General features: G+C 66.4%; 96 protein-coding genes and 1 tRNA gene (2 of these 97 cut by a window edge). 47 read left to right on the forward strand and 50 right to left on the reverse strand.

Annotation, left to right across the window (positions count from 1 at the left end; all coding sequences use genetic code 11):
* Positions 1–554, forward strand: the final stretch of a protein-coding gene (locus tag DELCS14_RS17025) for an MFS transporter (protein WP_267232435.1). It extends 916 nt beyond the left edge of the window; the window shows 554 of its 1,470 coding nt (coding positions 917–1,470); the start codon falls outside the window, past its left edge; the stop codon is at positions 552–554.
* 24 nt (positions 555–578) lie between these two features.
* On the opposite strand, the gene DELCS14_RS17030 is transcribed toward DELCS14_RS17025, so the two are convergent.
* Both DELCS14_RS17030 and DELCS14_RS17035 read right to left on the reverse strand, forming a co-directional pair.
* Entirely contained in the window at positions 579–2,912 is a 2,334-nt protein-coding gene (locus DELCS14_RS17030) for a TonB-dependent receptor (protein ID WP_228676777.1), read from the reverse strand.
* Between the two features lie 186 nt (positions 2,913–3,098).
* The gene (locus DELCS14_RS17035) at positions 3,099–4,433 is read right to left on the reverse strand and encodes a sigma-70 family RNA polymerase sigma factor (RefSeq protein WP_013802757.1); all 1,335 of its coding nucleotides are present in this window, start codon (positions 4,431–4,433) and stop codon (positions 3,099–3,101) included.
* A gap of 32 nt (positions 4,434–4,465) precedes the next feature.
* Between DELCS14_RS17035 and DELCS14_RS17040 the strand changes: the two genes are divergently transcribed.
* Entirely contained in the window at positions 4,466–4,807 is a 342-nt protein-coding gene (locus tag DELCS14_RS17040) for a hypothetical protein (RefSeq protein ID WP_228676778.1), read from the forward strand.
* Between the two features lie 16 nt (positions 4,808–4,823).
* On the opposite strand, the gene DELCS14_RS17045 is transcribed toward DELCS14_RS17040, so the two are convergent.
* Entirely contained in the window at positions 4,824–5,723 is a 900-nt protein-coding gene (locus DELCS14_RS17045; protein ID WP_013802759.1) for a LysR family transcriptional regulator, read from the reverse strand.
* A 201-nt stretch (positions 5,724–5,924) separates the two neighbouring features.
* On the opposite strand from DELCS14_RS17045, the gene DELCS14_RS17050 reads away from it, so the two are divergent.
* The 7 genes from DELCS14_RS17050 to DELCS14_RS30700 all read left to right on the forward strand — a co-directional run bounded on the left by DELCS14_RS17050 (position 5,925) and on the right by DELCS14_RS30700 (position 12,298).
* Entirely contained in the window at positions 5,925–6,536 is a 612-nt protein-coding gene (locus tag DELCS14_RS17050) for a glutathione S-transferase (protein WP_013802760.1), read from the forward strand.
* A gap of 46 nt (positions 6,537–6,582) precedes the next feature.
* A complete protein-coding gene (locus tag DELCS14_RS17055; RefSeq protein ID WP_013802761.1) occupies positions 6,583–8,658 on the forward strand; it encodes a pyridoxamine 5'-phosphate oxidase family protein in 2,076 nt (691 codons plus the stop codon).
* Positions 8,659–8,715: 57 nt separating this feature from the next.
* On the forward strand, positions 8,716–9,414 hold the full coding sequence (locus tag DELCS14_RS17060) for a hypothetical protein (protein ID WP_013802762.1): 699 nt from the start codon (positions 8,716–8,718) through the stop codon (positions 9,412–9,414).
* Between the two features lie 15 nt (positions 9,415–9,429).
* Complete coding sequence (locus tag DELCS14_RS17065) at positions 9,430–9,663, forward strand: hypothetical protein (protein WP_013802763.1); 234 nt, start codon at positions 9,430–9,432, stop codon at positions 9,661–9,663.
* Between the two features lie 167 nt (positions 9,664–9,830).
* Positions 9,831–10,295: a GNAT family N-acetyltransferase gene (locus tag DELCS14_RS17070; protein ID WP_013802764.1), complete on the forward strand. Its 465-nt coding sequence runs from the start codon at positions 9,831–9,833 to the stop codon at positions 10,293–10,295.
* 556 nt (positions 10,296–10,851) lie between these two features.
* On the forward strand, positions 10,852–11,679 hold the full coding sequence (locus DELCS14_RS17075) for a hypothetical protein (RefSeq protein WP_013802765.1): 828 nt from the start codon (positions 10,852–10,854) through the stop codon (positions 11,677–11,679).
* Between the two features lie 223 nt (positions 11,680–11,902).
* Positions 11,903–12,298, forward strand: a complete 396-nt coding sequence (locus DELCS14_RS30700; RefSeq protein WP_157158293.1) for a hypothetical protein — start codon at positions 11,903–11,905, stop codon at positions 12,296–12,298.
* 68 nt (positions 12,299–12,366) lie between these two features.
* Here DELCS14_RS30700 and DELCS14_RS17080 read toward each other — a convergent pair whose 3' ends face one another.
* From DELCS14_RS17080 to DELCS14_RS17135, 12 genes are all read right to left on the reverse strand, one after another.
* Complete coding sequence (locus tag DELCS14_RS17080; protein WP_013802767.1) at positions 12,367–14,211, reverse strand: acyl-CoA dehydrogenase; 1,845 nt, start codon at positions 14,209–14,211, stop codon at positions 12,367–12,369.
* A gap of 108 nt (positions 14,212–14,319) precedes the next feature.
* Positions 14,320–15,495, reverse strand: coding sequence for an acetyl-CoA C-acyltransferase (locus DELCS14_RS17085; protein ID WP_013802768.1), 1,176 nt, complete (start codon positions 15,493–15,495; stop codon positions 14,320–14,322).
* 59 nt (positions 15,496–15,554) lie between these two features.
* Positions 15,555–17,654, reverse strand: coding sequence for a 3-hydroxyacyl-CoA dehydrogenase NAD-binding domain-containing protein (locus DELCS14_RS17090; protein ID WP_013802769.1), 2,100 nt, complete (start codon positions 17,652–17,654; stop codon positions 15,555–15,557).
* A gap of 150 nt (positions 17,655–17,804) precedes the next feature.
* Positions 17,805–18,500 carry an ABC transporter ATP-binding protein gene (locus DELCS14_RS17095; RefSeq protein ID WP_012205150.1) on the reverse strand — a complete coding sequence of 232 codons (696 nt, stop codon included), beginning with the start codon at positions 18,498–18,500 and terminating at the stop codon, positions 17,805–17,807.
* A gap of 10 nt (positions 18,501–18,510) precedes the next feature.
* Complete coding sequence (locus tag DELCS14_RS17100) at positions 18,511–19,338, reverse strand: ABC transporter ATP-binding protein (protein WP_013802770.1); 828 nt, start codon at positions 19,336–19,338, stop codon at positions 18,511–18,513.
* A gap of 3 nt (positions 19,339–19,341) precedes the next feature.
* A complete protein-coding gene (locus DELCS14_RS17105) occupies positions 19,342–20,706 on the reverse strand; it encodes a branched-chain amino acid ABC transporter permease (protein ID WP_013802771.1) in 1,365 nt (454 codons plus the stop codon).
* A gap of 4 nt (positions 20,707–20,710) precedes the next feature.
* Positions 20,711–21,664 (reverse strand): branched-chain amino acid ABC transporter permease, encoded by a 954-nt coding sequence (locus tag DELCS14_RS17110; RefSeq protein ID WP_013802772.1) that lies wholly within the window; start codon positions 21,662–21,664, stop codon positions 20,711–20,713.
* Between the two features lie 52 nt (positions 21,665–21,716).
* The gene (locus DELCS14_RS17115; RefSeq protein ID WP_013802773.1) at positions 21,717–22,952 is read right to left on the reverse strand and encodes a branched-chain amino acid ABC transporter substrate-binding protein; all 1,236 of its coding nucleotides are present in this window, start codon (positions 22,950–22,952) and stop codon (positions 21,717–21,719) included.
* Positions 22,953–23,340: 388 nt separating this feature from the next.
* On the reverse strand, positions 23,341–24,576 hold the full coding sequence (locus DELCS14_RS17120) for a branched-chain amino acid ABC transporter substrate-binding protein (RefSeq protein WP_013802774.1): 1,236 nt from the start codon (positions 24,574–24,576) through the stop codon (positions 23,341–23,343).
* Between the two features lie 169 nt (positions 24,577–24,745).
* A complete protein-coding gene (locus tag DELCS14_RS17125; protein WP_013802775.1) occupies positions 24,746–26,383 on the reverse strand; it encodes a 3-(methylthio)propionyl-CoA ligase in 1,638 nt (545 codons plus the stop codon).
* A 112-nt stretch (positions 26,384–26,495) separates the two neighbouring features.
* Positions 26,496–28,331, reverse strand: coding sequence for a CocE/NonD family hydrolase (locus DELCS14_RS17130; protein ID WP_013802776.1), 1,836 nt, complete (start codon positions 28,329–28,331; stop codon positions 26,496–26,498).
* 102 nt (positions 28,332–28,433) lie between these two features.
* Positions 28,434–30,146, reverse strand: coding sequence for a carboxylesterase family protein (locus DELCS14_RS17135; protein ID WP_013802777.1), 1,713 nt, complete (start codon positions 30,144–30,146; stop codon positions 28,434–28,436).
* A gap of 190 nt (positions 30,147–30,336) precedes the next feature.
* Here DELCS14_RS17135 and DELCS14_RS17140 point away from each other — a divergent pair, with 190 nt between their 5' ends.
* The 6 genes from DELCS14_RS17140 to DELCS14_RS17165 all read left to right on the forward strand — a co-directional run bounded on the left by DELCS14_RS17140 (position 30,337) and on the right by DELCS14_RS17165 (position 35,236).
* Positions 30,337–31,353, forward strand: a complete 1,017-nt coding sequence (locus tag DELCS14_RS17140; RefSeq protein ID WP_012205141.1) for an AraC family transcriptional regulator — start codon at positions 30,337–30,339, stop codon at positions 31,351–31,353.
* A 69-nt stretch (positions 31,354–31,422) separates the two neighbouring features.
* Positions 31,423–32,955 (forward strand): YdiU family protein, encoded by a 1,533-nt coding sequence (locus DELCS14_RS17145; protein ID WP_013802778.1) that lies wholly within the window; start codon positions 31,423–31,425, stop codon positions 32,953–32,955.
* Positions 32,952–33,365: a peptide-methionine (R)-S-oxide reductase MsrB gene (gene msrB, locus DELCS14_RS17150; protein ID WP_012205139.1), complete on the forward strand. Its 414-nt coding sequence runs from the start codon at positions 32,952–32,954 to the stop codon at positions 33,363–33,365. Before DELCS14_RS17145 ends, msrB begins: the two co-directional genes overlap by 4 nt.
* Positions 33,366–33,491: 126 nt before the next feature.
* On the forward strand, positions 33,492–34,091 hold the full coding sequence (locus tag DELCS14_RS17155) for a septation protein A (protein ID WP_013802779.1): 600 nt from the start codon (positions 33,492–33,494) through the stop codon (positions 34,089–34,091).
* Positions 34,088–34,369 (forward strand): BolA family protein, encoded by a 282-nt coding sequence (locus DELCS14_RS17160; RefSeq protein ID WP_013802780.1) that lies wholly within the window; start codon positions 34,088–34,090, stop codon positions 34,367–34,369. The genes DELCS14_RS17155 and DELCS14_RS17160 overlap by 4 nt, the downstream gene beginning before the upstream one ends.
* Before the next feature lie 81 nt (positions 34,370–34,450).
* Positions 34,451–35,236, forward strand: coding sequence for a peptidylprolyl isomerase (locus DELCS14_RS17165; RefSeq protein ID WP_012205136.1), 786 nt, complete (start codon positions 34,451–34,453; stop codon positions 35,234–35,236).
* Between the two features lie 178 nt (positions 35,237–35,414).
* Here the strand turns inward: DELCS14_RS17165 and DELCS14_RS17170 are convergent, their stop codons facing one another.
* The gene (locus tag DELCS14_RS17170) at positions 35,415–37,616 is read right to left on the reverse strand and encodes a TonB-dependent siderophore receptor (RefSeq protein ID WP_013802781.1); all 2,202 of its coding nucleotides are present in this window, start codon (positions 37,614–37,616) and stop codon (positions 35,415–35,417) included.
* A 115-nt stretch (positions 37,617–37,731) separates the two neighbouring features.
* Positions 37,732–38,496 carry an ankyrin repeat domain-containing protein gene (locus tag DELCS14_RS17175; RefSeq protein ID WP_012205134.1) on the reverse strand — a complete coding sequence of 255 codons (765 nt, stop codon included), beginning with the start codon at positions 38,494–38,496 and terminating at the stop codon, positions 37,732–37,734.
* 201 nt (positions 38,497–38,697) lie between these two features.
* On the opposite strand from DELCS14_RS17175, the gene DELCS14_RS17180 reads away from it, so the two are divergent.
* Positions 38,698–39,174, forward strand: coding sequence for an SH3 domain-containing protein (locus DELCS14_RS17180; RefSeq protein ID WP_013802782.1), 477 nt, complete (start codon positions 38,698–38,700; stop codon positions 39,172–39,174).
* A 34-nt stretch (positions 39,175–39,208) separates the two neighbouring features.
* Here the strand turns inward: DELCS14_RS17180 and thiD are convergent, their stop codons facing one another.
* The gene (thiD, locus tag DELCS14_RS17185) at positions 39,209–40,090 is read right to left on the reverse strand and encodes a bifunctional hydroxymethylpyrimidine kinase/phosphomethylpyrimidine kinase (RefSeq protein ID WP_013802783.1); all 882 of its coding nucleotides are present in this window, start codon (positions 40,088–40,090) and stop codon (positions 39,209–39,211) included.
* A 354-nt stretch (positions 40,091–40,444) separates the two neighbouring features.
* Between thiD and DELCS14_RS17190 the strand changes: the two genes are divergently transcribed.
* From DELCS14_RS17190 to thiE, 4 genes are all read left to right on the forward strand, one after another.
* Positions 40,445–41,563 carry an FAD-dependent oxidoreductase gene (locus DELCS14_RS17190; RefSeq protein ID WP_083829125.1) on the forward strand — a complete coding sequence of 373 codons (1,119 nt, stop codon included), beginning with the start codon at positions 40,445–40,447 and terminating at the stop codon, positions 41,561–41,563.
* A gap of 119 nt (positions 41,564–41,682) precedes the next feature.
* On the forward strand, positions 41,683–41,880 hold the full coding sequence (gene thiS / locus DELCS14_RS17195) for a sulfur carrier protein ThiS (RefSeq protein WP_012205130.1): 198 nt from the start codon (positions 41,683–41,685) through the stop codon (positions 41,878–41,880).
* A 32-nt stretch (positions 41,881–41,912) separates the two neighbouring features.
* Positions 41,913–42,722, forward strand: coding sequence for a thiazole synthase (locus DELCS14_RS17200; RefSeq protein ID WP_013802786.1), 810 nt, complete (start codon positions 41,913–41,915; stop codon positions 42,720–42,722).
* Positions 42,723–42,733: 11 nt separating this feature from the next.
* Positions 42,734–43,657 (forward strand): thiamine phosphate synthase, encoded by a 924-nt coding sequence (gene thiE / locus DELCS14_RS17205; RefSeq protein WP_013802787.1) that lies wholly within the window; start codon positions 42,734–42,736, stop codon positions 43,655–43,657.
* A gap of 58 nt (positions 43,658–43,715) precedes the next feature.
* Here thiE and DELCS14_RS17210 read toward each other — a convergent pair whose 3' ends face one another.
* The gene (locus DELCS14_RS17210; RefSeq protein WP_228676780.1) at positions 43,716–46,415 is read right to left on the reverse strand and encodes a hypothetical protein; all 2,700 of its coding nucleotides are present in this window, start codon (positions 46,413–46,415) and stop codon (positions 43,716–43,718) included.
* Positions 46,416–46,473: 58 nt separating this feature from the next.
* Here DELCS14_RS17210 and DELCS14_RS17215 point away from each other — a divergent pair, with 58 nt between their 5' ends.
* The 4 genes from DELCS14_RS17215 (at position 46,474) to DELCS14_RS17230 (ending at position 51,493) form a co-directional block, all read left to right on the forward strand.
* Positions 46,474–48,012, forward strand: a complete 1,539-nt coding sequence (locus tag DELCS14_RS17215; protein WP_013802789.1) for a 3-hydroxyacyl-CoA dehydrogenase — start codon at positions 46,474–46,476, stop codon at positions 48,010–48,012.
* A gap of 170 nt (positions 48,013–48,182) precedes the next feature.
* The gene (locus tag DELCS14_RS17220; protein WP_012205125.1) at positions 48,183–48,902 is read left to right on the forward strand and encodes a Crp/Fnr family transcriptional regulator; all 720 of its coding nucleotides are present in this window, start codon (positions 48,183–48,185) and stop codon (positions 48,900–48,902) included.
* Positions 48,903–49,053: 151 nt separating this feature from the next.
* The gene (locus tag DELCS14_RS17225) at positions 49,054–50,139 is read left to right on the forward strand and encodes a phosphotransferase (RefSeq protein ID WP_013802790.1); all 1,086 of its coding nucleotides are present in this window, start codon (positions 49,054–49,056) and stop codon (positions 50,137–50,139) included.
* A gap of 79 nt (positions 50,140–50,218) precedes the next feature.
* Positions 50,219–51,493: an acyl-CoA dehydrogenase family protein gene (locus tag DELCS14_RS17230; RefSeq protein WP_013802791.1), complete on the forward strand. Its 1,275-nt coding sequence runs from the start codon at positions 50,219–50,221 to the stop codon at positions 51,491–51,493.
* Positions 51,494–51,562: 69 nt separating this feature from the next.
* Here the strand turns inward: DELCS14_RS17230 and DELCS14_RS17235 are convergent, their stop codons facing one another.
* The 8 genes from DELCS14_RS17235 to DELCS14_RS17270 all read right to left on the reverse strand — a co-directional run bounded on the left by DELCS14_RS17235 (position 51,563) and on the right by DELCS14_RS17270 (position 62,928).
* Entirely contained in the window at positions 51,563–53,020 is a 1,458-nt protein-coding gene (locus tag DELCS14_RS17235) for an efflux transporter outer membrane subunit (RefSeq protein WP_013802792.1), read from the reverse strand.
* A 1-nt stretch (position 53,021) separates the two neighbouring features.
* Positions 53,022–55,016, reverse strand: a complete 1,995-nt coding sequence (locus DELCS14_RS17240; protein WP_013802793.1) for an ABC transporter permease — start codon at positions 55,014–55,016, stop codon at positions 53,022–53,024.
* Entirely contained in the window at positions 55,016–56,257 is a 1,242-nt protein-coding gene (locus tag DELCS14_RS17245) for an efflux RND transporter periplasmic adaptor subunit (protein WP_013802794.1), read from the reverse strand. Before DELCS14_RS17245 ends, DELCS14_RS17240 begins: the two co-directional genes overlap by 1 nt.
* Positions 56,258–56,306: 49 nt before the next feature.
* The gene (locus tag DELCS14_RS17250; RefSeq protein WP_013802795.1) at positions 56,307–56,684 is read right to left on the reverse strand and encodes a DUF3325 domain-containing protein; all 378 of its coding nucleotides are present in this window, start codon (positions 56,682–56,684) and stop codon (positions 56,307–56,309) included.
* Positions 56,681–58,402, reverse strand: a complete 1,722-nt coding sequence (locus DELCS14_RS17255) for a PepSY-associated TM helix domain-containing protein (protein WP_013802796.1) — start codon at positions 58,400–58,402, stop codon at positions 56,681–56,683. The genes DELCS14_RS17250 and DELCS14_RS17255 overlap by 4 nt, the downstream gene beginning before the upstream one ends.
* A gap of 1 nt (position 58,403) precedes the next feature.
* A complete protein-coding gene (locus DELCS14_RS17260) occupies positions 58,404–58,739 on the reverse strand; it encodes a DUF3649 domain-containing protein (protein ID WP_049801421.1) in 336 nt (111 codons plus the stop codon).
* 205 nt (positions 58,740–58,944) lie between these two features.
* Positions 58,945–61,440 carry a TonB-dependent receptor gene (locus DELCS14_RS17265; protein WP_013802798.1) on the reverse strand — a complete coding sequence of 832 codons (2,496 nt, stop codon included), beginning with the start codon at positions 61,438–61,440 and terminating at the stop codon, positions 58,945–58,947.
* A gap of 132 nt (positions 61,441–61,572) precedes the next feature.
* The gene (locus tag DELCS14_RS17270) at positions 61,573–62,928 is read right to left on the reverse strand and encodes a sigma-70 family RNA polymerase sigma factor (protein ID WP_013802799.1); all 1,356 of its coding nucleotides are present in this window, start codon (positions 62,926–62,928) and stop codon (positions 61,573–61,575) included.
* A 489-nt stretch (positions 62,929–63,417) separates the two neighbouring features.
* On the opposite strand from DELCS14_RS17270, the gene DELCS14_RS17275 reads away from it, so the two are divergent.
* Together DELCS14_RS17275 and DELCS14_RS17280 are read left to right on the forward strand one after the other, a co-directional pair.
* Complete coding sequence (locus DELCS14_RS17275; protein ID WP_013802800.1) at positions 63,418–63,789, forward strand: hypothetical protein; 372 nt, start codon at positions 63,418–63,420, stop codon at positions 63,787–63,789.
* Positions 63,790–63,792: 3 nt separating this feature from the next.
* Positions 63,793–64,062, forward strand: coding sequence for a hypothetical protein (locus DELCS14_RS17280; RefSeq protein WP_013802801.1), 270 nt, complete (start codon positions 63,793–63,795; stop codon positions 64,060–64,062).
* 56 nt (positions 64,063–64,118) lie between these two features.
* On the opposite strand, the gene DELCS14_RS17285 is transcribed toward DELCS14_RS17280, so the two are convergent.
* From DELCS14_RS17285 to DELCS14_RS17340, 12 genes are all read right to left on the reverse strand, one after another.
* Positions 64,119–66,665, reverse strand: coding sequence for a TonB-dependent receptor (locus DELCS14_RS17285; RefSeq protein ID WP_013802802.1), 2,547 nt, complete (start codon positions 66,663–66,665; stop codon positions 64,119–64,121).
* Positions 66,666–66,828: 163 nt separating this feature from the next.
* Positions 66,829–67,830 (reverse strand): FecR family protein, encoded by a 1,002-nt coding sequence (locus DELCS14_RS17290; RefSeq protein WP_013802803.1) that lies wholly within the window; start codon positions 67,828–67,830, stop codon positions 66,829–66,831.
* Positions 67,827–68,336, reverse strand: a complete 510-nt coding sequence (locus DELCS14_RS17295) for a sigma-70 family RNA polymerase sigma factor (protein WP_013802804.1) — start codon at positions 68,334–68,336, stop codon at positions 67,827–67,829. The genes DELCS14_RS17290 and DELCS14_RS17295 overlap by 4 nt, the downstream gene beginning before the upstream one ends.
* 105 nt (positions 68,337–68,441) lie before the next feature.
* Entirely contained in the window at positions 68,442–70,967 is a 2,526-nt protein-coding gene (gene fhuE / locus DELCS14_RS17300; protein WP_013802805.1) for a ferric-rhodotorulic acid/ferric-coprogen receptor FhuE, read from the reverse strand.
* Positions 70,968–71,108: 141 nt separating this feature from the next.
* Positions 71,109–72,092, reverse strand: a complete 984-nt coding sequence (locus DELCS14_RS17305; RefSeq protein WP_013802806.1) for a FecR domain-containing protein — start codon at positions 72,090–72,092, stop codon at positions 71,109–71,111.
* Between the two features lie 5 nt (positions 72,093–72,097).
* Positions 72,098–72,601 (reverse strand): sigma-70 family RNA polymerase sigma factor, encoded by a 504-nt coding sequence (locus DELCS14_RS17310; RefSeq protein ID WP_013802807.1) that lies wholly within the window; start codon positions 72,599–72,601, stop codon positions 72,098–72,100.
* 88 nt (positions 72,602–72,689) lie between these two features.
* The gene (locus tag DELCS14_RS17315; RefSeq protein ID WP_013802808.1) at positions 72,690–75,134 is read right to left on the reverse strand and encodes a TonB-dependent receptor; all 2,445 of its coding nucleotides are present in this window, start codon (positions 75,132–75,134) and stop codon (positions 72,690–72,692) included.
* Between the two features lie 89 nt (positions 75,135–75,223).
* Positions 75,224–76,237, reverse strand: a complete 1,014-nt coding sequence (locus DELCS14_RS17320) for a FecR domain-containing protein (protein ID WP_013802809.1) — start codon at positions 76,235–76,237, stop codon at positions 75,224–75,226.
* Positions 76,216–76,722, reverse strand: coding sequence for a sigma-70 family RNA polymerase sigma factor (locus tag DELCS14_RS17325; protein WP_013802810.1), 507 nt, complete (start codon positions 76,720–76,722; stop codon positions 76,216–76,218). The genes DELCS14_RS17320 and DELCS14_RS17325 overlap by 22 nt, the downstream gene beginning before the upstream one ends.
* A gap of 119 nt (positions 76,723–76,841) precedes the next feature.
* On the reverse strand, positions 76,842–79,337 hold the full coding sequence (locus DELCS14_RS17330; RefSeq protein WP_013802811.1) for a TonB-dependent siderophore receptor: 2,496 nt from the start codon (positions 79,335–79,337) through the stop codon (positions 76,842–76,844).
* Positions 79,338–79,432: 95 nt separating this feature from the next.
* On the reverse strand, positions 79,433–80,443 hold the full coding sequence (locus tag DELCS14_RS17335; RefSeq protein ID WP_013802812.1) for a FecR domain-containing protein: 1,011 nt from the start codon (positions 80,441–80,443) through the stop codon (positions 79,433–79,435).
* Positions 80,440–80,970: a sigma-70 family RNA polymerase sigma factor gene (locus tag DELCS14_RS17340; protein ID WP_013802813.1), complete on the reverse strand. Its 531-nt coding sequence runs from the start codon at positions 80,968–80,970 to the stop codon at positions 80,440–80,442. The genes DELCS14_RS17335 and DELCS14_RS17340 overlap by 4 nt, the downstream gene beginning before the upstream one ends.
* A 228-nt stretch (positions 80,971–81,198) precedes the next feature.
* Between DELCS14_RS17340 and DELCS14_RS17345 the strand changes: the two genes are divergently transcribed.
* The 6 genes from DELCS14_RS17345 (at position 81,199) to DELCS14_RS17370 (ending at position 91,438) form a co-directional block, all read left to right on the forward strand.
* Positions 81,199–83,787: an EAL domain-containing protein gene (locus DELCS14_RS17345; protein WP_013802814.1), complete on the forward strand. Its 2,589-nt coding sequence runs from the start codon at positions 81,199–81,201 to the stop codon at positions 83,785–83,787.
* 268 nt (positions 83,788–84,055) lie between these two features.
* Positions 84,056–85,906, forward strand: a complete 1,851-nt coding sequence (locus DELCS14_RS17350) for a methyl-accepting chemotaxis protein (RefSeq protein WP_013802815.1) — start codon at positions 84,056–84,058, stop codon at positions 85,904–85,906.
* A 315-nt stretch (positions 85,907–86,221) separates the two neighbouring features.
* Positions 86,222–87,326, forward strand: a protein-coding gene (gene prfB / locus DELCS14_RS17355) for a peptide chain release factor 2 (RefSeq protein WP_013802816.1) whose coding sequence is annotated in 2 segments (ribosomal slippage) — positions 86,222–86,302 and positions 86,304–87,326 — 1,104 coding nt in all. Because the reading frame shifts where the segments join, the coding sequence is not laid out codon by codon here.
* Between the two features lie 77 nt (positions 87,327–87,403).
* The gene (gene pepN, locus DELCS14_RS17360; RefSeq protein WP_013802817.1) at positions 87,404–90,130 is read left to right on the forward strand and encodes an aminopeptidase N; all 2,727 of its coding nucleotides are present in this window, start codon (positions 87,404–87,406) and stop codon (positions 90,128–90,130) included.
* Positions 90,131–90,328: 198 nt separating this feature from the next.
* Positions 90,329–91,336 (forward strand): class 1 fructose-bisphosphatase, encoded by a 1,008-nt coding sequence (locus DELCS14_RS17365; RefSeq protein ID WP_013802818.1) that lies wholly within the window; start codon positions 90,329–90,331, stop codon positions 91,334–91,336.
* 26 nt (positions 91,337–91,362) lie between these two features.
* Positions 91,363–91,438 (forward strand) — tRNA-Thr (locus tag DELCS14_RS17370).
* A gap of 263 nt (positions 91,439–91,701) precedes the next feature.
* Here DELCS14_RS17370 and DELCS14_RS17375 read toward each other — a convergent pair.
* The 3 genes from DELCS14_RS17375 to DELCS14_RS30070 all read right to left on the reverse strand — a co-directional run bounded on the left by DELCS14_RS17375 (position 91,702) and on the right by DELCS14_RS30070 (position 94,533).
* Entirely contained in the window at positions 91,702–91,974 is a 273-nt protein-coding gene (locus DELCS14_RS17375) for a hypothetical protein (RefSeq protein ID WP_013802819.1), read from the reverse strand.
* Between the two features lie 322 nt (positions 91,975–92,296).
* Complete coding sequence (locus tag DELCS14_RS17380) at positions 92,297–93,568, reverse strand: IS256 family transposase (protein ID WP_013801385.1); 1,272 nt, start codon at positions 93,566–93,568, stop codon at positions 92,297–92,299.
* A gap of 266 nt (positions 93,569–93,834) precedes the next feature.
* Entirely contained in the window at positions 93,835–94,533 is a 699-nt protein-coding gene (locus DELCS14_RS30070; RefSeq protein WP_013802820.1) for an SOS response-associated peptidase family protein, read from the reverse strand.
* A gap of 550 nt (positions 94,534–95,083) precedes the next feature.
* On the opposite strand from DELCS14_RS30070, the gene DELCS14_RS30705 reads away from it, so the two are divergent.
* Both DELCS14_RS30705 and DELCS14_RS17385 read left to right on the forward strand, forming a co-directional pair.
* Positions 95,084–96,193 (forward strand): Ig-like domain-containing protein, encoded by a 1,110-nt coding sequence (locus tag DELCS14_RS30705; RefSeq protein WP_013802821.1) that lies wholly within the window; start codon positions 95,084–95,086, stop codon positions 96,191–96,193.
* Between the two features lie 241 nt (positions 96,194–96,434).
* Positions 96,435–96,944: a hypothetical protein gene (locus DELCS14_RS17385; RefSeq protein WP_157158294.1), complete on the forward strand. Its 510-nt coding sequence runs from the start codon at positions 96,435–96,437 to the stop codon at positions 96,942–96,944.
* On the opposite strand, the gene DELCS14_RS17390 is transcribed toward DELCS14_RS17385, so the two are convergent.
* Both DELCS14_RS17390 and DELCS14_RS17395 read right to left on the reverse strand, forming a co-directional pair.
* Positions 96,941–97,888, reverse strand: coding sequence for an IS481 family transposase (locus DELCS14_RS17390; RefSeq protein WP_013802823.1), 948 nt, complete (start codon positions 97,886–97,888; stop codon positions 96,941–96,943). The two genes, DELCS14_RS17385 and DELCS14_RS17390, sit on opposite strands and share 4 nt — an antisense overlap.
* Before the next feature lie 165 nt (positions 97,889–98,053).
* Positions 98,054–98,332, reverse strand: coding sequence for a hypothetical protein (locus DELCS14_RS17395; RefSeq protein ID WP_013802824.1), 279 nt, complete (start codon positions 98,330–98,332; stop codon positions 98,054–98,056).
* 63 nt (positions 98,333–98,395) lie between these two features.
* Between DELCS14_RS17395 and DELCS14_RS17400 the strand changes: the two genes are divergently transcribed.
* Both DELCS14_RS17400 and DELCS14_RS17405 read left to right on the forward strand, forming a co-directional pair.
* The gene (locus DELCS14_RS17400; RefSeq protein ID WP_141441621.1) at positions 98,396–98,635 is read left to right on the forward strand and encodes a hypothetical protein; all 240 of its coding nucleotides are present in this window, start codon (positions 98,396–98,398) and stop codon (positions 98,633–98,635) included.
* Between the two features lie 189 nt (positions 98,636–98,824).
* Positions 98,825–99,193 (forward strand): hypothetical protein, encoded by a 369-nt coding sequence (locus DELCS14_RS17405; RefSeq protein WP_043796268.1) that lies wholly within the window; start codon positions 98,825–98,827, stop codon positions 99,191–99,193.
* Between the two features lie 131 nt (positions 99,194–99,324).
* Here the strand turns inward: DELCS14_RS17405 and DELCS14_RS30710 are convergent, their stop codons facing one another.
* From DELCS14_RS30710 to DELCS14_RS17415, 4 genes are all read right to left on the reverse strand, one after another.
* Positions 99,325–99,648, reverse strand: coding sequence for a hypothetical protein (locus tag DELCS14_RS30710; protein WP_071957117.1), 324 nt, complete (start codon positions 99,646–99,648; stop codon positions 99,325–99,327).
* Between the two features lie 225 nt (positions 99,649–99,873).
* Positions 99,874–100,236: a hypothetical protein gene (locus DELCS14_RS17410; protein WP_013802826.1), complete on the reverse strand. Its 363-nt coding sequence runs from the start codon at positions 100,234–100,236 to the stop codon at positions 99,874–99,876.
* 15 nt (positions 100,237–100,251) lie between these two features.
* Entirely contained in the window at positions 100,252–100,410 is a 159-nt protein-coding gene (locus tag DELCS14_RS31320; RefSeq protein ID WP_013802827.1) for a hypothetical protein, read from the reverse strand.
* Positions 100,411–100,614: 204 nt separating this feature from the next.
* A complete protein-coding gene (locus tag DELCS14_RS17415; protein WP_013802828.1) occupies positions 100,615–101,856 on the reverse strand; it encodes an MFS transporter in 1,242 nt (413 codons plus the stop codon).
* 721 nt (positions 101,857–102,577) lie between these two features.
* Here DELCS14_RS17415 and cysC point away from each other — a divergent pair.
* Genes cysC through DELCS14_RS17430 form a run of 3 tightly spaced genes read left to right on the forward strand, consistent with a single transcriptional unit; the run spans position 102,578 to position 105,049 of the window.
* Positions 102,578–103,264 (forward strand): adenylyl-sulfate kinase, encoded by a 687-nt coding sequence (gene cysC / locus DELCS14_RS17420; protein ID WP_013802829.1) that lies wholly within the window; start codon positions 102,578–102,580, stop codon positions 103,262–103,264.
* A complete protein-coding gene (locus DELCS14_RS17425; protein WP_013802830.1) occupies positions 103,261–103,896 on the forward strand; it encodes an aspartyl/asparaginyl beta-hydroxylase domain-containing protein in 636 nt (211 codons plus the stop codon). Before cysC ends, DELCS14_RS17425 begins: the two co-directional genes overlap by 4 nt.
* Entirely contained in the window at positions 103,889–105,049 is a 1,161-nt protein-coding gene (locus DELCS14_RS17430; RefSeq protein WP_013802831.1) for a hypothetical protein, read from the forward strand. Before DELCS14_RS17425 ends, DELCS14_RS17430 begins: the two co-directional genes overlap by 8 nt.
* Positions 105,050–105,285: 236 nt before the next feature.
* Here DELCS14_RS17430 and DELCS14_RS17440 read toward each other — a convergent pair whose 3' ends face one another.
* Positions 105,286–105,855, reverse strand: coding sequence for an XRE family transcriptional regulator (locus DELCS14_RS17440; protein ID WP_013802832.1), 570 nt, complete (start codon positions 105,853–105,855; stop codon positions 105,286–105,288).
* 14 nt (positions 105,856–105,869) lie between these two features.
* Here DELCS14_RS17440 and DELCS14_RS17445 point away from each other — a divergent pair, with 14 nt between their 5' ends.
* On the forward strand, positions 105,870–106,772 hold the full coding sequence (locus tag DELCS14_RS17445; protein ID WP_013802833.1) for a DMT family transporter: 903 nt from the start codon (positions 105,870–105,872) through the stop codon (positions 106,770–106,772).
* A 654-nt stretch (positions 106,773–107,426) separates the two neighbouring features.
* Here the strand turns inward: DELCS14_RS17445 and DELCS14_RS31325 are convergent.
* Positions 107,427–107,819 carry a hypothetical protein gene (locus DELCS14_RS31325; protein ID WP_228676782.1) on the reverse strand — a complete coding sequence of 131 codons (393 nt, stop codon included), beginning with the start codon at positions 107,817–107,819 and terminating at the stop codon, positions 107,427–107,429.
* Between DELCS14_RS31325 and DELCS14_RS17450 the strand changes: the two genes are divergently transcribed.
* From DELCS14_RS17450 to DELCS14_RS17480, 7 genes are all read left to right on the forward strand, one after another.
* Positions 107,811–109,205, forward strand: coding sequence for a hypothetical protein (locus DELCS14_RS17450; protein WP_228676783.1), 1,395 nt, complete (start codon positions 107,811–107,813; stop codon positions 109,203–109,205). The genes DELCS14_RS31325 and DELCS14_RS17450 overlap by 9 nt on opposite strands.
* A 183-nt stretch (positions 109,206–109,388) precedes the next feature.
* Positions 109,389–110,120, forward strand: coding sequence for a type 1 glutamine amidotransferase (locus DELCS14_RS17455; protein WP_013802835.1), 732 nt, complete (start codon positions 109,389–109,391; stop codon positions 110,118–110,120).
* Positions 110,121–110,230: 110 nt separating this feature from the next.
* Positions 110,231–111,040, forward strand: coding sequence for a DeoR family transcriptional regulator (locus DELCS14_RS17460; RefSeq protein WP_013802836.1), 810 nt, complete (start codon positions 110,231–110,233; stop codon positions 111,038–111,040).
* A gap of 33 nt (positions 111,041–111,073) precedes the next feature.
* A complete protein-coding gene (locus tag DELCS14_RS17465) occupies positions 111,074–112,000 on the forward strand; it encodes a substrate-binding domain-containing protein (RefSeq protein WP_013802837.1) in 927 nt (308 codons plus the stop codon).
* Positions 112,001–112,020: 20 nt separating this feature from the next.
* Positions 112,021–113,577, forward strand: a complete 1,557-nt coding sequence (locus DELCS14_RS17470) for a sugar ABC transporter ATP-binding protein (protein ID WP_013802838.1) — start codon at positions 112,021–112,023, stop codon at positions 113,575–113,577.
* Entirely contained in the window at positions 113,574–114,620 is a 1,047-nt protein-coding gene (locus DELCS14_RS17475) for an ABC transporter permease (protein WP_013802839.1), read from the forward strand. The genes DELCS14_RS17470 and DELCS14_RS17475 overlap by 4 nt, the downstream gene beginning before the upstream one ends.
* A gap of 60 nt (positions 114,621–114,680) precedes the next feature.
* Positions 114,681–115,343 carry the 5' portion of a sugar kinase gene (locus tag DELCS14_RS17480; protein WP_013802840.1) on the forward strand. The gene runs 306 nt beyond the window's last position, so the window shows 663 of its 969 coding nt (coding positions 1–663); its start codon is at positions 114,681–114,683; the stop codon falls past the right edge of the window.

The raw sequence follows: 115,343 nt of genomic DNA on the forward strand, positions 1-115,343 counted from the left end.
CCGCAGGGGCCATTGGCAGCGGCCGGCGCCTGCGCGCCCAGACGCCAGCCGCGTCGCTCGCCCGGGTGGCCTGCGTGCTGATGCTGCTGTCGTTCGGGCTGATCACCGCGGCCTTGCACTGGCTGCCGCAGGCGCCGCTGGCCCTGTCCGCAGGACTGCTGCCGTTGGGCCTGGGACTGGGGCTGATGTTTCCCATCATCACCGTGGTGGCGCAGCGTGTGTCGCCGGCCCGGCACCTGGGCATTGCCACGGCGGCACCCGTCATGCTGCGCAGCCTGGGCGGCGCCGCCGGCGTGGCCTTGCTGGCAGCCCTGCTCACCCATTTGATGAAACAGGAGCTGGCTGCGGCCAGCCCCCTGGCAGCACACGCCGATGCCGTCACCGCCGCGCTGGGCCACGGGCTGCAGGCCATCTTCGGCTGCGCGGCGCTGGCGGTTCTGGCGGCGTTGGCTGCCTGCCGATGGCTGCCGGCACGCAAAGCCGCAGCGCGTGACGGCCAGGGAGCCCCTGCGGCGCAGAGCGCCGCCATTCGCCGGGGTGCGGAAGGCGCCTAGGCCGCCAGGTGCCTCAGAAATGCCTCAGAAATCCACCGAAGCCGATACCACGAAGGTGCGCGGAATCATCGGCGAGACGGCGCCCCAGGACGTGACGCCGGCCCAGGCCTTGCGGTCGGCCACGTTCTGCACCGTGGCGCGCAGCGTGGTCTTGCGGCCTGCGATGCGGGTGGCGTAGCGCAGGCCCAGGTCGGTGCGTGTCCAGCCCGGGATGCGCAGGCGGTTGGCCTGGTCCACGAACTGGGCGCCGGTGTAGGCCAGGTCGCCGACCAGGGTCAGGCCTTCAAGAGCGGGCACATCCCATTCCACGCCCAGGTTGGCCAGCAGCCGCGAGGTGCCGATGGGCCGGTTGCCCACCAGCGCAGGCGTGGCCGAGCGCGTGATCTCGGGCTTGAGCCAGGTCACGCCACCGAGCAGGCGCAGGCCGCGCGCGGCCTCGCCGTAGGCATACAGCTCCATGCCCAGGTTGCGCTGCTCGCCGTTGGTCTTGTAGACGCCCTGGTCCAGGCCGCCGCTGGGTTTTTCAATGCTGAACAGGGCGGCGGTGGCCATGAAGCTGCCGAAGTCGTACTTGCTGCCCACTTCGTACTGGCGGCTCTTGTAGGGGCGAAGCACCTCGCCGTAGTTGCTGGCCGCGGGCGGCGCGATGTCGCCCTTGCTCAGGCCTTCGATGTAGTTGGCATAGAGGCTCCAGTTCGGCGCCTGGCGCCAGACCACGCCCACGGCGGGCGTGGTCACGCTCTCGTCGTAGACATTGGCGGCGCCGCCCGTGAGCACGTTGTAGTTGGTGGACTTGATGGCCTGGTGGCGCAGGCCCAGCGACAGTTGCAGCCTGTCCTGCAGCAGCGAGAGCGTGTCCACCAGGGCCAGGCTGGTGTTGCGGTTGTCATGGATGCGCGGAATGGCCGAAGGCCGCGCAATGCTCTGCGGCGCGTGGGCAATGGGCGCATAGATGTTGGACGCCACGGTGGAGCCCGCCTGCAGCGCGCGGTGAAAATCCTCGCGGTAGCTGGCCAGCTGCAGCGTGACCGAATGCTTGACACCGGCCAGCGCAAAGCGCGAGCGCAGGCCCGCGTCGATGGTGCTGCGGTCCACGTCGAACACCGCGTAGGTGGGCGTGATGCTGGTGGCGCCCGCCGCACTGGTCAGGCGCGGGGCCGAGTCGTAGATGCGGTCCACATCGGCGCGCGACTGGCCGATGTTGGCGAACAGCGTGAGCTGCTGCGTGAGGTCCAGTTCGGTGCGCAGCAGCACGGCGCGCTCGCGGTTCTTGGACCATTCCCAGGGCTGGGTCACGTTGCGCCGGCCATCCGGCGCAGCAGGCATGGAGGTGAGCCCCGTGGGCATGATGGGCCGGCCCACGCCGTCGATGCGCTCGTCCTGCGAGAGCAGGTCCAGCGTGGCACGGAAGCGCTCCACCTCGTAGTCCAGCGCCACGGCCAGCACATGGCCGTCGGTGCTTTGATGGTCCATGGACGTATCGCCGCCGTACTTGCTGGCGTTGACGCGGATGCCGTACTGGGCCTCGTCGCCAAAGCGCCGGCCCACGTCGGCGTGGGCACGCCAGAGGCTGTCCGAAGTCCAGCCCGTGGTCAGCCGCGCCACATCTTCATTGGCGCGCTTGGGAGCGATGTTGATCACGCCGCCCACCGAGCCGTTGGGCGACATGCCGAACAGCAGCGCGCCCGGCCCCTTGACCACCTCGATGCGGTCCACGTACTCGGTGCGCACGCGGTAGTTGGGGGCAATGCCGTAGATGCCGTCAAAGGCGATCTCGCCCGAGTTGCCCTCCCAGATCGGAAAGCCCCGGATATAGAGGTTGTCCACGTTGCCGCCCGGCAGCACGGTGTAGCGCACGGAAGGGTCGCGGTTCACCGCCTCGGCAATGGTGCCGGCCTGCTGGTTGCGCACGGCCTCGGACGTGTAGCTGGTGGTGCTGAACGGCGCCTGCATGTTGCCGGTATTGCCCAGCACGCCCAGGCGCACGCCCTTGGCCACCTGCCCGCCGGCGTAGGGCGCGGGCAGCAGGCTCACATACTGGTCGCCGGCCGTGACGGTGATCTCGGACAGGCGGTGCGCGTTCTCCGGCGCGTTGGCGGCAGTGGGAAGCAGGGTCAGCGTACCGCCCTCGATGCGCCCCTGCAGGCCGCTGCCCTGCAGCAATGCCGCCAGGCCCTGGCGCACATCGTGGCTGCCGTTGAGCGCCGGGGCCTGCCGGCCCTGCACCAGTTCGGAGGAGTAGGTGAGCTGCAGCCCCGCCTGGCGCGCAAACTGGCTCAGCGCCTGGGCCAGCGGCTGGGCCGGCACGTCGAAGGACACCGATTGCGCGGCGGCCAACTGCAGCTGCAGGCCCAGCACCAAGCCTGCACATGCATGAAAAACCGCTGTGCGGCGGAGGCGGAGGCGGAGGCGGAATCGGGAGGACTTGGGAGCGGACATAAGGACTTTCTGGAAGACAGGCTCATTGCGAATCGCCGGCACAGGCAGGGCGCCCGGCCTTTCATATGCAAATACGAGTCACTCCCAAAAACCCTGAAAAAAACTTCACGGCTCCGCGCGCCCGCCGCGCCGCGCAATCCGCAGGCCGCCGTCGTCCAGCACGCTGACCTGCACCGGAGCGAACTGCGGCAGCCCGCGCAGCCAGCGCTCGGTCTGGGCAATGCGCACATGGCCGCTGATGGCCAGTTGCGCCGCGCCCTCCTCCACCACCAGGCGGCGCCGCGTGTAGCGGCCCAGACGGTGGACGACGCGGCCCAGCGGTTCCTGCTCGAAGACCAGCTCGCCCTCGCGCCAGGCCGCGGGCCGTTGCTGGAGCTGCGGCTGCCAGGCAGCGCCGTCGGCATCTCCTGCCCCGCCGTCCAGGGGAATGCGCAGCGACTGGCTGTCCTGCAGCAACTGGCTGCGTCCGGTGGCCGCATGCTCCACCCGCACCTGGCCCGACTCCACCTGCACGCGCACCGCATCGGGCTCCAGTTCCACGCCAAAGCGCGTGCCCAGCACGGTCACGCGCAAGGGGCCGGCCTCCACCACAAAGGGCCGTGCCGCATCGCGCGCCACGGCAAAGAAGGCGGCGCCTTCCAGCAGCCGTGCCTGTCGCAGGTCGGCACGGTAGGTCAGCGCCACGCGGCTGGCGGCGTCCACGCGCAGCACGCTGCCATCGGGCAGTTCCAGGCTGCGCTGCACGCCCGTGGCGCTGGCCAGTTCACCTTGCCACAGCACGCGGCGGCTCCACATCTGCCAGGCGGGCCAGGCCGCGCAGGCCATGCCGGCCACGCCCAGCAGTGCGCCCAGGGCACGCCGCCGCCGCTTTCTGGAAGAGGCCTGCAAGCCCGCCTCCACCCCGCCGCGCCAGCGCAGCAAGGCGGCTTCCAGGCAGGCATCGGCCTGCATCAGGTCACGCTCCACGGTGTTCAGGGAGACCTGCAGGCGCTGGGCGATGTCGGCCTGCCGCTCGCCATGCAGGCGGTGGGCCAGCAAGGCGGCCTGCATGCGCTCGGGCAGGTCTGCAATCGTGCGCTCCACCACGGCCAGTGCCTGCCGGTACATGGCGCGGTCGGCCACATCGCCTTCGGCCTCGGGCTGCAATTGCGCCCAGTCGTCCATGCAGCGCTGCTGCGCACCGCGCTGGCGCAGCCTGTCTATCGCCAGATGCTTGGCCGTGGCAAACAGGTAGGCCCGCGCGGCTTCGAGCGTGGGCGAGCTGCCATCGGGCAGTTGCGGCGGCGCATCGGCCAGGCGCAGCCAGGTTTCCTGGGCCAGTTCCTGCGCCTCGTCACGGCTGCCGGTCTTGCCCACCAGATAGGACACCAGCTGCTGCTGGCAGGCACAGAAAAGCTGGTGCCAGCGCGCAGCGGTCCAGGAAGCGGAAGGGGTGGGCATGGCCGGGGGGAGGTGAGAAGTCGACAACGAGAATGACTATCATTCTAGTTTTGTTTGATCCAGGCAGGCTCGGCGGACTGGCCATCGAAGGCAAACTGTCCACCCATCAACATCCGGACCACATGCCCATGATCTTCCTGGCGATCACATCTACCGGCTTGGCACAGGCACTTCGCGCCGCCACCGAAAATGACTCCGTCTGGTGCGGCAGCGACGCGATTTCCGAAGCCGACTACGCCGCCCGACAATGGTCCAACCTCAGCCGCTTTGCCTACTCGCTGGAGGACCGCGTTTTGATCGACGATGCCGTGTCCACCATTGAGGAGCACCATCCGGGGCAGACGATCTGGGTCGAGGCCACGGCCGTGCGGTAGCGAAGTCTCGGGCCCGCTACCACCTCAACGCCGCCACACGCAGCGCATCCACCGCCATATCGATGAACGCCCGCACGCGATGCGCAGCATGGCGCCCTTCCCTGTGCACCACATGAATCGGCAGCGGCGGCCGCTCGAAGGGCTCCAGCACCAGGCGCAGTGCGCCGTCCTGCACGGGCTTGGCGATCTGGTAGAGCGGCAGGCGCGTGATGCCTTGCCCGGCCAGGGCGCAGTCCGCCGCAGCCTCGTTGGTCATGGACATGAGGCGCGGCTGCAGGCGCACGGCCAGGGCCTTGTCGCCTTCGAGAAACCGCCATTCGGGTGTGGAGGTGAGGCCGGATGCGGTGATGGTGGTGTGCTGCGCTAGCTCCTCGGGCCGCTGGGGCACGCCGTGGCTGGCCAGGTATGCGGGCGAGGCGCATAGCACCTGCCGCACGCTGCCCACGCGGATCGCCTGCAGCGAGGAGTCGGGCAGATCGCCGATGCGCACGGCCACGTCCACGCCCTCGTCCACCAGGCTGACCACGCGGTCCACAAACCAGCAGTTGACGTCCACCTCGGGAAACCGGCCCAGATAGTCGTGCACCACGGGCAGCACGTGCATGCGCCCGAAGTTGACCGGCGCCGTGAGCGTGAGCCGGCCGCGCGGTGCGGCGTGGGCGCTGGCGGCATGCTCGTCGGCCTCTTCCAGCTCGGCCAGGATGCGGCGGCAGCTGTCCGCATAGGCGATGCCGGCTTCGGTCACGCGCACGAAGCGCGTGGTGCGCGTGAGCAGGCGCACGCCCAGGCGCTCTTCCAGGTCGGAAACCGCGCGCGTCACCACCGAGGGCGAGACCTTGAGCCGGCGTGCGGCCGAGGCGAAGCCGCCCGTGTCCACCACCGCGAGAAATGCCGTCATGGACTGGAAGCGATCCATCTGTGCCTGCCTTGTCTGTGTCGTGTATCTGCCCGGCTGCGAGCGGCCCGCGCAGGCCTGCCCAGGTTTGCGCCGGCGCTTTGTTCGCGTTCCGGCAAGAGTGACTTGCCGCCGCCAGGGATTCTAAAGATGCGGGCGGGGAAGGAGGATACGTCCCGTGGCGCCGGCAACCGGCGCCTTCACCAACCCCAAGGAACCGCAATGAAGCTCTACCACTTTCCCCTGTCCGGCCACGCCCACCGCGCCCGCCTCTTCCTCGGCCTGCTGGGCGTGGAGCATGAGCTGGTCCACGTGGACCTGGCCAACGGCGCGCAGAAGAAGCCCGAATTCCTGGCGCTGAACCCGCTGGGCCAGGTGCCGGTGCTGGACGACAACGGCACGGTGATTGCCGACTCCAACGCCATCCTGGTCTACCTGGCGCGCAAGCTGGACCGCCAGGACTGGATGCCCCTGGGCGCACAGGCCGAGGCCGAGATCCAGAAATGGCTGAGCATCGCCGCCGGCCCCATTGCCTTCGGCCCGGCGGCGGCCCGGCTGATCACGGTGTTCAAGGCCCCCTTCCAGGCCGAGGAAGTGATAGCCCGCGCCCACGCCATCCTCGGCAAGATCGAGGCGCAATTGACCACCCGCCCCTTCCTCACCGGCGCCACGCCCACGATTGCCGACGTGGCCCTGTACAGCTACATCGCCAGCGCGCCCGAGGGCAATGTGGACCTGCAACCCTACCGCGAAGTGCGCGCCTGGCTGGGCCGCATCGAGGCGCTGCCGGGCTTCGTGGCATTCGCCCAGACACCGGCCGGCCTGCGGGCCTGAGTGCCTGAGCCACACCTCCCCTGAAACCCCGGCAAAGGAGCGCACCATGCACCCGCAACCCCTGCAAAACCCCGCCTCGCCCTGGCATGCGGGCGAACTGGCGATCCAGCAAAGCGTTGGCGTCGTGGGCCGCATGGACATGCCGGGACGCAAGTTCCTGCGGCCCTTCCTGCTGGACCAGCACCGCGAGTTCTATCCTCTGCTGCATTTCGTGGTGCTGGGCAGCGTGGATGCGCAAGGCGACGCCTGGGCCACGGTACGGGCCGGCGAGCCGGGCTTCCTGCGCTCTCCCGACCCGCTGACCTTGCATGTCGGGGCGGGCCGCGATGCGGCCGACCCGGCCGAGCCGGGCCTGGCCGATGGCGATGCCGTGGGCCTGCTGGGCATGGACCCCATGACGCGCCGGCGCAACCGGCTCAACGGCACCGTGCGGCGCAAGACAGGCGTTGATGGGGCGGGCGCCTTCGACATCGGCGTGGTCCAGAGCTTCGGCAACTGCCCGCGCTATATCCAGAACCGCAGCGTCCGGTTCGTCCGGCCTGCGGACGAGCCCACGCAGGTGCCGGCGGTCGAACTGGCATCGCTGGACCCGCGCGCGCGGGAGCTGATTGCGCAGGCGGATACGTTCTACGTGGCGTCCTACGTTGATGGGGAGGATGGCCTGCGCCAGGTCGATGTCTCCCACCGTGGCGGCAAGCCGGGCTTTGTGCGGATCGACGCCGATGGAACGCTGACCATTCCAGACTTCTCAGGCAACCTGTTCTTCATGACGTTGGGCAACTTCCTGGTCAATCCCAAGGCGGGCCTGCTGTTCATCGACTCCGAAACCGGGGAAATGCTGCAGATGACGGGCGAGGCCAGCGTCATCCTCGACTCCCCGGAAATCGCGGCCTTCGAGGGCGCCGAGCGCCTGTGGACCTTCAAGCCCCGCCGCATCGTGCGCCGGCCCGACGCCCTGCCGCTGCGCTGGAGCATGGCGGCCGACGGCTGGTCGCCCCACCTGCAGATGACCGGAAGCTGGGCCGATGCCAGCCAGCGCCTGGCCGCCGCCCGGCTGGGGCGGCAGTGGCGACGGTTCCGGGTGGCGCAGGCCGTGGATGAGAGTTCCACCATCCGCTCGCTCTACCTGGAGCCGGCCGATGGCATGGCCGCTGTGGCTCCCCTGGCCGGCCAGCACCTGCCGCTGCGCCTCACGCTGGCGGACGGCAGCCATCTGCAGCGCACCTATACGCTGTCGCTGGCACCTTCGGACGGGCGCTTGCGCATCAGCGTCAAGAGGCAAGGCCGCGCATCCAGCCATCTGCATGGCCTGAAGCCCGGCGATCTGGTCGAGGCCCGCCCGCCCGCTGGCAGCTTCACCGCCGATGCGGCCCTGCGCCGCCCCGCCGTGCTGCTGGCCGCGGGCATAGGCATCACGCCCTTGCTGGCCATGCTGCGCCACATCGTCCACGAAGGCCGGCGCACCCGCAGCCTGCGGCCCACCTGGCTGTTCCAGGCGGCTCGCACGCGCAGCGAACGGGCCTTTGACACGGAGATTGCCGAACTGGTGAAGGCCGGCAATGCCGAGGTGCACTGGGTGCGCACGCTCAGCCAGCCCGGCACGGCAAAGGCCGGCCGCGACTACGACCATGAGGGCCACATCGACATGGCCCTGTTGAAAGCCACCCTGCCCTGGGACGACTACGACTTCTACCTCTGCGGCCCGGACGCCTTCATGCAGGCCACCTATGACGGCCTGCGCGAACGCAACGTGCCCGACGAGCGCATCCACGCAGAAGCCTTCGGTCCCTCGGCCCTGAAGCGCTCCATGGCCGGTGCAGCCCCCACCGCCGAACTGCCTGCACCCGCCACACAGCCTGTCCGCATCATCTTTGCCGACTCGGCCAAGGAAGCGCGCTGGAAGCCTGGCGACGGCAGCCTGCTCGAAGTGGCCGAGGCCCGGGGGCTGGAGCCCGCCTTCGGTTGCCGAGGGGGCAGCTGCGGCGACTGCCGCGCGCGCGTGCTGCAGGGCGGGGTGACCTATGCCTCGCCACCCTCCTTCGCCGTGCCAGCGGGCGAGGCCCTGATCTGCTGCGCTGTGCCTGCGCAGGGGACGGGGGAGGCTTTGCATCTGTCGTTGTGAGGGACGGCCGCCTGGCGTAGATACACTCGACGCCATCGTCGCTCTCACCCTCGCCCCATGAAGCCTGCCACTCACCTGCCGGCCCTGCTTGCCGCAATCCTCGCCTGTCAAATAGGCTTGGCCAGCGCACAGATCACCACACCATCACCGGGCACCTATGTGCGCAAAGGCGGGGGCGGCGATCTGGTGGTGCAGGCTGGCGGCAAGTTCCACATCCAGACCGTGGGCGCCAATGGTCATACCTGCGAATTGGAAGGCACCATCACCAACGGCCGGGCCAGGATGGCGAACTCGGCCTGCGCCGTGGACTTCACGCCTGCAGGCCAGCGCGTCGGCGTCGACACGGCCACCGCCGAGGCATGCCGGGACTTCTGCGGCATGCGGGCCTGGTTCGGTGGCGATTACCTTCGGCCCACACCCGGCTGCACGGACAAGGCCATTGCCGCATCGCGCAGAAACTTCAAGCGCGCGTACGACGCCAAGGACTACCGCCTGGCGCTGACCACGCTGGCGCCGGTGCTGCAGGACTGCGATGAGGTGCTGACCGGCGTCGCCAAAGGCTGGATACGCAACGACCTGGCGCTGGCGCAGCTTCGCTCGGGCGATGCAGCCGCCTGCCGCCAGACCCTGGCCCCGCTGGCCGAGGAAGCCGGCAAGACGGATCAGGAACTGCGCGAGGCCTATCCACCCACCGATGCCGATGTGGTGCTGCCCATGCTCAAGGCCGCGCGCACCAATCTGCGCTTGTGCAGTTGAGGCGGTGCCATCGCCATGAAAGATCCCGCATCGCCCAACGCAGGAGTCTCCGGGCATTTCCGGCGTGAGGCGAAGTGGATGCTGTGGGTGCTTGGCGTGCTGCCCTTGGCGCTTGCCTTGCTGGCAGCGTGGCTGGCGCCACTGATCCTGAACCATGTGGAGAAAGACAAATGCCTGAAAGCTGGAGCACAGATCTCCAGGCAAGCCGGCAGGTGCGAACGCCCTGAACAGGCGCCCCTGAAGGAGTGACTTGCGGGCTCTCCCGTTGCCAGCCTGGCGCACGACGATGCCCTGTGCTTGGGCGTGGTGCCCATGCTGTAGCGGATCGGCGGCGGCCCGGGCGTCTTGCCCTATCCTTGTGCGCTTTCATTCCAACTGAGCAGCGCCCTTGAACAGGGCTTGACCCCTTGCCACCCATGACCGATATCCGTCCCGCCCACTTTCCCGAAGACCTCGACGCCGTGGTCCGCATCTTCCGGGAATACGTGGCCAGCCCCACCGTGAGCCTGGACTTCCAGGACTTCGAGACCGAGTTCGCCGCCCTGCCCGGCAAGTACGCCGCACCCGAGGGCTGCGTGCTGCTGGCCTGGAAAGACGGCCAGCCCGTGGGCTGCGCCGCCCTGCGCCAGGTGGATGCGCAGACAGGCGAAATGAAGCGCGTCTACGTGCGCCCCACGGTACGCGGCGAGAACCTGGGGCGCCGCCTGGTGGAAGGCATCCTGGACGCTGCGCGCCACGCAGGCTACAGCCGCATCTGCCTGGACGTGTTGCCCGAGTTCCAGGCTGCGCAGCGGCTGTATGAAAACCTGGGTTTTGTGGATGCAGAGCCGGTGAGCTTCAATCCCGTGCCGGGCACGCGTTATCTCGGACTGGATCTTTGAGGCATGCACCCTCCGGCAGGCGGCCTTCAGCGCCTGCACGGCTTCCGATGCGCTGACACCCGGTCCCCGAGTCCTCGTCTGCCAGCATTCGGCACGGTGAGACCGTAGCCCATACCCCGGTCCAACAGCCTGCCCGCAAGCGCAGCGGCGGTACGGACCACCCTCTCCCCGCATCCTTCATCCGCAAATGCCCGTGACCGAGCCGGGCAGCCTGTGCTTGTGCCCCGTGAATACCGCCCATGGCGGATGGCGCTGCCTGGGACGGAACGCTCATTGGCAGCATCTCTATTCACCTGGCATTTCAAACCTGATTTTAGGAATTGTCCTAAGGATAATTCTGAAAATGATCTGTGGGCGACTTCTTTGATTGACCTCGTGCAGGCCATGAAATCAAATGAGGACTCTTCGCACAGCAAACATCAGAAACCCGCTTGGACACTGCCAGCGGATTATTTGCCTGCTTGCAACCACTCATTTCCGTCAAATTGCCTTTATTGATCAAGGCGCATTGGCTGGAAACCTCGATTCCGCTTCTGATCCAGCGTCTCCATACACCATGCCAGCCTCCATTGCCGCCACCTTCTATCAGATCAGCTATGCCGACATGCTTGCTCGCCAAATGGAGCAAAAACAGATCGATGCCATTGTGCTCACGCCACAGGAATACGCAGACATACTGAGCGACAAGGCGCATAACAATCCTCGCCTGGCGGCTACGCTGCATGCCATGCTGACCCACAGTGCGCTTGGGCGATACTGGACACACACCGCCAGCCCGAATGCAGGCAAACCCTGGGTCGCTCCCGCCTCCCTGATGGTCAGCGACGCGTACCTCATCACCAAAACGCTGATTGCATTGGGCTTGGCCGGTGCCCGCTCCTATATCAAGACAACCGCCACAGGCACCTATATCATCATCACGGGCTACGCGGGACTTCGCCGCCAGTTGCTGCAAGGCACGCGATTCCTTGCCGCCAATCCACGCATGGTCCAGATGGGCCTGGGTATTCGCGGTCTGCAGAATGTGGCCAAGGGCGGGTTTCTTCTGAGCCTAGTGGTGGGCATCGGGATAGAGACACTGGACTTCATCTTCAATGACGAGAAGACCATGCATGATCTTGTGGGAGGGATTGGAGTGGAGGCGGTCAAGGCGGGATTGGCGACGATGATTGCAATAAGCGCGGGAGCCTTAACTGCAAGCGTTACTACTTTGGTCATTTTTCCGCTAGGAGCGATGGCGTTAGCCATATTTGCCACTGGAGCACTTCTCAACTACACAGATCAGCGATGGAAAATAAAACAAAACGTTATTACAGCCCTAAAGTCTGCAAACAATGAAAAAGCACCAGGCATATATAAACTAGATCAAAACCCCCTTCAATAAAGGCAGCTACCATCTCTCAGCACGCAAGCATCACCCAAGGATCAAGATCCAACCAAAGAATCAACTTCACAAGATACTTCGCGTCAAATCAAAAGAAAATCAATTCATTAAAATAAATATGAGAGACATAAAAAATATTCGGAAATCTGCAATATTTGGAATACCTATCAGCATTCTACTATCCGTCGGATGTTTCTGGTTTTTCTTTGCGGAAACAATCCCGATGCTGAAAGACATAAATGCTCTCGCGCCAACCATAAGAATCATGCCGGGCGCACCAACAATCTTCATGACTCCTTTCGTTTTTATTACGTTAGCACTGGTATCGGTGCTGAATTCCATCCCCTGCAACGACAGTATTCTACGAAAATCCGATAAAGCACTATCAATAATTTTCGCCCTTGGAATTTCTTCAGCACTGGTTTCTTTGATATTTATTACTCCGCTGCAGTACTATGCGATGCCTAAGCTGGGCTATACACGTTGCAATATTCTGGAAGGGCATCCCACCATATATTTCACAGACTGGGTCAAAAAGCCCGAATGGTGCGTTCGCGGAAAATCCAGGGAGTGGGTCTTGGAGCAGGCCAGGCTCTCCAGCAACCTTGAAAATCCCTGAAATAAAAAAGCGCAGACCACATGGTCCGCGCTTTTTTGCATCCTCCGGCAGCCGTGCTGCCAACTCCCTCAGAACGCCTCTTCACTCATCTGCGCGCAAGTCATGTCGCGCTCACGCACGACCTTGAGCCATGCGCCTATCCGGGGCAGTTCGTAACGGAAGAAGTAGCGCATGGCGGCCATGCGGCCAGCGTTGGCAGGTTCGGCCAGGGCGGCGTCCTTGGCGAGTACGGCCAGGGACACGTCCAGCCAGGTCCAGGCCAGTACCGTGTGGCCAAAGGCCTGCATGTAGGGCACGGCATTGGCCAGGGCCTGCTGCGGGTCGTCGGTGGCCCATGCGGCCTTGGTGGTGGCGCCGACTTCCTGCAGCGCCTTGGCCAGTTCATTGGCATGGCCGGCAAGCTCGGGCCGGGCCATGGCGCGCTGGATGGTGTCGTTGATGCGCGTGGCCAGCAGTTGCAGGCCCTTGCCGCCCTCCATGAGCACCTTGCGGCCCAGCAGGTCCATGGCCTGTATGCCGTGCGTGCCTTCATGGATCATGTTCAGGCGGTTGTCGCGCCAGTATTGCTCCACGGGGAAGTCGCGCGTGTAGCCGTAGCCGCCGTGGATCTGGATGGCCAGGGAGTTGGCCTCCAGGCAGAACTCGCTGGGCCAGCTCTTGGAGATGGGGGTCAGCACTTCCAGCAGCAGCCGGGCCTCGGCCACGGATTCGGGCGTGCCGGTGTGCTGCTCATCGACCAGGCGCGCGCAGAACAGGTTCAGCGCCAGCGCGCCTTCGCAATAGGACTTCTGCGCCAGCAACATGCGCTTGACGTCGGCGTGCTCGATGATGCGCGACTGGGGGCGCGTGGCATCCTTGCCGGCTGCACCCGGCGCCCCCTTGATCGGCCGGCCCTGCGGGCGGCTCTGCGCATAGTCCAGGCTGGCATGGTAGCCGGCCAGGCCCAGCATGGTGGCGGCCATGCCGATGGAAATGCGGGCCTCGTTCATCATGTGGAACATGCATTTGAGGCCCTCGCCGGGCTTGCCGACCAGGTAGCCCACGGCCCCGGCACCGCCGCGCACGGGAAAGCGCCCTTCCCCGAAGTTCAGCAGCGTATTGGTGGTGCCGCGCCAGCCCAGCTTGTGGTTGAGGCCGGCCAGGGCCACGTCGTTGCGCTCGCCGGTGAGCTGGCCTTCGGTGTCCACGAGCTTCTTGGGCACGATGAACAGCGAGATGCCCCGCACGCCGGGCACGGGCTTGCCATCGGGGCCGGGGATCTTGGCCAGCACGAGGTGGACGATGTTCTCGGTCAGCTCATGGTCGCCCGCGCTGATCCACATCTTGTTGCCCTTGAGGCGGTAGCGCGGACCCAGCGCATCGCTCTCGAAATCGGCGCCATCGGGCTCGGCACGGGTGGCAATGTCGCTCAGCGAGGAGCCGGCCTGAGGTTCGGACAGGCACATGGTGCCGGCCCAGCGGCCGTTGAATTCATTGATGGCAAAGACCTGTTTTTGCATGTCCGTGCCGTGGGCCATGATGGCATTGGCATTGCCCGAGGTCAGCATATTGGAGCCGATGCTGATGGAGGCCGCCGCGAAGAAGCTGTTGGCTGCCGCCTCCACCGTATAGGGCAGTTGCATGCCACCGATGTCGTAGTCCTGGGCGGCGCTGAGCATGCCCGAGTCGGCATAGGCCTGGCGCGCATCGTGGGTGCATTGGGGCAGGATGACTTTCTCGCCGTCGAACTGCGGCTCCTGCGTGTCCACGGTGCGGTTGAAGGGGGCGTATTTCTCGCGGGCGATGCGCTCGCAGGTGTCGAGCACGGCATCGAAGGTGTCGCGCGAATGGTCGGCAAAGCGCTCACGCTCGCCCAGCGCATCGGCGCGCAGCCATTCATAGAGCAGGAAATCGATGGTGGAACGCAGGCGCATGGTGATGTCCGGAATCAAAAAAGAAGCCGCAGGCGCCGCCAGAGGGAGCGCGTGCGGCCAACAGGAGTAACGGGAACAGGCGGTGGCGGCCGCAGCCGCCACCTGCACTTACAGCACTTCGAACACGCCGGCGGCACCCATGCCGCCGCCGATGCACATGGTCACGCAGACACGCTTGGCACCGCGGCGCTTGCCTTCAATCAGGGCGTGGCCCGTCAGGCGCTGGCCCGACACGCCATAGGGATGGCCCAGGGCGATGGCGCCGCCGTTGACATTCAGGCGATCGTTGGGGATGCCCAGCTTGTCGCGGCAGTACAGCACCTGCACGGCAAAGGCTTCATTGAGCTCCCACAGGTCGATGTCCTGCACCGTCAGGCCCAGCTTCTTGAGCACCTTGGGCACGGCGAAGACGGGGCCGATGCCCATTTCGTCAGGCTCGCAGCCGGCCACGGCAAAGCCCAGGAAGCGGCCAAGAGGCTTGAGGTTGTTGCGCGAGGCATAGTCCTCGCTCACCACCACGCAGGCGCCTGCGCCGTCGGAGAACTGGCTGGCATTGCCGGCCGAGATCACGCCGCCGGGCAGCGCGGGGCGGATGCCCGAGATGCCTTCCTTGGTCGTGCCTTCGCGCACGCCCTCGTCCTTGCTGCAGGTCACTTCCTTGGTGATCAGGCCGCGCACCTTGTCGGCCACGCCCATGGTCACGGTGATGGGCGCGATCTCGGCGTCCAGCAGGCCGGCGGCCTGGGCCGCGCAGGCCTTTTGCTGGCTGGCGGCGCCGTACTCGTCCATGGCGTCACGGCCGATGCCGTAGCGCTTGGCGACCTGTTCGGCGGTCTGCAGCATGCTCCAGTAGATCTCGGGCTTTTGCTTGGCCAGGGCCAGGTCCTGGATCATGTGCAGGTTCATTTCCTGCTGCACGCAGGAGATGGATTCCACGCCGCCGGCCACATAGACATCGCCCTCGCCCGCGATGATGCGCTGCGATGCGGTGGCAATGGTCTGCAGGCCCGAGGAGCAGAAGCGGTTGATGGTCATGCCCGATGCGGTGATGGGCAGGCCGGCCTTGAGCGCGATCTGGCGCGCAATGTTCATGCCGGTGGCGCCTTCGGGGTTGGCGCAGCCCATGATCACGTCATCGACGGCGGCAGGGTCGACGCCTGCGCGCTGCACGGCGTGCTGCACGGCATGGCCGCCCAGCGTGGCGCCATGGGTCATGTTGAAGGAGCCCTTCCAGCTTTTGGCCAGGGGCGTGCGGGCGGTGGAAACGATCACGGCGGATGTCATGGATATTCCTTGTATGGCGGGTTTGCGGTGGTTCGCAAAAAGTTCGTGCGCCGCACGTCTCAGCTGAATTGCTTGCCTTCGGCCGCCAGCTTCGCCAGCAGCGGGGCCGGCTGCCAGAAATCGGCGTCGTCGTTGGGGTTCTTGGCGAAGCGGTTCATGGCCTGGACCACGTTGAACAGCCCCACCTCACCCGCGTAGTGCATGGGGCCGCCGCGCCAGATGGGGAAGCCATAGCCGGTCAGGTAGACCATGTCGATATCGCCCGACTTGCCGGCGATGCCGTCTTCCAGGATGTGGGCGCCTTCGTTGACCAGGGCGAAGACCAGGCGCTGGACGATTTCCTCATCGGAGATCTTGCGCGGGGTGATGCCCAGCTCCTTGCGGTGGGACTCGATCATCTGGTTGACCAGCTCGGACGGGATGGCGTCGCGCTTGCCCGCCTGGTAGTCGTACCAGCCCGCGCCGGTCTTCTGGCCGAAGCGACCCAGCTCGCACAGCTTGTCGGCCGTGCGGCTGTACTTCATGTCGGCGCGCTCGACGGCGCGGCGCTTGCGGATGGCCCAGCCGATGTCGTTGCCGGCCAGGTCGCCCATGCGGAACGGTCCCATGGCGAAGCCGAACTTCTCGATGGCCTTGTCCACCTGGGCGGGCGTGGCGCCTTCGTCCAGCAGGAAGCCGGCCTGGCGCGAGTACTGCTCGATCATGCGGTTGCCGATGAAGCCATCGCACACGCCCGAGACCACGGCGGTCTTCTTGATCTTCTTGGCCAGCTTCATCACGGTGGCCAGCACGTCCTTGGCGGTGTGCTTGCCGCGCACCACTTCCAGCAGCTTCATCACGTTGGCGGGGCTGAAGAAGTGCATGCCCACCACGTCCTGCGGGCGCTTGGTGAAGGCGGCGATCTTGTCCACGTCCAGCGTGGAGGTGTTGGAGGCCAGGATGGCGCCGGGCTTGGCCACCTCGTCCAGCTGCTTGAACACGGTTTCCTTGACGCCGAGTTCCTCGAACACCGCCTCGATGATGAGGTCGGCATTCTTGAGCGCGTCATACGACAGCGTGGTGCTCAGCAGCGCCATGCGCTGGTCGTACTTTTCCTGGGTGAGCTTGCCCTTCTTGACCTGGGCTTCGTAGTTCTTGCGGATGGTGGCCACGCCACGGTCCAGCGCTTCCTGCTTGGTCTCCAGAATGGTCACGGGAATGCCCGCGTTCAGGAAGTTCATGGAGATGCCGCCGCCCATGGTGCCGGCACCGATGACGCCCACGGTCTTGATGTCGCGCACAGCCGTGTCAGAGGGCACGTCGGCGATCTTGGAGGCCGCGCGCTCGGCCATGAACAGGTGGCGCAGCGCGCGCGACTCGGGCGACCACATCAGTTGCATGAAGGCATCGCGCTCCAGGGCCATGCCCTCGTCGAACTTCTTGCGCGCGGCGTTCTCCACCGTGTCCACGCAGCGGGCCGGGGCCGGGTAGTTCTTGGCCATGCCCTTGACCATGTTGCGCGCGAACTGGAAGTAGGCGTCGCCCTGGGGGTGCTTGCAAGGCAGGTCGCGCACGCGCGGCAGCGGACGCTTGTCGGCCACTTCCAGCGCAAAGGCCTTGGCCTCGTCCAGCAGGGACTCGGGCGAAGCGGCCATCTTGTCGAACAGCTTCTGGCCGGGGATGGAGGCCAGCAGCTCGCTCTTGACGGGTTCGCCGCTGACGATCATGTTCAGCGCGGTCTCCACGCCCAGCACGCGCGGCAGGCGCTGCGTGCCGCCTGCGCCGGGCAGCAGGCCTAGCTTGACTTCCGGCAGGGCCACCAGGGTGCCGGGAGCGGCCACGCGATAGTTGCAGCCCAGCGCCAGCTCCAGCCCGCCGCCCATGCAGACGGTATGGATGGCGGCCACCACGGGCTTGCTGCCCTGGTCCAGCGAGTTGATCAGCGAGACCAGGTGCGGCTCGCGATACGCCTCTTCCTTGCCGAACTCGTTGATGTCAGCGCCGCCCGAAAAAGCCTTGCCGGCACCCGTGATGACGATGGCCTTGACGGCCGGGTCGGAATAGGCCTTGTCCAGCCCCTCGACGATGCCCCGCCGCGTGGATAGTCCCAGGCCGTTGACCGGCGGATTGTTCAAGGTGATGACGGCGATGGCACCGTCCACTTTGTATTCAGCAGTCATGCTGTTGTCCCCTATGCGATAGAAAAAGAACGATCGTGCGATTTTGATTGTAAAAAAAATGCGGGCCGGCGCCACTGCGGTTTGTCCCAAGCGGGACAAGCGCCGCGGCCCGGGCCGCCTGCCTGGCAGCATGCCCAGCCTTGTGCGGCATCAGACCTCCAGCCACTCCTTGCGCACCTTCTGATCGGCGCGCAGCCCGTCGGGCGTGCCGTCGAAGACGATGCGCCCATGGCCCATGACCAGGGCCCGGTCCGAGATGCTCATGGCAATGGTGAGCTTTTGCTCGATCAGCAGCACGGACACGCCGCGCTGCTTGATCTTTTGCAGGTACTCGCCCACCAGCTCGACGATCTTGGGAGCCAGGCCCTCGGTGGGCTCGTCGATGATGATCAGGTCCGGGTCGCCCATCAGCGTGCGGCACAGGGTCAGCATCTGCTGCTCGCCGCCCGACATCACGCCGGCCTCGGTGTGCTGGCGCTCCTTCAGGCGCGGGAACATGGCGTACATGTCGTCGAAGCCCCAGCGGCTGTCCCGGCCCTTGCCCTTCTGTCCCAGCAGCAGGTTCTGGTGCACGGTGAGGTTGGGGAACACATCGCGGCTCTCGGGCACGTAGCCCACGCCCAGGTGGGCGATCTCGTAGGCCTTTCTGCCGGTCAGGCTCTGGCCTTTCCAGTCCAGCGAGCCCTCCCAGTGCACCAGGCCCATGATGGCCTTGGCCGTGGTGGAGCGGCCCGATCCGTTGCGTCCCAGCAGCGCGACGATTTCGCCGGGCTGCACCGAGAAATCCACGCCATGCAGCACATGGCTTTTGCCGTAATAGGCATGCAGGTTGTTGATGTTCAGCATCCGCGCTTCCTCAATGTGCACCAGCTTGTTGATCCGCCACGGACGAGCCCAGATAGGCCTCCTGCACGCGCGGATTGGCACGCACGGCCTCGGGCGTGTCGTAGGCGATGACTTCGCCGTAGACCACGACGGCGATCTTGTCGGCCAGGCCGAAGACCACGCCCATGTCGTGCTCCACGGTCAGCAGGGTCTTGCCTTCGGTGACCTTCTTGATCAGCTGGATGAAGTGGGCCGTTTCGCTGTTGCTCATGCCGGCCGTGGGTTCGTCCAGCAGGATGACGCCGGCGCCGCCGCCGATGGTGATGCCGATCTCCAGCGCGCGCTGTTCGGCGTAGGTCAGGTTCACCGCCAGCGTGTCGCGCTTTCTGTGCAGGCCGATCATCTCCATCAGCTCATCGGCGCGGGCATTGGCGTCGCGCAGCTTGGACAGGAAGCGCCAGCAGCTGTAGCGGTAGCCCAGGCTCCACAGCACGCTGCAGCGCAGGTTCTCGAACACGCTGAGCTTGGGAAAGATGTTGGTGATCTGAAAGCTGCGCGACAGCCCCATGCGGTTGATTTCATAGGGCTTCTTGCCGTCGATGCGCTGGCCGTTGAGCAGCACCTGGCCGCTGGTGGGCTCGAAGCGGCCACTGATCAGGTTGAACAGCGTGCTCTTGCCCGCGCCGTTGGGGCCGATGATGGCCACGCGCTCGCCCGGCTTCACGGCCAGCTGGGCGCCACGGATGATCTCGGCCTTGCCGAAGCGCTTGTACAGGTCGCGCAGCTCCAGCGCGTAGGTGGCCTCGCCGGTTGCGGCAGCGGCGGCAGTGCCCGGACGTTCGATTGCAATGCTGGACATGGTTCAACCCTCCCCGCGCTTGATGGCTTCTTCGATTTCTTCCTGGATGCGCTCCCAGCGGCGCAGGCACCAGCGCCTGGCCACTTCCAGCAGGCCCAGGCCCACCACGAAGATGGCAACGGCCACGGTCCAGGTCGATGCCGAGCTGGTATCGAGCTGCACGCCCATGAACGAGACCTGGGGACCCAGGGCCGCATTGAGCTGCAGGTGGTAGATCATCTCGACGATGGCCGCGCCGCCCACGATCATGACCAGGGCGCTGGCCGCGATGGCCAGGTAGGGCTGGGCCAGCCGGCGCCACTTGCCGAAGCGCGCCACGCGCAGGTTCATCATGATCAGGCTGGCAACGCCGCCCGGTGCGTACATCACCATCAGCAGGAACACCAGGCCCAGGTACAGCAGCCAGGCCTTGGTCAGCTCCGACAGCAGCACCGAGGCCAGCACCAGCAGCACGGCGCCGATGATGGGCCCGAAGAAGAAGGTGGCGCCGCCCAGGAAGGTGAACAGCAGGTATGAGCCCGAGCGCATGACGCTCACGCTGTCCATGGCCGTGATGATCTCGAAGTTGATGGCTGCAAGCCCCCCGCCCACGCCAGCGAAGAAGCCCGCGATGATGAAGGAGAAGTAGCGCACGCGCTGCGTGTTGTAGCCCACGAACTCCACGCGCTCGGGGTTGTCGCGCACGGCGTTGAGCATGCGCCCCAGCGGCGTGCCCGTGAAGGCGAACATGGCGGCCGTGCAGATGAAGCAGTAGGCGGCGATCAGGTAGTACACCTCCATGCCCGAGCCGAAGGTCAGCCCGAAGAAGGGCTTGCCATAGACGCGGTCGGTGGTGATGCCGCCCTCGCCCCCGAAGAATTCGGGGAACATCAGCGCCATGGACGCCACCAGCTCGCCGATGCCCATGGTGATCATGGCGAAGGTGGTGCCCGACTTCTTGGTGGTCACATAGCCCAGCAGGGCCGCGAAGAACATGCCGCCCAGGCCGCCGATGATGGGAATCAGCACCAGCGGAATGCCCCAGTCGCCGGAGCTGGCCCGGTTCATCGCATGGATGGCGATGAACGAGCCCAGCCCCGTGTAGACCGCATGGCCGAAGCTCAGCATGCCGCCCTGCCCCAGCAGGATGTTGTAGGACAGGCAGATGATGATGAGATAGCCGATCTGGCTGAGCATGGTCAGCGCCAGGCTGCTGGTGAACACCAGCGGCGCGACGATCAGCGCCAGGGCGAAGGCGCCCCAGATCAGGATGCGGCCGATGTTGAGCGGCTGGAAGCTGTAGTGGCGCCCTGCGCCCGCAGCCCCCGAAGCGCCCGGAACGCCTTTTGCGGCAGTGGATGTCATGGTCGTTTTGGTGATCGAGGACATGGTGTCAATCTCCCCGCGTGCCCAGGAGGCCCTTGGGCCGGAAGATGAGGATCAGCACCAGGAACAGGTAGGGCAGGATGGGCGCGACCTGGGAGATGGTGAGCTTGAGCAGCGGCCAGCCAAAGGTCTGCTCGCCGACCGGGCTGCCCAGCGAGGTCAGCAGGCTGGCCAGCGACCAGTCGATGGCCACGGCAAAGGTCTGCACGACGCCGATCAGCAGCGATGCCACGAAGGCCCCCGCCAGCGAGCCCATGCCGCCGACCACCACCACCACGAAGATGATGGAGCCGACCGACATGGCCATGGCCGGCTCGGTCACATAGGTGTTGCCGCCGATGACGCCGGCCAGCCCCGCCAGCGCGCAGCCGCCGCCGAACACCATCATGAACACGCGCGGCACGTTGTGGCCCAGCGCCTCCACCATCTCGGGGTTCTTGAGCGCGGCCTGGATGACCAGGCCGATGCGCGTGCGCGTCAGCAGCAGCCAGACGGCCACCAGCATCAGCAGCGCCAGCAGCATCACGAAGGAGCGCGAGCGCGGGAACTGCGTGCCGTACAGCGTGAACAGCGGGCCCTGCAGCGCGGGCGGCAGGCCGTAGGGCACGGTGCCCCGGCCCCAGACCAGCTGCACCACCTCGAGGATGAGGTAGGACAGGCCGAAGGTCACGAGCAGTTCGGGCACATGGCCGTACTTGTGCACGCGGCGCAGGCTGTAGCGCTCGAACATGGCGCCCAGTGCGCCCACCAGCAGGGGCGCGACGAACAGCGCGCCCCAGAAGCCGATGATGCCGCTGAGCGTGTAGCCGAAGTACGCGCCCAGCATGTAGAAGCTGGTGTGGGCGAAGTTGAGCACGCCCATCATGCTGAAGATCAGCGTCAGCCCCGAGCTGAGCATGAACAGCAGCAGTCCATAGCTCACGCCGTTGAGCAGCGATATGGTGAAGAACTCAAGCGTCATCGAAAGGCCTTGGTCTCGGTGCGTTGGGGACAGGAGGCGGTGCGGGCCGCTCTCAGGACGGGCGCTTCATCTGGCAGGAGGTGGGCGTGCTGGCCACGTAGGGCTCGTAGTACTTCACCGGGGCGAAGGTGTAGCCCGTGTTCTCTGCGTCATACGGGTTCTTGCCGCCGGCCTTTTCCCAGCGCGTGATGTACAGGCCCTGCTGCAGCTGGTGGTCGCTCTTGCGCATCTCCACTTCGCCGTTGAAGCTCTTGAGCTTCATGCCCTCCAGCGCGGCCGCCACCTTCACGGGGTCGGTGCCGCCGGTCTTGACGAAGGCCGCGTCCAGCAGCGCGAACACGTGGTAGATCGAGCTTTGCGTGAGGTCGTCGTTCATCTTCTTCTTGAACTCGGCCATCAGCGGCTGGATGGGGCCGCCCATGTTGTAGTGGCCATAGCCCACGGTGTAGACCTTGCCGTCGGAGGCCGCGCCCATGGCCGTGGGCGAGCCCGAGCCGAAGGCGTAGTAGGTATAGAACTTGACGTTGTTCAGGCCCGCGTCATTGGCGGCCTTGAGCAGCAGCGACAGGTCCGATCCCCAGTTGCCCGTGATCACCGTGTCGGCGCCCGATTGCTTGATCTTGGCGATGTAGGGCGCGAAGTCGCGCACCTGGGCCAGGGGCGCGAAGTCGTCGCCCACCACCTGCACGTCGGGCCGCTTGGCCTTGAGCATTTCCTTGGCGTACTTGGAGACCTGCTGGCCGTGCGAGTAGTTCTGGTTGATCAGGTAGACCTTCTTGACCTCGGGCACGTCCTTCATATAGGTCGTCAGCGCTTCCATCTTCATGGAGGTGTCCGCATCCAGGCGGAAGTGCCAGTAGCTGCACTTGCTGTTGGTAAGGTCCGGGTCCACGGCCGCATAGTTGAGGTAGACGACCTCCTTGCCCTTGTTGCGTGCGTTGTGCTTTTCCAGCGCATCCATGATGGCCAGGGCCGGGCCCGAGCCGTTGCCCTGCACCACGTAGCGTGCGCTCTGGTCCATGGCCGAACGCAGCACGGCCGTGGTCTCCTGCGGGCTGAGCTTGTTGTCCAGCGGGATGATCTCGAACTTCACGCCCGAGGCATTTTTCCTGTTGAACTCCTCGGCCATCAGCTGGAAGGTCTTGAGCTGGTTCGTGCCCACGGCGGCCATCAGACCCGACAGCGGATCGATCCAGCCGATCTTCACCGTCTCGCCCTTTTGCGCCCAGGCGCCCGATGCACAGGCCAGCATGGCCGAGGCGGCCACCGAATGCACGATCCACTTCATTTTTCTGTCTCCTTTTTCCGGTTGATTCGGATATCTGTATTGGCGCCAGACTAACGCCTGAATGACAATTTCCCTCTGGGGAATGCCTTAGAAACTATCGCGCATGCGACTTGGCTGCGGCCCTGGACACATTGGCGACAGATCGCCATCGATCAGGCCAGAAAACCGCGTTTTGCCTGATTTCAGGCAAAAAAAGGGGCGCCTCGCGCCCCTTTGCGAAGTCATGCGTTCTCCCGTATATCAATGAGCCATGGCGATCAGCCAGAAACTGGCCTGTCGCAACGAGGAGGCACCGAGGAAGGGCCGCCCCGCACCGAGGGTGCCGTCCCCCTCCCGCGAAGCGAGAGAGGGGGAAGCGGCGCAGCCGCTCAGGGGGTGGCTTTTCATTTCAGGAGGGTCGCTTCATCTCACAAGATGTCGGCGTGCTGGCCACATAGGGCTCGTAGTACTTCACGGGGACGAAGGTGTAGCCGGTGTTCTCCGAATCCATCGGGTACTTGCCGCCGGCCTTTTCCCAGCGCGCGATGAACAGGCCCTGCTGCAGCTGGTGGTCGCTCTTGCGCATCTCCACTTCGCCGTTGAGGCTGTTGAACTTCATGCCTTCCATGGTGGCCGCCACCTTGGCCGGGTCCGTGGTCTTGGCGCGCAGGAAGGCCTGGTCCAGCATGGTCAGGCCCGAGTACAGCGAGCCCGTGTACATGTCGTCGTTGAACTTGGCCTTGTAGCCCTTGGTGATGCGATCCAGCGGGCCGGGCAGGTTCATGTGGCCGTAGCCCACCATGTAGACCTTGTCGGCCGCAGCCGCGCCCATGGCCGTGGGCGCGCCGGTGGCGATGGCGTAGTAGGTGTAGAACTTGACGTTGTTCAGGCCTGCATCGCTGGCGGCCTTGATCAGCAGCGCCAGGTCCGAGCCCCAGTTGCCCGTGATCACCGAGTCGGCACCCGACTGCTTGATCTTGGCGATGTAGGGTGCGAAGTCGCGCACCTGGGCCAGCGGCGAGAAGTCGTCGCCCACGATCTCCACATCGGGGCGCTTGCGCTTGAGCATCTCCTTGGCGTATTTGGAGACCTGCTGGCCGTGCGAGTAGTTCTGGTTGATCAGGTAGACCTTCTTGACCTCGGGCACGTCCTTCATATAGGTCGTCAGCGCTTCCATCTTCATGGAGGTGTCCGCATCCAGGCGGAAGTGCCAGTAGCTGCACTTGCTGTTGGTGAGGTCCGGATCCACGGCCGCGTAGTTCAGGTAGACGACTTCCTTGCCCTTGTTGCGCGCGTTGTGCTTTTCCAGCGCATCCATGATGGCCAGGGCCGGGCCCGAGCCGTTGCCCTGGAAGACGTAGCGCACGCCCTGGTCCATGGCCGAGCGCAGGGCCGCCGTGGTTTCCTGCGGGCTGAGTTTGTTGTCGATGCCGATGATTTCGAACTTCACGCCCGAGGCCGTGCCCTTGTTGAGCTCCTCGGCGATGTACTGCAGGCTCTTGAGCTGGTTGGACCCCAGCGCGGCCATGAGGCCGGACAGCGGGTCGATCCACGCAACCTTCACCGTCTCGCCCTTCTGGGCCATGGCGCCCGTGGCGCAAGCCAGGGCCAGGGATGCCGTCAATGCCTTGATCGCAAACTTCATGAAGCGTCTCCTCTTGTGGTGGTTTCTGGGCGAGGCCCAGGGTAATGGCCCCTGTGCCCTGCCCTGATCGGTGATTGCCCCTAGCGGCTATCGCCGACGAGACTCGGACCGGCCGCCCCGGCCAGGACATGCCCCCGCATGCCCTGGCCCGGTGGCCGCCCGCAACGGCTCAAAGCCCCGGCAGCCGGTAGCCGGCCAGCTGCTCGCGCAGCCGGGTCTTGAGCATTTTTCCGGTGGCGCCCAGCGGAATGGCATCGACGAAGACCACGTCGTCGGGGATCTGCCACTTGGCGGTCTTGCCCTCGTAGAACTTGAGCAGTTCCTCGCGCGTGACCTCGGCGCCGGGCTTCTTCGCCACGGCGACGATGGGGCGCTCGTCCCACTTGGGATGCGGCATGCCGATGCAGGCGGCCATGGCCACGGCCGGATGGGCCATGGCGATGTTCTCTATGTCGATGGAGCTGATCCACTCGCCGCCGGACTTGATCACGTCCTTGCTGCGGTCGGTGATCTGCATGAAGCCGTCCGGGTCGATGGTGGCCACGTCGCCCGTGGGGAACCAGCCGCGGCCCTGCGCGTCCTTGACCAGCGGGCTTTCGCCCTTGAAGTAGCTGTCCACGATCCAGGGGCCGCGCACCAGCAGGTCGCCGTAGCTCTTGCCGTCCCAGGGCTGGTCGGTGCCGTCGCTGCCCACGATGCGCATGTCCACGCCATAGATGGCGCGGCCCTGCTTTTGCAGGATCTTCATCTGCTCGTCCTTGGGCAGCTGCAGCTGCTTGTTCTTGAGCGTGCACAGCGTGCCCAGCGGGCTCATCTCGGTCATGCCCCAGGCATGCAGCACCTCCACGCCGAATTCGTCCTGGAAGGCCGTGATCATGGCCGGCGGGCAGGCGGAGCCGCCGATCACCGTGCGCTTGAGCGTGGAAAACCGCAGGCCGCCCGGCCTGATGTGGCCCAGCAGCATCTGCCAGACCGTGGGCACGCCGGCCGCGTAGGTGACGCCCTCGGCCTCGATCAGCTCGTACAGCGACTTGCCGTCCAGCGCCGGGCCGGGGAACACCAGCTTGCAGCCCGTGAGCGCGGCCGAGTAGGGAATGCCCCAGGCGTTGACGTGGAACATGGGCACGACGGGCAGCACCGAGTCGCGCGCCGATATGCACATCACATCGGGCAGCGCGGCCGCGTAGGCGTGCAGCGTGGTGGAACGGTGGCTGTAGAGCACCGCCTTGGGATTGCCCGTGGTGCCGCTGGTGTAGCACATGCTGGAGGCCGTGTTCTCGTCGAATTCGGGCCACTGGTACTGGTCGGACTGGCCGCCAATCCAGGCCTCGTAGCTGACCAGGCCCGGAATGCCGCTGTCGGCGGGCAGGCGGTCCGCATCACACAGCGCCACCCACTGGCGCACCGTGGGGCACTTGGCATGCACGGCCTGGATGATGGGCAGGAAGGTCAGGTCAAAGCACATGACGCGGTCTTCCGCGTGGTTGATGATCCACGCCACCTGGTCGGGGTGCAGGCGCGGATTGACCGTGTGCAGCACGCGGCCCGAGCCGCTGACGCCGAAGTACATCTCCATGTGGCGGTAGCCGTTCCAGGCCAGCGAGGCCACGCGGTCGCCGGGCTGCAGGCCCAGGCCGTCCAGCGTGTTCGCCAGCTGGCGCGAGCGCCGTGCCAGGTCGCGGTACGTATAGCGATGGATATCGCCCTCCACCCTGCGCGAGACGATCTCCGCATCGCCATGGTGGCGGTCGGCGAAGTCGATCAGCGACGAGATCAACAGTGGTTGGCTTTGCATCAGACCCAGCATCTATAGGCTCCTAAGGTGATTGAACTTCGTGAACGTCGTGAACTGCGGACCGCGGATTCGCGCAAGGCCGAGGACCTGGTGCGCGATGCCGCTGCCCGCATGGAGGGTGGGCTCAGGCCGGCGCCCTGGGTCCGATCCCGGCAGGGACAGGCGCATCGTTTTTCCGGCATGGTTGACGCATTGTCTTGTCGCAACTCGGCAGCGTCTTCGCATGCTCGTATGGGATATACCCTAGGACGATGCTGGAGGCATGCGCCGCGTCATGCCACAGCGTGTTCGTGGACGGCGTCTTGTCGTTGCCGAAGATCCAGTATCCGGTCTGCGATGGCGAATCCACTGTCACGCGAATGCTTGAACCGGCGCGGAACACATGCGCGAATTTCTGGATCTCCACCCGCATCAACTGGGGCTGGCCGGCAACCAGTGGCACATCCTTGTCCCGTGTGTAGGCCCCCCAGGGACGCAGCGCCGTGGATCGGCTCTCATCGAGCGCACGCTTGGAGGCACGCAGCCAGCCGCGCTGCACGAACATCTCCTGCCCGTCCGGCCGCACCTCGGACACGGTGACCTGGATGTCGGTATTGGCGGCCGTGGCGCTGAGCCACAGGTCGGCCGAGCCTTCGCCATAGAAGCTCAGGTCCTGCGGCAGGGCCGCCGTGGTGAAGACCAGCTGGCCATCCTTTTCCGAAGCGGGCACGGCGGGCCAGCCTTCGGCCGCCGGGTTGTTCACCTGCGGACTCAGGGCCGGATAGCGGTAGCTGGAAGAAGCCGTGCCTGAGGCGGGTGCGCTGTCGCCCAGCGCCTGGCCGGGCTGCATCCACAGGCGCAGGGGCTTGACCTGGACAGGCAGCCGGTCAAACCGTGCCTCGGCCGTGGGCATGAGCTTGGCGCCGCCATTGAGGGCCTTGGCGTCCGTGGTCTGCATCTCCTGCAGCAGGCGCACGCGCGGCTCCTTGTCGAAGCCGTTGTCCTCGCCCTTGACGAAGCGCGCCAGGAAGCGCTTCAGCGTCTGGTCGATATGGTCCGAGGTGATGTTCGTGTGGTGGTCGCCGTTGGAGCTGACCAGCCACATCCTGTCGGGCGCAATGGTGTCCTCGTAGTAGCCCGAGCGCGGGCCGATCTGCTCGTCCTGCCAGGACTGCGTGCCCAGCGTGGGGATATTGATCTTGCCGCTTTGCAGCATGGCGCTGCGCTCCAGGTACAGGCCATCGGCATAGGGGTTGTCCAGCCACTTGATGAGGTCCAGCTCGGGCCGCTTGATCTTCTCGATGTTGTCGGCCACGGTCTTGGCGCATTCCGTGTCGCCACCGTTCTTCACGGCCAGGTCGGCGGCCGTGCGCCAGATGCGCGGGAAGCCGTTCCACCACTGCGCCGGAAAGCCGATGTTGGCAATGCCGCCCGGATAGCCCACGTCGCGGTAGGGATCGCCCACATTCTTGCTGGGCGTGATCGCCAACAGCCCCTTGGGCCGGTGCGCAGCCACCCACAGCTGGTTGTAGCCCGAGTACGAGTAGCCGATCATGCCGATGCGGCCATTGGACCAGGCCTGCCGCCCGGCCCATTCGATGGCAAAGGCACCGGCCGCACCTACGCTGGCGTCAAACACCTTGTCATCCCCCGTGGAGCAGCCCGTGCCCGGCACGTTCAGCCCCATGACCGCATAGCCTTCCTTGGTCCAGGGACTGCTGATGTTGGGGTACGAGCCCGAGATATAGCCGTCGTACTCGACCAGCAGCGGGAACGGGCCCTGCCCCTCGGGCAGGAGCAGCGAGTAGCGCATCCTGCTGCCGTCCGGCAGGGTGATGTAGCCCGATTGCTGGCCCGGCCCCATGGGCGCGGGCATGCCCGACGATCCCCCTCCGCAGGCGGCCAGGCCCACGGCGGCGGCGGCAATGGCCCCCGCCAGCGGCCAGCGCCAGGCATGTGTGAAAACGGTCTTGACTGTCATGGGTACTTGTCTCCTTCGTTGTTGTTGGCTATCTCTTGGGGCTTGCCTCAGCAAGCCCCTGCTCGCTCATCTACTCGCTCACCTGCCCGCACAACGGCTCTCTCACTGCAGCCGGATACTTGTCGCGCCCGGCTCGGCGTCGAAGATCAGGCTGGACGGCCAAGGCTTCCATGTCTGGCCCAGGGCCGCGTTCTGCGGATTGCCCGTCTGCATGAAGGCCTTGAGGCTGGCCATCATGGCGTTCGACAGCGCCAGCCGGCCCGGGGCATTCGCCGTGCTGTTGGTCACGCGGGAGAACACGGACGGCCCGAAGTTGCCGAAGAGAAAGGGCAGATCGAACGCATGGGCCGCGCCGTAGACCGTGTTCCAGGGGGCGGGCTGGCGCGCCCAGTCGAAGCGGTAGCTCCAGACCTCGGCCTGCCGGGTGCGCAGCGTGTTGAGCAACTGGTCGCGGCTGGGATCGGCGAACAGATGGGTCAGTTGCGCCATGCGGGCGTTGTAGCCGGTGACCGGCGTATCGACGGGCAGGTAGGCGGCATCGATGATGTCGGCCAGGCCCGGCGCGTTCGGCGACTGCGCATCGAAGGACTGCATCATGCGAAAGCGCGCCGCATCATCGATCCTGAAGCCCGGCTTGCCGCCCAGCGCCGCCAGCAGGGGTGCGAACAGCTTGCCCTCCTCGGCCGTGTAGCCGGCCATCACGGGCATGCGGTTGTATTGGCCCGCAGCCAGCGCGGCCATGGGATCGGTGGGCAGCAGCAGGCCGTCGGGAATCGGTCCCGCGCCCGTCAGGCCCTTGGCCACCAGAGTCTGCAGCAGCACGCGCGCATCCTTGCCGCGCAGGTAGGCCGCAATCTGCGCCGGTGTCCAGCCGGCAGCCACCGTGGCCGCAGCCGCCACATCGGCAGCCAGCCCATCGGCCACCATCAGATGGGCCAGCAGCAGCGCGGACTGGGTGGCGTAGGCCGAAGCCGGCTTGAGCGTGGCCAGCACGCCGGCCGGCAGGTTGGATGGAAGCGACAGCCCGCCGCTGATGGGCACCAACCTGTGGAACAGGCCGCGCGCCGACTCGGCCGCCAGCAGCGCCAGCACATTGGTGGCACCCGCCGACTGGCCCATGAGCGTGACATTGCCCGGATCGCCGCCAAAGCCCGCGATATTGCGCTGCACAAAGCGCAGCGCCTGCAGGTTGTCCAGCAGCGCGAAGTTGCCCGTGGCCGGCGCGCCGGCCTGCATCTGCGGCATGTGCATGTAGCCCAGGATGTCCAGCCGGTAGTTGGCCGTCACCACCACGGCATTGGCGGCGCGCGCCAGGGCCGCGCCGTCATACAGTGGATCGGCCGTATAGCCCGAGATGGCGCTGCCGCCATGGATGAACACCAGCACCGGCAGCTTCTCGGCGCCGCTGGCCGGGCGCCAGATGTTGAGCGTCAGGCAGTCCTCGCTGCCCACGGGCTGGCCCAGGGTGGAGGCAATGGTGTCGTCGAAGCGGTTGTTGGCTCCCGGGCCGTACATGCGCCCGATCTGCAGGCAGGCATTGCCGAACTGGCGCGCCTCGCGCACGCCCTCCCAGGCCTTGGGCTCGGCCGGCGGCTGCCAGCGCAGCGCGCCCACGGGCGCCTGGGCAAAGGGCACGCCCTTCCAGTAATAGGTGCCCGTGGCGGCGCCGTCGTCCACGCCGCGCAAGGGGCCGTAGGCCGTCTCGCGCAGTTCGGGACCTCCGCCGCCCGAGCCGCCGCAGGCCGCGAGCCACAAAGCCATTGAAGCCACGGCCAGGCGTATGCCGCCAGCCATCCACCGCTGTCCTGTGCGCATGCTTGTCTCCTGAATGGTTTTTGGGGTTTCCCGTATGGGCCGCGCCGGGCCCATGGGTCACACTGCGCAGTCGTTCGCCGCGCTGCAAAAATTCTAGGAACAGCGCGGCAAAACGCCGCTATCGCAACCACGCCAAAACAGTGACTTCAGAACGCAAACAGCGCCCCGAATGGCCCAGGAAAACCCGGTCATGACAACGCAGCGCAGCAGCTCCGCCGCCTGGGTGCGCGGCATCCTGGACATGATGGCCACCGAAGGGCTGGCCCCGCAAAGCCTGTGCGCCGCAGCCGATATCGACCTTGCCGCACTGCAGCATTCGCAGGCCCGTACCGATGTGGACCGCGTGAGCCGGCTCTGGGAGCTGGCCGTGGCCCAGTCCGCCAATCCCACGCTGGGGCTGGACCGGCAACTGGCCGCGCGCCACGGCAACATCGATCTGGTCGGCTACTCGCTGGCTTCGGGCCCGCACCTGCTGGCCGGCTTCCGCGACCTGGAACGCCACATGGCCGTGATCTCGGACGCAACGTCCTTCACGCTGGAGCGCGATGCGCGCGGCTACTGGTTGTCCATACATCACATCGGCGCCACACGGCCCGTGCCGCGCCAGCGCGTGGAGTTCGCCGTGCTCACGCTGCTGGTGCTGTGCAACTGGCTGACGCGGCGCGATGTCCGGCCGCTGGCCGTGGAATTCATGGCCGAGGCGCCCGCCCCCTCGCACGAGGCCGCCTACCGCGCGGCCTTCGGCCTGCTGCCGCGCTTCGGCGAGGACGCGAACCGCTTCCTGCTGTCCGAAGCCGACCTGCTCGCCCCCATTCCCACGCACAACCCCGAACTGCTGGCACTGCACGAAAAGCTGGTCGAAACCGAACTCGACCACCTGGGCCAGGCCGGCGTGGGCGCGCGCGTGCGCCACGAGATCGCGCGCCTGCTGCCCCAGGGCGAGCCACGCCGCGAAGACGTGGCCAGCCTGCTGGGCCTGACCGACCGCACCTTGCAGCGCCGCCTGCAGGCCGAAGACACCAGCTACCAGCAACTGCTGGACGAAACCCGGCGCGAGCTGGCCCTGCAGTACCTGGGCGAGCCGCGCCGCAGCCTGGCCGAGGTGGCCGACCTGCTGGGCTTTGTGGACCAGAGCAACCTCTTTCGCGCCTGCCGCCGCTGGTTCGGCATGCCACCTGGCCAGTACCGGCAGCAACTGCGTGCGTGAATGCAGGGGGTGAATGCGCGCATGAACCTTGCGCCCCACGGGGCATAGGCGCTGGGGGACAATTCCCGCATGAACCTGCATGCTGCCGCCGAAGGCCAGGCTCCGGCGACCTCCCCACGCCCTCCCATCTCCTGGCAAGACGGCTTCGCCGCCCTGGGCCCGGACTTCTTCACCCATCTGCGCCCCACGCCGCTGCCCGAGCCGCACTGGATTGCCACCAGCACCGGCACCGCCGAGCTGCTGGGCCTGGACCCACAGTGGCTGGCCTCCGATGAGGCCCTGCAGGCGCTCACCGGCAATGCCGTGCTGCCCGGCAGCCATCCGCTGGCCAGCGTCTACAGCGGCCACCAGTTCGGCGTCTGGGCCGGCCAGCTTGGCGACGGCCGTGCCATCTTGCTGGGCGAAACGGCCTCGGGCCACGAGATTCAGCTCAAGGGCGCGGGCCGCACGCCCTACTCGCGCATGGGCGACGGACGCGCCGTGCTGCGCTCGTCCATCCGCGAGTTCCTGTGCAGCGAGGCCATGCACGCCCTGGGCATTCCCACCACGCGCGCGCTGAGCCTCACCGGATCGCCCGCCCCCATTCGCCGCGAAGAGATCGAGACCGCCGCCGTGGTGGCACGCGTGGCGCCCAGCTTCATACGCTTCGGCCACTTCGAGCACTTTGCGGCGCGCGACCAGATAGCGCCTTTGCGCCAACTGGCCGACTACGTGATCGACCGCTACTACCCCGAATGCCGCACGGCCGAGGCACTGGCCGGCAACGCCTACGCCAACTTCCTGCAGGCCGTGAGCGAGCGCACGGCGCGGCTGCTGGCGCACTGGCAGGCCGTGGGCTTTTGCCATGGCGTGATGAACACCGACAACATGAGCATCCTGGGCCTGACCATCGACTACGGGCCCTTCCAGTTCCTCGATGCCTTCAACCCCGGCCATATCTGCAACCACAGTGACACCCAGGGCCGCTACGCCTTCAACCGCCAGCCCCAGGTGGCCTACTGGAACCTGTACTGCCTGGGCCAGGCCCTGCTGCCGCTGATCGGCGAAGAGGAACTGACCATTGCGGCGCTGGAGTCATACAAGCAGGTGTTTCCGCAGGCCTATGGCGCCCTCATGCTGCGCAAGCTGGGTCTGCCCGAAGATGCGCCAGGCACGCCGCCCGCCGAGGGGCGCTTTGCCGCCCTGGTGAACCCGCTGCTGCAGCTCATGGCCGACAACGCGGTGGACTACACCATCTTCTTCAGCCGCCTGACCGATGCGGTGGCTGCCGGTGCCGGCACGGACCTCGACCTTGAGCCCGTGCGCGACCTGGTGCTGGACCGCGAGGCCTTCGACCGCTGGGCGGCCCTGTACGCACCGCACCTGGCAGGCACGGATGCCGCGGCGGCCGCCGCTTTGATGCAAGAATCGAATCCGCGCTTCGTGCTGCGCAACCACCTGGGCGAGATGACCATCCGCGCCGCAAAGGCCGGTGACTTCGCTCCCGTGCGCCAATTGCTGGCCGTGCTGCAGACTCCGTTCGACCCCCACGCCGAGCATGCCGAATGGGCAGGCTTCCCGCCCGACTGGGCTTCCTCCATCGAGATCAGCTGTTCATCATGAGCTTTCCCATCCACAAGACCGAACAGGAATGGCAGGCCGAGCTGCAGGCCAAGGGCGCCGAACCTGCCGCCTTCCAGGTGACACGCCATGCAGCCACCGAGCGCCCGTTCACCGGCCGCTATGAGCAGTTCTGGGCCGATGGCAGCTACCACTGCATCTGCTGCGGCAGCAAGCTGTTCGACTCCGACACCAAGTTCGACGCCGGCTGCGGCTGGCCCAGCTTCGACCGCGCCATCCCCGGCGCCATCACCGAAATCGTGGACCGCAGCCACGGCATGGTGCGCACCGAAACCGTCTGCAGCCAGTGCGGCGCACACCTGGGGCATGTGTTCCCCGACGGCCCCTCCGACACAGGGCTGCGCTACTGCATGAATTCCGCATCGCTGGAATTCGAGCCGCCCAAGGCCTAGGCTCCAGGCACGCAAAAACCCCAGGCCACGCGGCCCTGCACCGATGCCGGGCCGCGCCGGCTGCGCCACAATGCGCCTGCCAAGCTCAGGCCCCATGCCTGACTCCAAGCCCATCGAAACCTTCCAATGAAGTTACTGATCGACTTTTTCCCCATCATCCTGTTCTTCGTCGCCTTCAAGGTCTGGGGCATCTACACGGCAACGGCCGTGGCCATCGTCGCCACCATTGCCCAGATCGCCTATCTGCGTGTGCGCCACGGCAAGGTCGAGCCCATGCAATGGGTCAGCCTGGGCGTGATCGTGCTGTTCGGCGGCGCCACCTTGCTGGCCCACAACGACACCTTCATAAAGTGGAAGCCCACCGTGCTGTACTGGCTCATGGGCAGCGCCCTGTTGATAGGCCAGCTGGTGTTCCGCAAGAACCTGCTGCGCTCGGTCATGGGTGCACAGCTGCAACTGCCCGACAACGCATGGCGCACCCTGAACTGGAGCTGGGCGGCGTTCTTCGCGGTCATGGGCGCGCTCAACCTGGTCATCGCCTACCGCTTCGATACCGACACCTGGGTCAACTTCAAGCTGTTCGGCGGCATGGGGCTGATGCTGGTCTTCGTGATCGGCCAGGCCATCTACATGAGCCGCTTCATGCAGGAAGACAAGGGCGAGGCAGCAGCCGCCACGCCCGACGCCCTGCCCCCGCCTGGCGTGCAGCAGGACAAGCAGCCATGAGCGCGCCCGCCCATCCGCTGCCCATCACCGCCGAAGCCATGCAGGCCGTGCTGCGCGAGCGTCTCGCCCCCGATCACCTGGAAGTGATCGACGAGAGCCACCAGCACGCCGGCCATGTGGGCGCCAACGGCACCGGCTTCGGCACGCATTTCCGCGTGCGCATTGCGTCACCTTTGTTTCAAGGCAAGCCACGCGTGGCACGCCATCGCCTTGTGTATGATGCGCTGCAAGAATTCATTGACCAGGGCGCACACGCCATCGCCATCGAGGTTCTTTGAACTTTTACAGGCTCCGACGATTCGGAGCCTGTTGCGTATCCGCGCTATAGAATCAATTTTTCCTTCATATCTGGAATTCGCATGAAAAAACAGCTTCTGACCAGCCTGGTGACTGCCGCCGTGCTGAGCACCGCGGCCCTGTCCGCCTCGGCCCAGAACATCGCCGTCGTCAACGGCAAGGCTGTGCCCAAGGCACGCGCCGAAGCGCTCAAGCAACAGATCGAGCAAAGCGGCCGCCCCGTGACGCCCGAGCTGGAAGGGCAGATCAAGGAAGAAGTCATCGCCCGCGAGATCTTCATGCAGGAAGCCAACAAGCGCAGCCTGGCCAACAGCGAAGCCTACAAGCAGCAGATGGAACTGGCCCGCCAGACCATCCTGATCCGCGCGCTGTTCGAGGACTTCCAGAAGAAGAACCCCGTGACCGACGCCGAAGCCAAGGCCGAGTACGACAAGGCCGTCGCTGCCAACAGCGGCAAGGAATACAAGGCCAGCCACATCCTGGTCGAGTCGGAAGACCGCGCCAAGGCCATCATTGCCGAGATCAAGGCCGGCAAGAAGTTTGAAGACATCGCCAAGAAGGAGTCCAAGGACCCCGGATCCGGCGCCCGTGGCGGTGACCTCGACTGGGCCAACCCCGGCAACTACGTGCCCGAGTTCTCCGAAGCCCTGATCAAGCTCGAAAAGGGTGGCATGACCCAGGAGCCGGTCAAGACCCAGTTCGGCTACCACATCATCCGCCTGGACGACGCACGTCAGGCCGAACTGCCCAAGTTCGAGGAAGTCAAGCCCCAGATCGTGCAGCAGCTGCAACAGCAAAAGCTGGCGCAATTCCAGGAATCGCTGCGCGAAAAGGCCAAGATCCAGTAAGATGCGTACGAGTCGGCGGTTTTTGCCGCCGGCCTGACCATCACCAGCCCGCCTTGTGCGGGCTCTTTTTTTGTCCGACGACCCTGTCAAAAACAAAAGCTGCCCTCTGGGGGCAGCTTGCACGCATTGTTACCTGCGGCCGACACGCTGAGCGTCAGGCCCCGGGCAATCCGGCACTTCAGAACTGATAGGTTGCCGTTACCCTGGCCGTGCGGCCTTCGCCGTATTCAACGGCCGAGGAGCGCGACTGCTCGCCCAGGCGCTGGCGCACGCCGGCCACATAGGCCTTGTTGCCGATGTTTTCGAGATTGAGCCTGAGCTTCCATTGCCGGTTGAGTTCATAGCCGACCATGGCGCTGTGCACCCAATAGGCAGAGAGTTTCCCATCGCCTGCCGAGGTGACATTGCGCGTGCCCACGAAGCGCACCCCATAGCCCACCGTCCAGCCTTGGGGCAATGCATAGGTGGTCCACAGGTTCAGCGAATGGCGCGGCGTATTGCCCAGCGCCTGGCCCACACGCGCAGGCTCGTTCAATGACTTGAGGGTCTTGCTGGCCATGAAGGTGTAGTTGGCGAAGACATCCCATTGCGGCGTCACCTTGCCTGCGGCACCGAGCTCCAGCCCGCGCACGCGCTGCTCTCCGGCCAGCAGATAGCTGCCATCGGCCATCTGCTCTCGGGCATTGGTCTTGTCCACCTGGAACAGGGCGCCGGTCAGCGCCAGCTGGCGGTCCAGCACATCCCACTTGGTTCCCAGTTCCAGGCTGGTGTTCTTCTCGGGTGCCAGCGAGGCCGTGGCCGCATCCAGGCCCGAGCCCGTGGAGACCAGGAATTCGGCGGAAGGGTTGAAGGCCGTGCCATAAGCCAGGTAGATGCGGCCGTTGTCTGCGGGCTTGAAGCTCAGGGCCGTGCGGCCGCTGAGCCGGCCGTCGGAGCTGTCCACCGAGGTGCGCACGCCAGCGGCCGTTGCGGCGTTGGAGCGCCCGTCGATCCAGTCATAGCGCAGGCCCAGGTTCAGATCCCAGCGCGGACCCAGCGCAATGGAGTCGGTGGCATACAGCGCGCGGGTGTCCAGGCTGGTTTCGTTCCTTCCGCTGTTTTGCAGATCCGTCGTGCCCGTCCAGTATCCGGGCGGACGGGCCAGCGGATAGCCGCCGGCCGGGAACTGCCGGTTGATGTTGTAGGAAGAGGTGGTGCGGTCATAGGTCTCGCGTGCGATCTCGAAGCCCGTGATCAGCGTATGCCCCAGCACGCCTGTGTCGAAGCGCTGGGTCAGGTTGGTCTGGTTGATCCACAGGGTGGTGGCCGCATCGCGGCCATAGGCCTGGGGCCCTGCGGGCCGGTAGTAGCCAGGCTGCATGCCCCGGAGATCGACATGCGAGGCAGAGATCACGGTATCGCGGCTCAGCCGCGAGTAGCGCGAGAGGTTCTGCAGCTTGGCGCCCGAGGCGAAGTCATGCTCGATCTTCGCGGTCAGGGCATCCTGGCTGATCTTTTCCCGGTCAAGGTTGCGCCAGCCGAAATAGGCATTGCGCGAGACGCCATCGAGCATCTTGCCGCGAAAGGCCGGCACGCCAAAGTCGGGAAGATTGTCATCGTTCTGGTGGAAGAAGCTGAGAGTCACGCGCGTGGGCGAATTCAATCCCAGAGCCAGCGAGGGCGCCACACCCCAGCGCCGCTTGAAGATGGTGTCGCGCCCGGCCACGTCGCTGTCATGGCCCATGAGGTTCAGGCGCATGGCGGCCTTGCCGCCAGCCAGCACCCGGTTGGTGTCGAGCGTGAGGCGCCGGTAGCTGGCCGTGCCCAGGCCTGCGTCGGCCTCGGTGAAGTCATGGGCCTTGGGCTGCTTGCTGATCATGTTGATGCTGCCGCCCGAGGTGCCTGCCCCGCCAAAGACCGAGTTCGGGCCCTTGATGACTTCGACAGACCCCGTGTTGAAGAGGTCGCTGCGGTTGTTCTGCCCACTGTCGCGCAGCCCGTCGATCTGCAGGTTGGCGTTGGCGCTGAAGCCGCGGATGTTGATGCTGTCGCCCGAGCCCGCACCGCCCTCGCCCGCATTGAAGGTGATGCCCGACACATTGGACAGCGCCTGCTGCAGGCTCAGGGCGTTCTGTTCCTGGAGCACCTGCCCCGGTACCACCGTAATGGTCTGGGGCACGTCCAGCAGCGGCTTGGCGTACTTGACCGAGTCGGATGCCTCGGTGCGCGAGCCGGTGGTGCGCGGTCCCGAAACGGTGACCGGCGCCAGCTGGACCTGGCGATCGTCAGGGGGCACATCCTGCGCGTATGCGGGTGTGACCAGCGCCGCAGCGAAGACCGAATAAAGGCATGACTGGGGGCCGGAGACGAAAGGTCGGGAACGGCAATCTGAAGTGCGCATGGCAAGGGCCTTTGTTGAAAATGGAAATCATTTGCAACAAGACCTTTCCCAAGCAATCAGATCCGTCTGATTCTGGTGTTCAGACCTCGATCTCAGGCGTTTTCGCTTGCGTCGATCAGCGCGCTCCCGCCTCCTGCAGCAGCCGCTCCACCTCATGCTGGCTGCGCTGGCGGGCGTGGGCCAGGGCCGTGACGCCGTCCTTGTCGGGCAGGCTGAGGTCCGCCTTCGCCGTGATCAGCTGGCGCACGATGTCCTGGTAGCGCGGGCCACCATCGCCCAGCAAAACGGCTTCGAGCAGGCAGGTCCAGCCCAGCCGGTTCACATGGTCGGCCCGCACACCGGCAGCCAGCAAGGCCTGCACGGTATCGACGTGGCCGCGCTCGCAGGCGGGGATCAGCGCCGTGCCGCCGTAGCGGTTGACGCTTTGCAGGTCGGCACCATACGACAGTGTCATGCGCAGGATTTCCAGCCGGCCCAGGGCACCGGCCAGCAGATAGGCACTGTCCTGCAGGTCGTTCTTGAGATTGGGATTGGCCCCGTGGACCAGCAAGGAGCGCGCGACCTCGACATGGTTGCCGCGCACGGCCAGCAGCAGCGGAGTGTTGCCCTGCGGATCACGCACATCCACCGGCGCGCCGCGCTTGAGCCAGTCGCGCACCTGCAGCGCTTCGCCCGCCTGGGCGGCCGCCAGCAGCGCGGGGCCGAATTCGGGGCGGTTCACCACACCCTCCTGCGCCTTGGCCGCGTCGCGGCCCTCGGCGGCTGCGGCAACGGCCTGGGCCTCCTGCGCCTGGACATCCGCCAGTCCCGCCGCAAGGCAGGCCGTCAGAATCGCCGCGTGCCGGCCCTGCGCGCCGGATCGGGAAACAGCATGGTGCATACAAGCCCTCCTGGAAAACACTGTGGTGCGGCAAGCGTACGGCAAGCCCGGGCGATTGCAGGCGAACCCGGGGGGCCGCCCGTCAGTTTCATTCAGGAACTATAGCGGCATCGCCTGATCCCACGCGCTTTCCCTGGGCTCGGCCCGCGCTGGAAAGTCTCCGCGCGCCAGCCGACCTCGAACGAAAGGAGACCCGTTCCCGTGCCTTGCAATCAACGCCGTGCCGCCCGCTGGCTGGCCGCAGCCGCCACCACCCTCGCCGTCCTCACCACCACCCTGGCCCCGGCCGTCGCCCATGCGCGCGAGTTCGTCAGCGTCAAGGGTTCCAGCGTCAATGTGCGGCAGCAGCCCACCACGCGCTCGGCCACGCTGTGGGAACTGGGCAAGGGCTATCCGCTGCAGGTGGTGCAGCGCAAGGGCCAGTGGCTGCGCGTCAGGGACAACGAGAGCACGCTGGGCTGGGTCCACGCGCCGCTGACCGGCAAGACCCCGCACATGGTGGTGACCGGGCGCACCGCCAACCTGCGCGCCGGCCCGGGCCAGAACCATCGCGTGGTGGGCAAGCTGGCTGAAATGGAAGTGGTGCGCACGCTCAGGAAACAGGGCTCCTGGGCCCAGGTCCAGCGCGACAACGGCCAAAAGGGCTGGGTGGCGCGCAGCCTGACCTGGGGCTGGTGACCTGGGCTGATTACCTGGACGTCTGGCTGGACGTTCAGCCGTTGACCACGACCTGCGCGCGCGGCGCATAGCCGTGGTTCAGCGGGCCATGGCCGGCGCCCGTGAACACATCGGCACCGGCCGCAATCGCGCCCAGGATGTAATCGCGCGCCTGGGCCACGGCCGCCTCCAGCGGCAGGCCCAGCGCCAGGTGCGAGGCAATCGCCGAAGACAGCGTGCAGCCCGTGCCGTGCCCGTTGTGCGTGGCAATGCGCTGCGACTGCAGGCGCAGCCGCTGGCCGTTGCCATGGCCCAGCAGGTCCACCACCAGATCGCCCGACAAGTGCCCGCCCTTGAGCAAGGCGGCCGGCGCGCCCAGCGCCAGGAGTTCCTGCACGGCGCCGTCCAGTGCGTCTATGCCCTCAATGGAGTGGCCCAGCAGCAGCGCCGCCTCGTCCAGATTGGGCGTGACCACGGCGGCCAGGGGGAACAGTTCGCGCACCAGCACGGAGGCGGTTTCCGGGGCGATCAGCCGGTCGCCGCTGGTGGCCACCATCACGGGGTCCAGCACCACGTTGCGCAGCTGGTGGCGGCGGATGGCATCGGCCACCACCTGCACCACCTCGGGCGTGGCCAGCATGCCGATCTTGACGGCGTCGGCGCCGATGTCCTCGACCACCGCATCGATTTGGCCGCGCAGTATGTCCACGGGAATGCCGTGGATGCCGCTGACGCCCAGCGTGTTCTGCACGGTGATGGCCGTGATGGCCGTCATGCCGTAGCAGCCCAGGGCGCTGCAGGTCTTGAGGTCGGCCTGTATGCCGGCGCCGCCGCCGCTGTCGGAGCCCGCGATGATGAGCACGCGGGCATAGCGCTTGCGCGCGGCGGGAGCCGGTTCGGGGGATGCGGCGGTCGAAGGGGAGTGGTCGGCAGTCATGGGCGAAAATTATCACCCATGCGCATGGTCAATACCGGCAGCTGCGGGATGTGCTGTAATGCCTGCTGACGGACGAAACAGGGGTGTCCCGTCGGTGAAACAGGGCCTGGCCCGCCTCACCGATGCGTGACTGAGAAACACCCTGGGGCCCCGGGGCGACCAGCCCCCTGCCGCACAAGCCTGCACCACAGGCACCTTGCCGCGCAGCGCCCCTGCACCCGATCCAGGTCATGCTGGCGTGGGGAGTTTCAATCAATCGGGGTGGTACGCCGCGTTTTGTCCAGCACATGCCCTGTGCGCGGACAGCCGGCCGGCAGTCCCACGGGCATGGGCGCACTTGACCACCAGATGCACATGTCCGTTCTACAAGCTTCTTCCCGCATCGCCATTCTGGGCGGCGGCCTCATGGGCCGGCTGCTGGCATTGGCGCTGGCCCGTCGCGGCCACGGCATTGCCGTATACGACGCCCACGGCCCCGAAGGCGATGGCGCCGCGGCCCGCGTGGCAGCCGCCATGCTCGCGCCCCTGGCCGAATCGGCCATCACCGAGCCCGGCGTGGTGCGCATGGGCCAGCACGGCCTGACGCGCTGGCCCGAACTGCTGGCCCAGCTCGATGCGCCCGTGTTCTTCCAGCAAAACGGCACCCTCATCCTCTGGCACCGGCAGGACGCGGGCGATGCCCAGCGCTTCTTCGGCCTGCTGGAGAAAAACCGCCGCATCAACCCCAGCCTTCCCGCGCTGCAGCCGCTGGCCGACCAGGCCCTGCACGACTGCGAGCCTGCGCTTGAACGGCGCTTTGCCCAGGCCATGTACCTGCAGGGCGAGGGCCAATTGGACAACCGCCAGCTGCTGGCCGCACTCCACGCCACGCTGGCCCGCCTGGGCGTGGAGCAGCACTGGAACCAGCCGCGCGAGCTGGCCGACTTCCAACCCGGCGCGCCGGGCCAGCCCGACTGGGTGCTGGACTGCCGGGGCCTGGGCGCACGCGGCCAGTGGCCTGCGCTGCGCGGCGTGCGCGGCGAGGTGGTGCGCATCCATGCGCCCGAGGTCACGCTGCAGCGGCCCACGCGCCTGATCCATCCGCGCTACCCGATCTACATTGCGCCCAAGGAAGACCACCTCTTCGTCATCGGCGCCACCGAGATCGAGTCCGACGACATGTCGCCGGCCAGCGTGCGCTCCACGCTGGAGCTGCTGAGCGCCGCCTACACCGTGCATCCGGGTTTTGCCGAGGGCCGCATCGTCGAGATAGCCACCCAGTGCCGCCCCACCCTGCCCGACAATCTGCCGGCCGTGCGCTGGAGCGCGCCGCGCGTGATGGAGGTCAACGGCCTGTACCGCCATGGCTTCATGATCGCGCCGGCCATGCTGGACGTGGTGCTGGAGCTGCTCGACAGCGGCGATTCCGAACTGGCCCGCCGCTTCGATGTTGCCGTCGAGCATGCGCCATCGCAGCACAAGGCAGCCGCCTGAACGGCACGCACGGCACTTTCACGCACAACAGACCGGACATGCACGCAGGGTCGCCAGCCCCGGCCCTGCCTAAGATCGAACAAGCCCCCGTACCCGCCTTTCGTTTCCCCCCAGCCGCCATGAACATCACCATCAACCAGCAAGCGACCGAACTGAGCGACGGAGCCACCGTGGCCGACGCGCTGGCCCAGCTTGCGCCGCGCCCGCCCTTTGCCGTGGCCATCAACACCGTCTTCGTGCCCAAGGCCCGCTATGCCGAGCAGGCGCTGAACGACGGCGACCGCCTCGAAGTGATCTCGCCGGTGACCGGCGGCTGATGCCTCATCCGACTCTCCCATTGCCTCACGCCATGACGACTTCCGCCCCTTCCTCCGACGACAGCCTGGTCCTGTACGGCCAGCGCTTTGACAGCCGCCTGCTGCTGGGCACCTCCCGCTATCCCTCGCCCGCCGTGCTGGAAGCTGCCGTGCAGCGCGCCCGCCCGGCCATGGTCACGGCCTCGCTGCGCCGCCAGGGCAGCAATGCCGCCGAGACCGGCGCCAGCTTCTGGGAACTGCTCAGAAAGCTCAACGTGCCCGTGCTGCCCAACACCGCCGGCTGCATGACCGTGCAGGAAGCCGTGACCACGGCCCAGATGGCACGCGAAGTCTTCGAGACCCCCTGGATCAAGCTGGAGCTGATCGGCGACGACTACACCCTGCAGCCCGACACGCTGAACCTGGTCGAGGCCGCCTCCATCCTCATCAAGGACGGCTTCCAGGTCCTGCCCTACACCACCGAGGACCTGGTGCTGTGCCAGCGCCTGGTGGATGTGGGCTGCCAGGCCGTCATGCCCTGGGCGGCGCCCATCGGCACGGGCCGCGGCCCCGTCAACCCCTATGCCATGCAGACACTGCGCGAACGCCTGAAGGTGCCGCTGATCGTGGATGCGGGCCTGGGTCGGCCCTCGCATGCCTGCCAGGTCATGGAGTGGGGCTATGACGCCGTGCTGCTGAACACGGCCGTGGCCCTGTCCGAAGACCCGGTGGCCATGGCCGGCGCCTTCGCCGACGCCGTGAACGCCGGCCACGCCGCCCACCGCGCCGGCGCCATGGCCGAGCAATCGGCCGCCCAGCCCAGCACGCCCGTGCTGGGCACGCCGTTCTGGCACCACGGCTGAGGAGACCGGCCATGAGCAACGACTCCATCCAATCCTGGGCAGATGCCATCGTGCGCCTGCACGGCGCCACCTTCGCCCCTGAAGGCTCCGCCCTGCCCTCGCAGCCCGTGCCGCAGGCACAGCGCCAGGAGCCGGCCTATCTTGCGGCACTGCAGGCCTGCAGCGCCCTGGGCTTCATCGCCATCGACGCCGAGACGCTGGCCTGTGCCTGGCAGGCGCAGACGCTGCGCAGGGGCCGCTTCGAGGCCACGCTATGGCCCGACGATCCGCGCGACTTCGGTCTGGAGGGCGCCGATCCCGCACTGGCCTTCCCGGAGTGCCCAAGGTCCCTGGGGCTGTACGGCGTGCTGCCCGACGCGCAATGGGTGGGCCGCATGGCCCGCGCCGGTGTGCCCACCGTGCAATTGCGCTTCAAGTCCGAGGACCGCGACGCCATCGCCCGCGAAGTGCGCGCCGCCGTGGCCGCCGTGGAAGGCACGGGCGCCCTGCTCTTCATCAACGACCACTGGCGCGAGGCCATCGATGCCGGCGCCTATGGCGTGCATGTGGGCCAGGAAGACCTGGATGCGCTGGCCGGCGCCGACCTGCAGGCCATCCACGCCTCGGGCCTGCGCCTGGGCGTGAGCACGCATGGCTATGCCGAAATGGTGCGCGCCCATGCGGTGCAGCCCAGCTACATCGCGCTGGGCGCCGTCTTCCCCACCACGCTCAAGAAAATGGCCACGGCTCCGCAGGGCCTGGCGCGCCTGGGCGCCTATGTGCGGCTGATGCAGCGCTATCCGCTGGTGGCCATAGGCGGCATCTCGGCCGACCAGTTCCCGGCCGTGCGCGCCACGGGCGTGGGCTCGGTGGCCGTGGTGCGGGCACTGGTCAATGCCGAGGATCCAGAAGCGGCGGCGCAGCAGTTGCTCGCCAGCATGCACGCTGCCGACTGAGTTCTTGCTGGGCACCCCAACAAAAAAGGGAGCAGATGCTCCCTTTTTTTGCACTCCCTCAACCCTTGGGCGGATCCTTGTCGTCTGCCTGCGGCGACGGAGCCTGTGGTGAGCTACGAAAGGCCGGGTCGGTCTCGCGCGACAGCAGCATGTCCACAGAGCGGCTCAGCGGCTCGTCCAGGCCACGGTGCTCACGCACGGTGTCGGGCGGCTCCAGCTCCCACTTGTCCAGCGCCAGGTCCATGTCCAGCGGCGCCTTGAGATTGTGGCTGCTGAAGCCCACGGCACCCGAGCCGGGCATCGACAGCGTCACGGGCGGAAAACGCGAGGGCACATCGACATGCGGCAGCTCGTTCTCGCCCAGGTCCGTGAGGTCTATGTCCAGCAGCGGTGCCGACTCATCGTGGATGAAGGAAGGCGCCTCGCCCAGGGGCACGGCGCGCACCTGGCCTGCGGGCAGCTGGCCGGCCTGATCCAGATCGAAGTTCAGGGGCTGCAGCTCGAAGTGCAGCGGTGCGGACAACGAGTCCGGTGCGCTGCTCGCAGGCCTGTCGCCGCCACCGACAGCACCCGTGGACAGGGGCAGCGTGTCCATGGGGGTGAACTCCAGGCCCGGCTCCAGCGGCGTCACCGAGGCCGGCTGCGGCTGTGCAGGTTCTATCGGCGGCTGCAGCTCTGCCATCCAGTCCACGCCCGTGGCCGCGGATGCAGGAGCCTGCGCCGGCGTGGTTTCTGCAGCCGCTGTGAAGGCCGCCGCGCCGGCCGTGGCTGCGCCGGCTGCGGCCGTGCCCGCCACCATGCGCGGCGTGGTGCGCTCGCGCGGGCCGGGTTCGCCGCGGGTTCCGGCAGGTGAGGTGCGCGCAATGGACAGCAGCAGCAGCAGGTCGTCGAAGGCGGCCAGATCGAAGGGAGCCGGCGCATCGGGGTCGGGTGCACCGTCCTGCTTGAACAGGTAGTGCGCCAGGCAAGTTTCGACTTCGTCCACGGGCCACAGGGCCTCGATGCGTGCCAGTTGCTCGGGATAGCCCTGCAGCAGGCTGCTGCCCTTGTCGGTGAAGCCCGGCATGGCCGGCACACGGGCGTTGAAATGCCTGGCGAAGCGGGCGCGCAGCTGGTCGAAATCGTCGCGGCGGCTCAACGTGTAGTACAGGTGCAGCAGCTCCAGATAGGCCAGCGGCGAGGAATCCTCATGCGTGTCGATATGCGAGCGCAGCAGCTCGATGGCCTGCTGGTGCTCGCCCACCGAGATGAAGAATTCCGCCTGCTGCTGCACGTCGAACAGTTCGCCGGGCTGCACCATGCGCCTGGCCTTGATGGCCTCGGGCGCAGACGTGCGCACAGGTGCCGGGGCCTGCGGCGCAGGCTCGGTTTCCAGCTCGGCATGCACGGACACAGGCACGGGAATGGTGGCCGGGCCGAAGTCGCCAGGGTCCACATCCTCATGCAGCTCATAGGTCACGCCGGGGCGCATCTGGGCGCCGCGCTGCACATAGGGCGAAGCCAGGGTATCCGGTCCCCGGCGGTCGTCCTGCTGCGGTGCCGCAGGCCGGTGCTCACGCAGGCTGGGGGCCATGGGCCGCGTGGGCCTATGGGGATCCAGGGAATGCGGCAGGGTGTGGATCTCGTCATCGCGCACATGCGGCGGGGTCGACGGCACGGGGTCCTGCGACGAACGCTCCACCGATTCCCGCCAGGCGTTCTGCTCGCGCGAGAACAGCGAAGCGCCCGAGCGCATGCGCCAGGCCATCCAGCCGATCACGGCCACGGCGGCAATCAGGGCCAGCAGCAGCGCATTGAACAGCCAGGACGAGCCGCCGGACTCCTGGCGCATTGCGTCCAGCTCGGCCCGCAGCTGGGCCAGTTGCCCACGGTCCACGCCGTCGCGCTTCTTGAAGGCCGCCATCTCGGCCTCCAGCGCCTGCACGCGCTTGTTGGCCTCGGCCAGTTGCTCGCTGCCGGCATCGAACATGGGAGCCGCAGATGCGGCGCCGCCTTCGGGTGTTCCAGGTGTTCCGGCTGTTCCAGCGGCGCCCGGCGTGCCGCCCGTTCCCAGCCACTCCTCCACCGGCTCCATGCGCAGGCGCGGTTCGATGCGCAGGCCCGCCTGCAGCTGTCCGGCCTGGGCCTGGGCAGTCACACCCACGGGAGGCTTGGACTTTTCGGTCGCGGCCTTGGGTTTCGGCCTGGGTTTTGGTTTGGGCTGGGGCTGCGCCTCCTTGGGAGCGGGCGCCGTGGCAGGCCGGGCATCCGACCGGGCACTGCGGGCAGCGGCCGCGCGGGAGGGTGTCGAAGAAGATTCAGAAGCGGTGCCAGCCACACCGGCTGCACCAGCGCCAGCGCCGGCTGCTGCCAGTTCACGCACATTGATGGGCTGGTTGCCCGTGGCGTCCACCGAATCTGGCAGCTGCGCCAGCAGCGTATAGCTGCGGCTGATGCCGCCACCTTCGCAGCCCGCCCACAGCTTGAGCGTCACGATGGGCTCGTCCACCGTATAGCGGGCCTGCACCCGCACGGCATTGCCCGACGAGGCCGGGCTGACACTGACGCGCGAGGATTCGATGGGCCTGTCACCGGCCAGCAGCTCGGCGCGCACACAGGAGCTGCCGGCGTCATTTCCGCTATCGGGCTGCAAGCCCACCACCAGGTCGAACGGAGCGCCCAGCACCACGTTGCCCCGAGGACTGCCCAACGACAATGCGGACGCGTTCCAGGCCATGGAGGACAGGGCGACGCCGAGAATGGTGCTACAAATTCTCACATCAGCCTTTCTTTGAACGCTTGCATTTTTGCATAGACACCTGTAGGACACCTCCTCTATGTATATGATCCAAAACAACATTTCTCCTATCAGAAACGTCGGATTGATAGGCGCAGGCATCATGGGGCAAGGCATTGCCCAGTTGGCCGCCCAGGCAGGCGCCAGGGTGCTGTTGCAGGATGCCCGTCCCGGCGCTGCCGCACAAGCGCAACAACAGCTGCTTGCGCTGTGGGACACGCTGCAGAAGAAACAAAAAATAACAAGTGAGCAGGCCGCAGATTGCAAGGCCCGGCTGACGGTGGTGGACGGTCTCGATGCCTTCAGGAACTGCGACCTGGTGATAGAGGCCATCGTCGAGCGCATGGATGCCAAGCAGGCGCTGCTGCGCGAGCTGGAGGCCATCGTTGCGCCCGGGACCCTCATCGCCAGCAATACCTCGGCCCTGTCCATCACCACGCTGGCCACGGCGCTCAAGCACCCGCAGCGCTTTGCCGGCTTTCACTTCTTCAACCCGGCCCCGCTGATGAAGGTGGTGGAGATCGTGCGCGGCCTGGCCACGGACGAGGCCACCTGCGCCACGCTGGCACAGTTCGCGCGCAGCTTCGGCCACACGCCCGTGCGTGCGCAGGACACGCCGGGCTTCCTGGTCAACCACCTGGGCCGCGGCTATGTGACCGAGGCGCTGCGCATCGTGCAGGAAGGCATTGCCGACTTCGCCACCATCGACGGCATCCTGCGCGAGCAGGTGGGATTCAAGCTCGGCCCGTTCGAGCTGATGGATCTCACCGGCCTGGATGTCACCCATGCCGTGATGGAGCACATCTACCACCAGTACTACCAGGAGCCGCGCTACCGCCCCAGCCCCATTGCCGCGCAGCGCGTGGCGGCCGGCCTGCTGGGCCGCAAGACCGGCCAGGGCTTTTACCGCTATGCCGAAGGCCGCGCCGAGCAGCCTGCCGAGCCTGCCGTGCCGCAGGTGCAGACGCTGCCACCGGTCTGGGTGTCCGCACGCGCGGCCCGGCGCAACGAGATCTACCAGTTGCTCAAGAGCCTGGGCGCGCGCATTGAAACCGCGCAGGCACCGACCGAGCAGGCCTTGATCCTGGTGGCGCCGCTGGGCCTGGACGTGACCACGGTGGCTGCCGTGGAGCGGCTGGACTGCACGCGCACCATGGGCATCGACATGCTGATCGCCGACGCCGACACGCGCCGCCGCGTGCTGGCCACCACGCCGGCCACGCGCACCGACATGCGCGATGCCGCCCATGCGCTCTTTGCCAGCGACGGCAAGGCCGTCAGCGTGATCCGAGACAGCGGCGGCTTCGTCACGCAGCGCGTGGTGGGCTCCATCGTCAACATCGCCAGCGACATCTGCCAGCAGGGCATCGGCAGCCCGGCCGACCTGGAAAAGGCCGTGACCCTGGGCCTGGGCTATCCCATGGGCCCGCTGGCCATGGGCGACCGCTGGGGCCCCACCAACATGCTGGAGGTCCTGTTCAACCTGCAGACCGTCTACGGCGACCCGCGCTACCGCCCCAGCCCCTGGCTGCGCCGCCGTGGCGCGCTGGGGCTGAGCCTCACGCACGAGGAGCCATAAGCCCTGCAAAGCCGGCGACCCGACGCACGACGGGTCGCCTTTTTTTCGCCGCCCTGCCCCGTTTTCGGCAGGCCCAGACACCGAAGTGACAGGCCCGCCGGCGGCATGCTGCGCCGCGGCGGTCCCACACGCGACAATGTGACCGTCATCAGTCACGCAAAAGACAGGCCATGGACGACCCGATTCTTACCATCGAAGAACGTGAAGCGATCAATTCCGGTCGCTGGTTTTCATCACTTTCTCCATCGCTTCGGCACGACATTCTTCGATGCGCTTACGTCAAACGGTTCAAAGATGGCACGCTCATCTGCGCACGCGGAGAACCGCCCGAGGAATGGATCGCCTGCGCCCGGGGTGCGGTGCGCGTGAGCTCGACCTCGATCACGGGCAAGCAGATCACGCTGGACTACGTGGAGCCGGGCATCTGGTTCGGCGACGTGGCCATCCTGGACGGGGACAAGCGCACGCACGATGCCTATGCGCATGGCGAGACCACGCTGCTGTGCGTGTCCAAGACCGACTTCAAGAAAATCCTGTCCATGCATGTGGAGTTCTCGGAAGCCATGCTGCGCCTGCATGCACGGCGCATCCGCCAGCTCTACGGCCTGGTCGAGGACCTCAACACCCTGCCGCTGCGCGCGCGCCTGGCCAAGCAGCTGCTGCACCTGGTGCGCAGCTACGGCGTGACCAGCCTGTCGGATGGCAGCGAGATCCGCATCGGCCTGCACCTGGCGCAGGAGGAACTGGCGCAGTTGCTGGGCGCCTCGCGCCAGCGCGTGAACCAGGAACTCAAGGCCATGGAGCGCGAGAACGCCATCCGCATCGAGCCGGGTGGCCTGGTGGTCTGCGACCGCGACACGCTGCTGCGCATCGCCGCGCCCGACGCCTGAACCTGCGCGGCCCCCACCGCGCCGCGTACACACAACCCTTTCCTTCACCGACCGGACGTTCGCGCCGGCCGGTGCCTTGCCGCGCCCGTGCCGCGCGGCCGCACCCCTTTCTAGAACCGGTTTCCGAACCGATCACAGGACTGACTGCCCCATGAGCACTTTCGACCATTTCGTAGGCACGCGCCCCGTCTCCGACCAGCACGCATTCGACGTGCCCGCGCTCACCGCCTGGATGCAGGGCCATGTGCAGGGCTTTGCCGGCCCGCTGCAGGTGGAGATGTTCAAGGGCGGCCAGTCCAACCCCACCTACAAGCTGATCACGCCCGGCCGCAGCTACGTGATGCGTTCCAAGCCCGGCCCCGTGGCCAAGCTGCTGCCCTCGGCCCATGCCATCGAGCGCGAGTTCCGCGTGATGAAGGGCCTGGCCGGCACCGACGTGCCCGTGCCCCACATGTATGCGCTGTGCGAGGACGAGTCCATCATCGGCCGCGCCTTCTACATCATGGAGTGCATGGAAGGCCGCGTGCTCTGGGACCAGTCCCTGCCCGGCATGGAGCCGGCCCAGCGCGCCGCCATCTACGACGAGATGAACCGCGTGATCTCGGCCCTGCACACCGTGGACTTCGCGGCCCAGGGCCTGGCCGACTACGGCAAGAGCGGCAACTACTTCGAGCGCCAGATCGGCCGCTGGAGCAAGCAGTACGTGGCCTCGGTCACCCAGCCCATCCCCGAGATGGACCAGCTCATGCAGTGGCTGCCCGCCCACATGCCGGCCAGCGCGCTGGATGCCTCGCGCGTGTCCATCGTGCACGGCGACTTCCGCCTGGACAACCTGATGTTCCACCCCACCGAGCCGCGCGTCATCGCCGTGCTGGACTGGGAGCTGTCCACCCTGGGCCACCCGCTGGCCGACTTCAGCTACCACTGCATGAGCTGGCACATCCCCGCCACGCTGGGCCGGGGCATCGCAGGCAAGGACCTGGCGGCCCTGGGCATTCCCGGCGAAGAGGAATACATCCGCCGCTACTGCGAGCGCACGGGCCTCAAGGACGTGGACACGCTGCGCGCCGACTGGAACTTCTACATGGCCTACAACATGTTCCGCATCGCGGCCATCCTGCAGGGCATTGCCAAGCGCGTGGAAGCCGGCACGGCCTCCAGCGCCCAGGCCAAGGCCTCGGGCGACACCGCCCGGCCCATGGCCGAGCTGGCCTGGTCCTTCGCCCAGCGCAGCTGAGCCATCCAGACCAGCCCCCAACACTCACTGATCACCCCGTTTCCACCACAAGCGACAAGCCAAGAGAAGGAGCGCATCCATGGACTTTGAATATTCGCCCAAGACCAAGGACCTGCAGGAACGCCTGCTGAAGTTCATGGACGAGCACATCTATCCCGGCGAAAAGGACTATGCCGCCGAGATGGAAGCCAACACCGCCGCAGGCAAGCGCTGGACGCCGCTGCAGACCATCGAAAAGCTCAAGGTCAAGGCCCGGGAGCAAGGCCTGTGGAACCTGTTCCTGCCCGTGGACAGCGCCGAGGCCGCAGGCTACAAGGGCGGCGGCCTGACCAACCAGGAATACGCGCCACTGGCCGAGATCATGGGCCGCGTGCCATGGTCCAGCGAGGTGTTCAACTGCTCAGCGCCCGACACCGGCAACATGGAGACCATTGCGCGCTACGGCAGCACCGAACTCAAGGAGCGCTGGCTCAAGCCGCTGCTGGAGGGCAAGATCCGCTCGGCCTTCGCCATGACCGAGCCCGAGGTGGCCTCCTCCGACGCCACCAACATCTGCACCCGCATCGAGCGCCAGGGCGACGAGTACGTGATCAACGGCCACAAGTGGTGGATCTCGGGTGCCGGCGATCCGCGCTGCCAGGTCTTCATCACCATGGGCAAGACCGACCCCGATGCGCCCAAGCACTCGCAGCAAAGCATGATCATCGTGCCCGGCGACGCGCCCGGCATCCGCATCGTGCGTCCGCTCAACGTCATGGGCTATGACGACGCGCCGCACGGCCACATGGAGATGTACTTCGAGAACGTGCGCGTGCCCGCTGGCAACATCCTGCTGGGCGAGGGCCGTGGCTTCGAGATCGCCCAGGGCCGCCTTGGCCCCGGCCGCATCCACCACTGCATGCGCCTGATCGGCCTGGCCGAGCGCGCGCTGGAGCTGATGTGCAAGCGCGCCAGCTCGCGCATCGCCTTCGGCAAGAGCGTGGCCCAGCAGACCGTGACGCAGGAACGCATCGCCGAGGCACGCTGCCGCATCGACATGGCGCGCCTGCTCACGCTCAAGGCCGCCTGGCTGATGGACATTGCCGGCAACAAGGTGGCGCGCAGCGAGATCGCCATGATCAAGGTCGTGGCCCCCAGCATGGCCTGCCAGGTCATCGACTGGGCCATGCAGGTGCACGGCGGCGGCGGCATGAGCGACGACTTCCCGCTGGCCAGCGCCTACGCCCACGCGCGCACGCTGCGCTTTGCCGACGGCCCGGACGAAGTGCACCGCAACGCCATCGCCAAGTGGGAGCTGGGCAAGTACGGCGCCTACGGCAAGGATGCCGGCGTGCCCATCACGCGCGGCAGCTGAGCAGGCTTCAAGCCTGAGGCCTGAGGCCGCACACCCGACAGGATCGGGGGCGGCCCTGCCCCTCCCCTCTCAGCCAGGTGGCAATGCCCCCTGGCTTTTTTGTGCCTGCCTTTCCGGCATTTCAGCGCCCATGGCAGGCGCCTCCCATCCCCCGCCCAGCGCGCGGTACAGCGCCACGCGCGCCTGCAGCTGCAGCAGGCGCTGCAGCACGGCATCGTCCTGGGCCGCGTACAGCGTGGTCTGGGCCTGCAGCAGGGACAGCAGGCTTTCCGCCCCGGCCTTGTAGCGCAGCTCGGCCAGCGACACGGCCTGGCGGGCCTGGGCCAGCACCTCGGCCTGGGCCTCGGCCTGGGCCTTGAGGCCGTGGACGGCGTTGAGCGCCAGGTCCACATCGCCATAGGCCGCGACGATGGCCTTGTGGTAGCCGGCCAGCAGTTCCTCGCGCCGGGCCTGGGCGCCATCGCGTTCGGCCGCCAGACGGCCGCCGTCGAAGATGGGGCCGGCCAGTCCGGCCAGCAGCGAATAGACCGGCTCGCGCAGCCAGTCGCTGGCGCGGCCCGCGCTGGTGCCTGCACTGCCCGTGAGGGTCAGCCGGGGCCACAGTGCAGCACGCGCAGCCTGCAGGTTGGCGCTGGCGGCCGTCAGTTGCGCCTCAGCACTGGCAATGTCGGGCCGGCGCTGCAGCAGCTGCGTGGGCAGGCCTGCGCCGATCTCGGGCAGCTGCAGGGCCTGCAGCGAGTCCGTGGCCAGCGCGGGGCGGCGGGCCTGGCCCAGCAGCACGGCCAGCGTGGCATCGGCATCCTCGCCCTGGCGGCGCAGCGTGGCCAGGGCCTGGCGCTGGCTGGCCACCAGGCCGCGCTGCTGTGCCAACTCCAGCTGGGTGGCGGCGCCTGCGCGCGCGCGGGACTCCACCAGGCCCAGCAGCCGCTCGGCATTGGCCACGTTGCGCGCCGCAATGGCCTGGCGTTCGCGCAGCGCCACGGCCTGCAGCCAGCCATGGGCCACCTGGGCGGTGACCGTGAGGCGCACCGTGTCCTGGTCGAACCGGCTGGCCTGCCAGGCCGCCGCCGCCGCATCGCGCGTGGCGCGGTTGCGGCCCCAGAAGTCCACCTCATACGAGGCCGTCAGCGCGGCGCCATAGACGCTGGCCTGCCCGCCCGCCACCTGTGCATGGTTCATGCGCTGGGCGCGCAGCTCGCCATTGAGCGACGGCAGCAGCGCCGCGCCTGCCTGGCGCGTGGCCGCCTCGGCCTGGCGCACGCGGGCCATGGCGGCAGCCATGTCCAGGCTCTGGTCCTGGGCGGCCTGCACCATGCCGCCCAGCTCCGCGCTGCCAAAGGCCTGCCACCACTGCGGTGAAACAGAGGCAGGGAGGACTTCGCCCTGCTGCTTCCAGGAAGCGGCCAGCGCAGGCGCCTCCCGGTCCGGCATCGTCTGCTGCGCGGCGCAGCCGCCCAGCGCAGCCAGGGCCAGGGCGATGCAGCCCAGGCGCGCATTTCCCAGCGTCTTGTCGTTCATGTCTTTCATCTCACTCTCCCGCCAGCGCGCGCACCGGGTCCAGCCGCGCCGCCGTCTTGGCCGGCATGTAGCCGAACACCAGGCCCGTCACCACGGCGCAGGCAAAGGCGCCCAGCATGGCGCGCACCGAAAACACCACGGGCACGCCCGCCACGATGAGCACCACGCCCACGGCCAGCCCGGCCAGCAGGCCCACCGTGCCGCCCACGAAGGTGACCAGGCTGGCCTCGGTCAGGAACTGGCGCAGGATGTCGCGCTGGCGCGCGCCCGTGGCCATGCGGATGCCGATCTCGCGCGTGCGCTCGCGCACCGTCATCAGCATCACGTTCATCACGCCGATGCCGCCCACCACCAGGGAGACGGCGGCAATCAGGCCCAGCATCACCGCCATGCTCTGGCGCGTGGCCGCCTCGGCCTGGATGCGCGCGGCCGCATTGCCGATGCCGAAGTCCTCACGCCCGCCGTGGCGGGCCAGCAGCAGCTTGCGCATGGCCTCCTCCGCCTCGTGCACCACATCGGAGGACATGGCCTCGATCACCACATAGTCGGGCTGGGTCTGCGACTGGTAGACGCGCGCCCGGCCCGAGCGGTAGGGAATGAAGACCATGTCGTCATAGTTCTGCGCGCCCGAGTCCGCGCCGCGCTCGCTCATCACGCCGATGACCTCGAAGGCCGACGTGCCGATGATCAGCTGGCGGCCCAGCGGGTTGGGCGTGTCGGGGAAGAAGTGCTGGTGCGCCTTGTGGCCCAGGACCACCAGGGGCGCCAGGTCGCGGTCCTCGGCCTCGGTGTAGTAGCGGCCCTGGGCCAGCTTCCAGTGGTGCACCAGAGGCATCTCCTCGCTGGCCGCGAACACGTAGATCTGCTTGTCGGCCTTGCCGTAGCGCACGGTGATGGGGTCGCCGATGACGGGCATCACGCGCCGTATCTCGGGCAATTCGCGCACGGCGGCCAGGTCTTCCTCGGTCATCTGCCCGGCCGGCCCGCCCGTGGCCGGCGGCTTGCTGCCCATGTAGAGGATGGCCGTGCCCATGGTCCCCATCTGCTCGACCACCTTGCGCCGCGCGCCTTCGCCAATGGCCAGCATCACGATGACCGAGGCCACGCCGATGACGATGCCCAGCAAGGTCAGGCTGGTGCGCACGCGGTTCATGCGCATGCCGCGCCAGGCGCTGCGTGCGGCCTCGAAGAGTTCGGCCAGCCAGGGCGCGCCGGCGCTGCCGCGCTGCGGCGTGAGCGGCAGGGCAGCGGCGCCCGCCTTCACCCCATTTGCGGCATCGTCGCGCTGGCTGTCGCTGGTGATGCGGCCGTCGCTGATCTCGATCACGCGGCGCGCCTGGGCGGCCACAGTGCGGTCGTGGGTGATGAGGATGATGGTGTGGCCCGCGTCGGCCAGCTCGCGCAGCAGGGCCATGACCTCGGCGCCGCTGTGCGAGTCCAGCGCGCCCGTGGGTTCGTCGGCCAGGATGATCTGGCCGCCGTTCATCAGCGCGCGCGCAATCGACACGCGCTGCTGCTGCCCGCCCGACAACTGGTTGGGCCGGTTGCCCAGGCGCGAGCCCAGGCCCAGGCGCTCGAGCAGCGCACGGGCGCGCCGCACGCGCTCTTCCTTGGGCAGGCCCGCGTAGATGGCAGGCATTTCCACGTTCTCGCTGGCGCTTTCGCTGGCTATCAGGTGGTAGCCCTGGAAGACGAAGCCGAAGGCCTCGCGCCGCAGCCAGGCCAGCGCGTCCGAGTCCAGCGTGGCCACGTCCTGGCCCTGGAAGTGGTAGCTGCCCTCGCTGGGCCGGTCCAGGCAGCCCAGGATGTTCATCAGCGTGGACTTGCCCGAGCCCGAGCTGCCCACCACGGCCACGAACTCGCCCGCGCGTATCTCCAGGTCGATGCCGTGCAGCACGGTGACGGCGGGCTGGCCGCTGTCGCCGCCGCCGTAGTGCTTGGTGATGCCGCGCAGCTCTATCAGCGGTGCGGTCAGCGGCGCGCCGGCCTGCATGCCCTGCGCCATCACCATTGCAGCCACCGCGGGCCACGGTCCAGAGGCGTCTCGCCGACGATGACGCGCTCGCCTTCCTGCAGGCCCTCCAGCACCTCGGCCTGGTGGCGGCTGCGCACGCCCAGGCGCACGGTGCGCTGCTCGGGCTGGCCCTTGGCGTCCAGCACGCGCACGGTCTGCGTGCTGCCGGCCTTCTCGGCCTTCCCGGCGTTCTCTGCCTTTTCCGCCTTGTCAGTCGTTCCCGCCTTGTCGGCCACGGCCATCAGCGGCACGGTCAGCGCCTGCGCGGCCTGCCCGGTGACGAAGACCACCTGGGCCGTCATCTGGGGCATCAGCTCGGCGTCCTCGTTGTCCACATCGAACAGCACGGTATAGGCCACGGCCTTGGTGGCGGGCGCAGGCGCCTGGCCCGCATTGCCGCCGGCCGGCGCCTGGCTGGCCGAGGGCGAAGGCAGCACCTGGCGCACCTTGCTGGACCAGCGCCGGGGCCTGGCCTGGTCGGCGCCGCCCAGCGTGGTGAAGTACACCGGCATATCGTCGCGCACACGGCGCACGTCGGCCTCGGACACTTCGGTCCACACCGTCATGGCCGACAGGTCGGCAATGCGCAGGATGTTGGGCGTCTGGTAGGTGGCGTTCAGCGTCTGGCCCTCGCGCGCCTCCACCGACACCACGGTGCCGGCCATGGGCGCGTAGATGCGCGTATAGCCCAGGCGCGCCTCGTCGGCCTTGAGCGTGGCCTGGGTCTGGTCGATCTGGGCCTTCAGGTGCTCCATGCGGGCACCGGCGGCGGCCAGGTTGGCTTCTGCTGTCTGCAGGTCTTCCTCGCGCGTGGCCCCGTCGCGGGCCAGCTGGCGCTGGCGCGTGAGCTGCTGCTCGGCCAGCTTGCGCAGCGCCTGCTGCTCGGCCAGCTGTGCGCGCAGGCCCGCCAGCGAGGCGCGCCCCGCATCCACCGTGGCGCGCTGCACGCTGGGGTCGATCTCCACCAGCAGCGCGCCCTTCTCCACCTGGGCGCCGGGCTCCACGCGCAGCCGGGTGACCTGGCCCGACACCTGGGCGCCCACGTCCACATAGCGGCGCGGCTGCAGCGTGCCGATGGCCGTGACGGTGGACTCGATATCGGTGCGCGCCACGGTCTCGGTCTGGTAGGCCACGGCAGGCCGGCTGGACCACCAGGCGGCCGCGCCCCCGGCCGCCGCCAACAGGACCACCGCCACGGCGACGGCTTTCCAGCGTTGCTGCGTGCGCGTCATGCTTGCCTCCCGACCACACACACCCCGAACTGGAACGAAAGCAGGAAACTCATCTGAAAAACCCCGTAGTACCGAAACTGAAAACAATCCACGCCAAATCCGCCACGGCAAGCACGCCGGCCAACCAGGCCAGCCGCGCCGCCCAGCGCGCATGGGCGCTGATCAGGGCCACGGCCATCAGCGCGCCGGCGGACACAAAGCCCAGCCAGGCCACCGTGCCCACCGTGCCGCCCCAGCCCGAGACAACGGGCACAAGGGCCAGCGCCAGCAGCGCCGTGCCCAGGCTGCGCAACTGCGGGCCACGGCGGGCCGGCAGCTCGCGCGCGCCGGTCAATTGTTCGTAGTGGCGGTCCATGGCAAAGGCCAGGGCCGCCATGCCTGCAAAGGCCAGGGCCAGTGCGGCCAGGGATGCGTGCAACGTGCTCATGCCTGCACCTCCGAGGGGCCGGCTACGGCGGTCTGGCCCTTGGGCGCCTTTTGCCTGGTGGCGGCACCCGCGCCGCGCCGCGCCAGCCAGCGCCACGCCCAGGCGGCCGCCAGCCCCGTGGCCAGGCAGAACAGCTCCACCCCGGCGCTTTCCCAGTCGCCCTCCCGCATGTGGGCCCACAGCGGCTCGCCCACGGTGATCCAGTTGAGCAGCGGCAGCAGCAGGCACAGCATGGCCAGCAGGCCCATCTGCTGGCGCCAGGCCGTGGCCGGCGCGCAGGCCAGCGCATGCACCAGCGCCAGGCCCCACAGCCCGAAGAACACGGCCAGCTCCCAGTCATCGCGGTGCGCCAGGCCCACGGGCACCAGGCGGTTGGCCCACAGGTAGCCGATGCAGCCCAGGCCCAGCCCGGCGATGGCCGCCACGTTCAGGCCCTCGATCAGCCGGTACACGCGCGCCGTGGCGCTGCCGAACTCGCCCTGGTGGCGGCTGCGGCGCTTGACCATGAAGAGAATGGCGCCCGTGGCCATCATGGCCGCGCCCGCCAGGCCGCACAGGAAGTACAGCCACTTCATGGCCAGCCCGCCGAACTTGACCATGTGCAGCCCACCCATGACCGCCTGGGCCAGCGAGGGGGTGCCGCCGTCGGCGCCGCCGGGCAGGCGTACCTGCAGCACCTCGCCCGTGGCGGCCGAGAACATCGCCATGCCCGAATTGGGGCTCAGGCGCTGATGCGCACGGTCATCGCTGTTCCAGCCGTAGACGCCGATGCGTGCCGATGCATCGCCGGGATGGTTGACGACCACCGCGCGCACCGCCTGGCCCATCAGCTCCTGGCCGCGCCGCACAAAGGGCTCCAGATCGGGCACCGCCAGGGGCTTGCCGGACAGCGCAGGCGGTCCGGCCTCGTTCATGTCGGCGATGAAGGCCGTGCGGGCGGCCTGGTCCGTGCCATAGACCGTCCAGACGCCAACGGGCATGAAGCTCAGGCTGGAGATGGCGATGCCGGTATAGGCAATCATGAACTGGAAGGGCAGCGTCAGCACCGCCACGGCGTTGTGCGCGTCCAGCCAGCTGCGCTGGCCCTTGCGTGCGCGAAAGGTGAAGAAGTCCTTGAAGATGCGCTTGTGCGTGATCACGCCGCTGACCAGGGCCACCAGCATGGCCATGGCGGCAATGCCGATCACCCACAGCCCCACCTGCCCTGCATGCAGTTCATAGTGGAAGTCCACGAAATGGTTGCCGCCCATGGTGGCGCGCGCGGCCCCGTGGCCGTGGCCATGGCCGGCCCCCATTTCCTCGCCCGTGGCGGTGTCCAGCTCGGCATCGGCGTACTGGCGGTTGGCGTCGAACCAGTAGACACGCAGGTCGCCGCCGCCCTTGTCGTCGGACGGCCAGATCTCCCACATCTGCGCGCCCTGGTGGTGCTTTTGCATGTAGGCCGCGCCCCAGGCCAGGCGCTGGCCCAGGTCCGCACCCTGCCCGGCCGGCACGGCGGCGCGCGCTGCCGCCTCGGCCGCCTCCTCGGCATGGTGCTCGGGCGTCATCCAGTGCGTGATGGCTTCCTGGAACACGGCCAGCGAACCCGTGAGGAACACCGCAAACAGCAGCCACGAAAACCACAGCCCGCACCAGGTATGCAGCCAGGCCTGGGCCTGGCGGAAACCGCCCGTGGCAGCGCCACTGCCGGGGACCTTGCTGATCTGCGCCTTGGCCATCTCAGCCTCCCGCGCCATTGCGCGCCAGCAGCAGCGCGGCGCCGCCCATCAGGGCCGCAGGCACCAGCAACCCCAGCCAGACCCGGCCCGCCGAAACCGGCGAGAACGCCCAGATCACCGCCAGCGCGTGCAGCGCAAAGCTCCACTGCATGCCGGCGATCACGGCATCGACACGCGCGCCGGGCAGCGCAGCGGCCAGGAAGGCCGCCAGCGCGCTGGCCAGCGCATAGCCGCCGAAGACGGCGGCCAGCAGGCGGGACAGGACAAGCAGGCCCGGATGGACGGGCCTGTCGGCCTGGGTGATATCTGCAGGATCAGCGGGTTGGGATTGGGGCATGTAATGGGTATTCGGATAAGCACAGGAACGCACGAATGCGTGCAAACAAGGGGCCAAAACGGATGCCGTGATGCGGCGGCCTTCAAGGCCCTCCTCATACATGACAAACGAGATCGAAAAAAAGGCCAGCCGCAATGGTTTTCGCCATTGCGGCCAGTGGCCTGGGTCGGACTGGGGCGGGCCCTCCTGGACCCCGCCCCGGCCCTCAGAAGGTGCCGCGCAGCGTCAGCACCGCATTGCGCGGCTTTCCATAGAAATTGCCGCCGCTCGCATAGCCCACGGTCTGGTAGTACGTCTTGTCAAAGATATTGTTGAGATTCAGGGAAACCGTCCAGCGCGGATCGATCCGGTACTGCACCATCGCATTGATGACGGAATAGCCGCCCTGGGTGAAGTTGTAGCGGCCGACTTCATTCCAGTCGGCGTCATACAGCGTATCGCGCACATGGTGCTTGCTCTGGATATGGGCGCTGCCGCCAATCTTCCAGCGCGACAGCTCGCCCGGCAGCACATAGGCCGTGGACAGCTTGAGCAGATGGCGCGGCGTGATGCTGCTGTAGGGCGCATCCTCGGTCTTGTCGCGCGTGGTGGTGTAGGTGTAGCCGGCCGCGATCTGCCAGCCGGGGCGCAGCTCGCCGCCGATCTCGGCGTCAAAGCCGCGGCTGGTCACCTTGCCCTGCGGCAGAAAGCAGCAATTGCCCGACCATTCCTCGTGATTGCTCGGATAGCGCGTATCCGTCACCGCCGTGCCCGTGCGTACCACGTTGAAAAGGCTGAATGTGGCATTGAGCCGGCCATCGGCCAATTCGCCCTTGAAACCGGCCTCATAGCTCTTGCCCTTGACCGGGTCCAGCGAATTGCCCGGAGGAGGCCCCGACTTGGACAGCGCCTGCGGCTTGAGAATCGAGGAATAGCTCAGATACGCCGACCATTGGTTGTTCAAGTCATAGATCACCCCGCCATACGGCGTGAACTTGGCCGGCTCGGAAAAGCGGCTGCCCGATGCCAATTCCCACTGGCCCGCCGCATTCAGCGACTCATAGACCTGGTTGAAGCGGTACTTGGCATAGCGCGCGCCCACGATCACATGCAGGCGGTCCGTCGGATGCAGGCGCAGCACGCCATAGCCGCCCGACTGGTCCTGGCCCCAGGGGTTGTAGCGGCGCGAGATCTCGCCGGCCGGCGCGGGGCGCCAGGCGCCGGGGTTGTAGACATCGATGGGCTCCACGCCCGTGGCATCGGTGGAATAGCCCACGTTCCAGAAGCTCTCCACCTTCTGCCGGTCCATGCCCAGCAGGATTTCGTGCGTGCGCCCGCCCAGGTCGAAGCTGCCGGCCAGGCTGGCGTCCAGCACGGTCTGCCGGTTCTCGTACAGGTAGTGGCCGCCGCCGTTCCAGTTCACGCCCAGGCCGGTTGCGGGGTCCAGCGCGCCGTAGCCGAACACCGTGGAGCCGTCATAGCTGGACTTGCTGCGGGTCAGGTTGAGCTTGCCCTTCCAGCGCACGGAAAAACGGTGTTCCAGCGCGCCGAACAGCTCGCTGTTGTCCTTGCGGCCCGTGGCCCAGGGCTGGGTGAAGCTGGTGTGGCGCGGCAGGCCGATATCGCTGCCGTCGCTGTAGCGCGGCACGTCGCCGCCGCCATCGCCGCGCGTGCGGATCTTGCTGCGGCTCATGCCCACGGTCAGCAGGGTGTCGGGCGTCAGGTCCGCCTCGACCACGCCGTAGAACTGGGGAGCGCGCGTGTGCTTGATGTCCACGAACTGGTCCGTGTCCTGGTAGGACAGCACGGCCCGGCCGCGCACCCGGCCATCAAGGGCCAGCGGCCCCGTGGCATCCACCATGGTCTGGTAGTTGTTCCAGCTGCCGATGGACTGCTGCACCACGAAGCGCGGCTCGGCCAGCGGCTTCTTGCGCACGATGTTGATGATGCCGCCCGGGTCGCCCACGCCGCCCAGCAGGCCCGAGGCACCGCGCATCACCTCCACGCGGTCGTAGAAGTCCATGCTCTGGTTGGCGCTGTAGGTGTACTGGGCGATGTTCAGCGGCGCGCCGCCGTCGATCTGCATGCTGTCGATCTGGAAGCCGCGCGAATAGAAATAGGTGGAGTCGAAATTGATCTGGCTGGTGGTGATGCCGGGCGTGGCGGCCAGCGCGTCGCGGATGTCGGTCATGCGGCGGTCGTCGAGCTGCTGGCGCGTGATCACCGACACCGATTGCGGGATCTCGCGGAACGACTGGTCCGTCTTGGAGGCGATGCTGGTCACGCGGCTGGTGTACGAGCCCGTGCCCTCGGTCGTGCCGTCGATGGCCCGGCGCGCGCTCACCCGCACTTCGGCCAGCGTCTTTTCGATGGCGGCGACGGGCTGCACGGTCAGCGTGCCCTCTTGCACATGGCCCTGCAGGCCGCTGCCGGCCAGCAAATCATCCAGCGCCTGGCGCAGCGGCAGCTCGCCCCGTACGGCCGGCGCCTGCCGCTGGGCGGCCAGCGAGGGCGTGAACACCAGCTGCAGTCCGGCCTGCCGCGCGAACTGGTCCAGCGCGCTGGCCAGCGGCTGCGCCGCTATGTCGAAGCGCAGCGTCTGTGCGGCCGGCTGGGCCAGCGCCGCCTGCAGCGGCATGGCCAGGCCCAGGCAGAGCACGGCATGGGCCAGCGGATGGAGGGCGGCGCGGCAGGCGCCTGAAGAAGGGAAAAGCGGATGCATGGAAATCGTCCTTGGCAGTGATGGAAGGGACCCACAGGGATCACTGCCTTGACGACTGGCCAGGAAAACTCCTGAAAAATAATGTGCGCCCCGCTGCCGTGCGCATGCAGTTGCTCTTGCCACCGTCACGCCTCAGCCCGCCGCGGCCACCAGCAGGCCGCCATCGGCCTGCCTGCGCACCTGCACCGGCAGCGCATGGGGCAGCGCCCGCACCCAGGCATGGGCCTTGGCGATGCGCACGCGCCCGCTCAGGGGCAGGCGCGCGGCCTCCGGCGTGGCCTGCAGGTCGAACGGCGCATAGCGTGACAGCCGCGCCAGGGCCTCGCCCAGCGTGGCATCGGCAAACACCAGCTCGCCATGCCGCCAGGAGGCCGCCTGCCCCGCATCGCCCCGGGTCTGCGTGGCCACCGTGCCTTCCATGCGCAGGCCCTGGCCTGCAGACAATTCATAGAAGCGCCCGCCATCCGCGTCGGATTGCACGCGCACACGCCCCGACTCCACCTGCACCGTGACCCGCTCCTGCCCCTGGGCGCCCGTGGCCAGCTCCACGCCGAAGCGCGTGCCCAGCACGGTGACGCGCACGCCGCCGGCCTGCACGGTGAAGGGTCGGTCCTCGTCCCGCTCCACCTCGAAGAAGGCTGCGCCCTGCGTCAGCTGCACCACGCGCCGCGTGGCGAAATACTCCACCTGCGCGCTGCTGAGCGCGTCCAGCAGCAGGCTGGAGCCATCGGGCAGGCCATGGCGCACCTGCTGGCCGCGCAGGCTGGACCAGCCGGCCTGCCACTGCACATGCGTGTCGCGGTAATGCCGCCATTGCTGCCAGCCCAGGCTGCCGCCCAGGCCGAAACCGGCCACGCCCAGCAGCGCGGCCAGGCTGCGCCGCCGACCCGCATGTCGCGCAACGGCGCCGCCGGGCCGCGTACCGCGCCAGCGGTGCAGCGCATCCTCTATGCAGGCACTGGCCTGGATCAGGTCGCGCTCCACGGTGTTGAGGCTGACGCCCAGGCGCTCGGCAATCTCGGGCTGGCGCTCGCCCTGCACGCGGTGGGCGATGAAGGCGGCGCGGCAGCGCTCGGGCAGGCTGTGCAAGGCGGACTCCAGCACGGCCAGCGCCTGGCGGTACATGACGGAGTCGGCCACATCGGGCGCATGGCTGGGCGCCAGTTGTTCATGGACTGCCGCCTCGCCCAGGTAGCGGGCATGGCGCTGGTGGCGGCGGTGCGCATCCAGCGCCATGTGCTGGGCCATCACGGCCAGATAGGCCGTGGCGTCGCGCGGCATCTGGGCCGGATTCGCGGCCCCGGCCAGGTCTGCGGCCTCGGCCGGGGCGCTGCGCGCGTGTTCCGCCAGCCGCAGCCAGGTGTCGTGCACCAGGTCGCCCGCCTCCTCGCGGCTGCCCGTGCTGCGCGTGGCGGCACGCACCAGGTCGGCATAGGCCCGGTCAAAGCCGGAAAGCAGAGCGCGGGTGAAGGAGGCGGACAAATCCATGGGGCTGGATCATAACCGCGCAAAGAAGAATCATTCTCAATAAACGCAATGCTTGCCGGGCTCTTTCAGCGGTTCCTGGGCCATCCCTGAAAGGGCGCGATTGCAAGGTGCAACGGGCCGCGAAGCGACTTTGCGCACGCCGCACGCGCTATCATCCGCACCGGCCCCCTGTCACGGGGCTGGTGCTTCAAAACACCTTTCCAACAAGCGGTGCTGCCTCCCCGATAGCGAGGCCTTGTCACGTCTGGATTCCGGGCTGTGGACGCTCGTCCACGCCCCTGCGGTTTCGGGCGGGATGGGGCTACCCGTAAGGGCGTCCGCACACCTTGTTGTGTGTTTTGAACATCCCGTCCACCTGTTTCGTGCTTCAAAACGCGGAGTCGGTGGTTTCAGTCTCAACAAGGAGCACGGAAACATGACTGCCGTTTCTCTGGCACTCGCCTGCGCGCCCTCTTTTGGCGCCGCCCCTTCCACACGGAGGGCCCAGGCATGACCCCCACCCAGCCCACCCCCGCCACGGACAGCCACACCACCCGGCAGCTGTCCAACGCCCTCACCCAGGTGGACCATCTCGTGCAGCAAGGCTGTGCAGAGATCTCCTCCATCGCCCAGCTCGCCCTGGCATGGCTGGAGACGCCCAAGGGCCATCGCCACATGGACGTGGTGGCCCGCGCCCTGCAAAGCATCCGCGACAGCGCCGAGACACTGGCCGACTACGCCGGCACCGAGGCCCAGGCCATGGGCTGCGGATTCGAAGACGCGGCCGAGATGCGCCGCGCCGAAGCGGCCGAGGCAGCCGCCAAGGCCATGGCGCACCTGCTCGAATGCCGCACCCATGAGCCGGTGCGCCCGCAGGACTGAGGCATGGCCATGGACAAGGAGAAGGACAAGGGCACCACCAGGACACAGCCCCCCAGCCTGCACCAGTTGACCAGCGCCATCACCGAGATCCACAGCAGCGTGCAGGAAAACTGCTCCGAGATCTCGGCCCTGGCGCAACTGGCCTTGGCGGCAGTGCATGCACCGCAGGAGCACCACAGCCAGCAGGCCCTGGCCCATGCGCTGCGCGCCATCCGCGACAGCGCCGACCTGCTGGCCGGCCATGTGAAGGTGGAGGCCCGGCGCGTGGTGTGATCCGCCGCAAGGCCGCTGACTCCGCCACGGCGGCCCGCACGCCTGCGCCGCCGTCCTCAGAAGCTGCCGCGCAGCGTGAGCATGGCGTGGCGCGGTGCGCCATACAGGTTGTTGCTGAACGTTGTGCCCAGGGTCTGGTAGTAGGTCTTGTCGAGCAGGTTGTTGATGTTCAGCGTGACCGTCCAGCGCGGGTCGATGCGGTACTGCACCATGGCATTCCACAGCGCGTAGCCGCCCTGCGTGAAGTCAAAGGGCACGGACGTGCCCGCCGCCGACAGCGCCGTGCCGCTGACGTAGTGCGTGCTCTGGATCTGGGCGCTGCCGCCCACTTTCCAGCGCGACAGCTCGCCCGGCAGCGTATAGGCCGTGGACAGCTTGAACAGGTGGCGCGGCGTGATGCTGCTGTAGGTCTTTTCGGTGCTGCGGTCGCGGGTGTTGTTGAAGGTGTAGCCCGCTGCCAGCTGCCAGCCGGGCTGCAGCTCGCCGCCCAGTTCCATGTCGAAGCCCCGGCTGGTGACCTTGCCCTGTGCCAGGTAGCAGCAGTTGCCGCTCCAGCGGCTGTTGCTGGTCTCGTAGCGCGGGTCCACCACGGCCGTGCCCGTGCGCTCCACATTGAAGACGCTGAAGGTGGCGTTCAGCCGCCCGTCCATCAGCTCGCCCTTGAGGCCGGCCTCGTAGCTGGCGCCCTTGACCGGCGGCAGCGAGGTGCCCGGCGCCGGGCCGGCCATGCTCAGCGCCTGCGGCTTGAAGATGGACGAATAGCTGGCATAGGCCGACCACTGGCTGTTCAGGTCATAGATCACCCCGCCATAGGGCGTGATCTTGGTGGGTTCCTTGAACGGCGTGTTCGACCAGGGCGTGCGGTTGCCCTGCGCATCCAGGTTCCAGATCGACTGCTGGAAGTCGTAGCGGCTGGCGCGCGCACCAAGGATGAGGTGCAGCCTGTCCGTGGGATGCAGGCGCAGCACGCCATAGCCGCCCATCTGCTTTTGGCCCCAGGGGCCGTAGCGGGTGTTGAAGTAGGTTTCCGTGGGCGGCGTCCAGATGCTGGGAGCAAACGGATTGCTGGCCACGGTGCCGCTGCCCGTGAAATTGGCGCTTTGCCAGAAGCTTTCCACGCGCTGCCAGTCCGCGCCCAGCAGCAATTCATGCGTGCGGCCCATGAGCTGGAAGGGACCGCCCAGGCTCAGGTCCACCACCTCCTGCGTATTGCCGGACTGGATGTGGCCGCCGCGCCAGACCGCACCCGCCAGGGTCTGCGGGTTGATGGCGCCGCCCATGTAGACCCAGAAGCGGTCCAGCTCGGTCTCCACGCGCGAGACGTTGAGCTTGGCCTTCCAGCGATTGTCGAACTTGTGCTCGAGCTGGGCGAACAGCTCCTTGGTCTCGTAGTCGTAATAGGCCCAGGGCTGGGTGAAGTTGGTGTGGCGCGGCAGGCCCAGGCTGCTGCCGTCGGCAAAGCGCGGCAGGCCGGCATAGTCGCCGTTCTCATGGGTCTTTCCGTAGCTGCCGCCCACGGTCAGCAGGGTGTCTGGCGTGAGGTCGGCCTCCAACACGCCGTAGAGCGAGGGCTTTTCGCTGCTGCGCAGGTCCATGTAGGAGTCACCCTTGTGGTAGGACAGCACGGCGCGGCCGCGCACGCGGCCGTCGTCGGCCAGCGGCGCGCTGGCATCGAGCTCCACGCCGCGCCGGCTCCAGGAGCCAGCCGACAGCGCGGCCTTGAACTGCCGCTGGGCCAGCGGCTTCTTGCGCACCAGGTTGATGATGCCGCCCGGATCGCCCACGCCGCCCAGCAGGCCCGAGGCGCCGCGCATGACTTCGACGCGGTCGTAGAAGGCCATGTCCTGCTGCGGCGAATAGGTGTAGGCGCCCAAAGCCAGCGGCGCGCCGCCGTCGATCTGCATGCTGGTGATCTGAAAGCCGCGCGAATAGAAGTCGCCCACGGTATTGGCCACGACCACGCCGGGCGTGAGCTTGAGGGCCTCGGTCACATCGGTCACGCGCTGGTCGTCGAGCTGTTCGCGTGTGACCACCGATACCGACTGCGCAATCTCGCGGAACGACTGGTCCGTCTTGGAGGCAATGCTGGTCACGCGGCTGGTGTAGGAGCCCGTGCCTTCGGTCGTGCCGTCACCGGCGCGGCGCGCGGCCACGCGCACCTCGGCCAGCGACACCGCGCGCGGGGCAACGTCTGGCGCCCGGGCATCGGGCACGGCGCGCTGGCGCAGCACATAGCCGCCTTGCGGCTGCACCGCCGCCTCCAGCCCCGTGCCCTGCAGCAGCGCGGCCAGGCCGGCCTGCGCGGTGTGGCTGCCCTGCAGCCCCGGGCTGCGCAGGCCCTGGACCTGTTCCTGGGTGAAGGACAGCAGCAAACCCGAATCGCGCCCGAAGCGGTTGAGCGCGTCCTCCAGCGTGCCCGCCGGAATCTGGTAGCTGCGTGTGGGTGCTGTGGCGGCCGTGGTGTTGACGGACGGCGAAGGCGCCTGCGCCCACAGGTTGCTGCCCAGCCCCGCGCAGGCCAAAGCCAGCAACAGGCCACGGGACGGGACGACGGAGGGGCGCAAGGCGCAGGGAAAGCGCCGGGGCGCTGAGGGATATGCCATGGTGTGCGAAGGACTGGGCCTGGAAGGAAAAGACAAACGGATGGATGGACGAATCGATGGGCGGGCCCGGCATGGCAAGCCCCCCTCTTCCTCCATGTCCCGCGAGTTCTCGAAACAGACCACCCCGGGCGCAGATTTCTTCAAAAAAACTGCGCAGACCCCCTCAAGCCCCTGCCGATTTCTTGCCCACCACCACCTCGCGCCGGCCCCACCAGCGCGTCATGGAGCGCAGCTCCAGTCCCGGCAGCGCACCGATCACGGCCAGCACGCGCGGCACATCGGCCAGCGGATAGGTGCCTGAGATGCGCAGGTCGGCCACTTCGGGCTCGCAGGCCAGGGCCGCATCGCTGTACGGCTGCAGCGCCTCCAGCATCCGGGCCAGCGGCATGCCGCGCGCCACCAGCATGCCCTCGGTCCAGGCGGTGCTGTCCTCATGCACGGCGGTGGCTGGCGAGACGCCATCGGCCCGCAGCGTGGCCTGCTCGCCCGCGCTGACCACCAGCACACCCTGGCCGGCCAGCCGGGGGGTCAGGCGCACGGCACCCTCGAACACACCCACCTGGAAAGCACCATCCGCGAGCGCACGCACGGAAAACCGCGTCCCCAGGGCGAGCGCCTCGCCCGCAGTGGTCTGCACGGCAAAGGGCCGGGCGGGCTGCTCGGTGTCCTTGGCCGTGGTGACCAGCACCTCGCCCTGCAGCAGGCGCAGGCGGCGGTGCCGCCGGCTGTATTCGATGTCCAGCGCGCTGGCGCCGTTGAGCACGATCTGCGTGCCGTCCGGCAACGCCATCTGCCGACGCTCGCCCCGCGCCGTGCGTGCATCGGCCACCCAGCCCTGCCAGGGCAGGCGCTGCTCCAGCTGCCAGGCAATGCCGGCACCAAAGGCCGCAACGGCCAGGGACCGGATCACGCGCCGGCGAGCGGAACCACGCGGAGCCAGCGCAGCCCGGGCTATCGGTGATTGCGGCGGCGCCACCAGCCCAGCCAGCCGCTGGTTGACGGCAGCGATGCGCTGCCAAGCCTGCTCGTGCAGCGGATCGGCCGCGCGCCAGGCCTGCCATTCACGGGATAGCTCCTCGGACAGGGGGCCATCCTGGTGCTGCAGCCACCACTCGATGGCGCTGCGCGCTACCTCGGGCGGCAGGCCGGCTCCCGGCGCCGTCATGCCTGCACCGCGAAATAGCAGTGCATGCCGGCCTGCACCAGGTAGCGCTTGACGGTGGTCAGCGACAGGCCCAGCTCGCGCGCAATGTCGGCCTGCTTCATGCCGTCCAGCTGGGCCATCAGAAAGGCCCGCCGCACGGGGGCAGGCAGGCCGTCGAGCATGCGGTCGATCTCGTCCAGCGCCTCCAGCAGCAGCGCGCGCTCCTCGGGCGAGATGGCAAAGGACTGCGGCGCCTGTGCCAGCGCCTCCAGATACGCGCGCTCCAGTTGCTGGCGCCGGTAGTGGTTGGCCAGCACGCGCTGCGCCACCGTGGTCAGAAAGGCGCGCGGCTCACGCGCCTGCACAGGCTCGTCGCGTGCCAGCAGGCGCACAAAGGTGTCGTGCGCCAGATCGGCCGCCTGGTGCACATCGCCCAGCTTCTTGCGCAGCCAGCCCTGCAGCCAGCCGTGGTGGTCGGTGTAGAGCGTGGCGACTTCGCGGTGAAGGGAGGTTTCGGCGGCAGGCATGGCGCGGGAGGAGGAATGCGTGGGCGGCTGGCCCGAAATATGAGATCAATTCTCATTTGCATTCTAACGGTTGGCCTGCGCTGTTGCCCCCGCCGCGCTCTCCAATCAGAACTTGTAGTTCAGCACCGCCATGGCCTGGCGCGGCGTGCCGAACTGGCCCTGGCCGTCGATGTTGACGTAGTACTTCTTGTTGAAGAGGTTGTTCAGGTTCAGCTGCAGCGAAAGCTTGGGACTGAAGGCATAGCGCGCCATGAGGCTGGCGGTGGCGAAGGATTTCTGCTCGAAGACCAGGTCATTGCCCGCCACGAAGACGCTGGCGCGGGTGCGGCTTTGCCATTGCAGGCCACCGCCCACGGTGAGCTGATTCCACCCACCGGGCAGGCGGTAGGAAGTGAACAGCTGGGCCTGGGTCTTGGGCGCCCAGGCGTTGATGGACAGGCCCTGGGCGTCACGCGCGACGGTGTGGGCAATGCCGGCCGACAGGTTCCAGCCCGTGGCCAGCTCGCCCGAGACCTGGGCCTCGAAGCCCTTGCTGGTCACGCCCTTGGCGCCGTAGTAGGCGAAGTCGGTGGTGCCGGGCACGACCTGGCCTTCGTCCAGCTGGGCCACGTTGTCCTGCTGGATGCGGAAGACGGACAGCGAGCTGTTGAGCCTGCCGTCCAGGTGCTCGCCCTTGATGCCGATCTCGAAGCTCTTGCCCGCCACGGGGTCCAGGTAGCTGCCGCCACGGTCGCGGTAGTTCTGGGGCTGGAAGATGTCGGTGTAGCTGGCATAGGCAGAGAAGCCTTCGCTCAGGTCCAGCACCAGGCCTGCGTAGGGGATGAAGACGTTGTGGTCGCGCACCTCGCTGAGGCTGCGCACCTTCCAGCTGCTCTGGCGCCCGCCCACGATGAGCTTGACCGGATCGGCCAGCGACAGGCGCAGCGCGCCGTACAGCGCGTCCTGGCGCGTGTGGTCCAGGCTGCTGGTGGTCAGCGGCCCCCAGGTGGGCTCGGCATAGGAGCCGTCCCATTGGTAGTAGTTGCCCACGTCCTGCAGGGGGCTGGTGCGCGCATGGCCGGCCTTGTGCTCGCGGGCACGGCTGCTGCTCAGGCCGACAACGGCCTCATGGCGGCGCCCGCCCAGTTCCCAGCCGCCCGTCACCTGCAGGTCGGCGCTGTTTTGCTGGAAGCTGTATTCGGAGTAGTTGGGCAGGGCGGCCATGCCCAGGCCGGTGGTGATGTCGGGCTGGCGCATGAGGTACAGCAGCTTGGCGTCGTAGGCGCTGTCGCGGTGCACGAAGTTGGCCTTGAGCTTCCAGTCGTTGCCGAAACGGTGCTGCAGGTTGGCGAAGATGTTTTTGTTGGTGCTGTTCCAGCGCGTCCAGTTCGCGGCCGTGGTCTTGGAGGTGCTCCAGTCGGCCGGCATGCCGTTCGTGAAGACCAGCGGCAGGCCGCCCCAGGTCGAGCCGGTGGGCCGGTTGGACTGGTAGTCGGCGCCCACGCTGAGCGTGGTGTCGGGCGTGAGGTCGGCATCGATCACGCCGTAGAAGACCTGCTTGCGCGCGTGGTAGAGATCCACATGGGAGTCGCGCTCTTCGGCCATGCCTGCGACGCGTGCGCGGATGCGGCCGTCCTGCGTCAGCGGCATGGACAGGTCCACCGTGCCGCGATGGTGGTTCCACGAGCCCACGCTGGCCGAGGCCGAGCCCGTGAACACCTTGCTGTTGGCGTGCTTGCGCACCATGTTGATGGAGGCCGACGGATTGCCCGCACCCGTGAGCAGGCCCGTGGCGCCGCGCACCACTTCGACGCGGTCATAGATGGTGGTATCGGTGCCCGAGTCACCGTAGAACGACAGGCCGATGGAGGTGGGCACGCCGTCGTACTGCAGGTTGTCCACGTAGAAGCCGCGCGAGTAGAAGTCCGAGCGGTCGCTGTCCGAGCTGACGACATGGATGCCGGTGACGCTGCGCATGGCGTCGTTGAGCGAGAGCAGGCCCTGGTCCTCGATCTGCTGGCGCGTGAGCACGCTGACGGACTGCGGCGTGTCGCGCAGCGACAGGCTCAGGCCCGTGGCCGCCGCCGTGGCCGGCGTGGTGTAGGAGCCCGAGCCTTCGGTGGTGGGGCTGGCCTGGGCCGAGGCCGTGACCAGCACGGTCCTGAGTGTCTGGGAGGACGGCGCGCCTGCCGCACCCGCCGCGCCGGAGGCGGCAGGCACCACGGGCATCTCGCGCAGGGTGTAGCCGCCGCCGGCTGAGCGCACGGCCGCCAGCGGCGTGCCCAGCAAGGCCCGGTCCAGCGCCTGCTCCACGGTGAAGCGCCCGCTCACGCCGCCGCTGCGCAAGCCTTCGGTGACGGCCGAGCCGAAGGTGACCAGCACGCCGGCCTCGCGCCCGAGCTGGTTGAGCACGCTTTCGAGCGGGCCGGCTGCAATGCTGTACTGGCGTTGCTGCGAAGCACCGGCAGCCGGCTGCGCCCAGGCCTGTGCCGGAGCCAGGGCGCCCGCGGCGGCCAGCCCTGCCAGCGTGCCAGCGCACAGCACCTGCAGCGCCAGCGCCACGGGCCGCAACGCCGGGGCTGCCTGGGATGGACGGACAGTGGGGGCGGCAGTCTGCCGCATGGAGTTCTGGCGCATGGTCTGAGGGCGCATGGAAAGGCCTTGTTGCAATGGTTGTAGAGAAGCGTTGGCGCACGCTGCGGTGCGCTCCTGTCTCTGTTGACAGCCATCGCCGGCAAATCAGCTCAAATTTTTTTCAGGAAAGTGCGAAGGCCTTCATGCCGGCCGTGCCGCTCATGCCTTGCCCGCCCCGGCAGGCCGCACCATCACCCAGTAGCGCGAGAAGGAGTGGATTTCCACGGGCAGCGACGAGGTCAGCGCGGCCAGCACGCGGTCGGTGTCGGCCAGCGGATAGGCGCCGGAGACGTGCAGGCCGGCCACGGCCGGGTCGCAGCCCAGGCGCCCGCGCCGGTAGCGGCCCAGCTCGGCCAGGAAATCCTCCAGCCGCATGCGCGAGGCCACCAGCATCCCTTCGGCCCAGGCGCTGGCCGCCGTGTCCAGCGCGCCGGAGTGCACGGCCTGCTGGGCCGTGAACGTGCCCTGCTCTCCCGCATCGATGCGCTGCGCGGCATGCGGGGCATGCGCGGGCCGCAGTTGCACGGCGCCTTGCAGCACGCCCACTTCAACGCCGGACTCGCGCTCGCGCACCGTGAAGCGCGTGCCCAGGGCCTGAACGGCGCCCATGGCGGTTTGCACGATGAAGGGACGGTGCAGGCTGTCCGGCGCGGTCTGCACGAGGATTTCGCCACGCACCAGCTCCAGCACGCGCTCGGCCGCGCCGTAGCGCAGATTGAGGGCGCTGCCGGTGTTGAGCACCACGCTGCCGCCGTCGGGCAGCGGCAGCCGGCGCTGCTCGCCCACGGCAGCCACCTGGTCGGCCGTCCAGCCGCGCCAGGCCTGCGAGCGCACGACGGCCGCGGAGCCTGCGCCCGAGACCAGCAGCACGGCCAGCGCCTGCACCGCACGGCGCCTGCCGGCCGAGCCGGGTGCGGCCAATGCGGCCCGCGCCAGCGGCATGGGAATGCCGGCCATCTGGCTGCCCATGGATTCGATGCGCTGCCAGGCGGCCTCATGCTCGGGGCTGGCCGCACGCCAGCGCTGCAGGCCAGCGTGCTGCCGGGCCTGGGCCTTGCCGGAGTTCAGTTGCAGCCACCATTGCACGGCCTGGCGGGCCACTTCGGCAGAAATGGGGGAAGAAGCGGAAGGGAACGCCTGCATGCCGCCTACTCCGGGAAGAAGCAGCGCATGGCCGCCTTGGCCAGATGCCGCTTGACGGTGGAGACGGAGATGCCCAGCTCGGCAGCGATCTCGCCATGGCCGAGCCCTTCGAGCTGGGCCAGCAGGAAGGCCTGCTTGGCCAGCGCGGGCAGGCGGCCCAGGCGGCGGTCTATCTCCACCAGGGTCTCCAGCACCATGAGCCGGACCTCGGGCGGCGGCGCCACGGGCTCGGGCATGGCGGCCAGGGCATCGAGATAGGCTTGCTCGATGGCGCGGCGCCGCACCTGGTTGATCAGCAGGTTGCGCGCAATGGTGGTCAGGTAGGCGCGCGGCTCCTGGAGCTGGTCCAGGCCCTTGGCGCCCAGCACCTTGAGGAAGGTGCTCTGCGCCAGATCGGCCGCGTCGAAGGCATTGCCCACCTTCTTGCGCAGCCAGCCCTGCAGCCAGCCGTGGTGGGCCAGGTACAGGGCTGTGACTTCTCGGTACTGGGGGGCGGAGGCGGATGGCATGGCAGGTCCCGATTCCCTTGGGGGCGGGGCCCACAATCAAACAAGAATCATTCTTATTCGATTGTATCCATGCCAACCTGTCTCTGTTTCAGAAGCGGTAGCGCGCCGTCAGCAGCACATTGCGCGGCGCCCCGAAATGGTTGTTGTCCTGGGTGCTGCCAATGGCCTGGTAGTAGTACTTGTCCGTGAGGTTGTTGATGTTCAGTCGTATATCCAGCTGCCGGCTGAATTGGTAGCTCGCCATGAGGTCCACCAGCGTATAGCCCCCCTGGCGCACGCCGTAGCCGGCCGAGCGGGTCTCGCTGCGCGTGCGCACGGATCCGCCCAGGGACCAGCGCTGCCAGGCGCCCGGCAGCTGGTAGCGGGCCGACAGCTTGAGCAGATGGCGCGGGGTCTGGGTGTCATAGGGCGTGCCGGCCTTGGCGACGTCCGAGTCGCGGACATGCTGCGCCCTGTTGTAGGTGTAGCCGGCCATCAGCTGCAGGGACGGCGTGACGGCACCCGCCACCTCGAACTCCACCCCCCTGCTTCGCACCTCTCCGGTCTGCGCATAGCAGGACGCCACATTGGGACTGCACTGCGATTGCGGCAGTTGCAGCGGCAGATTCTTCTGGTTGATCTGAAACAGCGCCGCGCTGGCCTGCAGCCGGCCCTGGGCGTACTCGCCCTTGATGCCAAGCTCGAGGTTGCGTCCCGTCACCGGGTCCAGCAGCGCGCCTCTGGCGCCCTGGTTGCTCTGGGGCTGGAACACGCCGGTCCAGCTGGCATAGGCGGAATGCCGGCTGTCCAGCGCATAGACCAGGCCTGCATAGGGCGTGATGCGGTCATGGACCCGGTACCTGCTGGAATCGCTCCATTCCCCCGAGCGCGTGAGCATGTCGTAGGAGTAGGAATCCACGCGCGCGCCCAGCAGCGCGGTCAGGGGCTGCGCGACGCTCAACCGCAGTGTTCCGTAGGCACCCAGCTGCCGCTGGTGGCCGCGCCGCGACCACAGGGTGTTGATGGCCGGCCGGGCAACGGAGCCCGGGTCCCAGGTCATGGGGTCCACGATCTGCTGGTAGTCCGACGGCCACCCGCCAGGCCCGTCGTCGTCGCTGTTTTGCCTCACGCTGGCGCCGAAGACCATTTCATGGGTGCGGCCCAACCATTGCCAGGGCCCCTGCGCGAAGGCGTCGAGACTGTATTGGGTCTTCTTGTAGGCATAGGCTCCCACGCCCTGGCCGAAGTCGGCGGAATCTTCCAGCGGATACAGGTAGGTCCCCAGCATGTCCATCTTCGCCTGCAGCACGCGTGCGGTCAGTTGGGTCTTCCAGCCGTTGCCCAGGCCATGCTCCAGTTCAGCGAAGAGGCTGGCGTTTTCCTTGTTCCAGTAGGCCCAGTCAGGCGTCACGCGCGCCGATCTCGGCAGCGGGTAGAAGCTGCCGTCACGCCGCGTGGGCAGGCCGTTCCAGTCGGCGCCGGGGTTGTCTTCCCTGTTGTAGTAGCCGCCCAGGCTCAGCCGCGTGCGCGGGGCGATATCGGCCTCCAGCGTGCCGTAGACCAGTTGGCGCTCATGGCGGTACGCCCGCTTGAAGGTGTCCGTATCCTGCAGGGCCACCACGGCGCGGCCTCGCAGCGTACCGGCCGCATTGAGCGGGCCGGACGCGTCGATTTCGCCGCGCAGGTTGTTCCAGGAGCCCAGGCTGCCCGTCAGCGAGACCTGAGGGGCATCCGTGGGGCGCTTGCGCACGAGGTTGATGGTGCCGGACGGATTGCCCGTGCCCGTCATCAGTCCGGCAGCGCCGCGCAGCACCTCCACGCGATCGTACATGGCCATGGTGGCCAGGCCCTGCGTGTCGTAGTCGAAGGCCAGCGGCACGCCATCGGCCAGGAAAGAGTTGACCTCGAAACCCCGCAGGAAGAACTGCGTGCGTTCTCCGCCTCCGATCTGGCGTGTGCTCAGGCCCGTGGCATCCAGGGCAACCTCCTCCAGCGACTGAAAACCGCGGTCATCGATCTGCTCGCGCGTGATCACGCTCAGCGATTGCGGGGTCTCGCGCTGCGACAGGCCCAGCCGTGTCGCCGTGCTGCTGGGTCCGGTGGCCGCATAGCTGCCCGATCCTTGCGTCACGGCGCTGCGCTCGGCCTGCGCCGTGACCAGCACCTCGCCCAGCGCGGTGGCGCCTGCCGCCTGGACGGCCTGGGTCGCCTGCCTGCGCAGCGTGTAGCTGCCATCGCTGCGCGCCACCATGTCCAGCCCGCTGCCGGCCAGCAGGCGCTGCAGTGCCTGCTGCGGCGCATAGTGGCCGGACAGGGCCGGGCTGGTGAGCCCTTCGGTCAGCGCAGGATCGAAGGACAGCGAAATACCCGCCGCCGTGGCCACGCCGGCCAGCGTGCGGCCCAGCGGCCCGGGCGCAATCTGGTAGGTCTGGGCTGCGGGGGCCGGTTCGGCCGCCTGCACGGCGCCTGCGGCCAATGCCATGCCCAGCAGGGCCAGTCGGGCGGCATGCGCCAGGGGATGGAAGACGGGATGCGGCATGGGTACGGCAGGCATGGAAATCGGTCCTTGGAGGCGGTGAAGAAAGAAGCTCTTTCCCCGTTGCCAGCCGAGATCCGAAAAAGTACCAGCCTGCCTTGATTTTTCTAGTTCCTGGCGACCACGGTGATCCAGTAGCCGCGCATGCGCGTCTGCACGTCGACGGGATAGGTGGAGGCCAGCATGGTCAGCGTCCGGTCCGTATCGCCCAGCGGGAAGGAGCCGGACACGCGCAGCGCGCGCACCTCGGGCGCGCACTGCAGCAGGCCGGGCCGGTAGCGCGACAGTTCGGCGCAGAACGCGGCCAGCGGCATGGCGTCGGCCATCAGCATGCCGCGGGTCCAGGCCGTGGCCTCGGGCTGCAGGGGCTGGGGCGCGGTCACCTCCCCCGCTCGCAATACCGTTTGCTGACCGGCTTGAACGACCAGCGCCGGGCTGACGGCGCCGCGCAGCGTGACTTCCACGGCGCCCTCGGTCACGGCCAGGCGCACGGGGCCGCCGTCCGCCCTGCCCCCCTCCTGCCGCACGGTGAAGCGGGTGCCCAGGGCGCGCAGCCGGCCATGGGCGGTGTCCACGACAAAGGGGCGGTGCGGCGTGGCGGTATCGGCCGCCGTTTCTATGGAAATCGCGCCCTGGCGCAGGGTGAGCAGGCGCAGTGCGCCATCAAACCGGATGTCCACCGCGCTGGCCGTGTCCAGCATGAGGCGGCTGCCATCGGCCAGATGCTCGGTGCGGCGCTCGCCGGTGGCGGTGCGCAGGTCGGCGCCCCAGCCGCGCTGGTCCGCCACATGCCAAGCTTGCCAGGCCAGCCAGCCTGCAGGCGCCACGGCCAGCAGCGCGGCCAGCCGGGCCACGGTGGCGCGGCGCTGGGCGCGGTGGCTTCGGGGCCGGTCCAGCGCCGGCATGGCCAGCGCTGCAGGCAGGCCTCCCAACTTGCCCAGCAGCCGCTCGGCGCGCTCCCAGGCCAGGGCATGCTGTGGGTCGGCCTGGCGCCAGCGCTCGCAGGCGGCGCGGTCGGCGTCGGTGGCGCCGCTGTCGTGCAGGCGCATCAGCCATTCGGCGGCCTCGTCGAGCACGCGCGCTTGCAGAGGTGTCTCCATCACGCCATTGCCACCAGGCATTGGCGAAACGCCTGGGCCATGTAGCGCTTGACGCTGGTGAGCGAGACCTCCAGCTGCTGCGCGATGTCCTCGTACTTCATGCCGTCCAGCTGGGACAGCAAAAACGTGCGCCGCACGATGGGCGGCAGCGCGTCCAGCATGGCGTCTATCTCGTGCAGGGTCTCCAGCACCAGGGCGCGCTGCTCGGGCGAAGGCGCCACAGGCTCGGGCAGAGCGGCCAGGGCTTCGAGGTAGGCGCGCTCCAGCGCCTGGCGCTTGTACCAGTTGACGAGCACGCCCTTGGCCACCGTGGTCAGGTAGGCACGCGGCTCCTGCACACCGGCCAGGTCGCGCACGCCCAGGATGCGCACGAAGGTGTCCTGCGCCAGGTCCGCCGCATCCGCCCCGTTGCCCAGCCTGCGGCGCAGCCAGCCCTGCAGCCAGCCATGGTGGGCGGCGTACAGGGAGGCGGCTTCTCGGTGCTGGGGGGTGGAGGCGGATGGCATGGCAGGTCCGGATTCCCTTGGGGGCGGGGCCCGCAATCAAACAAGAATCATTCTTATTCGATTGTATCCATGCCAGGGTGCGTGCGAGAGCGCTTTCGACCGGCCTGATGCCGCAAGGCCTACCAGATGTACCCGAACCGAACCACCATGTTGCGCGCTTCGCCGTAGTTGCAGGCATTGGCGGAAAAGCACGACGCCGTGTGGTACTTGTCGAACAGGTTCTTCACCGTCAGGCTCACGCTGGCCCCGCGCCAGTCACTGCGCATCTTTCCCAGGTCATAGCGCAGCGAGGCATCCACCAGGGTGAACGACGGTACGCGGAAGCTGTTGTCCGCATCGCCCCAGCTCCAGCCGATGTAGCGTGCCCCCACGCCCGCCCCCAGCCCCAGCAGGTCGCCCCCAAAGGCATAGTCCACCCAGGCCGACGCCATCTTGCGGGGCACTTCGTAAGGCGACTTGCCCTGCACGTTGCCGCCCCACTGGTCTGGCTGGGCCCGGGTCACCTTGACGGGGTTGTAGGTCAGCGCGGCCAGGAGCTTGAGCCCGCGCGTGGGCTGGACTGCCGCCTCGAACTCGATGCCGCGAGAACGCACTTCGCCCTGCTGTATGGAATAGCGGACGTTATCGGGGTCGGTGGTGAGCACGTTCTGCCGGCGCAGCTCGAAGGCGGCCAGCGTGAAGCTGCTGCGCTCGTCGGGCGAGTACTTGACGCCGACCTCGACCTGTTTGCCGGTTTCCGGATCAAAGGGCCGGTCGTTGCGGTCAGCGCCCATCAGAGGGACAAACGACTCGCTGTAGCTGACGTAGGGCGCCACGCCGTTGTCTGCAAGATAGGTCAGGCCGACACGGCCGGTGAAGGATTTGGGCTTGCGCACGCTGGTGGACACGGGGTCGGCCAGGCGGCTGGTCTGCTCCAGGCGACTCCAGTCGTGGCGCCCGCCCAGGGCCAGCACCCAGCGGTCCTTGCGGATGCGGTCCTGCACGTAGAGGCCTACCTGCTGGGCGCGCTCATCGCGCAGCGCATCGGGCTGCAGCAGCGAGGTGTCGATGAAGCTGCCATAGACGGGCCGGTAGATGTCCAGCTGCGGACCGTCGGCGATATAGGAGTCGAAACTGGAGCGGCTGCGGTTGTAGTCCAGCCCCACGATGAGTTCATGCTGCAGGCCGGCCGCCGCGAATTGGCCCGACAGGCTGGTGTCCACGGTGTAGACGCCGCCCTTGCCGTCGCGCGAATCGATCTCCCGGTTGGTGATGGAGCCGTCGATCAGCGGCCCGTAGCGGAACATGTACTGCTCGTGGTTGCGTGCGTGCAGGTAGCGGAAGTTCTGCCGCAGCGTCCAGCCGTTGTCGAATTCGTGCCGTGCGTCGTAGCCCAGCGATGCGACCTCGGTCTCTTCGCGGTCGAAGCCCGGCTCCCCCAGGAAGCGGTTCAGGGGCAGCCGGCCATTGGGGTTGCGCCCGTTGAGCGCATCCCACTGCACGTTGGTGGACATCATGGCGTGGTTCTTCTGGTAGAAGCCGCGCAGCGTGACGCTGGTGCGCGCGTCCGGCGCCCAGGTCAGGCTGGGCGCCAGGTAGACGCGGTCATCACGCATGAAGTCGATCTGCTGGTCGGCCGCCCTGGCCAGCCCCACGAGGCGGTAGCTCACCGTGCCATCGTCACCCACCGGCCCTCCGAGGTCGAAGGCCGCCTGCCGGCGAGCATGGCTGCCCACGGACAACTCCATGCCGCGCACCGCATCGGCCGAAGGCCGCTTGGACACGAAGTTCACGATGCCGCCCGGCGAGTTCTGCCCATACAGCACCGAGGCAGGCCCCTTGAGGACCTCCATGCGCTCGGCCCCGTAAGGCTCCATGCCGAAAAAGCCCAGCGTGCCCAGCGGCATGAGGCGCAGCCCGTCCAGGTAGAAATTGCCCGAGAACTGGCTGAAGCCGCGCACCGACAGGCTGTCGTCCGCAGGATTTGCCCCGCCCGTATTGGTGCGCACGCCGGCCGTGTACTGCACGGCGTCGTTGAGCGTGCGCACGCCCTGGTCGTCCATGCGGTCGCGCGTGATGACGGACACCGATTGCGCCACCTCCAGAATCGACGCATCGGTCTTGGTGGCCGTGCTGGCCCGGCGCGCCACATACCCGCTGGTGCTGCCCCAGGGGCTTTCTGCCGGGGCCGCGGCGGTCACCCTGACCTCACCCAGCACGGTCGATGCCTGGGTGGCCTCTGGCACCGCACGCAGCACAAAACCACCCTCCCCCGCCGCCTGCGCCTGCAGGTCGGTGCCGGCCAGCAGCCGGTCCAGCGCCTCGCGCACCGTGAGGCGGCCCTGCACGCCCTGGGTGCGCCGGCTCTGTACCAGGGCGGGCGACGCACTGATGCTCACGCCTGCGTCAGCGGCAAACGCCGTGAGCGCGGCGGCCAGCGGGCCTGCCGGCACCTGGAACGGACGCTGCACCGCGCTGGGGGCCCCCGCACCGGCCTGGGCCAGCGCAGCGCGCGGCAAGGCGGCGCCTGCCGCCAGGCCCGCTGCCATGAGCACGGCAAGGCCTGTCCGGGACAGTGGAAAGAGCAAGGGGGAGGGAGTGCGCGCCACGCTGCGCATGCCGGGCCGGAGAGCCATGGTCTGTTTTTCCTTCGGAAGTCGTTCGATGAAATCGGTTGCCATCGAACAGGACACGGCCTGCCGCAGAAAGGGGCCAGATTCCGAAAGAAATTTCAAGCCGGCGGTGTACCGCGCGCCGCCACCGTCACCCAGTAGCGCGTGCGGTAGTGGACCTGCACGGGCAGCAGGTGCACGAGGTTGGCGAGCACGGCGTCCGTGCCGGTATCGGCATCGCCCAGCTGAAAGGCGCCGGTGACGCGCAAATCCGCCACAGACGGATCGCAGTGCAGCCAGCCGGAGCGGTAGCGCGACAGCTCGGCCACAAAGTCGGCCAACCGCATGTTGTCTGCGGCCAGCAGGCCCCGCGCCCATTGGGCGGCGCCTGCGTCCGCAGGCTCGGCACGGCCTATGCCCATGGCGTCAAACCACAGTTGCTGGCCTGCCTGCAGCTGCTGCGCGGCGCCGCCACGGGTGGTGATCTGCACGGCGCCCTGCAGCACGGCCACTTCGCTGCGCTCCCGGACACTGCGCACGACAAAGCGCGTGCCTAGGGCGCGCACCCTGCCCTGCCCTGTGGTGACCACGAAGGGCCGATGCCGGGACTGCGGCTCGGGCGCGGTCTCTATGAAGACGGCGCCCTCACTCAGGTGGAGACGGCGCAGCGCCTCGTCAAACAACACATCGACGGCACTGCCCGTATCGAGCACGATGCGGCTGCCATCGGCCAGCGTCCATTCGCGGCGCTCGCCCGTGGCCGTGGCATGGGTGGAGGTCCACTGCATCCAGGGCGTGGCGCGCCAGGCCAGCCAGCCCACGGGGACGGCCATGATCAGCAGGGCCAGCGCGCGCACGGTATCGCGGCGGCCCACGGCGCCCAGGCGGCGCTGCTTGCGGCCCAGGGCCGGTGCCCCCAGTGCGGGCGGCAGGCTGCCCGCGCGCTGGCTCACGGCCAGGGCGCGCAGCCAGGCCTGCTCATGGACATCGGCACGGGCGCGCCAGGCCTCGAAGGCGCGGTGGTCGGCCTCGCTGGCCTCGCCCGAGTGCAGCAGCACGAACCATTCGGCAGCCTGCAAGGCGATTTCGCGCGACAGCGGCACAGCGGCCTGGGAGTCCACGGCGTTCATGCCGACAGCAGGATGCACTCGGCCATGGCCTGGGCCATGTAGCGCTTGACCGAGCGCAGGCCCATGCCCAGTTGCTCGGCAATGGCCGCATAGGTCAGGCCCTCGACCTGGGACAGGATGAAGACCGCGCGCACCTTGGGCGGCAGGCCGTCGAGCATGGCATCGACCTCCTGCAGCGCCTGCAGGATGAGCAATTGCTGCTCGGGCGACGGCGCCTGCGGCGCTGGCAGCGCGGCCAGGGCCTGCAGCCAGGCCTGTTCCAGCGACTGGCGGCGCAGGTGGTTGATCAGCAGGCGCCGCGCCACCGTGGCCAGGTAGGCCCGCGGCTCGCGCAGGGCGGGCAAGTCGCCCGCAGGCGCGGTGAGCAGGCGGATGAAGGTGTCCTGCGCCAGGTCGGCCGCGTCGCAGGCATTGCCAAGTCGGCGGCGCAGCCAGCCCTGCAGCCAGCCATGGTGGCCGGCATAGAGGGCGGAGATTTCGCGGTGCAAGGGGCTGGAGGCGGCGCTGGAGGCTGGGGCGGATGGCATGGTAGGACCCGATGGCTTGAAGGCGGAATGCGCCATCAAACAAGAATCATTCTCAAATCATTGTAACCAGCGGCAGCACTTGCCTAAGAGTGTCATCAGGCGGACCATCCAAGGGCGAACAGTGGAAGCAAGTGCGATCAGGTGTGGCTGACATCCAGCTGCTGCGCCGGATCGGTATCATTTGGAAACAATCAATCATCAGCTCAGCATCCATTAGGAGAGCGAACCATGTTCGAAACGCGGGTAGCAGGCACGGCAGGGCAGCAGGCGCTGTGGAGCACGCTGGACAAGGCCATGGCGCTGGCGGAGTTCACGCCCGAAGGCCGGCTGATGCGCGCCAACGCCAATTACGAAGCCATTCTTGGCTACCCCACCTCGGGCGCCGAGGGCCTGCTGCACAGTGACCTGTGCACCCAGGCACATGCCGATCCCGACGCCTACGGCCGGTGGCGCCAGCGCTGGGGCGCGGGCGAGACGATTTCGCGCGTGGGCGAACACCGGCGCCGTGATGGCAGCACCTGCTGGCTGGAGGCCACCTATGCCCCCGTGCTGGATACCCAGGGCGCGCTCAGCCATGTGCTGTGCATTGCCACCGACATCACGGCCCGGGTGCAGGCCGACCGCAGACGGCAGGAGCATTTGCGGCGCCTGTCCCTGGTGGCCGATGCCACCGACGCGGCCGTGGTGATCGCCGACGGCAACTGGACCATCTCCTATGTCAACGCAGGCTTCACCCGCATGTTCGGCTGGAGCAGCGAAGAGGTCGTGGGCCGTGCGCCCATCGCCCTGCTGGTGCCCCATGCCTCGCCCGAATTCACGGCCGCCTACCGCGCCGAACTGGACGCAGGCAAGCCGGTGTACCGCGAGGAGATCCTCGTCGGCAAGGACGGCGAGCGGTATTGGGTCAGCGCCCAGGCCAATCCCGTCATGGGCCCCGACGGCCGCCTCCACACCACGGTGACCGTGATCACCGACATCACCGAGGCCAAGATGCACGAGGTGCTGCAGCGGCGCGCCCTGGAGGCCATGGCCCGCGACCAGCCGCTGACCGAGGTGCTGGACCTGGTCTGCCGCGAGGTCGAGCGCATTGCGCCCGATATCGCGGTCTCGGTGCTGGAAGTCGATGACCAGAACCGCCTGCATCCGCTGGCCGCGCCCAGCCTGCCGGCCTCCTATTCGGCGGCGCTGGACGGCGTGCCCATCGGCCCCAATGTCGGCTCCTGCGGCGCGGCGGCCTTCCACAACCGGCCCGTGCTGGTGGGCGACATCGCCACCGATCCGTTGTGGGCCGACTTCAAGCACCTCATCCTGCCGCTGGGGTATACGGCCTGCTGGTCCACGCCCATCTGCGGGCTGCAGGGCGGCGTGGCCGGCACCTTTGCCTTCTACTACCGCCATTTCGACCGGCCCGGCCCCGATCCCTTCCACCAGCGGCTGGTGGAGGCCTGCACCGACCTGTGCGCGCTGGCGCTGGAGCGCGAGCAGGCACGCCGCCGCATCCGGCAGCTGGCCTTCTACGACGGGCTGACCACCCTGCCCAACCGCAGCCTGCTGCTGGCGCAGGCCGAACAGGCGCTGTCCGTGGCTTCGCACGAGGGCCACGAGCTGGCCGTGGTCTTCATCGACCTGGACCGCTTCAAGCAAGTCAACGACTCGCTGGGCCACCCGGCCGGCGACAGGCTGCTGTGCAGCGTGGCCCAGCGCATCCAGGCGGAGCTGCGCACGGGCGACATTGCCGGGCGCCTGTCGGGCGATGAATTCGTCATCGTGCTGCCACACTGCGGCGGTGCGCAGGCGGCCGAGGTGATAGAGCGGCTGCAGTCGGCACTTGGCGAGCCCTGCATGATCGACGACGTGTCCCTGGCCAGCACGGCCAGTTGCGGCATTGCCGTGTTTCCCGCCGACGGGCGCGACATGGAGACGCTGCTGCACCGCGCCGACATGGCCATGTACCAGGCCAAATCGGGCGGGCGCGGGCTCTACAGCTTCTTCAGCCCCGAGATGAACCGCCTGGCGCAGGAACGGCTGGTGCTGGAGACGGCGCTGCGCGACGCCCTGCGCAGCGGCGGCCTGCGCCTGCACTACCAGCCCCAGCTCGACCTGAAGGACGGGCGCCTCTACGGCGTGGAGGCCCTGGCGCGCTGGAGCCATGCGGAATTCGGCGAGATCTCGCCCGCACGCTTCATTCCGCTGGCCGAGGAATGCGGCCTGATCGGCGAGCTGGGCACCTGGGCACTGCGCGAGGCCTGCCGCCAGCTGGGCGAGTGGCGCAGCCGGGGCATTGACGTGCCGGCCATGTCGGTCAACCTCTCGCCCACGAGCTTTCACAACCTGGACCTGCCGCGCATGATTGCCGACACGCTGGAGCACAACGCGCTCAAGCCGCAGGACCTCACGCTGGAGATCACCGAAAGCCTGCTGCTGGACACCAACCCGGGCACCATGCGCACGCTGCAGGCCGTGCATTCCCAGGGCGTGCGCCTGTCCATGGACGACTTCGGCACGGGCTACTCCAGCCTCAGCTACCTGCGCCGCCTGCCCGTCAGCGAGCTCAAGCTGGACCGCAGCTTCGTGGCCGACCTGGAAAACGACGAAGCCGCCCAGGCCCTGAGCAACGCCATCCTGGGCATAGGCCGCAGCCTGCACCTGACCGTGGTGGCCGAGGGAGTGGAGACGGCGGCGCAGAACACCATCCTGCGCGAACAGGGCTATCCGGTCGCGCAGGGCTATCTGTTCTCGCGCCCGCTGCCGGCAGCGGATCTGGAGCGGTGGCTGCAGGCATCGAGCCTGCAAGCCGGCGTGGCGACGGACGTGTGAGCGAACGTGTGAACGGGCATGTGAGCGGGCATGTGAACGGACCAGGCCATGCGCGCGGAGACCTTGGCCGGAAAAAGTAACAATCCGCAATAAATATTCGGACTGGACCTATTTTTCCCTAAGCCTCGCCGGCAAGTGACCGATAACTGCGGCATGGCGGGGCCGAGTGTCGGTCCCGCTGATCGCCCCCGATCGCCACCGCATCCCCTCGATTCGCAGCCACCGCCGCTCACCCGCTTTCGCTTCTCGCCGTACGGCACTCCCCACCATGATGTTTTTCCGCAATCTGAAGCTGGCCCACAAGCTGCTGGCCTCTTTCATCGCCCTGCTGCTGCTGACCGCCGGCCTGGGCCTGTTCTCCGTGGTCCAGCTGGACCGTGTCAACCGCACGGCCACCGACCTGGCGCACCACTGGATGCCCGCCGAGCGCGTGATCATGGAGATGCGCTACCAGCTGCAGCGCTACCGCTCGCAGACCATGCAGCATGTGCTGGCCACCTCGATGGATGAAATGGCCATCTACGACAAGAGCATGCCGGCGCTGTGGTCCGAGCTGCTCAAGAACCAGCAGGCCTTCGAGCGCTATGCCAACACCGCGCGTGAGCGCGAGCTGATGGCCGGCATCAAGGACGACCTGGGCCAGTACGCGCAGCACACGGCAAAGATCGTGGACCTGTCCCACGCCCTGCGCACCGACGAGGCATCCGAGGTGCTGCGCGGCGATTCGGTCAAGACCAGCCGTGCCATCAACACCAAGCTGGACGAACTGCTCAAGATCAACGCCCAGGGCATCGAGGATGCCAACCAGGCAGGCGACGACATCTTCACCGCCGCGCGCTGGTGGGTGATCGCCCTGCTGGCGGGGGCCGTCCTCTTCGGCCTGGGCATGGCGCTGCTGATCGCCCGCAGCGTGGCACGCCCCCTGCAGCAAGCCGTGAGCCTGGCGCAGGCCGTGGCCGCCGGCGACCTGGGCAGCCGCATCGAGGTGCATGGCAAGGACGAGACCGGCCAGCTGCTGCAGGCCCTGCAGCACATGAACGAGAGCCTGCAGCGCATCGTCGGCCAGGTGCGCCAGGGCACGGACTCCATCGCCACGGCCAGCGGCCAGATCGCCTCGGGCAACCAGGACCTGTCGGCCCGCACCGAGGAACAGGCCAGCTCGCTGGAGCAGACCGCCGCCTCCATGGAGGAGCTGACCTCCACCGTCAAGCAAAACGGCGCCAACGCCCAGCAGGCCAACCAGCTGGCCGCCGCCGCCTCCCAGGTCGCCGTGCGCGGCGGCTCGGCCGTGGCCCAGGTGGTGCAGACCATGTCCGCCATCAACGATGCCTCGCGCAAGATCGTGGACATCATCGGCGTCATCGACTCCATCGCCTTCCAGACCAACATCCTGGCGCTGAATGCGGCCGTGGAAGCGGCCCGCGCCGGTGACCAGGGCCGCGGCTTTGCCGTCGTCGCCTCGGAAGTGCGCACCCTGGCCCAGCGCTCGGCCGCCGCCGCCAAGGAGATCAAGCAGCTCATCGACGACTCGGTGGGCAAGGTCGAGGAAGGCAGCGCCCAGGTCGACTCGGCCGGCAAGACCATGGAGGAGATCGTGGCCAGCGTGCGCCGCGTGACCGACATCATGGGCGAGATCTCGGCCGCCAGCCATGAGCAGACGGCCGGTATCGAGCAGGTCAACCAGGCCGTCACGCAGATGGACCAGATGACCCAGCAGAACGCCGCACTGGTGGAGGAATCGGCGGCGGCCACCGGCGCCCTGCAGGCCCAGGCCAAGGCGCTGGCCGAAGTGGTCAGCGTGTTCAAGCTCTCGCCGTCCACCGGCATGCTGGGCAACAGCCGTGGCGTCAACCACGCCGCCGCCGTGGCAGCGCCCCGCCACGCGCCGACGGCGCCCCGTCCGCATCTGGCGCCTTCCGCTCCCAAACGCGCGGTGCCCGCACGTGCTTCGGCCGCCCTGCCTTCTGTGGCCGGTGCAACCGGTGCACCCCCTGCCCCGGCAGGCGCCGCGCGCCCGGCCCAGCCGGCACAGCCGGCCCGGCCCGCCGTGACGGCATCGGCCAAAGCCAAGGCCAAGGCGGCCAGCACGGCTTCCGACGACGATTGGGAAACCTTCTGAACCAGGTTTTCGCCCGCCCCGCCGGGGGCGGACATGCCTGCCAAGGCCCGACCAGCTCCAGCTGGCCGGGCCTTTTTTCCGGGAGGTCTGCAGCCAGAACACGCCAGGGTCCACGCTGCAACCTGTGCATTGCCACGGCCAAGCCCTTCAAATCTGCCATGATCGGCCGCTGCAAGCCCTTGTTTTGAAAGCCATCGTCACACGGCAGCGCGCCTCCAGGCCCGCGCGGCGGGCGCTTGCCCCGGCACGATGCCCCAGCATGAGAAAATCGGCGATTCGGCCAAGAACACATTCATCAGAAGAACGGAACACATCATGGAAGCAGAACGCATCAACCTCATCGGCAACACCCTCGAAGATCTGTCGCAGCGTGCGGCAGATCTACGGAGGTATCTTTGACTACGATGCAAAGTACGAACGACTGCGCACGGTAAATGCCTCGCTGGAAGATCCCAGCGTCTGGAACGACCCCAAGAAGGCCCAGGAGCTGGGCAAGGAAAAGAAGCTGCTCGACGGCGTCGTGCTGACGCTGCAAAAGCTCACCACCGAGCTGGCCGACAACGCCGAGCTGTTCGAGATGAGCAAGGAAGAAGGCGATGAGACCGGCCTGCTCACCATCGAGGGCGAGACCGCCAAGCTGCAGCCGCTGATCGAGGAGCTGGAGTTCCGCCGCATGTTCGGCAAGGAAGCCGATCCGCTGAACTGCTTCGTGGACATCCAGGCCGGCGCCGGCGGCACCGAAGCCTGCGACTGGGCCGGCATGCTGCTGCGCCAGTACCTGAAGTACGCCGAGCGCAAGGGCTTCAAGGCCACGGTCGAGGAAGAGACGCCGGGCGACATCGCCGGCATCAAGAGCGCGACCATCCACATCGAAGGCGAGTACGCCTACGGCCTGCTGCGCACCGAAACCGGCGTGCACCGCCTGGTGCGCAAGTCGCCCTTCGACAGTTCGGGCGGCCGCCACACCAGTTTTGCCTCGCTGTTCGTCTACCCCGAGATCGACGACTCGATCCAGATCGAGATCAACCCCTCGGACGTGCGCACCGACACCTACCGCGCATCGGGCGCGGGCGGCCAGCACATCAACAAGACCGACTCGGCCGTGCGCCTGACGCACATGCCCACCGGCATCGTCGTGCAATGCCAGGACGGCCGCAGCCAGCACAGCAACCGCGACGTGGCATGGCAGCGCCTGCGCTCCAAGCTCTACGAGCACGAGATGCAAAAGCGCATGGTGGAGCAGCAAAAGCTGGAGGACACCAAGACCGATGTGGGCTGGGGCCACCAGATCCGCTCGTACGTGCTGGACAACAGCCGCATCAAGGATTTGCGCACCAACGTCGAAATCTCGGCCACCCAGAAGGTGCTGGACGGCGACCTCGACGCTTTCATCGAAGCCTCGCTCAAGCAAGGCCTCTGATTTCAAGCCCCTGGGCGGCACCGGCCGCACAGGGGCTTGAACTCTGTCCCCTGATATTGGCATAGGAAGGAATCTGTATGCTGCAACTGCGTGACGGGCAGGCCCCTGCCACCGCCATCCACCGCGCCGACTACCAGGCTCCTGCCTGGTGGATCGACACCGTGGACCTGACCTTCGATCTCGATCCGGCCAAGACCCGCGTGCTCAACAAGATGCGCGTGCGCCGCAACACCGAGGTGCCGGCGCAGCCGCTGCGCCTGGACGGCGATGAACTGAACCTTGCGCGCGTGCTGGTCAACGGCGGCGGCACCTCGTTCAAGATGGACGGCGACCAGCTCGTGCTGGAGAACCTGCCCGAGGGCGGCGACCCCGTCGATCTGGAAATCTTCACCACCTGCGCGCCCGCCAAGAACACCAAGCTCATGGGCCTGTATGTGAGCCAGGGCACGTTCTTCACCCAGTGCGAGGCCGAGGGTTTCCGCCGCATCACCTATTTCCTGGACCGTCCCGATGTGATGGCCATGTATACCGTGACGCTGCGCGCCGACAAGACCGCGTACCCGGTGCTGCTGTCCAACGGCAACCTGGTCGAGCAAGGCGCGCTGGAAGACGGCCGCCACTTCGCCAAGTGGGCCGATCCGCACAGAAAGCCCAGCTACCTGTTCGCCCTGGTGGCCGGCAATCTGGTTGCGCGCGAGCAAAAGATCAAGAGCCGCGCAGGCCGCGACCACCTGCTGCAGGTCTTCGTGCGCCCCGGCGATCTGGAGAAGACCGAGCACGCCATGAACTCCCTCATGGCCAGCGTGGCCTGGGACGAGGCCCGCTTCGGCCTGTCCCTGGACCTGGACCGCTTCATGATCGTCGCCACCAGCGACTTCAACATGGGCGCCATGGAGAACAAGGGCCTGAACGTCTTCAATACCAAGTACGTTCTGGCCAGCCAGTCCACGGCCACCGACACCGACTACGCCAACATCGAGTCCGTCGTCGGCCACGAGTACTTCCACAACTGGACCGGCAACCGCGTCACCTGCCGCGACTGGTTCCAGCTGTCGCTCAAGGAAGGCCTGACCGTCTTCCGCGACCAGGAATTCAGCATGGACATGGCGGGCAGCCCCTCGGCACGCGCCGTCAAGCGCATCGAGGACGTGCGCGTGCTGCGCACCGCCCAGTTCCCCGAAGATGCGGGCCCCATGGCCCACCCGGTGCGGCCCGACAGCTACATCGAGATCAACAACTTCTACACCGTCACCATCTACGAAAAGGGTGCCGAGGTCGTGCGCATGCAGCACAACCTGGTGGGCCGCGAAGGCTTTGCCAAGGGCATGAAGCTGTACTTCGAGCGCCATGACGGCCACGCCGTCACCTGCGACGACTTCGCCCAGGCCATGGCCGACGCCAACCCTGGCAGCGAGCTGGCCCAGCGCCTGGACCAGTTCAAGCGCTGGTACAGCCAGGCGGGCACGCCCCAGCTGCACGCCGAAGGCAGCTACGACGCCGCCGCACGCACCTACACGCTGACGCTGAGCCAAAGCTGCGCGCCCACGCCGGGCCAGGCCGAGAAGCTGCCCTTCGTCATCCCCGTGCAGATGGGCCTGCTGGGCCAGGACGGCCGCGCGCTGACCCTGCGCCTGCAGGGCGAGGACCAGGCCGCAGCGGGCGACAGCCGCCTGCTGGTGCTGTCCGAGCCCAGCCACAGCTTCGTCTTCACCGACGTGGACCAGGAGCCCGTGCCCTCGCTGCTGCGCGGCTTCAGCGCCCCCGTGGTGCTGCAGCACAGCGACAGCGATGCCGCCTTGCTGACCCTGCTGGCCCATGACAGCGACGCCTTCAACCGCTGGGAAGCCGGCCAGCGCCTGGGCATGCGCATCGCGCTGCAGGCCATTGGCGACACCTCCATCACGGCAGATGCCAGCGGCCAGATCACGGCCGCCCTGCTGCCGGCCTCGTTCATCGAGGCCATGCGCGGCGTGCTGCGCCATCCCCAGCTGGATGCGGCCTTCAAGGAGCTGATGCTGGCCCTGCCCGGCGAAAGCTACATGGCCGAGCAGCTGGCCGTGGTCGATCCTCAGCGCGTGCACGCCGTGCGCGAAGCCATGCGCCAGCAACTGGCGACCGAGCTGCAGGCCGACTGGCAGCAGGCATGGCAAGAGCACAGCGACACCGGCGCCTACCGCCCCGACCCCGTCAGCTCCGGCCGCCGTGCGCTGGCAGGCCTGGCCCTGTCCATGCTGTGCCTGGCCGCACGCGCCTCGGGCGACAGCGTCTGGCCCGGCAAGGCGCTGCAGCGCTTCAAGGACGCCGGCAACATGACCGACCGCATGAGCGCCCTGACGGCACTGGTGCAAAGCGGCCACCCGCTGGCCGCCCAGGCCCTGGCGCGCTTCCACAAGCTGTTCCAGCACGATGCATTGGTGCTGGACAAGTGGTTTGCGCTGCAAGGTGGCGCCTGCGACCGTGGCGGCAACGTGCTGCCGGCCGTCAAGCAGCTGATGAAGCACCCCGACTTCCAGATCAAGAACCCCAACCGCGCGCGCAGCCTGATCTTCAGCTACTGCAGCGCCAACCCCGGCGCCTTCCACCGCGCCGACGCGGCGGGCTATGTGTTCTGGAGCGAGCGCGTCATCGAGCTGGACGCCATCAACCCCCAGGTCGCCGCCCGCCTGGCACGCGCCCTGGACCGCTGGAGCAAGCTGGCCGAGCCCTACCGCACGGCCGCACGCGAGGCCGTCGCCCGCGTGGCGGCCCGCGCTGAACTGAGCAACGACGTGCGTGAAGTCGTCACCCGCGCCCTCGCGGATTGACGAGCCACCCCCTGAGTCGCTTCGCGCCTTCCCCCTTGCAGGGGGACGACACCCTCGGTGCGAGGCGGCTCTTCCTCGGTGTCCCTGGCTTGAGCAGCGCCGGTTTTATGCTGCAAGCCAGGAATCACTGAAATGCTGTTCATCAGCAGATGCATACGCCATGCCGCATCTGCTCCCGGATTTTTAGGAGTTAAACCCATGAAGAAAAACGTCAGCCTGACCCGCTACCTGGTCGAGCAGCAACGCGTGGACGGCCTCATCCCCGGCCAGCTGCGCCTGCTGCTGGAAGTCGTGGCCCGTGCCTGCAAGCGCATCAGCCAATCCGTCAACAAGGGCGCCATTGGCGACGTGCTGGGCACGGCCGGCAGTGAGAACGTGCAGGGCGAAGTCCAGAAGAAGCTGGACATCATCGCCAACGAGGTGCTGATCGAGGCCAACGAATGGGGCGGCCACCTGGCAGCCATGGCCTCCGAGGAAATGGAAGGCATCTACCTGGTGCCCAACCGCTACCCGCACGGCGAATACCTGCTGATGTTCGACCCGCTGGACGGCTCGTCCAACATCGACGTCAACGTCTCCATCGGCACCATCTTCAGCGTGCTCAAGAAGCCCGAAGGCCACCCCGGCGTGACCGAGCAGGACTTCATGCAGCCCGGCACCCAGCAGGTCGCGGCCGGCTACTGCATCTACGGCCCGCAGACCACCCTGGTGCTGACCGTGGGCGACGGCGTGTCCATGTTCACGCTGGACCGCGAGCAAGGCTCCTTCGTGCTGGTGCAGGAAAACATCCGCATCCCCGAAGACACCAAGGAATTCGCCATCAACATGTCCAACATGCGCCACTGGGACACCCCCGTCAAGCGCTACGTGGACGAATGCCTGGCCGGCGTGGAAGGCCCGCGCGGCAAGGACTTCAACATGCGCTGGATCGCCTCCATGGTGGCCGACGTGCACCGCATCATGACCCGCGGCGGCATCTTCATGTACCCCTGGGACCGCCGCGAGCCCAACAAGCCCGGCAAGCTGCGCCTGATGTACGAAGCCAACCCCATGTCCTGGCTCATAGAGCAGGCCGGCGGCGCCGCCACCAACGGCAAGCAGCGCATCCTCGACATCCAGCCCACGCAGCTGCACGAACGTGTGAGCGTCATCCTCGGCTCGAAGAACGAAGTCGAAAAAGTGACGCAGTACCATTCCGAGGCATGAATTTGCCGTTATAATTTTTGTCTGTCGCCGGTGTAGCTCAGTTGGTAGAGCAGCTCATTCGTAATGAGAAGGTCGAGGGTTCGATTCCTTTCTCCGGCACCAAAAACATAGCATCCATGCGGGTTCCGCAAGGATTCTTGGGGGAAATTGGGGAAACTCAATTTCCCTTTTTGTTTTGCAGCGGCCAAAGCATGCCTGAGCCTCGGCAGCTCAAGCCCCCTGTTCAGCCGATGGCGCTTGCAGCTGGCTCGCCCGCCGCGGCGCTTCTTCCTCAGGCTTCTCCGTACCCTCACCAGCACACCAAGTGCCTTCAACTTGCTCGGATTTCAGATCCGACCAAGACAGTTCGGACTGCGCTCCCCCCCCTACCCGCCGAACTGCGAATGCAGGCTCACTAGCCGCTGCGCCAGCGTCTCGGCGTCGTGGCGCATGGCATAGAGCGACGTGGTGCCGATGGAGACGTGGCCATACCAGATGTGGAATCCCTCTAGTCGCAGCAAGTTGCCAACGGAACAACCATCTCGGATTGCACCGGAGAGAGTCGCCGCCTGGAACTCGAAGAGCTCGACATTCCCATGCAAGATCCGGTCCGTATAGCAACCGGAAACCTGCATATCTATGCGCAGCGTGTAGATCATGGCTTGACGGCCTTGCATAAGTTCCTGATACCGGACGCGGAGTGATCTTTATCTTCCCACTCAGTCTTTTAACAAAAAAAATGCGCAGCAAATCTTGACAAGATGCGGTACGGCAATTTCAATAAAAATCCGCTACGGCGTGAGAAAATCTGCAGCGACGAAAGATACCGAAACTCCAAAAATAAAAGCCAAGATATTAAAAGATTCTCTTATTTTTGAGGGCCTGTCTGAATTTTTGTGTGCAAGGCTCTCATTGACTTGCCCTGGTCAGCCGGAGTTGCATGAGACAACGACGGATACCTGGGCAAGTGGAGACTGCATCTTAAGCAGTCCTCCTGGTGAAGCGGTCCTCGTAGAGGATCGCGAACTGGTTCATTGCCTCCTTCCAATCCTTGGCCGCGCGGCCCCAGTCAGCCGTGATGTTGCGCAGGGCCAGCCAGATCAGCTTGGTGGCCGCGTCATCGCTGGGGAAGTGCCCGCGCGTCTTGATGATCTTGCGCAGCCTCGCGTTGATGCTCTCAATGGCGTTGGTGGTGTAGACCACGCGGCGCACGGCTGGCGGGAAGGCGAAGAAGGGGATCACCTTGTCCCAGGCCCGACGCCAGGCCGCCACCACGGTGGGGAACTTGTGACCCCAAGGGCCTTGCTCAAAGGCCTCCAGCTCGGCTTGTGCCGCCTCAGCACTGGGCGCCGTGTAGATGGGTCGGATGGCCTGCGCAAGCAGCTTGCGATCCTTCCAGCTCGCGTAGTCCAGGCTGTTGCGGATCAGGTGCACGATGCAGGTCTGCAGCGTGGTGGCCGGGAAAACCGCCCCCAACGCCTCGGCCATGCCCTTGAGACCATCGGTGACAGCAATGAGGATGTCGTTGACGCCCCGGGTCTTCAGGTCGTTGAAGACCTTCATCCAGAACTTGGCCCCCTCGGTGCCTTCGATCCACAGGCCCAGGATGTCGCGGCTGCCATCGGGCAGCACGCCCAGGGCCAGGTAGATGGCCTTGTTGCGCACCACCGCGTCCTCTCGGATCTTCACGCGCAGCGCGTCGAAGAACACCACCGGGTACATCGGTTCAAGCGGGCGGGCCTGCCAGGCGGTGACCTCGGCCATGACGGCGTCGGTGACCGAGCTGATGAACTCGGCCGAGACCTCTGTGCCGTAGCTCTCCAGCAAGAAGCCCTGGATCTCGCGCATGGTCATGCCGCGCGCGTACATGGCCACGATCTTGTCGTCAAAGCCGGTGAAGCGTCGCTCGTGCTTGGGGATGAGCACTGGCTCGAAGCTGCCAGCGCGGTCACGCGGCACCTCGATGCGCAGCGGGCCGTCGTCGGTGAGCACCGTTTTGCCCGTGCTGCCGTTGCGGTGGTTGGCCCCGGCCTCGGGCTTGGCACCCCCGGGGGCATAGCCCAGGTGATGGCTGAGCTCAGCGCCCAGCGCACGCTCGATCAGCGCCTTCTTGAAGGCCACCGTCGCGGCGTTGACCGCCTCGCCCGTCATCGGCCCGGTCACGAACTGGTCAATCAGTTCCTTGGGAATGGGCGGCAGCTTCGCCGCCGCAGCAGCGCTGGCCGCCGCCTTCTTCGTCGTCTTGCTTGGCATACATGCTCCTGATCGTCATGCTATGCCTCGCACACAAAATTCGGGACAGGCTCATTTTTGATTTCACAACAATACAATACGTCCAAAATATTATCATAAAAAACGAGAAGCAAATTAATTGCAATGCAATGAATAGCAGAATCTCATAAATATTTAATTCCATGCTCTCACCATTTTTAACAAGATTACCAAGCCTAATTTATGGCTGATTTCCGCACGAGGAAAAACTTGATAAATCACCACGCGATTGGATAGCAAGCACCAAATTAACCACCTGCCTTTAATGCGCGCAACTGCTCAAGAGGCAACAGAGCTTCTTCGTCTGGGTTTTCTGCCCCGCTCTTCAACGTCCCCATCATGGGCAACTTAATCAATGAATCTGCTTGGGCCGGAGTGCAATGCAGCCAAGCATCCCAGTCTTGGCGCTCCAGAACTACAACACACCTCTTTTCTCTGCCAGGCCTGTGCATGAGAGAGAGAATTGGATGTGCGCTGGCATCTTGTGTGATCACCGTGTAGTTCGGCACCTTTTCTCCGCTCACCGGATCTATCCATTCACTATACAGCCCCGCCAACATTGCAGGCTTTCCGTCGGAACGCCGGAACATCCAATTAATACTGCGACCAGATAAACCAGAGTAATTCTCGATCCAGCTGCTCACTGGGATAAGACACCTTCGACCCGCATGCCAAGACGGGCCAAATACGTAATCATTGCTCAACGTTTCTCTGAACGCTTTTTCCGTTGACATAGGGGAACCATCCAAATTTAAAGGACGCCTGCTTAGCGACGTCGTTGGAATCAACCCCCATTGCCCAACTTCTAAGCATTCACATGCTTTAATATATGGACCGTATGCCAATGGAACTATATATACACCCCACCCCTTTTTAGGAGCAGATCCTTGCAGCGGATAGAGTTCATCAATATCAGAAATATCGGGAGAGCTATATCTATTACCCATTCCGAGAGCCTTTTGAATAGCTATTCAGGATTTTCACAGAGCGGAATTCGCAAGCTTACTAAACAAGCATCCGCTTCGAACCAAACCCATCCTGTTTTGCTTAAGCAAATGCTCAGTTTTGCGTTATCGATAGGCCATTCTCATCATGCCCTACAGCTATCGACAAGTAACATCTCATGCCAAAAATTAACATTTTTTCATAAAGTCATCCTGCGTTGCAGATCCGACTTCGGCACTACAAGAGCTGTCACCTCAGATTGACCTGCAATTAACACAAAAATCCATTTGCATCCATTTCTCACAACAACTACAGGGAATTTAGATGTAGGTATTAACCCTTAAAAATCATGTACCGAGACGCTTGCTCGTTAATCGTTGCTGGATTGTTTGAACCCGCTCTCGGCCTCTTACATACCGCTAGCTAGTAGTGGGCAAAGGCTAAGTGCCCCCAAAATCCTCTTGACAAACTTTCACAAAAACCCTTATTGATAATAAGAATGATTTCCATCACGCTCCCCGTCTTTATAAATTCCCTCTATGGACGATCAACATGCGTTTTGGAATACCGACACTAAAAGAATTGGCCTTTCTGGTGATTTTTTCTTGGGTCACGAGCAGCCAGGCGGCGACATTTTCAACCTTCATCGACGACCAAGCCGGTTTCCTGTCTGCCATTGGTTCAGGGACATTCTCCACCCACGAAGATTTCAGCACCTCTGTAAACCTGAAGCCCATAGGAAGCGCAGGAAATCCGGATATTTGGAATGGCTTCACTGTAGAAGCCTACGGCCCCAATACAAGCACTGCTTGGTCTCCTTCAAAATATTGTCATGCATTAAATTCCGGATCAGGGACATCAAATTATTCGGAGGAGTGTCTATTTTGGAACCCCCTCGCACCAGCAGTTCCAGGAATATTTGCCGCATTGAACACGGAGAATGGCATCTCCTTTAAACTAGCCAACTCAGCAACTGCTGCTTTCAGCTTCGATTTCGTCGATTGGAACGATTTATTTGAGAGATCTAATCTTCAAATTTTTGCAAGCGATGGAACGAGCGCAATAGTTTCTGATGCCACAAACGCTTTTGATGCCCCACCTCAGAAATTCGGAGTGACTTTGTCTCCTTCTGATATTGCGGCCGGTCTTTTCATAAAAGAGATTCGCTGGGTGGGCCTTGATTCAACGGGTGAAGTTGTCGGCTTCTACAACTTCCAGACTTATACCAATCCAAAAATTCAGAACAATCTGCCGATAGCCAATCCGGACAAATACTCTATACCTAACTCGCCCACCATACTAAATATTTTGGCGAACGATACCGACGCAGATTCGGATACTTTGCAAATCATCAGCATTAATGGAAATCCAATTACTCGCGGTACTCCATCAAACATTTTGATAACAGGCGGAAGCATCGGAGTCTCGGCAGCAGGAAAAATCACCTTTTCCCCCTCTGGCAATACTACAGATCCTATCTCATTTCAGTATGAGATTTCTGATGGCCGAGGCGGAACAGCGACTGGCAATGTCACCCTTACAAACATAACTCATCCTAAACCGACAATCGCTGCAGTACCAACCATTGGTGAACTTGGATTAGTCGCTTTGTCTTCGATAATCGCCTTTTTTTCGTTGTTACTCCGACGCAAAGTCAAATAAATTAATAGAACCGCTGCCAATCAGATTCTTTGAAGTTGTCAGATAATTTACTGCACTTACTTCTGCTTTGAGACTAGACGCGTCACCAGGGGTCGCACGCAGGCTGTAAGCGCGGCCAGCAGCCGCACCTCGTCGCCCTCGCGGCGGTCGATCTCGACCAGGGCGGCTCGACTGTCGCAGGCCGACGCGTTGCTGAAGTTCGGGAAGCACCGAAGCGGACGCTCAGAGCGCCGGAACGATGATGCTTTCTAGCCACAACTACCTGGGTCGAATCCGCGTGACTATCAAATCAATTCTCGGCATACGGCGAAAACCAACATTGAACGAGCTTGCCCGCGAGAGCTACAGAGCTGAGTCATATCGCGCGGCTTCCGAGGTCTCAGCGAACGAGCGGGTGGCTGCGGTGCTGCAGGGCCGCGCGAAGTTCTTGCTTGGAGAAGTCATCGGGTTATCTGAACTTAAGAAGCTGCCGGAGGGATTGATCGCTCAGCGGTTCCGGAGAGAGCTTCCCGTCACAGCGGACCAGGTGTTGCGCTACATCAAGTCGGAGGGTTTGCCAAAGGAGTTTGGCGACTGGGGAATTCAGCTGACCGAAAGCGCCGGGGCTTGGCATCTGACAGAGGTTGACATCAGGGGGTCAAGTCCGCCCGTTCCGTTCTTCACAAGGCATGAAGCTGAGCTAGCTATGGTCCTTCTGCGCCGGCAGACGATTGAACCCTTTGTCAGCGGGGCACTCGACGGAGCTGGCTAGATGTGAACCGTCAAGAGGTTATTTGCAGATCTGAGCCTGGACATCGGGGCGATGTGTCCAATCCCGCTGTGCGGCCTGTGCCAGTTGTAGTGATGCTGCCAGCTCGCCAAGGCATTGGTTCGTTCGGCTGAGCTCTGGTACGTCCAGCCATAGGCCCACTCGCGTAGCGCTGACTGGATGAACCGCTCGGCCTTGCCATTGGTCTGTGGCCGGTACGGCCTGGTGAACTTGTGCTGCACACCCAAGGCCTTGCAGGCAGCAGCAAACTCCTTGGACCGGAAGGCCGCGCCGTTATCGGTCAGCAGGCGTTTGATGTGTACGCCCAGCCCCACGTAGTACGCCACCGCGTTGTGCAGGAACGCGACAGCTTCGAGCTTCTTCTCGTCGGGATGCATGGCGGTGAAGGCGATGCGCGCATGGTCGTCGATGGCTACAAACAACGTCTCCCAGCCTGCGCCATCGACCGAGTCGCGCCTGTTGCCAGTCACCCGATGACTGGGTCTGACGATACGCCCGAGCTTCTTGGTGTCAATGTGCAGCATGTCCCCGGGTGCCTCATGCTCGTAGCGCATCACCGGTTCAGCAGGCTGCAGGTCGCTGAGGCGAGATAGGCCAGCACGGGCCAGCACACGGCTGACGGTGGAAGCAGAGACACCTGCATAGCTGGCAATGCGCGACTGCAGCATTCGACGGCAGCGCAACTCAACGATGAGCAGTGCCTTGGACTCGCCAATGGTGCGGGGCGAGCGCGCTGGCCTGGAGGACGCATCGGCCAGGGCAGCTTCACCACCGCTCAGATACCGGCCCAACCACTTCCTGGCTGTCTGCGCTGTAACGCCTTGGGCAAGAGCAGCTTGGGTGGCATCCAGGCCATGAATGGTCATCTGTTTAACCATCTCAAGTCGGCGGGCGAAGGTAAGTCGGGCATGCTTATGGGTGTTCATCCGGTTGGGTGTCCTGAGTAGGTTGGGTGTTTGGCGACTTCCAGTCTCTCAAATCCAACCCGGATGAACACCTGATACAACCTATTGAAGCTTCACAGCTAGACGAGAGACCGCTCCTGGCCATGAGCGGTCCACTACCGCACGCGCAGCAGGAACAAACGCCGGTCAGCGCCAGTTACTGCGCCGCCAGAACAGGGACTGGTCCCCGCGATGCGGGGTGATGTGGTCAACAACCGTGGCCGCCTCGACCCTGCCCTGCACCTGGCACATGAGGCACAGCGGGTGCTCGCGCAGGAACTGCTCGCCCGCCTTCTGCCACTTGTAGCCGTAGCCCCGCTGCGCTGCCGTCTGGTCGCTGGTGCGCCAGCTGCCGGCCTGCATCGTCTGCACGCGGCGGTTGTCCAGCACGGGCAGCGTACTCTTCAATGTCTGGAGCTTGGACATAAGGATGCCGCCTGCCTATGGCCGCCAGTTAAGATGCATCTTTAAACCTACTGGGATAAATTTTTGAACAATGAACGTATGGATGTGCTCGCCGGTGAACTGAGCGCGCTGGCCACTGTCGTGGTGCGGCTGATTGAGACCATCACACCTGAGCAAGCAGCCCACGCTCATGAGGCGCTTCTGATTGACCGAGACGCCATCCGCATCGGAACTTCTACCGGTGGCCCAGAGTTGGAGCTCGCGACAACCGAACGCGCTCTTGACAACTACCTTTCCCTGCTCATCGACGTAGCAGAGAGCTGAGCGATTCAGCCGCGAGTGCCGTTGCACACTCGCAAGCCTCGCATCCTCCATGCCATCCATGCTTTGCATGGATGCGTCTGATGGCGGCGGAAACAACAAAGCCACCCGAAAGTGGCGCAACCACTGAGCGAACATGTGTACTCCCCTGGTCTGGGATGAGTCACTTAACGTTCTCTATAGACTGGTCCGATGACCGAGCCATTCGACCACGTCGATACAAACGCCATCCGGCTGCGGCTACGCAGCTACGAGGAGCGTTGCACGCTACTGTTGCGCGCAATCGGCGACAACAAAACGGTCACCGCACGGGTCGAGCAGATCAGGGACCAATACATCGCGCTCAAAAGAGATCTCAAGGCCGATGCCGCTGCCACGCGTCGCGCCGGGAAGGACCCAGCTTGCGCAGTTGCTGCATTTTTTTCCCCTGCAGTCAATGAGGCAGCTCTGCACCTGAAGCCAACCTCCGGCTCTCATCCGATAGCGGGAAATTGGTTGTCTGCGGTGTATGACGCGCGGATTGATATCTGCCACTACCTCGCCCAGCTTGACCGCAACTGACCAGGCAGCGTCAGCGGGGTCACTGCAAAAAAAACCTACCAAAGCAAGCCAGGGTAGGTAACTGCTGGACGGAGCCAGCAGGGGAGGGATACGAAGCGTATCAAGAAGAATTTATGGCAGGTAGGACGCCTTCAGGCCTCACGCGCTACTGTCGCCATACCCGCTGCCTCTCCGGCTCCAGCGCCTATCAAGCCTCCAAGGGCGCCGCCAACAAAAATGCCTGCAGGGCCAGCAGCTACGGCGCCGACTCCCGCCCCCACCACTGCGCCAACCATCATGAAGCCGGCCACCATGGTTGACTTTGATTCACGGACTGACTCCTCTTTGGTCATCCGAATCTGCGCCGAGGGATCAGGATCTTGCGAGGGCACACCATGCCCCTGAACGGCCTGCTCAGCAAGATCCGGGTCAACAGGCCGTCCCAGCAGGTACTTAAGCGAAATCGATGAAGTCATGGCGCTCTCCTCAGAGATGAGGAAGATAGAAACACCTCGCCTCACCTTCGTTGTACTCCCTGCTGCTCACTCGCACCTGTGGTCCAGTCAGCCGGCGCGGCGTAAGGGAAGGCGCTCTCCCGCCTTCGCAACATTCATTCGCTCTGTACCCGGAAAAACAAAGCCCGCAGGCATTGCCAGCGGGCTAGTGATCTTTAGGGACGTGTGATGTTTCCCCCCATCGCTTCAATGTCTTGCCAGACTCACCGCCTGGGCTGCAACCACCTTCAGGCCCTTCATCAGCTTCAGCGCGGCGATGGTGCCGCAGCGGGCGCGGTCCACATGCTCGCCAATGTGCTCGGAGATCAGCATGCCCTCGGCTTCGTGCGGCACTTCACGGGTGCCAAAGCCCTTACAGGTCTCGCAGATCGCCATCTTGCCCAGCTTGACGCCGCCACAGCCTGGGCACTTGCGGTCGCACCACCACAGCAGCACGTCGGTCAGCTTGGCGCGGGCATTCTTGATGCCCTGCGCCAGCACCCAGGGCATGAAGCCGGCGCGCGTGTCCACCAGGCGGCTGTACTGCGGCAGGCTGCACAGGATCTGCATGCGGCGCTCCATCTGTCACTGGCCCTCGGCAAAGCGGGCGCCAACCATGTCGAGTCGGCCCCGGCTCTTGCGAGGCAGCTGCTCGGCCACGTGCTGCAACTGCTCCTCGGTCACCCCCTTCACGTCGATCTGTATTCGGTAGGTGCCGGAGGCAGTTTTCTTGGGCTTCGCCATGGGGGAAAAGTGGCGGAAATTGGGGGCAAACGATGTGCAAACATGTATTTCCGCTGCACATGCCACTCTTCGGAACGATCATAACTTGTTGATTTTCATGACTTTGTGCAAAACAAGCACATACCAACACAGCTATTCGGTTCCTTTCTCCGGCACCAAACAAGAAGCCCCAGAATCGCGAGAGTCTGGGGCTTTTTCGTTGGGTCATGCTTGTGGCTTCGCGCCTCCTGCGCGCGCCGCCATCCGCACCGCGAGGGCCGACAGTACGGCGCTGCCGCTCGCCAGCAGGATGGACGATGTGTAGCTGCCCGACAGATCGAACAGCAGCCCCGCCAAGCTCCCCCCGGCCACGGCAGCAATACCGACCGACACGTAGAGCGCACCCAGGATGGCGCCCAGGCTCCGCGTGCCAAACCAGGTGGCAGCCACGGCCGGATACAGCGCGATGCAGCCGCCATTGACCGCACCGAATGCCAGCGCGAATCCCGCCAGGGCCGTGAAGCCTTGCGCCATGGACCACAGCCCGCACAGCAGGGCCAGACTCGCGGTCAGCAGCATCAGAAAGCGCAGCGGCCCCATCCTGTCACCCAGCCGCCCCAGCACCAGACGCCCGAGCACATTGCCGACGCCGATCAGCCCGATCAGCAGATTGGCCTGCGCGGCCGGCAGCCCCTGCTGACGTGCCAGCGGATTGATGTGGATCAGCGCTAGGAACAGGCCGATGGAGCCGAAGAAGATGGCGGCGAAATACCACCAAAAGCGCGCCTGCCGGGCCGCTTGCCCCAGGCCGACGCCCACCACACCTTGGCCCGTCTGCCCCGCAGCCTTGGCGCCGCCGGGTTGGATGCCATCGGGATGCAACCCCAGCTCTTCGGGCCTGCTTCGCAGGGCGGCTGCGGCAGCCAGGCCGGCCAGTGCGATGGCTGCGGCATAGACCTGCATGGTCAGTTGCCAGGACAGATGCTCCATGAGTGCGCCGGCCACCACGGGCCCGAGCAGCGTTCCAAGTCCGGTGCCGGCAAGCGCGATACCCGAAGCCGAACTGCGCCGCAGCACGAACCAGCGCTGAATGGTGGAGACAGCAGGCACGTAGACCAGACCAACTCCCAGCCCGACCAGCGCACAGAAGGCACCCAGGAAAGCCGCCAGCGATGATGTCAGCAGGCTGCTGGCCACAAAGCCCAGCGACAGCAACACAATGCCGGCCGAGGTGACGGTGCGCACCGAGGTCCTGTCGCTCCAGGCGCCCGAGAACACGCCGACGGCGTAGTAGATCAGTGCCGTCAATGAAAAGATGGAAGCCGTGGAGAAGCTGCTGGCGCCGAACTGTGCCTGGATGCTGGCAAAAAACGCCCCGAACGAATAGGCGGCACCAAAAATCAGCGCCAGCAGCACATGGACAGCGCCCACGATGTACCAACCCCGGAACAGCCTGCCTCGGTCCATATGCATCCCCTTGATAGGGCTGACTGTAGTTGTCTATACATGTTCAGACATTAAGTATCAACCCGGAGATCACAGGCCAGCGAGATCACCGGCAGTTGCCCGTCAGAGGTCAGGCAAGCTCAACGAGCCGCCTAACCACCAACGGCTGATCGGTGCTTCGCCTGGAGGCGGCGCCTTCCCTCTGCGCCGGAACCGCGCAGCCTCTCACTTTCAAAGTCAGCCCCGAGCAGCCCCCCTCCCCTCCTTCAGGCATGCGGGACAGCGCCGGGCGCCGGACATCTGGAATCTGCAGTCAGTACCTGGTTTCAGTGATATGTCGCGCATATGCATTGAACAGGTTTTCCAACCATTCGCATCAGACACAGATTTCTCTGTCTTATATTCTCAATTCGCACAATGCTATTGATAACAAGAAATCAATCACTCACCAAAAACCAACAGCAGCATGCTCAATCGACATAATCAACGGCTATTGCAAACGAATTATCAAGAATCATGGGAAATATAAGCATTTACTGATGATCACCAAAAGCACATCTCTTGTCCGCCATCCTCCTCTGAAGAAGAAAATAAATGACCAATGAAATCGCTTGAATCCGGCCACACAACGAAAAACCGCTTCAGCAATTTCTTCTTGAAAATTTCTTACAATCCATCGATATTCCCGCCTACCTGATGCGCTCAGCATCCACTCCAAGCCTTTCCTTCCCGTATTGAATCCATGCTGTTTTCCGGCCAGAATCCGCCGCCCGACATACATGACCAACTGTCTTCCGTTTCAAGGCAAGACCGGGAGATACTCCATGGTCATAAAGCCGTTGCTATATGGCTGACCGGACTTTCGGGGTCCGGCAAATCGACCATCGCCAATGCGCTGCAGGCGCATCTGCACGCAGCCGGCCGGCGTACCTATGTGCTGGACGGGGACAACATCCGCAGCCGGCTGAACCGCGATCTGGGCTTTTCCGAAGAAGACCGGGCGGAGAACATCCGCAGGGTCTCGGAGGTCGCCCGGCTTTTCGTGGATGCGGGCACGATCGTGATCGCGGCCTTCATTTCCCCTTTCCGTAGCGAGCGCGACACTGCCAGGGCTTTGTTCGACAAGGGTGACTTCCTGGAGGTGTTCGTGGATGTTCCCCTGTCCGTTGCCGAGCGGCGGGATCCCAAGGGCCTGTACAGAAAAGCGCGCCGCGGCGAACTGCGTCAGTTCACCGGAATCGACTCGCCCTATGAACCCCCTGTGGCAGCGGAGCTGACCCTGCGCACGGACCAGCTCAGCGTGGCCGCATGTGTTTCGCGCCTGCAGGCGTTGCTGCTGCATGGGCAGCCGACTGCGCCGGGCACGCCCGTCCAGGGCATGGCGCCGCTGATGACCTGTCCCCTGCCACTGGCCAAGGCGCTGCAATGAATGCCAGGCCCGCCCTGCCCTGCGCGCATGAAGACGCCTGTGCCGGCACGCCCCTGTTTGCGCGGCTTGATGCCAGGGTTGCGCTGCAGGCGCTGCGCGACGAGGTGGATGCGCTGCTGTCCTCGCCATGGTGCGACCACGTGAACCACGGCGGCTACGAAGGCGTATGGCGTGTGATGCCGCTGCGCTGCCAGCGCCAGCATGTGGCGGCCCACCCCATTCTCCAGAGCTTCTCCATCGAGGAACCCGAGGAGGATTGGGAGGACCTGCCCCTGCTGCAACACTGCCCCGCCATACGCCAGGTGCTGGAGCAACTGCAGTGCCCGCTGCGCTCTGTGCGCCTGATGCAGCTGAAGGCCGGCTCATCCATCAAGCCGCATCGCGACAGTGGGCTGGGCCTGGCGCATGGCCAGGCTCGGCTGCATGTGCCCGTGCACACACATCCCGATGTGCAGTTCATCGTGGAAGGCCGCACGATCCCCATGGCCGCAGGGGAGCTCTGGTATTTCAATGCCGATGCCACGCATGAAGTGGTGAACCGGGGCACCCGGGACCGCACCCACTTGGTCATCGACTGCCTTGCCAACACCTGGCTGGCAGACAGCATCGGCAAGGGACACGCCCATGCATGAGCTGCAGGAGGCCTTTGCCGAACTGATCGCAAGCCCCCGGCAGCACACCCTGTTCCAGCAGGCCAGGAGCATGGAGTCGCTACTGGTGCAGCTGCGCCTGCTGTGGTGTCTTCCCGCCTGGAACGATGGTCGCCTCATGCAGGCGCTGCAGCAGTTGAACCAGGCGGCTGCCGTGCCAACTGCCGCACTGCTGGCCGGTGGCTGGCTGCCACACAGGTATGAGGCACGCACGCGCAGCATCCTTTGGTGCCTGCCGGACGGCCCCGCCACCGAGCCGTTTCATGACGAGTACATCAGCCGCTGCCTGCAGCGCAGGCTGCTGAACCAGTTCATCCGGCCGCGCACGCCGCTGGCCGGCCTGTGCGCGGAATCCCCTCCCAGGCCCGGGGGCCACCCGCCTGCCGGCTTCATCTTCCACCTCTCGCGCTGCGGCTCCACCCTGGTCTCGGGCTGCCTTTCCGAACTGGACGGCACGCTGGTCCTGTCGGAGCCACCTGTGTTCACCGAGTTGCTGCTGGACAGCTCGCTGGACCGGGCGCAAAAGCGCGATGGCATTGCCGGCCTGGTGTCGGCCATCACCGCGGCCGTGCCGGGGCGCCGTAACCTGGTGGTCAAGTGGAATGCCTGGGACATTTTCCAGTGGGAGCTGCTGCACGATCTCTACCCCGAGGTGCCCGGCCTGATGCTGGTCCGCGATCCTGTGGAGATCCTGGCCTCACACCACAGGCAAGCCGGCCGGCACATGTCGGGCGACCCGTCGCTGGCTGGCGCCGGTCCGGTTTTCTGTTCCGGCAGTGGCAGCCAATCCTTTGTCTCCGTGCTCGACCACCGCATGCGCGTGCTGCAGGCAATGATGGAGCGGATGCGGGATCTGCACGAAAGCCAGGGCGTTCCTGTGCTGCACTATCGCCAGCTGGATGCCGAAGCCATGGGGCAGATAGCCCGGCGCTTCGACCTGCATGCAGGCGAGGCGGCGCGCCAGCGCATCGCCGCACGCCTTCGCCAGCATGCCAAGGCGCTGGACCAGCGCTTCAAGCCTGACGGGCGGGACAAGGCGGCCGTCTTTGGCGAAAGCGAACGCCAGCACATCGAGGCGCGCCTGGGTCCGCTGCACGCACAGCTGCTGCGGCGCGCACAACCCGTGGACGAATAGGCCGCGCCAAAGATCAGCGCCAGCAGCACATGGACAGCGCCCACGATGTGCCAGCCCCGGAAAAAACGGCGAGTCGATCTGCGGCTTTGCCCGTTCCTTCGATTTGCGCAGCACAGATCCTTTGGTGGTCCGCGCTGTGTATGCACGGCTTCAGTCTGAAGCGACACCGCAGGCTGCCGCACTTCACTGACGACAGTGCCTTGCCCAAAGCACGGCACAGACCGCAGCAGCGCCCCTCAGGAAATCACATTCCGGATGAACCGCGTCACGCCTTCGTGCAGGTTCACATAGGCGTAGTCCTGGGCACTGCCGTAGATGGCGTAGTCGCCCGCCTCAATCGTCATCGGGCCTTCGCTCAGGTCCACCAGCAGGCGGCCTTCGACCACGACGATCATTTCATGCCAGCCTTCCGGGTCGGGTTGGGCCTGGTAGCGTTCGCCGGGCCCAAGGGACCAGGACCACAGCTGAGCCTCGCGCGTGGCAGGCACGCTGCCCAGCAGCATGGCCTGGCTTTCGGGCCGGGTGCCGCGCCAGGCCATGGCGTCCATGCGCAGGCGCTGCGCGGCCGGGTCGCTGACGATTTCTATGAAGCTGGCGCCCAGCGCGTCGGCCAGCCTGTCCAGGCTGGACAGGCTGATGTTGGTGTCGCCGCCTTCCAGCTGCACGACCATGCGCCGGCTCAGGCCTGCGGCCTCGGCCAGGGCCGCCTGGCTCAGTCCTGCACGCTGGCGCAGGCGGCGCAGGTTTTCGCTGACGAAAGCCAGGACATCGGAGCGCTCGCCAGCGCTGTGCAATATATTTCTCATATGATCTGCGCAATATGTTGCACACGTCATCTTCTCACAGTTCGCGCACGCCGCTGCTCAGCCGGCAGGAGCTGGCCCTCATCGCCGTCACCATGGTCTGGGGCGGCACCTTTCTCGTGGTCCACCTGGCAATGCAGCACAGCGGGCCGCTGTTCTTTGTGGGCCTGCGCTTTGTCACGGCGGGTTTGATCGGGCTGCTGGTGTTTCGCAAGGCCATGGCCGGGCTCACGCGCACCGAGCTGGTGGCAGGCATCGCCATCGGCGCCAGCATCTTCCTGGGCTATGGCCTGCAGACCTTCGGGCTGCAGACCATCAGCAGCAGCAAGTCGGCGTTTCTGACGGCGCTGTATGTGCCGCTGGTGCCTCTTGTGCAATGGCTGGTGATGGGCAAGCCCCCGCGATTGATGAGCTGGATAGGCATTGGCCTGGCCTTCACGGGACTCATGCTGGTGGCGGGACCGGAGTCCGGCGGCATGGAGTTGAACGTGGGCGAGATGGCAACCATGCTGAGCACGCTGGCCATTGCGGCCGAGGTGCTGCTGATCGGGCATTTCGCGGGCAAGGTCGATGCGCGGCGCGTGACTACGGTGCAGTTGCTGGCTGCCGGCGTCATGGCGCTGCTGGCCATGCCGGTGGCGGGCGAATCCGTGCCCGATTTCTCCTGGGTCTGGCTGTCCGCCGCGGTGGCCATGGCCTGCGCCAGCATCCTGATCCAGCTGACCATGAACTGGGCCCAGAAGTCCCTGTCGCCCACGCGTGCGACCGTGATCTATGCCAGCGAGCCGGTCTGGGCCGGCATCGTGGGACGCATGGCCGGCGACCGGCTGCCGGGGCTGGCCATCCTGGGGGCCGCGCTGATCGTGGGCGGGGTGCTGGTCAGCGAGCTGCGCCTGGGCAGGCAAACACCCAAGCCGTAACGTGCCCCGGCTGCGGCCCCTTGCGTGCTGGGCCGCACCTGTCCCACCCTGCGGCAAGGCCACAGGCGAATTGCTGCGCAGGACAAATCGCGGGGGCATGCCAGGCGCCTCGAAAGCCCGGCCAGGACACTTCTCAGAAGCTCTTGCAAAACGGTATTTTCATAATCAATCAGAAACATCCGAGATCAAATAAGCTATTCCTAGGATAAATCCATTTCCTCAATAATCCTAGGACAACTCTGAAAATCCGATTTTCATCAAAAATATCATTACAAAACGCAATCAACCCTTTAGATTCCGCTTTTGAAAACAGGCAAGCCATTCATCGGCTTGATGGTCATTCAATTCAGGAACTCATGAAAGGGCGATGGCATGCAAAAGCGTGGCACGGGGAATCGACGGAAATTGGCCGGCTTTACGGCAGCAATGGCAGCCAGCTGCACAATCGTTTTGGGAACAGGTGGCACCGCATGGGCCGCCTCGGCAGGGGAAGGTCGCGGCTATGCGCTGGAAGTGAAGGCCGGCGTTCCATTGGTAGACCTCGGGCTGGATATCCCGCTGGTAGATACCGGACTGCAGAGTGCGCCGCCGGCGTTCAATGTCTCCGGGAAAATGCTTGCTGCAGACATCGGGGGCGCCACCGACAGCTTGATTTCATTGAAGGCGGGTGTGCTCTCGGCAAGCACCGGGAGCTCGCTGGCGCAAAACCGCGTCGAAACAACCGCAGGCATCAGTGACATCAACCTGTCCATCGCTGGCGTCGTGGCCATCAAGGCTGATGTGCTGCAGTCCCAAGTGCATGCAACCTGCGTCAATGGCGCCGTCCAGCCCACCGGGGCCGCGACCATCGCGAACCTGAGCATCTCCGTGCTCGGTATCCCTGTCCCAATTCCACTGAATCCATCCCCCAATACCGGACTGAATACCGGAATCCTGGAAATCGTTTTCAATGAGCAAACTCCCGTGGATGGGGGAATGGAAGTCAATGCCCTGCGCATTGGCGCGAAAATACCCACCCTCGCCGACATCAACCTCGTCTTGGGCCATTCGCAAGCCTCGCTTGCCGACTGCGCCGCAGCGCAAGGGGATACCACGCCACCTGCGGTAGACATCACCACGTCCCCGGTGATCAATGCAGACAACCAGGAGGCCTACATCGTCGCAGGCAGTTGCACCGCGGGCGATGGCAATGTGAAGGTGACCATCGGCACGGCCCCGAAGTTCGTGACCATGACGACGGCCTGCAATGCAGCCGGAGCCTGGACGGCACCGGCTGCCAATGTGGCCAGCCTGCCCCTGGGTCCGGTGGACATCACGGCCACCCAGACCGATGCGGCCGGCAACACCGGCACGCGAAGTGTCATCACCACCAAGACCACGGCCGCAGCCACGGACACGACGGCACCCCTGGTCGCGGTGGACAACGCAGCCGCGATCAATGCCGGCAATGAGCACGGCTACACCGTCTCGGGCACCTGCACGGCCGGCGATGGCGATGTCAGGGTGCGCATCGGCACGGCGCCCAACTCCGTGGAAGCCATCGCAGCGTGCGGCAGCAACGGCCAATGGACCACTGCCGCCACCGACCTGGGCGGGCTGCCTGCGGGCACGGTGCCCATCCAGGCCAGCCAGACCGATGCGGCTGGCAATACAGGGACCGCCAATGTCTCCGTCACCAAGGCAGACACCACGCTGCCTGTGGTCACAGTGGACACCGCGCCCCAGATCAATGCTGACAACCAGGGCGCCTACATCCTCTCTGGCACCTGCACAGTCGGCGCAGGCAACGTCACGGTGACCATAGGCACGGCGCCCAACGCGGTGGTGGCCACTGCGCCCTGCGACAGCAATGGCCATTGGACCACCCCCGCCACCGACGTGAGCACACTGCCTGCGGGCACGGTGGGCATCCATGTGGCGCAGACCAATGCCGCCGGCAATTCGGGCACGGCCGATGCCACGGTCACCAAGGTCGATACCACGCCGCCCACCACGCCCTCGGTCACGGTGGTGAATCCTCCCACGATAGACGCGGGCAACCAGGGCGGCTACATCCTCTCTGGCACCTGCACGGCCGGCGGCGGCAGCGTGACGGTGAACATCGGCACGGCACCCAAGGCCGTGGTGGTGACCGTGCCCTGCGATGGCAATGGCCACTGGACCACTCCTGCCACAGACGTGAGCGGCCTGCCCAAGGGATCGGTGACCATCACGGTCACCCAGACCCAGGCGACGGGCGATGTCGACTCAAGCACTGCGACCACCACCAAGACCACGCCTGGCGCGGACGATGCCCCAGGCAGCGACTCCGTCGCAGCCATCCCCGTGGGCGGGGCCTGGGCCTCCCTGCTCCTGCTGGGCGCGGCGGCGCTGGGACTGCGCCGCCGTGGCAGGCAGCCGGGCCCGCAGCGCTCCGGGCGGCACCACGATTGACGTAGTTGCCACCATCAAAGGCGCCACGGCCGTGGCGCCTTTTTGCGTTGGGCCTGCGCAAGGCATGGAGCGGCCTTGATGCGGCCTTGATGGCGTTGTGCGCAAACACAATCCGCCCTTGAGGCAGCCGTCCCTAGAGTCAAGGCCTCACAACAAATGGCTTCCCGATGAAGCCGCGCCGCCATGAGACCTGTCGCCATCCTCCAGCACGAATCCGCCCAGGGCCCCGGCGTTCTGCGTGAACACCTGGAGCAGCAGTGCATTCCCTACCGACTGTTGCAGCCCGCCCTCGATGGCACAGCCCCTGTGCACGCCGCCGATTACAGCGGCATCGTGGTGCTGGGCAGCAACCACAGCGTGAACGAGGGCCTGCCGTGGATGGAGGATGAACAGGCCCTGCTGGCCGATGCGCTGCGCAGCGACATCCCCGTGCTCGGCCACTGCTTTGGCGCACAGATGCTGGCGCGTGCCATGGGCGCCAGGGTCTGGCGCAACCCCTGCCCCAACATTGGCTGGAGCCGCATCTGGGTGACGGCCGCCGCCCAGCAGGTCATGGACCTGCCGCGCGAGGCGACGATCTTCCATTGGCACTACGACACCTTCGAGATCCCGCGCGGCGCCGTGCGCACCATGTACGGCAGCCACTGCCTGAACAAGGGCTTTCGCCACGGCCGGCACTGGGCCTTGCAGGGCCACATGGAAGTGACCGCCGCCAGCGTGGCTGCCTGGTGCACCGAAGGCCATGACGAGCTGCTGCGCGCACGCGGCCCCGCAGCGCAGACCGAGAGCGAGATCCTGCGCCACCTGGACCTGCGCATTCCCGTGCTGAACGCCCTGGCCCACCGGACCTACCGGGCCTGGACGGCGCAGTTGCAGCGCCCGGTGGTCGTGAACCTGGGCGTGGCCAGCCGATAGCCCTCCCCGAAGCGGACGCCCCGGTGAATACCCGGGGAGCGCTTGACGTGGCGTTTGCACGCAGGGAAACTTTCGATACGAAATAAAAAACTTTCGAATCGAAAGAATCCATGCAGGACCAAGGCAACAGTTCACTCAAGCGCAGGCTGCAGATCGTGGAGCTGGCGCGCAAGACCGACGAGGTGCGGGTGGAGGCGCTGAGCGTGCTCTTCGGCGTCTCCACCGTCACCATCCGCAACGACCTGCACTACCTTGAGCAGCAGGGCTATGTGGTGCGCGCCTTCGGCAAGGCGCGCTACAACCCGGCCCTGCTCAAGACGGCTGCCGAGCTGCCCGGCGCCCCTGCCGCCGCGCAAGGCCCGGCGCAGGCCCAGGTGGCCCAGGGCGCGCTGGGCTGGATCGAGGACGATGCCTCGGTCTTCCTGGGCAGCGGCCGCATCACCCACCGCGTGCTGCCGTTGCTGGCCAGCCGCCAGGGCATTGCGCTGACGCTGCACGACCTGGCCATGGTGGCGACAGCGCGGCAGTTTCTCGATTGCGCCATTCACGTCACGGGCGGCGCGCTGGCCGGCGACGAGCCCGGCCTCATCGGCCCCGGGGCGGAAGCGGGTCTGCGGGCCCGGCCGCTGGACATCTGCCTGTTCGAGATCTGCGGCATCGACGACCGCAACCGCCTGCTGTGCCGCGACCCAGGCGCGGCTCGCCTGTATTCGGCAGCCGTGGAGCACAGCACCAAGGCCGTGGCGCTGGCCCTGGATCTGGACAGCACCACGGGCGGGCATCCGGTCTGCGACATCGCCCAGATCGACGGCCTGTGCGCCCACCAGGACATGGAGCCGGGCGCCTTCGATCTGCTGGCGCACCACCGGCTGCAGGCCACCCGCAAGGCCGAGGGCCGCATCGAATTCGCCAGAACCTGAGTTTTCCACAACGACAGAGGGAGGGAGACAGCCATGGACCGCAACACGTTTCTCCGGCGCATGCTGGCCGGCGCATTCACATTCGGCCTGCCGGCCAGCCCGGCGCTTGCACAGCCGGGCCCCGGCCCCAACCCTGCCCGCACCCTCGGCGTGTCCCTGCTCACGCAGCAGCACCCGTTCTACCTGGAGCTGGCCCAGGCCATGCAGCAGGAAGCCGCGCGGCAGGGGCTGAAGCTGGACCTGAGCATTGCCAACCAGGACCTGGGCAAGCAGATCTCCGATGTGGAGGACTTCGTCAGCAAGAAGGTGGATGCCATCATCCTGTCGCCCGTCGATTCCCGGGGCGTGAAGGCCGCCGTGCTCAAGGCTGCCGCCGCCCGCATTCCCGTGATCACCGTGGACATTGCGGCCAGCGGGGTCGAGGTCGCATCGCACGTGGCCACCGACAACCGCGCCGGCGGCGTGCTGGCCGGCCAGCTCATGGGCCGCGCCACGGGCGGCAAGGGCCAGATCGGCGTGCTGCACTACCCGTCCATTCAGTCCGTGGTCGATCGCGTGGAGGGTTTCAAGGCCGCCATCGCCACCTTTCCCGGCATGAAGATCGTCTCCGTGCAGCCGGGCATCACGCGGGCCGAGGCCCTGGCCGCTTCGCAGAACATGCTGCAGGCCCACCCCGACCTGGCAGGCATCTTCGGGTTTGGCGACGACGCGGCCCTGGCTGCACTGGCCAGCGTCAAGGGCGCAAGAAAGCTGGAGCAGGTCAAGATCGTCGGCTTTGACGGCATGGCCGAGGCGCGCGCGGCCGTGGACCGGGAGCCGGCCTTTGTGGGCGTGATCCGCCAGTACCCCGACCAGTTGGGACTGCAAGCCGTGGCCATTGCCGCGCAGCTGCTGCAGGGCAAGCCGGTGGAGAAATTCCACCCCGTGCTGCCCGGCGTGTACACGGCTGCCGCCAGGTAAATGGACCTGCGGAGCCCGCCATGCCAGGCCCCACTGCACACAGCCACCCAGGCCGTGCCATGCTCGACGCCGTTGCGCCGCCCCCCATGCTCGAGGCCCGGGCGCTGGCCAAATCCTTCGGCGCCGTGCAGGCACTCAAAGGCGTTTCCTTCCGCCTGCGCGCAGGCACGGTGCACACGCTGCTGGGCGAGAACGGGGCCGGCAAATCCACCCTGCTCAAGATCCTGGCCGGCGTGCACCGGCCCGATGGCGGCCAGCTGCTGATCGAGGGTGCCAGCACCGAGCTGGCCAGCCCCGCCGATGCGCAGCGCCACGGCATCGCCATCGTTCACCAGGAGCTGAGCCTGGCGCCCAACCTCAGCGTGGCGGACAACCTGTTCGCCGCGCGGCTCCCGCAGCGGGCCGGCTGCGTGGACCGCCGCGCACTGCGCCGCGACGCCGCCGCGCTGCTGGCCCGCCTGGGCATGGACCTGAACCCCAACGCGCAGGTGGCCGAACTGTCCCTGGCCCAGCGCCAGCTGGTGGAGATCGCCAAGGCGCTGTGCCAGCCCGCGCGCATCGTCATCATGGATGAGCCCACGTCCTCGCTCAGCGACAGCGAGGCGCAGATTCTCTTCACCCTCATCGCCCGCCTCAAGGCCGAAGGGCGCGCCATCATCTACGTCTCGCACCGCATGGACGAGATCATGCGCATCTCCGACCAGATCACCGTCATGCGCGACGGCAGCTCCATCTGCACCCTGGCGCGGGACGAGACCGACATCGGGGCGCTGATCGCGCTCATGGTGGGGCGCCAGATGCAGGACATCTATCCGCCGCGCGGCCCCGCCCCTGACCGCAGCACGCGCGCCCTGCTCCAGGTGCGCGGCCTGGGCCTGGCCGGGCGCTTCGAAGGCATTGACTTCGAGGTCCACGCGGGCGAGATCGTGGGCTTCTTCGGGCTGGTGGGCTCGGGCCGGTCCGATGTCATGGATGCGCTGTTCGGCATGCACCGCTGCACGGGCAGCATCCTCATGCACGGCCGGCCGCTGCGCCTGCGCTCGCCTGCCGACGCCATTGGCCAGGGCATGGCCTTCGTGACCGAGAACCGCAAGGAGCAAGGCCTGGTGCTGGACCAGTCCGTGCAACACAACATCTGCATGGTGCAGGTGCACAGCGGGCGCGGCGGCGCGCTGCTGACCGACGAGGCCGCCGAGCAATCGCTGGCCCGCGCCTGCGTGCAGCGGCTGAAGATACGCGTTGCCGGCCTGCACCAGCCCGTGCGCCAGCTGTCGGGCGGCAACCAGCAAAGGATCGTGTTCGCCAAATGGCTGGCCATGCGGCCCTGGCTGCTGGTGCTGGACGAGCCCACGCGCGGCATCGACGTGGGCGCGAAGTTCGAGATCTATGCCCTGATCCGCGAGCTGGCAGCGGCCGGCACGGCCGTCATCCTGGTGTCGTCGGAACTGCCCGAGGCACTGGCCATGAGCGACCGGCTGCTGGTCATGCGCAACAAGCGCCTCGTCCAGAGCCTGGACACCCTCCATCTGCGCCAGGAGACCGTGATGGCGCACGCCACCGGAGCAGGACTGCCATGACCCCTTCCGAACTGAGCATCACCGCGTCTGGCTCCTCCAAGGCCTCCAACGCCGCCGACGCCGCCGAAGGCATCCCGGACAGCCAGGAAACCTGGCGAGACGGCTTGCGAGGTGGCTGGCGATCGCTGCGGCGCCACGCCGGCACCCTCATGGGCCTGGCCGCCCTGGTGCTGCTGTTCTCCCTGCTGTCGCCGGCCTTTCTGACGGGCGGCAACCTGCGCAATGTGCTGCTGCAGGTGTCCATCATCGCCATCGTGGCCTTCGGCATGACCTATGTGCTGCTCCTGGGCGAGATCGACCTCTCGGTGGGATCGGTGGTCGCCCTGGCCGGCAGCGTGGCCGGCCTGATGCTGGGCCAGGGCCTGGCGCCCGCCCTGGTGCTGCCCGCCGTGCTGCTGTGCGGCCTGCTGCTGGGGGCACTCAATGGCTCGCTGTCGGCGCTGCTGCATCTGCCGTCCTTCATCGTGACGGTGGCGACCATGGGCATCTTCCGGGGGCTGGCCTATATCGTCGCGGGCGGCATGCCGGCGCCGGTGGACAACGAGGCCTTTCTGTGGATCGGCAACGGCGAATGGCTGGGCATGCCCGTGCCCATCTGGATCCTGGCCGCACTGCTGGCCGCCAACCACTTCGTGCTGGCCCGTACCGTCTTTGGCCGCAAGACCTATCTGGCAGGCGGCAATGCCGAGGCGGCCACCTATGCGGGCATACGGGTGGGGCGGCTGAAGATCGCCATCTTCATGCTGTCGGGGCTGATGGCGGCCGTGGGCGGTCTGCTGCTCACCTCCCGCCTGTACTCGGCACAGCCCAACGCGGCCATGGGCTGGGAGCTGGACGCCATTGCCGCCGCCGTGCTGGGCGGCACGCGCCTGGCCGGAGGCCACGGCAGCGTTGCGGGCACCTTGATAGGGGCGCTGATGATCGGCGTCATCAACAACGGCATGAACCTGATGAGCGTGCCCTATTTCTATCAGCTCATCGTCAAGGGCAGCGTGATTCTGGTGGCCGTGTGCATCGATGTGCACAGCAGGCGCAGGCGCTGACGCATGGGCCGGCGGTGCAGCGAACGGCGCACGGGGTTTGATTCCAAAGGGAGGGAGAGCATGCAATCCATCATGACCATGGGCGAGATCCTCGTCGAAATCATGGCCGAGCGAAAAGGCCAGAGCTTTCGCGCGCCGGGGCCGCTGACCGGGCCCTATGCCAGCGGGGCGCCCGCCATCTTCATCGACCAGGTCGCCCGGCTGGGGCATCCGGCCGCCATCATCGGCTGCGTGGGCGATGACGACTTTGGCTGGCTCAACATCGACCGCCTGCGCCGCGACGGCGTGGACACCAGCGCCATCGCCGTGTGCAAGGGTGCCGTCACGGGCAGCGCCTTCGTCACCTACCGCGACAGCGGCGAGCGCGACTTCATCTTCAACATCACCAACAGCGCCTCGGCACAGCTGCAGCCCGAGCAGGTCAACCAGGCCGTGCTCAAGGACTGCGCGCACTTCCATGTCATGGGCTCGTCGCTTTTCTCGTTTCGCATCATCGATGCCATGAAGAAGGCCATCGAGATCGTCAAGGCCCAGGGCGGCACCGTGTCCTTCGACCCGAACGTGCGCAAGGAGATGCTGCGCATCCCCGAAATGCGCGAAGCCCTGGCCTACATCCTGGAGTTCACCGACATCTTCCTGCCCAGCGGCCACGAGGTCACCCAGCTGGCCCGCTCGGCCGACGAGGCCGGCGCCATCGCCGAGATCTTTGCGCGCGGTGTGCGC

This window comes from Delftia sp. Cs1-4 (genome assembly GCF_000214395.1).
Lineage (GTDB): Bacteria > Pseudomonadota > Gammaproteobacteria > Burkholderiales > Burkholderiaceae_C > Comamonas > Comamonas acidovorans.

Coding starts and splice junctions, on each gene's coding strand:
- DELCS14_RS17035 (WP_013802757.1), bottom strand. CDS start 4,433: ATGCCCACCCCTTCCGCTTCCTGGACCGCTGCGCGCTGGCACCAGCTT.
- DELCS14_RS17040 (WP_228676778.1), top strand. CDS start 4,466: ATGACTATCATTCTAGTTTTGTTTGATCCAGGCAGGCTCGGCGGACTG.
- DELCS14_RS17045 (WP_013802759.1), bottom strand. CDS start 5,723: ATGGATCGCTTCCAGTCCATGACGGCATTTCTCGCGGTGGTGGACACG.
- DELCS14_RS17050 (WP_013802760.1), top strand. CDS start 5,925: ATGAAGCTCTACCACTTTCCCCTGTCCGGCCACGCCCACCGCGCCCGC.
- DELCS14_RS17055 (WP_013802761.1), top strand. CDS start 6,583: ATGCACCCGCAACCCCTGCAAAACCCCGCCTCGCCCTGGCATGCGGGC.
- DELCS14_RS17060 (WP_013802762.1), top strand. CDS start 8,716: ATGAAGCCTGCCACTCACCTGCCGGCCCTGCTTGCCGCAATCCTCGCC.
- DELCS14_RS17065 (WP_013802763.1), top strand. CDS start 9,430: ATGAAAGATCCCGCATCGCCCAACGCAGGAGTCTCCGGGCATTTCCGG.
- DELCS14_RS17070 (WP_013802764.1), top strand. CDS start 9,831: ATGACCGATATCCGTCCCGCCCACTTTCCCGAAGACCTCGACGCCGTG.
- DELCS14_RS17075 (WP_013802765.1), top strand. CDS start 10,852: ATGCCAGCCTCCATTGCCGCCACCTTCTATCAGATCAGCTATGCCGAC.
- DELCS14_RS30700 (WP_157158293.1), top strand. CDS start 11,903: ATGCTGAAAGACATAAATGCTCTCGCGCCAACCATAAGAATCATGCCG.
- DELCS14_RS17080 (WP_013802767.1), bottom strand. CDS start 14,211: ATGCGCCTGCGTTCCACCATCGATTTCCTGCTCTATGAATGGCTGCGC.
- DELCS14_RS17085 (WP_013802768.1), bottom strand. CDS start 15,495: ATGACATCCGCCGTGATCGTTTCCACCGCCCGCACGCCCCTGGCCAAA.
- DELCS14_RS17090 (WP_013802769.1), bottom strand. CDS start 17,654: ATGACTGCTGAATACAAAGTGGACGGTGCCATCGCCGTCATCACCTTG.
- DELCS14_RS17095 (WP_012205150.1), bottom strand. CDS start 18,500: ATGCTGAACATCAACAACCTGCATGCCTATTACGGCAAAAGCCATGTG.
- DELCS14_RS17100 (WP_013802770.1), bottom strand. CDS start 19,338: ATGTCCAGCATTGCAATCGAACGTCCGGGCACTGCCGCCGCTGCCGCA.
- DELCS14_RS17105 (WP_013802771.1), bottom strand. CDS start 20,706: ATGTCCTCGATCACCAAAACGACCATGACATCCACTGCCGCAAAAGGC.
- DELCS14_RS17110 (WP_013802772.1), bottom strand. CDS start 21,664: ATGACGCTTGAGTTCTTCACCATATCGCTGCTCAACGGCGTGAGCTAT.
- DELCS14_RS17115 (WP_013802773.1), bottom strand. CDS start 22,952: ATGAAGTGGATCGTGCATTCGGTGGCCGCCTCGGCCATGCTGGCCTGT.
- DELCS14_RS17120 (WP_013802774.1), bottom strand. CDS start 24,576: ATGAAGTTTGCGATCAAGGCATTGACGGCATCCCTGGCCCTGGCTTGC.
- DELCS14_RS17125 (WP_013802775.1), bottom strand. CDS start 26,383: ATGCTGGGTCTGATGCAAAGCCAACCACTGTTGATCTCGTCGCTGATC.
- DELCS14_RS17130 (WP_013802776.1), bottom strand. CDS start 28,331: ATGACAGTCAAGACCGTTTTCACACATGCCTGGCGCTGGCCGCTGGCG.
- DELCS14_RS17135 (WP_013802777.1), bottom strand. CDS start 30,146: ATGCGCACAGGACAGCGGTGGATGGCTGGCGGCATACGCCTGGCCGTG.
- DELCS14_RS17140 (WP_012205141.1), top strand. CDS start 30,337: ATGACAACGCAGCGCAGCAGCTCCGCCGCCTGGGTGCGCGGCATCCTG.
- DELCS14_RS17145 (WP_013802778.1), top strand. CDS start 31,423: ATGAACCTGCATGCTGCCGCCGAAGGCCAGGCTCCGGCGACCTCCCCA.
- msrB (WP_012205139.1), top strand. CDS start 32,952: ATGAGCTTTCCCATCCACAAGACCGAACAGGAATGGCAGGCCGAGCTG.
- DELCS14_RS17155 (WP_013802779.1), top strand. CDS start 33,492: ATGAAGTTACTGATCGACTTTTTCCCCATCATCCTGTTCTTCGTCGCC.
- DELCS14_RS17160 (WP_013802780.1), top strand. CDS start 34,088: ATGAGCGCGCCCGCCCATCCGCTGCCCATCACCGCCGAAGCCATGCAG.
- DELCS14_RS17165 (WP_012205136.1), top strand. CDS start 34,451: ATGAAAAAACAGCTTCTGACCAGCCTGGTGACTGCCGCCGTGCTGAGC.
- DELCS14_RS17170 (WP_013802781.1), bottom strand. CDS start 37,616: ATGCGCACTTCAGATTGCCGTTCCCGACCTTTCGTCTCCGGCCCCCAG.
- DELCS14_RS17175 (WP_012205134.1), bottom strand. CDS start 38,496: ATGCACCATGCTGTTTCCCGATCCGGCGCGCAGGGCCGGCACGCGGCG.
- thiD (WP_013802783.1), bottom strand. CDS start 40,090: ATGACTGCCGACCACTCCCCTTCGACCGCCGCATCCCCCGAACCGGCT.
- DELCS14_RS17190 (WP_083829125.1), top strand. CDS start 40,445: ATGTCCGTTCTACAAGCTTCTTCCCGCATCGCCATTCTGGGCGGCGGC.
- thiS (WP_012205130.1), top strand. CDS start 41,683: ATGAACATCACCATCAACCAGCAAGCGACCGAACTGAGCGACGGAGCC.
- DELCS14_RS17200 (WP_013802786.1), top strand. CDS start 41,913: ATGACGACTTCCGCCCCTTCCTCCGACGACAGCCTGGTCCTGTACGGC.
- thiE (WP_013802787.1), top strand. CDS start 42,734: ATGAGCAACGACTCCATCCAATCCTGGGCAGATGCCATCGTGCGCCTG.
- DELCS14_RS17215 (WP_013802789.1), top strand. CDS start 46,474: ATGTATATGATCCAAAACAACATTTCTCCTATCAGAAACGTCGGATTG.
- DELCS14_RS17220 (WP_012205125.1), top strand. CDS start 48,183: ATGGACGACCCGATTCTTACCATCGAAGAACGTGAAGCGATCAATTCC.
- DELCS14_RS17225 (WP_013802790.1), top strand. CDS start 49,054: ATGAGCACTTTCGACCATTTCGTAGGCACGCGCCCCGTCTCCGACCAG.
- DELCS14_RS17230 (WP_013802791.1), top strand. CDS start 50,219: ATGGACTTTGAATATTCGCCCAAGACCAAGGACCTGCAGGAACGCCTG.
- DELCS14_RS17235 (WP_013802792.1), bottom strand. CDS start 53,020: ATGAAAGACATGAACGACAAGACGCTGGGAAATGCGCGCCTGGGCTGC.
- DELCS14_RS17240 (WP_013802793.1), bottom strand. CDS start 55,016: ATGGCGCAGGGCATGCAGGCCGGCGCGCCGCTGACCGCACCGCTGATA.
- DELCS14_RS17245 (WP_013802794.1), bottom strand. CDS start 56,257: ATGACGCGCACGCAGCAACGCTGGAAAGCCGTCGCCGTGGCGGTGGTC.
- DELCS14_RS17250 (WP_013802795.1), bottom strand. CDS start 56,684: ATGAGCACGTTGCACGCATCCCTGGCCGCACTGGCCCTGGCCTTTGCA.
- DELCS14_RS17255 (WP_013802796.1), bottom strand. CDS start 58,402: ATGGCCAAGGCGCAGATCAGCAAGGTCCCCGGCAGTGGCGCTGCCACG.
- DELCS14_RS17260 (WP_049801421.1), bottom strand. CDS start 58,739: ATGCCCCAATCCCAACCCGCTGATCCTGCAGATATCACCCAGGCCGAC.
- DELCS14_RS17265 (WP_013802798.1), bottom strand. CDS start 61,440: ATGCATCCGCTTTTCCCTTCTTCAGGCGCCTGCCGCGCCGCCCTCCAT.
- DELCS14_RS17270 (WP_013802799.1), bottom strand. CDS start 62,928: ATGGATTTGTCCGCCTCCTTCACCCGCGCTCTGCTTTCCGGCTTTGAC.
- DELCS14_RS17275 (WP_013802800.1), top strand. CDS start 63,418: ATGACCCCCACCCAGCCCACCCCCGCCACGGACAGCCACACCACCCGG.
- DELCS14_RS17280 (WP_013802801.1), top strand. CDS start 63,793: ATGGCCATGGACAAGGAGAAGGACAAGGGCACCACCAGGACACAGCCC.
- DELCS14_RS17285 (WP_013802802.1), bottom strand. CDS start 66,665: ATGGCATATCCCTCAGCGCCCCGGCGCTTTCCCTGCGCCTTGCGCCCC.
- DELCS14_RS17290 (WP_013802803.1), bottom strand. CDS start 67,830: ATGACGGCGCCGGGAGCCGGCCTGCCGCCCGAGGTAGCGCGCAGCGCC.
- DELCS14_RS17295 (WP_013802804.1), bottom strand. CDS start 68,336: ATGCCTGCCGCCGAAACCTCCCTTCACCGCGAAGTCGCCACGCTCTAC.
- fhuE (WP_013802805.1), bottom strand. CDS start 70,967: ATGCGCCCTCAGACCATGCGCCAGAACTCCATGCGGCAGACTGCCGCC.
- DELCS14_RS17305 (WP_013802806.1), bottom strand. CDS start 72,092: ATGCAGGCGTTCCCTTCCGCTTCTTCCCCCATTTCTGCCGAAGTGGCC.
- DELCS14_RS17310 (WP_013802807.1), bottom strand. CDS start 72,601: ATGCCATCCGCCTCCGCCCCCCAGTACCGAGAAGTCACAGCCCTGTAC.
- DELCS14_RS17315 (WP_013802808.1), bottom strand. CDS start 75,134: ATGCCTGCCGTACCCATGCCGCATCCCGTCTTCCATCCCCTGGCGCAT.
- DELCS14_RS17320 (WP_013802809.1), bottom strand. CDS start 76,237: ATGCCTGGTGGCAATGGCGTGATGGAGACACCTCTGCAAGCGCGCGTG.
- DELCS14_RS17325 (WP_013802810.1), bottom strand. CDS start 76,722: ATGCCATCCGCCTCCACCCCCCAGCACCGAGAAGCCGCCTCCCTGTAC.
- DELCS14_RS17330 (WP_013802811.1), bottom strand. CDS start 79,337: ATGGCTCTCCGGCCCGGCATGCGCAGCGTGGCGCGCACTCCCTCCCCC.
- DELCS14_RS17335 (WP_013802812.1), bottom strand. CDS start 80,443: ATGAACGCCGTGGACTCCCAGGCCGCTGTGCCGCTGTCGCGCGAAATC.
- DELCS14_RS17340 (WP_013802813.1), bottom strand. CDS start 80,970: ATGCCATCCGCCCCAGCCTCCAGCGCCGCCTCCAGCCCCTTGCACCGC.
- DELCS14_RS17345 (WP_013802814.1), top strand. CDS start 81,199: ATGTTCGAAACGCGGGTAGCAGGCACGGCAGGGCAGCAGGCGCTGTGG.
- DELCS14_RS17350 (WP_013802815.1), top strand. CDS start 84,056: ATGATGTTTTTCCGCAATCTGAAGCTGGCCCACAAGCTGCTGGCCTCT.
- pepN (WP_013802817.1), top strand. CDS start 87,404: ATGCTGCAACTGCGTGACGGGCAGGCCCCTGCCACCGCCATCCACCGC.
- DELCS14_RS17365 (WP_013802818.1), top strand. CDS start 90,329: ATGAAGAAAAACGTCAGCCTGACCCGCTACCTGGTCGAGCAGCAACGC.
- DELCS14_RS17375 (WP_013802819.1), bottom strand. CDS start 91,974: ATGATCTACACGCTGCGCATAGATATGCAGGTTTCCGGTTGCTATACG.
- DELCS14_RS17380 (WP_013801385.1), bottom strand. CDS start 93,568: ATGCCAAGCAAGACGACGAAGAAGGCGGCGGCCAGCGCTGCTGCGGCG.
- DELCS14_RS30070 (WP_013802820.1), bottom strand. CDS start 94,533: ATGGGTAATAGATATAGCTCTCCCGATATTTCTGATATTGATGAACTC.
- DELCS14_RS30705 (WP_013802821.1), top strand. CDS start 95,084: ATGCGTTTTGGAATACCGACACTAAAAGAATTGGCCTTTCTGGTGATT.
- DELCS14_RS17385 (WP_157158294.1), top strand. CDS start 96,435: ATGCTTTCTAGCCACAACTACCTGGGTCGAATCCGCGTGACTATCAAA.
- DELCS14_RS17390 (WP_013802823.1), bottom strand. CDS start 97,888: ATGAACACCCATAAGCATGCCCGACTTACCTTCGCCCGCCGACTTGAG.
- DELCS14_RS17395 (WP_013802824.1), bottom strand. CDS start 98,332: ATGTCCAAGCTCCAGACATTGAAGAGTACGCTGCCCGTGCTGGACAAC.
- DELCS14_RS17405 (WP_043796268.1), top strand. CDS start 98,825: ATGACCGAGCCATTCGACCACGTCGATACAAACGCCATCCGGCTGCGG.
- DELCS14_RS30710 (WP_071957117.1), bottom strand. CDS start 99,648: ATGACTTCATCGATTTCGCTTAAGTACCTGCTGGGACGGCCTGTTGAC.
- DELCS14_RS17410 (WP_013802826.1), bottom strand. CDS start 100,236: ATGCAGATCCTGTGCAGCCTGCCGCAGTACAGCCGCCTGGTGGACACG.
- DELCS14_RS31320 (WP_013802827.1), bottom strand. CDS start 100,410: ATGGCGAAGCCCAAGAAAACTGCCTCCGGCACCTACCGAATACAGATC.
- DELCS14_RS17415 (WP_013802828.1), bottom strand. CDS start 101,856: ATGGACCGAGGCAGGCTGTTCCGGGGTTGGTACATCGTGGGCGCTGTC.
- cysC (WP_013802829.1), top strand. CDS start 102,578: ATGCTGTTTTCCGGCCAGAATCCGCCGCCCGACATACATGACCAACTG.
- DELCS14_RS17425 (WP_013802830.1), top strand. CDS start 103,261: ATGAATGCCAGGCCCGCCCTGCCCTGCGCGCATGAAGACGCCTGTGCC.
- DELCS14_RS17430 (WP_013802831.1), top strand. CDS start 103,889: ATGCATGAGCTGCAGGAGGCCTTTGCCGAACTGATCGCAAGCCCCCGG.
- DELCS14_RS17440 (WP_013802832.1), bottom strand. CDS start 105,855: ATGAGAAATATATTGCACAGCGCTGGCGAGCGCTCCGATGTCCTGGCT.
- DELCS14_RS17445 (WP_013802833.1), top strand. CDS start 105,870: ATGTTGCACACGTCATCTTCTCACAGTTCGCGCACGCCGCTGCTCAGC.
- DELCS14_RS31325 (WP_228676782.1), bottom strand. CDS start 107,819: ATGGCCCAAGACGAGGTTGATGTCGGCGAGGGTGGGTATTTTCGCGCC.
- DELCS14_RS17455 (WP_013802835.1), top strand. CDS start 109,389: ATGAGACCTGTCGCCATCCTCCAGCACGAATCCGCCCAGGGCCCCGGC.
- DELCS14_RS17460 (WP_013802836.1), top strand. CDS start 110,231: ATGCAGGACCAAGGCAACAGTTCACTCAAGCGCAGGCTGCAGATCGTG.
- DELCS14_RS17465 (WP_013802837.1), top strand. CDS start 111,074: ATGGACCGCAACACGTTTCTCCGGCGCATGCTGGCCGGCGCATTCACA.
- DELCS14_RS17470 (WP_013802838.1), top strand. CDS start 112,021: ATGCCAGGCCCCACTGCACACAGCCACCCAGGCCGTGCCATGCTCGAC.
- DELCS14_RS17475 (WP_013802839.1), top strand. CDS start 113,574: ATGACCCCTTCCGAACTGAGCATCACCGCGTCTGGCTCCTCCAAGGCC.